90 protein-coding genes, 3 tRNA genes, 3 rRNA genes, 3 pseudogenes and 3 riboswitches (2 of these 102 cut by a window edge) are annotated in these 115343 nt (G+C 64.7%); of the genes and pseudogenes, 60 read left to right on the top strand and 39 right to left on the bottom strand.

What is annotated here, in order from left to right; all coding sequences use genetic code 11:
- Positions 1-1374, top strand: partial view of a beta-galactosidase trimerization domain-containing protein gene (locus QFZ70_RS14395; protein WP_307096571.1) — the 3' portion only. 729 nt of this gene lie to the left of the window's left edge; 1374 of the gene's 2103 nt are visible here — the last part of the coding sequence; its start codon lies off the left edge, out of view; its stop codon occupies positions 1372-1374.
- 216 nt (positions 1375-1590) lie between these two features.
- On the opposite strand, the gene QFZ70_RS14390 is transcribed toward QFZ70_RS14395, so the two are convergent.
- Both QFZ70_RS14390 and QFZ70_RS14385 read right to left on the bottom strand, forming a co-directional pair.
- Positions 1591-1788, bottom strand: coding sequence for a hypothetical protein (locus QFZ70_RS14390; protein WP_307096570.1), 198 nt, complete (start codon positions 1786-1788; stop codon positions 1591-1593).
- Positions 1788-2249, bottom strand: coding sequence for a hypothetical protein (locus QFZ70_RS14385; RefSeq protein WP_307096568.1), 462 nt, complete (start codon positions 2247-2249; stop codon positions 1788-1790). The genes QFZ70_RS14390 and QFZ70_RS14385 overlap by 1 nt, the downstream gene beginning before the upstream one ends.
- Before the next feature lie 144 nt (positions 2250-2393).
- Between QFZ70_RS14385 and QFZ70_RS14380 the strand changes: the two genes are divergently transcribed.
- Positions 2394-2978: an alpha/beta hydrolase gene (locus QFZ70_RS14380; protein ID WP_307096566.1), complete on the top strand. Its 585-nt coding sequence runs from the start codon at positions 2394-2396 to the stop codon at positions 2976-2978.
- A 675-nt stretch (positions 2979-3653) separates the two neighbouring features.
- Here the strand turns inward: QFZ70_RS14380 and QFZ70_RS14375 are convergent.
- The 4 genes from QFZ70_RS14375 to tmk all read right to left on the bottom strand — a co-directional run bounded on the left by QFZ70_RS14375 (position 3654) and on the right by tmk (position 7207).
- Positions 3654-3726: transfer RNA gene (locus QFZ70_RS14375), tRNA-Thr, on the bottom strand.
- 103 nt (positions 3727-3829) lie between these two features.
- Positions 3830-5395, bottom strand: a complete 1566-nt coding sequence (locus QFZ70_RS14370; protein ID WP_307096564.1) for an alpha/beta hydrolase — start codon at positions 5393-5395, stop codon at positions 3830-3832.
- A gap of 19 nt (positions 5396-5414) precedes the next feature.
- The gene (locus QFZ70_RS14365) at positions 5415-6557 is read right to left on the bottom strand and encodes a DNA polymerase III subunit delta' (protein WP_307096563.1); all 1143 of its coding nucleotides are present in this window, start codon (positions 6555-6557) and stop codon (positions 5415-5417) included.
- A complete protein-coding gene (tmk, locus tag QFZ70_RS14360; RefSeq protein ID WP_307096561.1) occupies positions 6554-7207 on the bottom strand; it encodes a dTMP kinase in 654 nt (217 codons plus the stop codon). Before tmk ends, QFZ70_RS14365 begins: the two co-directional genes overlap by 4 nt.
- A gap of 119 nt (positions 7208-7326) precedes the next feature.
- Between tmk and QFZ70_RS14355 the strand changes: the two genes are divergently transcribed.
- Positions 7327-8517 (top strand): PLP-dependent aspartate aminotransferase family protein, encoded by a 1191-nt coding sequence (locus QFZ70_RS14355; protein WP_307096559.1) that lies wholly within the window; start codon positions 7327-7329, stop codon positions 8515-8517.
- Positions 8518-8526: 9 nt separating this feature from the next.
- Positions 8527-8877, top strand: coding sequence for a DUF2516 family protein (locus QFZ70_RS14350; RefSeq protein WP_307096558.1), 351 nt, complete (start codon positions 8527-8529; stop codon positions 8875-8877).
- Between the two features lie 17 nt (positions 8878-8894).
- Here QFZ70_RS14350 and QFZ70_RS14345 read toward each other — a convergent pair whose 3' ends face one another.
- Positions 8895-9755 carry a class I SAM-dependent methyltransferase gene (locus QFZ70_RS14345; RefSeq protein WP_307096557.1) on the bottom strand — a complete coding sequence of 287 codons (861 nt, stop codon included), beginning with the start codon at positions 9753-9755 and terminating at the stop codon, positions 8895-8897.
- 91 nt (positions 9756-9846) lie between these two features.
- Between QFZ70_RS14345 and QFZ70_RS14340 the strand changes: the two genes are divergently transcribed.
- Complete coding sequence (locus QFZ70_RS14340; RefSeq protein ID WP_307096556.1) at positions 9847-10593, top strand: phosphoglyceromutase; 747 nt, start codon at positions 9847-9849, stop codon at positions 10591-10593.
- A gap of 75 nt (positions 10594-10668) precedes the next feature.
- On the opposite strand, the gene phoU is transcribed toward QFZ70_RS14340, so the two are convergent.
- Positions 10669-11331 (bottom strand): phosphate signaling complex protein PhoU, encoded by a 663-nt coding sequence (gene phoU / locus QFZ70_RS14335; RefSeq protein WP_307096555.1) that lies wholly within the window; start codon positions 11329-11331, stop codon positions 10669-10671.
- A gap of 206 nt (positions 11332-11537) precedes the next feature.
- Between phoU and QFZ70_RS14330 the strand changes: the two are divergent.
- Positions 11538-12780: pseudogene (locus QFZ70_RS14330) on the top strand (sensor histidine kinase).
- Complete coding sequence (locus tag QFZ70_RS14325; protein WP_104043086.1) at positions 12777-13457, top strand: response regulator transcription factor; 681 nt, start codon at positions 12777-12779, stop codon at positions 13455-13457. The pseudogene QFZ70_RS14330 and the gene QFZ70_RS14325 overlap by 4 nt, the downstream one beginning before the upstream one ends.
- Positions 13458-13558: 101 nt before the next feature.
- Here QFZ70_RS14325 and QFZ70_RS14320 read toward each other — a convergent pair whose 3' ends face one another.
- A complete protein-coding gene (locus tag QFZ70_RS14320) occupies positions 13559-14101 on the bottom strand; it encodes a hypothetical protein (RefSeq protein ID WP_307097890.1) in 543 nt (180 codons plus the stop codon).
- A gap of 271 nt (positions 14102-14372) precedes the next feature.
- On the opposite strand from QFZ70_RS14320, the gene QFZ70_RS14315 reads away from it, so the two are divergent.
- The 8 genes from QFZ70_RS14315 (at position 14373) to QFZ70_RS14280 (ending at position 21943) form a co-directional block, all read left to right on the top strand.
- Positions 14373-14855 (top strand): CarD family transcriptional regulator, encoded by a 483-nt coding sequence (locus QFZ70_RS14315; protein WP_011690592.1) that lies wholly within the window; start codon positions 14373-14375, stop codon positions 14853-14855.
- A 97-nt stretch (positions 14856-14952) separates the two neighbouring features.
- Positions 14953-15735 carry a 2-C-methyl-D-erythritol 4-phosphate cytidylyltransferase gene (ispD, locus tag QFZ70_RS14310; protein WP_307096554.1) on the top strand — a complete coding sequence of 261 codons (783 nt, stop codon included), beginning with the start codon at positions 14953-14955 and terminating at the stop codon, positions 15733-15735.
- 2 nt (positions 15736-15737) lie between these two features.
- Positions 15738-16250, top strand: a complete 513-nt coding sequence (ispF, locus tag QFZ70_RS14305) for a 2-C-methyl-D-erythritol 2,4-cyclodiphosphate synthase (RefSeq protein ID WP_307096553.1) — start codon at positions 15738-15740, stop codon at positions 16248-16250.
- A gap of 9 nt (positions 16251-16259) precedes the next feature.
- Complete coding sequence (cysS, locus tag QFZ70_RS14300) at positions 16260-17726, top strand: cysteine--tRNA ligase (RefSeq protein WP_307096550.1); 1467 nt, start codon at positions 16260-16262, stop codon at positions 17724-17726.
- Positions 17727-17826: 100 nt separating this feature from the next.
- Positions 17827-18816 carry a 23S rRNA (guanosine(2251)-2'-O)-methyltransferase RlmB gene (gene rlmB, locus QFZ70_RS14295; RefSeq protein WP_307096549.1) on the top strand — a complete coding sequence of 330 codons (990 nt, stop codon included), beginning with the start codon at positions 17827-17829 and terminating at the stop codon, positions 18814-18816.
- Between the two features lie 99 nt (positions 18817-18915).
- On the top strand, positions 18916-21039 hold the full coding sequence (glgX, locus tag QFZ70_RS14290; RefSeq protein WP_307096547.1) for a glycogen debranching protein GlgX: 2124 nt from the start codon (positions 18916-18918) through the stop codon (positions 21037-21039).
- A gap of 19 nt (positions 21040-21058) precedes the next feature.
- Positions 21059-21580 (top strand): ribonuclease domain-containing protein, encoded by a 522-nt coding sequence (locus tag QFZ70_RS14285; RefSeq protein ID WP_307096546.1) that lies wholly within the window; start codon positions 21059-21061, stop codon positions 21578-21580.
- Positions 21581-21586: 6 nt separating this feature from the next.
- The gene (locus QFZ70_RS14280) at positions 21587-21943 is read left to right on the top strand and encodes a barstar family protein (RefSeq protein WP_307096544.1); all 357 of its coding nucleotides are present in this window, start codon (positions 21587-21589) and stop codon (positions 21941-21943) included.
- 17 nt (positions 21944-21960) lie between these two features.
- On the opposite strand, the gene QFZ70_RS14275 is transcribed toward QFZ70_RS14280, so the two are convergent.
- Together QFZ70_RS14275 and glgP are read right to left on the bottom strand one after the other, a co-directional pair.
- The gene (locus tag QFZ70_RS14275) at positions 21961-23742 is read right to left on the bottom strand and encodes a thiamine pyrophosphate-requiring protein (protein ID WP_307096543.1); all 1782 of its coding nucleotides are present in this window, start codon (positions 23740-23742) and stop codon (positions 21961-21963) included.
- Positions 23743-23775: 33 nt separating this feature from the next.
- Positions 23776-26394 carry an alpha-glucan family phosphorylase gene (gene glgP / locus QFZ70_RS14270; RefSeq protein ID WP_307096541.1) on the bottom strand — a complete coding sequence of 873 codons (2619 nt, stop codon included), beginning with the start codon at positions 26392-26394 and terminating at the stop codon, positions 23776-23778.
- A 153-nt stretch (positions 26395-26547) separates the two neighbouring features.
- Here glgP and QFZ70_RS14265 point away from each other — a divergent pair, with 153 nt between their 5' ends.
- From QFZ70_RS14265 to QFZ70_RS14235, 7 genes are all read left to right on the top strand, one after another.
- Positions 26548-28629: an alpha-1,4-glucan--maltose-1-phosphate maltosyltransferase gene (locus QFZ70_RS14265; RefSeq protein WP_307096540.1), complete on the top strand. Its 2082-nt coding sequence runs from the start codon at positions 26548-26550 to the stop codon at positions 28627-28629.
- Positions 28626-30422 (top strand): maltose alpha-D-glucosyltransferase, encoded by a 1797-nt coding sequence (treS, locus tag QFZ70_RS14260; RefSeq protein WP_307096538.1) that lies wholly within the window; start codon positions 28626-28628, stop codon positions 30420-30422. Before QFZ70_RS14265 ends, treS begins: the two co-directional genes overlap by 4 nt.
- A 1-nt stretch (position 30423) precedes the next feature.
- A complete protein-coding gene (locus QFZ70_RS14255; protein ID WP_307096536.1) occupies positions 30424-34122 on the top strand; it encodes a 1,4-alpha-glucan branching enzyme in 3699 nt (1232 codons plus the stop codon).
- A 478-nt stretch (positions 34123-34600) separates the two neighbouring features.
- Positions 34601-36125 (top strand): 16S ribosomal RNA (locus QFZ70_RS14250).
- Positions 36126-36618: 493 nt separating this feature from the next.
- Positions 36619-39745 (top strand): 23S ribosomal RNA (locus QFZ70_RS14245).
- Positions 39746-39973: 228 nt separating this feature from the next.
- Positions 39974-40090 (top strand): 5S ribosomal RNA (gene rrf, locus QFZ70_RS14240).
- Together the 16S, 23S and 5S rRNA genes form the textbook arrangement of a ribosomal RNA operon.
- A gap of 133 nt (positions 40091-40223) precedes the next feature.
- A complete protein-coding gene (locus QFZ70_RS14235) occupies positions 40224-40730 on the top strand; it encodes a hypothetical protein (protein WP_307096534.1) in 507 nt (168 codons plus the stop codon).
- 28 nt (positions 40731-40758) lie between these two features.
- Here the strand turns inward: QFZ70_RS14235 and QFZ70_RS14230 are convergent, their stop codons facing one another.
- Both QFZ70_RS14230 and QFZ70_RS14225 read right to left on the bottom strand, forming a co-directional pair.
- On the bottom strand, positions 40759-41811 hold the full coding sequence (locus QFZ70_RS14230; RefSeq protein WP_307096533.1) for a LacI family DNA-binding transcriptional regulator: 1053 nt from the start codon (positions 41809-41811) through the stop codon (positions 40759-40761).
- A 2-nt stretch (positions 41812-41813) separates the two neighbouring features.
- Positions 41814-43559, bottom strand: a complete 1746-nt coding sequence (locus QFZ70_RS14225; RefSeq protein WP_307096531.1) for a glycoside hydrolase family 13 protein — start codon at positions 43557-43559, stop codon at positions 41814-41816.
- A gap of 216 nt (positions 43560-43775) precedes the next feature.
- On the opposite strand from QFZ70_RS14225, the gene QFZ70_RS14220 reads away from it, so the two are divergent.
- The gene (locus QFZ70_RS14220) at positions 43776-45146 is read left to right on the top strand and encodes an FAD-binding oxidoreductase (protein WP_307096529.1); all 1371 of its coding nucleotides are present in this window, start codon (positions 43776-43778) and stop codon (positions 45144-45146) included.
- Positions 45147-45148: 2 nt separating this feature from the next.
- Here the strand turns inward: QFZ70_RS14220 and QFZ70_RS14215 are convergent, their stop codons facing one another.
- The 4 genes from QFZ70_RS14215 to QFZ70_RS14200 all read right to left on the bottom strand — a co-directional run bounded on the left by QFZ70_RS14215 (position 45149) and on the right by QFZ70_RS14200 (position 50359).
- Positions 45149-46567 carry a DUF4032 domain-containing protein gene (locus tag QFZ70_RS14215; protein ID WP_307096527.1) on the bottom strand — a complete coding sequence of 473 codons (1419 nt, stop codon included), beginning with the start codon at positions 46565-46567 and terminating at the stop codon, positions 45149-45151.
- Positions 46568-46730: 163 nt separating this feature from the next.
- Positions 46731-47813 carry an ABC transporter ATP-binding protein gene (locus QFZ70_RS14210; RefSeq protein ID WP_142043703.1) on the bottom strand — a complete coding sequence of 361 codons (1083 nt, stop codon included), beginning with the start codon at positions 47811-47813 and terminating at the stop codon, positions 46731-46733.
- 211 nt (positions 47814-48024) lie between these two features.
- Entirely contained in the window at positions 48025-48867 is an 843-nt protein-coding gene (otsB, locus tag QFZ70_RS14205; RefSeq protein WP_307096524.1) for a trehalose-phosphatase, read from the bottom strand.
- The gene (locus QFZ70_RS14200; RefSeq protein ID WP_307096522.1) at positions 48857-50359 is read right to left on the bottom strand and encodes a trehalose-6-phosphate synthase; all 1503 of its coding nucleotides are present in this window, start codon (positions 50357-50359) and stop codon (positions 48857-48859) included. Before QFZ70_RS14200 ends, otsB begins: the two co-directional genes overlap by 11 nt.
- 179 nt (positions 50360-50538) lie before the next feature.
- On the opposite strand from QFZ70_RS14200, the gene QFZ70_RS14195 reads away from it, so the two are divergent.
- Complete coding sequence (locus QFZ70_RS14195) at positions 50539-51414, top strand: thioredoxin domain-containing protein (protein WP_307096520.1); 876 nt, start codon at positions 50539-50541, stop codon at positions 51412-51414.
- 164 nt (positions 51415-51578) lie between these two features.
- A tRNA-Thr gene (locus QFZ70_RS14190) sits at positions 51579-51652 on the top strand.
- 44 nt (positions 51653-51696) lie between these two features.
- Here the strand turns inward: QFZ70_RS14190 and QFZ70_RS14185 are convergent.
- Positions 51697-53118 carry an FAD-binding oxidoreductase gene (locus tag QFZ70_RS14185; protein WP_307096518.1) on the bottom strand — a complete coding sequence of 474 codons (1422 nt, stop codon included), beginning with the start codon at positions 53116-53118 and terminating at the stop codon, positions 51697-51699.
- Positions 53119-53304: 186 nt separating this feature from the next.
- On the opposite strand from QFZ70_RS14185, the gene QFZ70_RS14180 reads away from it, so the two are divergent.
- The 3 genes from QFZ70_RS14180 (at position 53305) to QFZ70_RS14170 (ending at position 54727) form a co-directional block, all read left to right on the top strand.
- Entirely contained in the window at positions 53305-53487 is a 183-nt protein-coding gene (locus QFZ70_RS14180; protein ID WP_307096516.1) for a hypothetical protein, read from the top strand.
- A 113-nt stretch (positions 53488-53600) separates the two neighbouring features.
- Entirely contained in the window at positions 53601-53903 is a 303-nt protein-coding gene (locus QFZ70_RS14175) for a DUF4193 domain-containing protein (protein WP_104044729.1), read from the top strand.
- Between the two features lie 275 nt (positions 53904-54178).
- A complete protein-coding gene (locus QFZ70_RS14170; RefSeq protein ID WP_307096513.1) occupies positions 54179-54727 on the top strand; it encodes a hypothetical protein in 549 nt (182 codons plus the stop codon).
- A gap of 86 nt (positions 54728-54813) precedes the next feature.
- Here QFZ70_RS14170 and QFZ70_RS14165 read toward each other — a convergent pair whose 3' ends face one another.
- The 3 genes from QFZ70_RS14165 to QFZ70_RS14155 form a co-directional block, all read right to left on the bottom strand.
- On the bottom strand, positions 54814-56364 hold the full coding sequence (locus tag QFZ70_RS14165) for an APC family permease (protein ID WP_307096511.1): 1551 nt from the start codon (positions 56362-56364) through the stop codon (positions 54814-54816).
- On the bottom strand, positions 56361-57386 hold the full coding sequence (locus QFZ70_RS14160; RefSeq protein ID WP_307097889.1) for an agmatine/peptidylarginine deiminase: 1026 nt from the start codon (positions 57384-57386) through the stop codon (positions 56361-56363). The genes QFZ70_RS14165 and QFZ70_RS14160 overlap by 4 nt, the downstream gene beginning before the upstream one ends.
- Positions 57387-57451: 65 nt before the next feature.
- The gene (locus tag QFZ70_RS14155; protein WP_307096510.1) at positions 57452-58480 is read right to left on the bottom strand and encodes a nitrilase-related carbon-nitrogen hydrolase; all 1029 of its coding nucleotides are present in this window, start codon (positions 58478-58480) and stop codon (positions 57452-57454) included.
- Between the two features lie 215 nt (positions 58481-58695).
- Here QFZ70_RS14155 and QFZ70_RS14150 point away from each other — a divergent pair, with 215 nt between their 5' ends.
- Positions 58696-59175, top strand: a complete 480-nt coding sequence (locus QFZ70_RS14150; RefSeq protein WP_307096509.1) for a Dps family protein — start codon at positions 58696-58698, stop codon at positions 59173-59175.
- Positions 59176-59281: 106 nt separating this feature from the next.
- On the opposite strand, the gene QFZ70_RS14145 is transcribed toward QFZ70_RS14150, so the two are convergent.
- On the bottom strand, positions 59282-60862 hold the full coding sequence (locus QFZ70_RS14145; RefSeq protein ID WP_307096507.1) for an MFS transporter: 1581 nt from the start codon (positions 60860-60862) through the stop codon (positions 59282-59284).
- Between the two features lie 65 nt (positions 60863-60927).
- Here QFZ70_RS14145 and QFZ70_RS14140 point away from each other — a divergent pair, with 65 nt between their 5' ends.
- The 4 genes from QFZ70_RS14140 to QFZ70_RS14125 all read left to right on the top strand — a co-directional run bounded on the left by QFZ70_RS14140 (position 60928) and on the right by QFZ70_RS14125 (position 67679).
- Positions 60928-61467: a TetR/AcrR family transcriptional regulator gene (locus QFZ70_RS14140; RefSeq protein WP_307096506.1), complete on the top strand. Its 540-nt coding sequence runs from the start codon at positions 60928-60930 to the stop codon at positions 61465-61467.
- A 90-nt stretch (positions 61468-61557) separates the two neighbouring features.
- Positions 61558-61656: riboswitch (glycine riboswitch) on the top strand.
- 182 nt (positions 61657-61838) lie between these two features.
- On the top strand, positions 61839-64766 hold the full coding sequence (gene gcvP / locus QFZ70_RS14135; protein WP_307096505.1) for an aminomethyl-transferring glycine dehydrogenase: 2928 nt from the start codon (positions 61839-61841) through the stop codon (positions 64764-64766).
- An 11-nt stretch (positions 64767-64777) separates the two neighbouring features.
- On the top strand, positions 64778-65938 hold the full coding sequence (gcvT, locus tag QFZ70_RS14130) for a glycine cleavage system aminomethyltransferase GcvT (RefSeq protein ID WP_307096503.1): 1161 nt from the start codon (positions 64778-64780) through the stop codon (positions 65936-65938).
- Positions 65939-66281: 343 nt separating this feature from the next.
- Positions 66282-67679 (top strand): L-serine ammonia-lyase, encoded by a 1398-nt coding sequence (locus QFZ70_RS14125; protein WP_307096501.1) that lies wholly within the window; start codon positions 66282-66284, stop codon positions 67677-67679.
- Between the two features lie 48 nt (positions 67680-67727).
- On the opposite strand, the gene QFZ70_RS14120 is transcribed toward QFZ70_RS14125, so the two are convergent.
- Positions 67728-68273: a TspO/MBR family protein gene (locus tag QFZ70_RS14120; RefSeq protein WP_307096499.1), complete on the bottom strand. Its 546-nt coding sequence runs from the start codon at positions 68271-68273 to the stop codon at positions 67728-67730.
- A gap of 200 nt (positions 68274-68473) precedes the next feature.
- Here QFZ70_RS14120 and QFZ70_RS14115 point away from each other — a divergent pair, with 200 nt between their 5' ends.
- From QFZ70_RS14115 to QFZ70_RS14105, 3 genes are all read left to right on the top strand, one after another.
- Positions 68474-69547, top strand: a complete 1074-nt coding sequence (locus QFZ70_RS14115) for a peptidoglycan bridge formation glycyltransferase FemA/FemB family protein (RefSeq protein WP_307096498.1) — start codon at positions 68474-68476, stop codon at positions 69545-69547.
- A 106-nt stretch (positions 69548-69653) separates the two neighbouring features.
- Positions 69654-70970, top strand: coding sequence for a peptidoglycan bridge formation glycyltransferase FemA/FemB family protein (locus tag QFZ70_RS14110; protein WP_307096496.1), 1317 nt, complete (start codon positions 69654-69656; stop codon positions 70968-70970).
- Between the two features lie 37 nt (positions 70971-71007).
- Positions 71008-72495: a threonine/serine exporter ThrE family protein gene (locus QFZ70_RS14105; protein WP_307096494.1), complete on the top strand. Its 1488-nt coding sequence runs from the start codon at positions 71008-71010 to the stop codon at positions 72493-72495.
- A gap of 39 nt (positions 72496-72534) precedes the next feature.
- On the opposite strand, the gene QFZ70_RS14100 is transcribed toward QFZ70_RS14105, so the two are convergent.
- Complete coding sequence (locus QFZ70_RS14100; protein WP_307096493.1) at positions 72535-73374, bottom strand: siderophore-interacting protein; 840 nt, start codon at positions 73372-73374, stop codon at positions 72535-72537.
- Positions 73375-73388: 14 nt separating this feature from the next.
- Entirely contained in the window at positions 73389-74159 is a 771-nt protein-coding gene (locus tag QFZ70_RS14095; RefSeq protein ID WP_307096492.1) for a uracil-DNA glycosylase, read from the bottom strand.
- Between the two features lie 126 nt (positions 74160-74285).
- On the opposite strand from QFZ70_RS14095, the gene QFZ70_RS14090 reads away from it, so the two are divergent.
- The 5 genes from QFZ70_RS14090 to groL all read left to right on the top strand — a co-directional run bounded on the left by QFZ70_RS14090 (position 74286) and on the right by groL (position 78870).
- Complete coding sequence (locus QFZ70_RS14090; RefSeq protein WP_307096491.1) at positions 74286-74615, top strand: DUF3263 domain-containing protein; 330 nt, start codon at positions 74286-74288, stop codon at positions 74613-74615.
- Between the two features lie 45 nt (positions 74616-74660).
- Complete coding sequence (locus QFZ70_RS14085) at positions 74661-75305, top strand: LytR C-terminal domain-containing protein (RefSeq protein WP_307096490.1); 645 nt, start codon at positions 74661-74663, stop codon at positions 75303-75305.
- A gap of 172 nt (positions 75306-75477) precedes the next feature.
- Entirely contained in the window at positions 75478-75684 is a 207-nt protein-coding gene (locus QFZ70_RS14080) for a cold-shock protein (RefSeq protein WP_307096488.1), read from the top strand.
- Positions 75681-76961 carry an ABC transporter substrate-binding protein gene (locus tag QFZ70_RS14075; protein WP_373461596.1) on the top strand — a complete coding sequence of 427 codons (1281 nt, stop codon included), beginning with the start codon at positions 75681-75683 and terminating at the stop codon, positions 76959-76961. The genes QFZ70_RS14080 and QFZ70_RS14075 overlap by 4 nt, the downstream gene beginning before the upstream one ends.
- 280 nt (positions 76962-77241) lie before the next feature.
- Positions 77242-78870, top strand: coding sequence for a chaperonin GroEL (gene groL / locus QFZ70_RS14070; protein ID WP_307096487.1), 1629 nt, complete (start codon positions 77242-77244; stop codon positions 78868-78870).
- Positions 78871-78983: 113 nt separating this feature from the next.
- Here the strand turns inward: groL and QFZ70_RS14065 are convergent, their stop codons facing one another.
- Complete coding sequence (locus tag QFZ70_RS14065) at positions 78984-80291, bottom strand: ABC transporter substrate-binding protein (protein ID WP_307096485.1); 1308 nt, start codon at positions 80289-80291, stop codon at positions 78984-78986.
- 301 nt (positions 80292-80592) lie between these two features.
- Here QFZ70_RS14065 and QFZ70_RS14060 point away from each other — a divergent pair, with 301 nt between their 5' ends.
- Positions 80593-81696, top strand: a complete 1104-nt coding sequence (locus QFZ70_RS14060) for a ribonuclease HI family protein (protein ID WP_307096483.1) — start codon at positions 80593-80595, stop codon at positions 81694-81696.
- Between the two features lie 18 nt (positions 81697-81714).
- On the opposite strand, the gene QFZ70_RS14055 is transcribed toward QFZ70_RS14060, so the two are convergent.
- From QFZ70_RS14055 to QFZ70_RS14030, 6 genes are all read right to left on the bottom strand, one after another.
- Positions 81715-82002, bottom strand: coding sequence for a WXG100 family type VII secretion target (locus tag QFZ70_RS14055; protein WP_104044651.1), 288 nt, complete (start codon positions 82000-82002; stop codon positions 81715-81717).
- A 158-nt stretch (positions 82003-82160) separates the two neighbouring features.
- Positions 82161-83648: a HAMP domain-containing sensor histidine kinase gene (locus QFZ70_RS14050; protein ID WP_307096481.1), complete on the bottom strand. Its 1488-nt coding sequence runs from the start codon at positions 83646-83648 to the stop codon at positions 82161-82163.
- 2 nt (positions 83649-83650) lie between these two features.
- Entirely contained in the window at positions 83651-84361 is a 711-nt protein-coding gene (locus tag QFZ70_RS14045; RefSeq protein WP_104044652.1) for a response regulator transcription factor, read from the bottom strand.
- Between the two features lie 97 nt (positions 84362-84458).
- A complete protein-coding gene (locus QFZ70_RS14040) occupies positions 84459-86105 on the bottom strand; it encodes a DNA repair helicase XPB (RefSeq protein WP_307096480.1) in 1647 nt (548 codons plus the stop codon).
- A 13-nt stretch (positions 86106-86118) separates the two neighbouring features.
- Positions 86119-88605 carry a helicase-associated domain-containing protein gene (locus QFZ70_RS14035; RefSeq protein WP_307096478.1) on the bottom strand — a complete coding sequence of 829 codons (2487 nt, stop codon included), beginning with the start codon at positions 88603-88605 and terminating at the stop codon, positions 86119-86121.
- Positions 88606-88615: 10 nt separating this feature from the next.
- Complete coding sequence (locus QFZ70_RS14030; RefSeq protein ID WP_307096477.1) at positions 88616-88849, bottom strand: hypothetical protein; 234 nt, start codon at positions 88847-88849, stop codon at positions 88616-88618.
- Between the two features lie 218 nt (positions 88850-89067).
- Here QFZ70_RS14030 and QFZ70_RS14025 point away from each other — a divergent pair, with 218 nt between their 5' ends.
- Together QFZ70_RS14025 and QFZ70_RS14020 are read left to right on the top strand one after the other, a co-directional pair.
- A complete protein-coding gene (locus QFZ70_RS14025; RefSeq protein WP_013599963.1) occupies positions 89068-89451 on the top strand; it encodes a cold-shock protein in 384 nt (127 codons plus the stop codon).
- A 6-nt stretch (positions 89452-89457) separates the two neighbouring features.
- Entirely contained in the window at positions 89458-90315 is an 858-nt protein-coding gene (locus QFZ70_RS14020; RefSeq protein ID WP_373461595.1) for a DUF3027 domain-containing protein, read from the top strand.
- A 134-nt stretch (positions 90316-90449) separates the two neighbouring features.
- Here QFZ70_RS14020 and serC read toward each other — a convergent pair whose 3' ends face one another.
- A complete protein-coding gene (gene serC / locus QFZ70_RS14015) occupies positions 90450-91580 on the bottom strand; it encodes a phosphoserine transaminase (protein ID WP_307096474.1) in 1131 nt (376 codons plus the stop codon).
- Between the two features lie 277 nt (positions 91581-91857).
- Here serC and QFZ70_RS14010 point away from each other — a divergent pair, with 277 nt between their 5' ends.
- The 10 genes and pseudogenes from QFZ70_RS14010 to QFZ70_RS13965 all read left to right on the top strand — a co-directional run bounded on the left by QFZ70_RS14010 (position 91858) and on the right by QFZ70_RS13965 (position 103077).
- The gene (locus QFZ70_RS14010; RefSeq protein WP_307096473.1) at positions 91858-92553 is read left to right on the top strand and encodes a metal-dependent transcriptional regulator; all 696 of its coding nucleotides are present in this window, start codon (positions 91858-91860) and stop codon (positions 92551-92553) included.
- A 118-nt stretch (positions 92554-92671) separates the two neighbouring features.
- Positions 92672-92916, top strand: a riboswitch (cyclic di-AMP (ydaO/yuaA leader).
- A 10-nt stretch (positions 92917-92926) separates the two neighbouring features.
- Positions 92927-93748, top strand: coding sequence for a M23 family metallopeptidase (locus tag QFZ70_RS14005; protein ID WP_307097886.1), 822 nt, complete (start codon positions 92927-92929; stop codon positions 93746-93748).
- A gap of 112 nt (positions 93749-93860) precedes the next feature.
- A riboswitch (cyclic di-AMP (ydaO/yuaA leader) is annotated at positions 93861-94056 on the top strand.
- 70 nt (positions 94057-94126) lie between these two features.
- Positions 94127-94849 carry a C40 family peptidase gene (locus QFZ70_RS14000; RefSeq protein WP_307096471.1) on the top strand — a complete coding sequence of 241 codons (723 nt, stop codon included), beginning with the start codon at positions 94127-94129 and terminating at the stop codon, positions 94847-94849.
- A gap of 162 nt (positions 94850-95011) precedes the next feature.
- On the top strand, positions 95012-95803 hold the full coding sequence (locus tag QFZ70_RS13995; RefSeq protein WP_307096469.1) for an NlpC/P60 family protein: 792 nt from the start codon (positions 95012-95014) through the stop codon (positions 95801-95803).
- A 259-nt stretch (positions 95804-96062) separates the two neighbouring features.
- Positions 96063-96563, top strand: coding sequence for an HNH endonuclease (locus QFZ70_RS13990; RefSeq protein WP_104044659.1), 501 nt, complete (start codon positions 96063-96065; stop codon positions 96561-96563).
- Positions 96564-96606: 43 nt separating this feature from the next.
- Positions 96607-97254 (top strand): molybdenum cofactor guanylyltransferase, encoded by a 648-nt coding sequence (locus tag QFZ70_RS13985; RefSeq protein WP_307096467.1) that lies wholly within the window; start codon positions 96607-96609, stop codon positions 97252-97254.
- 15 nt (positions 97255-97269) lie between these two features.
- On the top strand, positions 97270-97563 hold the full coding sequence (locus QFZ70_RS13980; protein ID WP_307096466.1) for a DUF6457 domain-containing protein: 294 nt from the start codon (positions 97270-97272) through the stop codon (positions 97561-97563).
- Positions 97560-98939 (top strand): molybdopterin molybdotransferase MoeA, encoded by a 1380-nt coding sequence (locus QFZ70_RS13975; protein ID WP_307096465.1) that lies wholly within the window; start codon positions 97560-97562, stop codon positions 98937-98939. Before QFZ70_RS13980 ends, QFZ70_RS13975 begins: the two co-directional genes overlap by 4 nt.
- A gap of 30 nt (positions 98940-98969) precedes the next feature.
- Entirely contained in the window at positions 98970-99857 is an 888-nt protein-coding gene (gene fdhD / locus QFZ70_RS13970; RefSeq protein WP_307096464.1) for a formate dehydrogenase accessory sulfurtransferase FdhD, read from the top strand.
- A 180-nt stretch (positions 99858-100037) separates the two neighbouring features.
- Positions 100038-103077, top strand: a pseudogene (locus tag QFZ70_RS13965) (alpha-mannosidase).
- Between the two features lie 192 nt (positions 103078-103269).
- Here the strand turns inward: QFZ70_RS13965 and QFZ70_RS13960 are convergent.
- Together QFZ70_RS13960 and QFZ70_RS13955 are read right to left on the bottom strand one after the other, a co-directional pair.
- On the bottom strand, positions 103270-104040 hold the full coding sequence (locus tag QFZ70_RS13960) for a hypothetical protein (RefSeq protein WP_307096462.1): 771 nt from the start codon (positions 104038-104040) through the stop codon (positions 103270-103272).
- Positions 104037-104774 (bottom strand): hypothetical protein, encoded by a 738-nt coding sequence (locus tag QFZ70_RS13955; RefSeq protein ID WP_307096461.1) that lies wholly within the window; start codon positions 104772-104774, stop codon positions 104037-104039. The genes QFZ70_RS13960 and QFZ70_RS13955 overlap by 4 nt, the downstream gene beginning before the upstream one ends.
- Before the next feature lie 244 nt (positions 104775-105018).
- Between QFZ70_RS13955 and QFZ70_RS13950 the strand changes: the two are divergent.
- Both QFZ70_RS13950 and QFZ70_RS13945 read left to right on the top strand, forming a co-directional pair.
- Positions 105019-106663, top strand: a pseudogene (locus QFZ70_RS13950) (ABC-F family ATP-binding cassette domain-containing protein).
- Entirely contained in the window at positions 106660-108573 is a 1914-nt protein-coding gene (locus tag QFZ70_RS13945) for an ABC transporter ATP-binding protein (RefSeq protein ID WP_307096459.1), read from the top strand. The pseudogene QFZ70_RS13950 and the gene QFZ70_RS13945 overlap by 4 nt, the downstream one beginning before the upstream one ends.
- Here QFZ70_RS13945 and QFZ70_RS13940 read toward each other — a convergent pair.
- From QFZ70_RS13940 to QFZ70_RS13930, 3 genes are all read right to left on the bottom strand, one after another.
- On the bottom strand, positions 108570-108992 hold the full coding sequence (locus tag QFZ70_RS13940; protein ID WP_307096458.1) for an NUDIX domain-containing protein: 423 nt from the start codon (positions 108990-108992) through the stop codon (positions 108570-108572). The two genes, QFZ70_RS13945 and QFZ70_RS13940, sit on opposite strands and share 4 nt — an antisense overlap.
- Entirely contained in the window at positions 108989-109468 is a 480-nt protein-coding gene (locus QFZ70_RS13935; protein WP_307096456.1) for a DUF6314 family protein, read from the bottom strand. Before QFZ70_RS13935 ends, QFZ70_RS13940 begins: the two co-directional genes overlap by 4 nt.
- Position 109469: 1 nt before the next feature.
- Positions 109470-109542: transfer RNA gene (locus tag QFZ70_RS13930), tRNA-Arg, on the bottom strand.
- Positions 109543-109625: 83 nt separating this feature from the next.
- On the opposite strand from QFZ70_RS13930, the gene QFZ70_RS13925 reads away from it, so the two are divergent.
- Positions 109626-110393 carry a DUF998 domain-containing protein gene (locus tag QFZ70_RS13925; RefSeq protein WP_307096454.1) on the top strand — a complete coding sequence of 256 codons (768 nt, stop codon included), beginning with the start codon at positions 109626-109628 and terminating at the stop codon, positions 110391-110393.
- A 28-nt stretch (positions 110394-110421) separates the two neighbouring features.
- Here QFZ70_RS13925 and QFZ70_RS13920 read toward each other — a convergent pair whose 3' ends face one another.
- Positions 110422-111054 carry a hypothetical protein gene (locus QFZ70_RS13920; RefSeq protein ID WP_307096452.1) on the bottom strand — a complete coding sequence of 211 codons (633 nt, stop codon included), beginning with the start codon at positions 111052-111054 and terminating at the stop codon, positions 110422-110424.
- A 32-nt stretch (positions 111055-111086) separates the two neighbouring features.
- On the opposite strand from QFZ70_RS13920, the gene QFZ70_RS13915 reads away from it, so the two are divergent.
- The 3 genes from QFZ70_RS13915 to sucC form a co-directional block, all read left to right on the top strand.
- Complete coding sequence (locus QFZ70_RS13915) at positions 111087-111917, top strand: inositol monophosphatase family protein (protein ID WP_307096451.1); 831 nt, start codon at positions 111087-111089, stop codon at positions 111915-111917.
- 78 nt (positions 111918-111995) lie between these two features.
- Complete coding sequence (gene pcrA / locus QFZ70_RS13910) at positions 111996-114494, top strand: DNA helicase PcrA (RefSeq protein ID WP_307096449.1); 2499 nt, start codon at positions 111996-111998, stop codon at positions 114492-114494.
- Positions 114495-114812: 318 nt separating this feature from the next.
- Positions 114813-115343: the 5' portion of an ADP-forming succinate--CoA ligase subunit beta gene (sucC, locus tag QFZ70_RS13905; protein WP_104044673.1), read on the top strand. It continues 639 nt past the right edge of the window; 531 of the gene's 1170 nt are visible here — the first part of the coding sequence; the start codon lies at positions 114813-114815; its stop codon lies beyond the right edge, outside the window.

The raw sequence follows: 115343 nt of genomic DNA, 5'->3' as shown, positions 1-115343 counted from the left end.
GCCCGGGTGGACTGGGACGACCCGGTGTTCCGCCGCTGGGTGGCGTGGCGGCACGGGATCATCCACGAGTTCGAGCAGGCGGTGCTTGCCGGGGCACGCACGGTACGGCCCGACTTCGAGTTGATCGTCGAGACCGGCACCATGGATTACAGCAACGGCACGGTGCAGGGCTTGGACGCCGCCAGCCGTGACGACGGGGACGTGCTCCGTGCGTGGGAAGTGAGCTGCGTCAGTGACGAGACCGGCATGCGTGAGGCATCGGCGGATGACTGGATCTCGATGGCGATCATGATGCGGCATGGCCGCGGCTGCGCGGGCAAGAACCCGAGCTGGGCGATCTCCTACGGCCGGCAGGCCGACGACGCCGAGCGGGTCATGGCGCTGGCCATCGCGGGCGGCCAGCGGCCGTACGAGAGCCAGATCCCGCTCCTGAGCCGCACCGTGGGTGATGCCTGGCGCGGCAGGATGTATGGCTGGCTCAAGGACAACAACGACATCTGGGCCGGCGGGAGCGCCAACCCGGTGGCGGTAGTCTTCTCCAGCGCGAGCCGGGATTATGTCGACAGGAACTCCGGTGTGGGGCTCTACACCAGCACCAACGCCGCTGATGAGCTCTGGTGGACCACCAGGCAGAGGGATTCGGCGGTGTCCCTGCCCTACGTCGGCGAGTACCGCGGCATCTGCAAAGCCCTCATCCACGCGCACGCCCCGTACGACGTGGTCACCACACCGCACTTGTCGGCAGCGCGGCTCGCGCCCTACCCGGTGGTGGTGGCGCCGCGGCCGGCGGCACTCTCGGATCAGGAGATCGCCGGGCTGAAGAGCTACGTTGAGGCCGGCGGCACGCTGGTGGTCACCGCCGGTACCGATGCCGGCGCCTTTGATGAGAACGGCGCGCAGCGCCCGCAGCCGGCGCTGCTGCGCGCGTTCGGCATCAGTCCGGGCCCGGACTGGTCGCGCACGTCCCACCGCGACGGCGCGGTGATAATGGTGACCGGGCAGGCGGGGCAGCACTACTACGAAAGCGACGATGCGGCAGTGACAAGCGCCCTGGCGGGGATCTTGGAGGGGACCGGGCGCACCATCGTGACCGATGCGCCGGCCGAGGTCGTCATCGACCTGCGGCAGCGCACCGAGCACCGCCTGGACGTGCTCTTCGCCAACATGGACGGCCTCGATACCGGCGGGTTCAAGCCGCAGAGCGCCAACTTCCAGGTGGCCATCCCCTGCGGCGGGAAGACGCCCCGGCGGGTGACCATCACCCAGCCAGGAGACACGGCCCCCGCGGAGACACCTTTCACCCACAAAGATGGCCGAGCCGTCTTCGACGTGACCGTAAACGCCCTCTTGTTGGCGCGCATCGCACTCACCTAGTGCGCGGAGCCGACGGACCACAGCGTTGCCCAGTCCGGTGTAGAGGCTCGATGCTGCCACTGTGCTGATCTGGACACTCCATGCCTTGGTGCTCAGCTGGATCGAGCGGCCCCTTCAAACGGGAGGTGGCAGGTTCGGGCCGTTCCAGGATTTTCGGCAGGGCTTGTCATCCCCGTCATGACGAAGAACCTGCCGAACTGGCCGACGCACCGGTCCCTAGTGCCAGCCGCTATACGGATCCGCGTTGTGATTGGTGGGCGGCGGATTCTTGTAGACCCGGCCTCGCTGGGATTGAGGCTCGCCCTGGTGCCGCGGCGGGCGGGTACGGCGGTGCTTTCGCTGCCAGACACCGTTCAGCGCACGTAGAACCACCATGAAGACCACAAAGCCACCGAAGCCGACGAGATATTCCATCAGTGCTGCTCCTCCCGACGTTCCTGGCCCAGCTCCAGGAGGTCGATGTCAACAGCGCCGGAAGGGCTCGGCTTCGGAGAGCCGCGGCGCTTGCGCAGCTGGGTGGCCCGGTACTCGTCACGGGCCAGGATGAACGCGTAAGGCGTGAAGAACCCGGACATGCCGATGGGCCACAAGAGCGCCCACTCCGGCGGCTGCCCCTCCCATAAGGGGCGCTGGAAAAGCCACAGGCACGCGACCAGAACTGTCCCTGAGAAGGCCATGAGGATCCCCATGCCCCACCAGGTACTGACCTGCACATGGCCGCGGCCGGGCGTGAACCCGATCTCGTCACCCGGATAGCTGTGCAGCTCGCCGGAGCTGGTCCTGCGGAGTACACGTTTTTCACCGGCGGCGACAGCCTTCTTGTGCTCCGCGTACACGGCATCGTTGCGCCGCTCAGCCTCGCTGCTATAGACCAATTGTTAATCCTCTCTCGGGCAACCTCCACGGTACCTGCCTACTCTCTTTTAGCTAGGCAGGTCTGCACAGTGATGCGGGCCTGCAAGTCTTATGTGTGTGGGTCATCGACAATCCCTCTTGGCCGCGCGCTAGTGTCTTTGCCTATGAACGCATCTAACGACCGCCCGACGCGCTTGGTCCAGCGCGTCGTCATCATTCACGGGTACGAAGCTGCACCGGATGCGAACTGGTTCCCCTGGCTCCAAGGCGCACTTGAAGCCGAAGGCATAGGCGTCACTGTCGTCCCTCTCCCGGCCCCGGACGCTCCTAAAGCGGCAGCGTGGGAGAACGCTGTCAGTGCTGCACTGGGAGTGCCCGATGAGAGGACGGCGATAGTGGCACATTCTCTGGGTGTCGTCACGGCGCTACGAGTACTGGCGGCGCTGCCGGAGCCATGGGAGCTCGGCGGCCTTGTGTTGGTAGCCGGTTTCACTGGACCGCTGGATGCATTGCCGGAACTGGATGGTTACCTTGCAACAGACGTTGACGTTGAACGCATCGCAAGGAATATCGGTGGGCGAACAGTCATCCGCTCGGAGACGGACCCCTTCGTGCCGCCGGCAGCATCTGATGACCTCGCCAGGCGCCTCGGCGCGCAGCTGCAGGTCCACCCGGGAGCCGGACACTTCATGGCAGAAGACGGAGTGGCGACCCTGCCAGCTGTGCTTGACCTGCTGCGTTTGCCCTAGGGAGGCGCTTTTCATGCTGCACTTCTCGAGATGAAAGTGTGCACGCCGACGTCGAGCCAGGAGCGGACGCTAAACGACGGCCCCCGTCATTGACCGGGGCGGGGCCGCGGCCACGTCCGGACGAACCTCCACGGCCATCTCGGAATGCTCCGGCTGCTGAGGAGGGCAACCTGGCACCCCTGCCCCCTGGCCGTGGAGGACTACAAGGCCCCTAGAGCCAGTAAGCCGAAGGAAAGACCCGTGCGGGTCCTTCCTTGACAGCTATGCGAGGCACTCCCGGAGGCCCAGCGTTCCTGCCCCTTCGCAACCCAGGGCAAAGGGGCCGATGTTGATCGTATCGTCCGGGCTGTCACCCGGCCATAGCCTCGGCCTGGCGCTAGGCGACCGGAAAATCCTGGACGCAGGAGTCGTTCAGGAACCGGTGGAATTCACCGGCTGCGGTGATCTCGGTGTGCGATGAGTAGGTGGCGGTCCCAAGCGAAGTCTTCAGCTGAAGCCACGGCTATTTGCTCTAACCTGTGACCGGAGTTCTGCAGGGTGTAGGCGGGGTCGTCAGCCCGGCCAGCAAGTGTGCCGGAAATGTGCCTTACACCTAGCACTAACCGAGGGTTCCCCTTAACCAGCGAAAAACCCCGCATCATCGTCGAAAACAACGACAACACGGGGTTTATCCCGAGCTTCCTATCAGAATCGAACTGATGACCTTTTCATTACGAGTGAAACGCTCTACCGACTGAGCTAAGGAAGCACCGCATGCTTGCCCGGAAGAACCGGGGGCCTCATGCAAGAGTCAACTGTAATAGAGTCCCCGCGCCCGGGTCAAAATGGGCGGGACGAAAGGGCTGAGGCCTTCAGCACACCGTGTTATCGGCGGGAACCTGGCCGCTGACAAGGTAGCTGTCCACGGGGTCCTCGATGCAGCTGTTGGACCGGCCGTAGGCGGTGTGGCCTTCACCTTCCCATGTCAGCAGTGTGGCGTTGCCCAGCTGCTTGCGGAGTGAAGCGGCCCACTCAACAGGTGTTGCAGGGTCGCCCGTGGTGCCGATAACCACAATGGGCGAGTCTCCCTTGTACTCAACGGGCGCGGGTGTGCGGGTGTTCTTGTGCGGCCAGTCGGCGCAGTTGGTGCCGCCGTAGGCAAAGAAATACCCGAACGTGGGGGAGTCCTGCATGAGGCGCTGCTGTTCGGCCCGCATGGCCGCGGTATCGGAGTCCATCGGGTAGTCCAGGCAGTTGATGGCGTTGAACGCGAATGTGGAGTTGGACGTATACGTCCCGTTGGCAGCGCGGTCGGCACCAAGATCGGCCAGCCGAAGCATGAGGCTCACGTCTCCGGTCATCGCCGCTTCAAGGGCCTGGGTCAGGGCCGGCCAGCTCTGATCGTTGTACAGCGGGGTTATCAGGCCGCTGACGAACATCGTGGCGTTGACCACCCGCCCGTCCTTGGCAGTGCGGGGCGTCTGCTCGACAGCGGCGATGAGGTCGCGGAGCTGCTGAACTCCTGAATCAACGGTTCCGCTGAGCGGGCACCCGTCCTGCTCCAGGCAGCTGGCAACATATGCCCGGATGGCCTTTTCGAAGGCTCGGGCCTGCCCCCGGGTCAGCTCCTCGTTGCTGATGGACGGATCGAGGGCACCGTCAAGCACCATGCGCCCCACGTTGTCCGGGAACAGCGAAGCATAGGTGGAGCCCAGGAAAGTGCCGTAGGAGTACCCGAGGTAGTTGAGCTTGGTGTCATTCACCACTGCGCGGAGGATGTCCAGGTCCTTCGCCGAGCTCACCGTATCGATGTGCGCCAGCACAGGGCCGGTCTGCTCGGCACACTGGGCTGCGATCGCCTTGTTGTCCGCGCGGGCTGCTTCCAGCCCGGCGTCGGTGTCCAGGTCGTATATTTTGGCCCGGGCGGCGTCACGCTCGGCGTCCGTCATGCAGGTCACGGGGGCGGAGCGCTTTACGCCCCGGGGATCGAAGCCCACCAGGTCGTACGCGTCGCGCACTGGCTGGGAAAAGTGTGTCCCGGAGGCGTCCTTGACGAAGTCATACCCGGACGCACCGGGCCCTCCCGGGTTCACCAGCAGGCTGCCCGTTTTGTTGCCCGTACTCGGTGCCCTCAGCGCGGCAAGTTCGATGGTGTCACCCTCGGGCTTGTCGTAGTCCATCGGCACCTTCACCTTGGCGCACTGGAACTCGCTTTCGCAGGATTCCCACACCACTTCCTGCGAGTAGAACTGCTCCAGCCCGGACGGAGCGGACGCCACGATCGAGGGATCGGCCTTGGCAGTGGATGCCTCCTGGCTGCGGTTGCCGCCGTCGATGAGGGTGCAGGAGGCCAGAACCATGGCAAGCGCCATGGCCCCGGCAGCACGCATTCCAATCACCCAGGATCGGGGGCGTGCGGGCAGGGGGCGGGCAGTCATCGGGTCTCCTTGGAGGGGGCTAGATCAGGCTGGCTGCCATGGACTCAATGGTCAACAGCGGGGCTACGTTGGTGGTGGTAATGCGTTCGCGGGCTTTGTTGATGGCGTCCATGCGGGCGAGAGTGGCTTCTGGAGTGGAGCGGCTGGCGAACTCCTCTAATTCACTCCTCAGCTCAACGTTCACGAGCTCCACAGCATTCCCGAGCTGGATAATCAGCACATCCCGGTAGAAGGACAGCAGGTCGGTGAGCGTCCGGTCCAGGGAATCGGTGATGGACCGCTTGGCCCGCCGCTTTTGGTCGTCCTCAAGCTGCTTCACCTGGCTCCGCATGGCCGGAGGGAGGGTTCCGGACTCCGGCGCTCCGAGGGTTGCCAGCAGGGCAGCCTTCTCGGCGGCGTCGCGTTCCTCGTTGGAGCTATTGGCTTCGGCGGTGGCGATCTTGACCAGCTTCTCTGCCATCATCACGGCGGCGGTAACGCCCCGCAGGCCCAAGGGGAACCTCACGGTTTCCAGACGACGTTCCCTGGCGGCAGGATCCCGGGCAAGCCGCCGGGCAATACCCACATGGCTTTGTGCCGCCCGGGCCGCGCGCTCCGCCAGCGCCGGCTCCACGCCGTCGCGCTTAACCAGCAGGGCAGCCACATCGGAGGCGGGCGGCAGCCGCAAAGCCACACTTCGGCAGCGCGACCGGATGGTCACCAGCACGTCAGCCGGGGACGGTGCGCACAGCATCCATACAGTGCGGGGAGTTGGCTCCTCAATTGCTTTGAGCAGAACGTTGGTGGTGCGCTCGGCCATTCGGTCTGCATCCTCCACCACAATGATCCGCCAGCGGCCGGAGGACGGCCGGTTGCCCGCCGTGGCCACCAGGTCACGCGCTTCGTCAATGGTGATGGTGACTTTTTCGGTTCGGACGAAGGTGACGTCGGAGTGGGTTTCACCGAGGATCGTCAGGCAGGCCGGGCACTGCCCGCAGCCGCGCCGGTTGACGTCCTCCTGGTCGCAGTTCAACGCCGCGGCGAACGCCTTCGCGGCATTTGACCGGCCGGACCCGGGCGGCCCGGTGAACAGCCACGCGTGCGTCAGGCTTTCACCGGTGGCCGCTTGGCGCAGTTGTTCGACGACGGCGGCCTGGCCCTGCAGGTCGTCCCAGACCGTCATGCGTCACCCTCCGCGGCCGCCAGCAGTGCGTCAACGCGCTGGAGGATCTGTGCGGCAAGGTCACTCACGGGAAGATGGGCGGGCAGCACAAGGTAGGAACCGGCGCGGCTTGCGGCCAGCTCCAGGAAGGCGTTCCGGATCCTCAGGTGGAATTCATCCGCCTCTGATTCGAGCCGGTCCTCCTCGGCGTCACCGGCGGTCCGGCGCTGGCGGCCCACTGCCGGGTCGACGTCCAGCAGCACCGTAAGGTGGGGCTCCAGGCCCGAGGTGGCCCACGCATTGATTGACCGGACGGCGTCCTTGCCGAGGTCCCGCCCGGCTCCCTGGTAGGCAACGGAAGAGTCGATATAACGGTCTGTCAAAACGATCTCGCCGCGCTCCAGCGCCGGCCGAATGACCTGGCTGGCGTGGGCGGCCCTGGAAGCCGCGAAGATGAGGGCCTCGGTGTGGGCGTCGATGTGGCCATGGCCGTGGTCAAGGACCAGGGACCGAAGCTTCTCTCCGATGAGGGTTCCGCCGGGCTCCCTGGTCTTCAGGACGGTGAGGCCGCGGGATTCAAGGGCGTCTGCAAGCCGGGCTGCCTGGGTGGATTTGCCGGCACCATCCCCGCCCTCAAACGCGATGAAAAGGCCCGCCCGTTGTTTGCTCACCGGTCAAGCCTACCGATCGCGCGCGGCAATGGCAGACTGCCGCAGGGAGTATGTGGACAGTACTGGCGGGCGGGTAACGGCTTTCCGGGGTGCCCGCACCGGACAGTAGGCTTTCCTGCATGAGTCTTTCCGAACAGCAGGCGGCTTCACTGGCAGCCGAGACGGTAGTGGTGGCCGCCGGGCGTCCCCCGCGGGAAAGAGACCAGCCGGTCAACCCTCCCATCGTCCTGTCCTCCACGTTCTTCGGCATTGGTGCCCTTGCTGATGGGGACCGCGGCTACGGCAGGTACTCCAACCCCACCTGGGATCCCTTCGAGGAAGCGCTGGGCCAGCTCGAGGGATCGGAACTGCCCGGCCTCCTGTATGCCTCGGGCCTCGCGGCGGTCAGTTCCGCACTGTCGCTCATTCCCGCCGGGGGAGTGCTGGTCATGCCAACGCTCTGCTATTCCGGTTCCCTGGTGATGGCCGCCGAGCTTGCCCAAAAGGGTTTTATCGAACTTCAAACCGTTGATGTCGCGGATACCGAAGCAGTCAAGGAAGCGCTGGCGCCCCACGGCCCGGCCGGGAAGGCCGCCGCCATGCTGTGGCTTGAGAGTCCCACAAACCCCATGCTCAGCATCGCCGACATTCCGGCTCTTACTGCGGCAGCGCATGCTGCCGGGGCCATCGTCGTCACGGACAACACCTTTTCCACCCCCTTGGTGCAGCAGCCCCTGGGCCTGGGCTCCGACGTCGTCCTGCATTCGGTGACCAAGTACCTGGCGGGCCATTCCGACGTCGTCCTGGGCGCCCTGGTGACGTCCAACCCGGATATCCGTTCCGCGCTGCTTCATCACCGGACCATCCATGGCGGCATCGCCGGCCCCTTCGAATCCTGGCTGGCCCTGCGCGGGCTGCGGACGCTGGCGCTGCGCATCGAACGGTCCCAGGCTACGGCCATGGTCCTGGCGGAGCGGATTGCATCCCATCCCCGGATCGAATCGCTCCGGTTCCCGGGCCTTCCCGCGGATCCTGGCCACGCACGAGCCAAAGCGCAAATGAAGGGCTTCGGTTCGATCGTCTGCTTCCAGGTAGCGGCCGTGGGCGGGATCAGCGGAGCTGACGCCGCGGACGCGGTGGTCCGCGCGGTGCAACTATGGCTGCCCGCTACATCGCTGGGCGGGGTTGAGTCCCTCATCGAACGCCGGCGCCGGCACGCCGCCGAGCCAACAGATGTGCCTGAGAACCTGGTCCGCCTGAGCGTGGGCATCGAAAATGTTGAGGACCTCTGGGCAGATTTGAAGCAGGCGCTGGACGCGCTGGGCGGCTAGGCTGGGCTTGTGGACGGTGAACTCATTATTCGGCCTGTAGAGCAGGCAGTGTTCTTTATTCTTGCCCTCGTGGCACTCGGACTTGAACTGTGGGCCGTGGTGGACTGCGCCCGGCACCGCGCCAATGCGTTCGAGGCCACCGGGAAAAGGACCAAGACCTTTTGGATGGCCCTGACAGGCGGAGCCGCCCTCGTCGGCGTTATCTCATTCCTTGGCAGCGGCGGCTTTTTCGGCACGCTCGGCCTGTTTGGGCTCGCGGCGGTCGTCGCGGCGTCCGTCTACCTGGCAGACGTGCGGCCGGCCGTGAAGGATGCCGGCCGTGGCGGCAGCCGCAACACGGGGCCCTACGGACCCTGGTGATCCCCCACCGGCCCCGCCTAGCCGCGCGGGGCCACTGCTTCCCAGCCCACCGTCAGCTCGCCCAGCCGCCATCTGGCCGGTCCGTCCTGAACCGGCCAACCGGCGTCGCGCAGGCTTCGGCACATGCCCTGCCAGCGCTGCCGGTTCCCAAAGGACGCCAGGGGAGCGGCTTCCAGCCAGGCCTGGTCCATCGCCTGCATCAGGGCGTGTACCCGTTCGCCGGGGACGTTGCGGTGGATCAGCGCTTTTGGCAGCCGTTCGGCAACCTCGGAGGGCAGGTCAAAACTGCCGAACCGGACAGACATACCGAGCGAGAGCGGCCGTTCCGCATCCAGCGCCACCCACGTCACCCGCCGGCCGATTTCGTCGCAGGTCCCGTCGATGAACAGGCCATCGGCGGACAGGCGGTCCTGCACCAGCCGCCAAATTCCGGCCACATCCGCTTCCTCATACTGGCGCAGGACGTTGAACGCACGCACCAGCACGGGCCGCCCGGGAACGGGAATTTCGAAGCCGCCCACATGGAAGCTCAAGCCGGGCCGCTGCAGCGGCAGTGCGGCGCGGACCCGGTCCGGTTCAATCTCGATGCCGCGCACCTGGACGTCCGGACGCAGGGCGGACAGCCTCTCGAAAAGTTCGACGGCGGTGGCAGGGGTGGCGCCGTAGCCCAGATCCACCACCAGGGGGTTGTCAGCAGACCGGAGCCGCCAGGCCTGGGGGCCCGTCAGCCAGCGGTCAACGCGCCGCATGCGGTTGGGATTGGTGGTGCCGCGGGTGACGTTGCCTACCGGCCTGCCTTGCCTGCCGGCCGGGTTCCTGCGGCCGGGGTTTTTGCCGGATATCTGCGGGGCGGCCACCCGTTCAGCTTTTTGCACCACCGCCCCACCTTATCCTTGCCGCAGCCCCCGCCGCAGGGCACGCTTTGTAACGCTGGGCGGGCGGCAGCGGCGCTCGGCTAGGATGAAAATCATGACTTACAAGCTGATTCTGCTGCGCCACGGCCACAGCGAATGGAACGCCAAGAACCTGTTCACCGGATGGGTGGACGTAGACCTCAACGACCAGGGCCGCACGGAAGCAGCACGGGGCGGGGAGCTCCTGGTTGAGAACAATGTTCTCCCGGACATCCTTTACACCTCCCTGCTGAAGCGGGCCATCAACACCGCAAACATCTCCCTGGACAGGGCCGACCGCGGCTGGATCCCCGTCAAGCGCGACTGGCGCCTGAACGAACGCCACTACGGCGCGCTGCAGGGCAAGGACAAGGCCCAGACCCTCGCCGAATACGGCGAAGAGCAGTTCATGGAATGGCGCCGTTCCTACGACACCCCGCCGCCGCCCCTGGACGACGACTCCGAGTTCTCCCAGGCGCACGACCCCCGCTACGCCGACCTGGGCGACGCCCTGCCGCGCACCGAGTGCCTGAAGGATGTCCTGGTCCGCCTGCTGCCGTACTGGGAGTCGGACATCAAGGCAGACCTGAAGTCAGGCAAGACCGTCCTGGTCACGGCCCATGGCAACTCCCTGCGCGCGCTGGTCAAGCACCTGGACGGCATCAGCGATGAAGCAATCGCCGGCTTGAACATCCCCACGGGTATCCCGCTGGTCTACGACCTCGATGAGGATTTCCAGCCGGTCAAGCCGGGCGGCACCTACCTGGATCCCGATGCAGCTGCCGAGGCCATCCTCGCCGTGGCCAACCAGGGCAAGAAATAAGCCACAAAAACGTACGACGACGGGCCGGTCACTTTCCGTGACCGGCCCGCCGTCGCTTGTTCAAAAGGTCGGCTGTTAGCTGTGCTCGATGCCGGTCGGGTGCCAGGCCCCGGTGACCAGGTAAGTGACCTTCTGCGCCACCGAGACGCCATGGTCCGCGAAGCGCTCGAAGTACCGGCTGGCCAGGGCAACGTCCACAGTGGTGGCGGGCGTCTCACCCCACTCGGGGGCCGCGATGGCCTTGAACACGCTGAGGTGGAGATCGTTGATGGCCGTGTTCGCTTTCAGGATGTCCCGCGCCACCTCAAGGTCGCGCGTTTCCAGCAGCACGGTGAGCTTGTCTGCGATCTCCTGGTCCAGCTCCGCCATGCTCTTGAACGTTCCGGTCATGGATTCCGGAATGACGGTGGAGGGGAATCGGAGGCGGGCCAGCTGGGCGAGGTGCCGGGCAAGGTCGCCCATCCGCTCCAGCGAGGCGCTCATCCGCAGGGACCCCACGATCATCCGCAAGTCGCTGGCAACCGGACCCTGCAGCGCCAGGATGTCGATGGCCCGCTCGTCCAGGCTGTTCTGCAGGAAGTCGATGCGGGCATCCGCGGCGATGACGTCCTGGGCGAGGTCGACGTCCGCAACCTGGAAGGAGGTGGTGGCCTTGTCCATGGCTTCGCTGACCAGGCGGGAGATCTCCACCAGCTGGTCACCGACCTGGGTGAGCTCTTCCTGAAAAACCTTGCGCACTGAGGCGTCCTTTCCTTGGAACTCCGTCCCGCCCGCTCCAGGGCAGCCGGAATTCGTGTCGCCGTTCGGCAGTCCAACTCGTTACTCTGCCAGTATGCGGTAAACGGTTAGGCCCTTGAAGATGAACGTTAGTTGAACCGTCGGTGCAGCGGTCCTGGACGCGCCGACGGCCACCTGCCAGCACATAAGGTGGAGCTGTGGATCCTATGCTCATCGGTCTGGTGGCCGGCCTTATCGGCCTGGCGCTCGGCACGTTCGGCGTGCTGGCCTTCAGGGTGAGCGAGAAGCAGCGGCACCTGCTGGACGTTGACGCCGATGAAATCGCCCTGCCCGCCGGCGCCGCGGAGGTGCTGGCCGTCGTCGGACGTGCCTTTGTGGTGGTGGACGCTGTGGACGGCGTGGTCCGCGCCAGCCCGGCCGCCTATGCTTATGGCCTCGTGCGCGGGCACACCGTGGTCCACAAGGAACTGCTGGACATGACGGCAGGAGTCCGGCGCGACGGCGTCATCCTGGAGAAGCAGCTGGAGCTTCCGCGCGGCCCCCTGGGACAGGGCACCATAATCGTCCAGGTGCGGGCGGCCATGCTCGGGGAGGAATACATTCTCCTGCTCGCGGACGACCGCACGGAGATCACGCGAACGGAAGAGATCCGGAACGACTTTGTCGCCAACGTCTCCCACGAACTCAAAACCCCCGTCGGTGCCATCTCCCTGCTCGCCGAAGCCCTGGAGTCCTCGGCCGACGACGAACAAGCAGTGCGCCGCTTCGCCAAACGCATGCACAAGGAATCCGGGCGGCTGGCCGCCCTGGTGCAGGACATCATCGAACTCTCCCGGCTGCAGGGCGCAAGCGTCACGCAGGAAGGCCGCCCCGTCGACGTCAACGCGGTCATCGCCGAGGCGGTGGACCGGTCCCAACTTCCGGCCGAGAGCAAGAACATCCGCATAGTGGTGGGCGGCCGGACAGAGGGCAAGGTCTTCGGTGACCAGGACCTCCTGGTCACGGCACTGCGGAATCTGATCGACAATGCCATCCGCTACTCGCCCCCCAAATACCAGGGTAGGCATCGGCGTCCGCTCCCGGGAAGGACTGGTGTCCATCTCCGTGACAGACCAGGGTGAGGGGCTCAGCCCCGAGGACCAGGAGCGCGTCTTCGAGCGCTTCTATCGTGTGGACTCGGCCCGGTCCCGCCACACCGGCGGCACCGGCCTGGGACTGAGCATCGTCAAGCATGTGGCCTCCAACCACGGCGGGGAAGTGACCCTCTGGTCGCAGCCGGGCCAGGGGTCCACCTTCACGCTCCGCCTCCCGGAAATGGAAGGGCAGGAGGGCGAGGACGAGGTCCCGCACGCCGCCGCCCCTGGCCTGGCTGCACATGGCCACCGGAAGCCAGCCGTCACCCAAGTACCCCGCGCCGCAGGCGCAAAAGAACGAGGAGCTAACGCTTGAGCAGGATTTTGATTGTTGAGGACGAGGAGTCGTTCAGCGATCCCTTGTCCTATTTGCTGGGCAAGGAAGGGTTCGAGGTGGAGGTCGTGGACAACGGCTTGGATGCCATCACTGAATTCGACCGGAACGGGGCGGACCTGGTGCTGCTGGACCTCCAGCTTCCCGGGCTCTCCGGTACGGAGGTGTGCCGCCAGCTTCGCCAGCGCTCCAGCGTCCCCGTGATCATGCTGACGGCCAAGGACTCCGAGATCGACAAAGTGGTGGGCCTGGAACTCGGCGCCGACGACTACGTCACCAAGCCCTACTCCTCCAGGGAACTGGTGGCAAGGGTCAGGGCCGTCCTGCGCCGCCAGGGTGAACCGGAGGAACTGATCTCCTCCACCGTCCAGGCCGGGCCCGTCCGGATGGACATTGAACGCCATGTGGTCAGCGTGGGCGGTGAACAGGTACTGCTTCCGTTAAAGGAGTTCGAACTCCTGGAGATGCTCCTGCGCAATTCGGGCCGGGTGCTCACCCGCGGCCAGCTCATTGACCGTGTCTGGGGCTCGGACTATGTGGGCGACACCAAAACGCTCGATGTCCACGTTAAGAGGCTGCGCGGGAAGATCGAACCGGATCCTTCAGCGCCTCGGTTCCTGGTGACCGTTCGCGGCCTCGGCTACAAGTTCGAGCCGTAGGACTGCCGGCTCCGGACAGGAGGCGTGCAACGACTCATACAAAAGGGAGGGGCCGGCCGGCCCCTCCCTTTTCGTACGTGCGTTGCTTATTCCGGACAGCCTTAGTGGCCGCTTCCGCCTCCGAGTTCGGAAGCCGTCGGCGTCGCGGACGGGCTGGGAGAAGGAGTGCTGCCTGCCGGCAGGTATTCCTTGTACTCGGGCAGCGTGGCGTCCAGCACCGGAACCTTCACGGTGTTGCTCATGTTGGTACCGCTTTCGCTGATTTTGATGTCAACGAGTGAGCCAGGAATATCACCCGTGGTGCTCAGGATCGCTTCGGCGGTGGTGTCGTTCAGCAGGGTAGAGGAATTGGCCTTAACCGGCACTTCCGTCTGCGAGCCTGCGGCGCCGTTGAGCTTCAGGGTCACGTCCTGCGAAGAGGAGTTGTAGACCGCGCCGATGACGCGGCCGGGCTGGTCCTTCCCGGAGGACACAATGAGGATGTTGCGCAGCTGGAGCGGACCGAGGTCGGCCATGATCCCGTCCGACGACTGGTACTGCACGCTGGTCTGCTGGGAATTGGTGTAGCCGCAGCCCGACGCCAGCAGTCCGACGCCAAGGGCGGCACCCGTCAGTGCCAGCTTGGCGCGCTGGGCCCGGTTCATCGCAGTGAAACGCACGTCACGTACTCCTCGAGAGTCTTGAAAGATTATTCAGCCATAGCCTATCCGGAAAGCTGCTGGAAGGAGGATTCGACGCCGTCATATCGCCCTTGGCAGCACCTCCGGAATGCACTATTATCCGCGTTCGTCAAGGGGGTGAAGGGGGTCGATTGTGCCGATTTTCCGCGTATTTTCGCGGTTCGTGGCCCTTTTCGCGGCCGGGCATATGCCTGAATCGTGATAAACTGGTCTGCGGGAAAGGGGAAATGTCCACATGGTATTTGAGGTCGGCGAGACAGTAGTTTACCCTCACCACGGTGCTGCGAAGATTGAAGAAATCAAGATGCGCACCATCAAGGGCGAAGAGAAAATGTATCTCAAGCTCAAGGTGGCTCAGGGTGATCTGACCATTGAAGTTCCAGCAGAGAATGTTGATCTTGTTGGCGTTCGGGACGTTGTGGGCAAGGAAGGCCTGGAGCACGTGTTTGATGTGCTTCGTGCCGAGTTCACCGAAGAACCCACCAACTGGTCACGCAGGTACAAGGCAAATCTGGAGAAGCTTGCTTCCGGTGACGTCATCAAGGTGGCAGAGGTCGTCCGTGACCTGTGGCGCCGGGATCACGACCGGGGCCTTTCCGCAGGCGAGAAGCGAATGCTGGCCAAAGCCCGGCAGATTCTGATTTCAGAACTGGCGCTGGCTGAAAAGACCGACGAGGAGAAGGCTGCAAGCGTTCTCGACGAGGTCCTGGCTTCCTAAGAATTGAACCCCGGTGGCACCCAAGTGCCGCCGGGGCTTCTTTTTGCCCGGATTCAGGTCCGGGCGGGGCCTGCCGCTGGCACGTAGGCTAGTCCGCATGAGTGAAACTCCTCCGCGCCCCGTCACGGCAGTGATCCTGGTGGCCGCCGGTTCCGGGCAGCGGCTCGGCTACGGCATGCCCAAAGCAGCAGTGCCGCTGGGCGGCGAACCTATCCTGATGCACGCCCTCCGGGGCATTGTCACGTCCGGAGTCAGCAGCCAGGTGTGCATCGCGCTCCCGGCCTCAGACACGGCCCTCCGGCAGCTGTGCGAGGACTTCCGCGAGGAACTGGCCGACGGCGGCCCCCTCCTTTCCCTGGTTGACGGCGGCGCCACCCGGGCTGCATCCGTCCGCGCGGGCATGGCCGCGCTGATGGATGGGATCGACGCGGTGCTGGTGCACGATGCTGCCCGGGCCCTGACCCCCGAAGCGGTCTTCCACCGGGTGGTGGACGCACTGGCCGCCGGAGCTGAGGCGGTTATTCCTGCTGTTGCCGTCGTGGACACGGTCAAAACAGTGGCCGCGACTACCGGCCAGGACAGCGCCCTGGCGCCGGAGGTTGTCACCGGGACGGCGCCGCGCGAGAACCTGCGCGCCGTCCAGACGCCGCAGGGCTTCCGGCTCAGCACCCTCGTCAAGGCGCACGAAGCCGCGGGAACCCTGGACGAGCAGCAGTCCGCCGCCGTCACCGATGACGCCATGCTCGTGGAAATGCTCGGCACCCCGGTCCATGCCGTGCGCGGCTCCAGCCAGTCACTGAAGATCACCACTCCGCTGGATCTGATCCTCGCCGAGGGCCTCCTCGAAGGGCCCTTGGGCGCCCGCTGGGTGGAGGGCTGATCATGCCGGGCAACATGGTCCTGCCCCGTACCGGCATCGGCATCGACGTCCACGCCTACGCCCCGGAAGATGCCCCGCGCCCGCTGTGGCTTGGCGGGCTCTTTTGGGAAGGCGAACGCGGCCTCGCCGGGCACTCGGACGGCGACCCCGTTGCCCACGCAGCCGCTGACGCCCTGTTTTCTGCCGCCGGGATCGGCGACCTTGGCACCCACTTCGGAACCAGCCGTCCTGAATTCGCCGGCGCCTCCGGGGTCACCCTCCTCACCGAGGCAGCACGGATCGTGAGGGCAGCCGGCTTCGAGATCGGCAACGTCGCAGTCCAGTTCGTTGCCAACCGGCCCAAATTCGGTCCCCGCCGGGAGGAATCGCAGGAGGTCCTCAGTGAAGCCGCCGGTGCCCCCATCAGCGTCACGGCAACCACCAGCGACGGCCTGGGCTTCGCCGGGAGGGGCGAAGGCATCTCCGCGCTGGCCACTGCCCTGGTGTATCCGAGCCACTCCGGCGCCATCGGCTAATCTGGAGCGGTGACCCTGCGCTTCTATGACACCGCCTCCGCCGAAGTCCGGAACTTCGTCCCCCTCGTCGAGGGCAAGGCCAGCCTCTACTACTGCGGGGCCACGGTGCAGGGCATGCCCCACGTTGGCCACATCCGCTCCGCCATCGCTTTTGACCAGCTCACCCGCTGGCTGACCTACCGCGGCCTGCGGGTCACGGTAGTCCGGAACGTCACTGACATCGATGACAAGATCCTCGCCAAGTCGGAAGCGTCGTTCGCGGCGGACTTTACGCCGGAGCCCGGCGAAGTGGTCCAGGAGGAGTGGTGGGCGTTGGCGTACCGCTATGAACAGGAATTCCTGAAGGCGTACGACACCCTCGGGGTCTCGCGGCCCACCTACGAACCCCGCGCCACTGGCCACATTCCGGAAATGCATGCCCTCATCCAGCACCTGATGGACCGCGGGCACGCCTACCCCGCCTTGGACGGGTCCGGCGACGTCTACTTCGACGTCCGGTCCTGGAGCAAATACGGGGCCCTGACCAGGCAGAACATTGACGACATGCAGGCAGCTCCGGATGCTGATCCGCGGGGGAAGAGGGACCCCCGCGACTTCGCGCTGTGGAAGGGTTCCAAGGACGGCGAACCGGCAACCGCCAGCTGGTCTTCCCCGTGGGGCGCCGGCCGCCCGGGCTGGCACCTGGAATGCTCCGCCATGGTCACCAAATACCTCGGCACCGAGTTTGATATCCATGGCGGCGGGCTGGACCTGAGGTTCCCGCACCATGAAAACGAGCTGGCCCAGTCCCAAGCCGCGGGCCACCCGTTCGCCAACTTCTGGATGCACAACGGCATGGTCACCTACCAGGGCGAAAAGATGTCCAAGTCCATCGGAAACACCATCAGCCCTGCCGAGATGCTGGAACTTGCCCCACCCAGGGTGGTCCGCTACTACCTCGGCCAGGCCCACTACCGCTCCATCCTGGACTACCGGCCCACGTCACTGCAGGAGGCTGCCGCTGCCGTCGAACGCATTGACGGTTTCCTCGCCAAAGCCTCAGCCCGTTTCGGCAACGACGTCAGCATTGTCGACGGCAACTTCGGCTCGTCAACCGAAGCTGTCCGTACCTTCACCGAGGCAATGGACGACGACCTCAACGTCCCGCGTGCACTGGCGGCGCTCCACGAGACGGTCCGCGCCGGGAACACCGCCCTCGCCGACGGGGATGACGACGCCGGCCGCCACGCCATGTACGCCGTGGTGATGATGACCGAGGTGCTTGGGCTCAATGCCGTGGCGGGCAACGATTCCGGCAGCGGCAAGGAAGCAACAGCGCTGGAGGTCCTGGTCCAGGCGCAGCTGCAAGCCCGGGCCGCCGCCCGCGCCGAAAAAGACTGGACCGCCTCCGACGCCATCCGGGACACATTGGCCGCCGCCGGCGTCGTCGTGGAGGATGGCCCGGACGGCGCAACCTGGAGCCTGAAGCGGGACTGAACAGGGAATTTTTCCCGCAGGCAACCCCGGGTCAGGCGATTTTACTGGGTTCAGTAGACTGGTAAGCAGACGCAGTCAACACAATCAAGGGTGGAACACAATGGCCAACAATGGTCGCCGATCGGTTAAAGCGAAGAAGGGCCCAACCATCGGAACCGGTGGCCATGGCCGCAAGGCCCTCGAAGGCAAGGGCCCCACGCCCAAGGCGGAGGACCGCCCGTACCATAAAGCGCACAAGTCCAAGCAGCTCGCTGAGCGCTCCGCCGCCAAGCGCGGCACGGGCGCACGCAGTGCCGGCGCAGCCAAGTCCGGCCCCAAGGGACGGGCCACGGAGGAAGTGGTCACGGGCCGGAACTCCGTGGTTGAAGCGCTCCGGGCCGGCATCCCCGCCAAAGCACTGCACATCGCCATCCGCATCGAAATGGATGACCGGGTCAAGGAGTCCCTGAAGATCGCGGCCGAACGCGGCATTCCGCTGTTGGAAACCGGCAAACCGGAACTGGACCGGATGACTGATGACGCGGTCCACCAGGGCCTGGTCCTGCAGATCCCGCCGTACGAGTACCAGGACGCCTACGACCTCGCCGAAGAAACGGTGGATAAGTGGAAGAAGGGGCACGTCGCCAACGCGCCGCTCTTCGTAGCCCTGGACGGCATCACTGATCCCCGCAACCTGGGCGCCATCATCCGCTCCGTCTCCGCCTTCAGCGGCCATGGCGTGATTGTCCCCGAACGCCGCTCGGTGGGGGTCACCGCCTCGGCCTGGAAAACCAGTGCAGGGGCAGCGGTCCGGGTGCCGGTGGCACGGGCGTCCAACCTCAACAGTGCGCTGAAGCAGTTCAAGAATATGGGCATCTTTGTGCTGGGCCTTGACGGAGACGGCGACGTTTCGCTTCCCGACCTCACGCTGGCCACCGAACCGGTGTGCATCGTGGTGGGCTCGGAAGGCAAGGGCCTCAGCCGCCTGGTCCGGGAGAACTGCGACCAGATTGTTTCGATCCCCATCGACTCGGCCATGGAATCCCTCAACGCCTCCATGGCAGTGGGCATCTCGCTGTACGAAGTATCCCGCCAGCGCGCGGCCAAGTAACAACGGCACAGTAACAAAGGTTCCGTTTTCCCGGCCTGCCTACGCCCCACGATGACGCGTAGGCAGGCGATGTGCCCTTGGCGGCTAATATTTTAGGTGATGGTTATGCCGCTCTTCGACACTGCTTCCACCACGGACGCCTCAACGGCCCTTCCACTCGGTGTGACTGTCCCGCGCGCGGATACAGCCGCTGCGGGTCCGGCCGGAAACGGGAGGCCGGGCGCGCGGGCCAACGTGGCCTGCTACGCCCCCGGCGTGCGAAGCCTGGAAATCGTCTACAGGGCGCCGGGCGCTGACTGGCGCGTACAGGCGCTGCCCAACGTCACCCACGGCGTCCATCACGGCATCGTGGACCACCTGCCGTACGGCTCACGGTACGGGTTCCGCCCGGCAGCAACCGAACAGTCGTTACCGCTTGCCGTGCCCACCCGGGACGTTAATGACGACGGCGGCCAGCCGCTGCTGCTGGACCCCTACGGCCAGGCAGTGGACCAGCGCGACGGATTCCTGACCAGTGTGCGGATGGCAAGCGACTTTGACTGGGGACAGGACGCGCGGCTCCGCCTGGAATGGCGCGACACCATCATCTACGAGGCCCACGTCCGCGGCCAGAGCATGCTCCACCCGGACCTGCCCCAGGAGCTCCGGGGCACCTACGCCGGCATGGCGCACCCAGCCATCATCGAACACCTGAAAAGCCTCGGAATCACGGCCGTCCAGCTGCTGCCGGTGCACTTCCACCTTGATGAGCCGCACCTGCAGGACCTGGGACTGACCAACTACTGGGGATACAACACGGCGGCCTTTTTCGCCCCGCACCCCGGCTACGCCACCAAAGCGGCCCAGGAAGCGGGACCCCAGGCCGTCCAGGACGAGTTCAAGGGATTGGTCAAGGCGCTCCATGCCGCAGGGCTGGAAGTCATCCTGGACGTTGTGTACAACCACACGGCAGAAGGCGGGCCGGACGGCCAGGCCCTGAGCTTCCGCGGGCTGGGGGAGGACACCTACTACCGGACGGACGGGAACGGCAAGTACGTGGACACCACGGGCTGCGGCAACAGCTTGAACTTCGCTGAGCCCCAGGTGGTCCAACTGGTGGTCGACTCCCTGCGCCACTGGGTGGACGAGTTCCACATCGACGGCTTCCGGTTCGACCTTGCCGTGACGCTCTGCCGCAACGATGCCAACGAGTTCGATCCCCAGCACCCGTTCCTGGTTGCCGTTGCGGCCGATCCCGTCCTGTCCGACGTGAAGCTGATCGCCGAACCCTGGGACATTGGTTATGGCGGCTGGCAAACCGGGCGTTTCCCGGCCGGCTGGGCGGACTGGAACGACCACTTCCGTGACACCGTGCGCTCATTCTGGCTGGCAGACCGTGCTTCCCTCGAATCCGGCGGGCAGGGCGGATCGGTGGCCAGGCTTGCGGACGTGATGTCCGGCTCCGCCGCCCTCTTTGCGGCGTCCGGCCGCTCCCGGCTTGCCTCGGTCAACTACATCACGGCCCATGACGGCTTCACCCTGAACGACCTCGTCTCCTACGACCGCAAACACAACGAGGCGAACGGTGAGCAGAACCGGGACGGCCACGGCGACAACCGCAGCTATAACCACGGGTTTGAAGGCCCCACCGAGGACGGCGCCATCCTGGCCAAGCGCGCGCAGTCCCGCCGTAACCTCATGGCCACGCTGTTAATTTCCATCGGCGTCCCCATGATCACGGCCGGAGACGAATTGGGCCGGACCCAGCAGGGGAACAACAACGCGTACTGCCAGGACAACGCCCTCGCCTGGCTGGACTGGACCAGGACCCCCGAGTCGCACGAAATGCTTCGGACCACCAAACGGTACATCCGCCTGCGGAAGGAGTTCCTCGCCGCGCAGCCCCATGAGTTCCCGGTCCTTGATGAGCAGTCCTACCTGTACTGGTTCGACCAGGCCGGGCAGCCCATGTCCATGGAACGCTGGAACGATCCGCAGCACCGCGTGATGCAACTCCTGCTCGGTTCGGACGACGGGACGCTGGCCGGCCTGGTGGTGGTGAACGGCAGCACCTCCGACGTTCACATCACGCTGCCCCGGATCATCGCCCAGGGCACCCCGCACACGAAGTTCGAGCTGCGGCTGACCACCACACCGCTGCACGAGCTCCGCCAGGGCAGCAAAGTGGCTTCCGGGGAGAAGGACCTCGTGGAAGCCAACTCCATCAATATCTACCGCACCTGAGGCCCCGGGGAACAACCTAATGCGCAACCGCACTATCCTGCCCCTGCTGCTCACTGCGCTCGTGGTGCTGGGGCTGCTCGCCTTCGGCGGCACCGGGATCCTGGGCCAACTGACGAAAAGTACGACGCCGGAGGTTGGGTCCAGTGCCACGCCTGCACCGGGGGCTGCAACGGGTTCCCCCGCGACAGGGCCCGCTGCGGCCGGCCCCGGGAAGGCAGATGCCCCACCGAAGCCCCCGGCGCAGGTCAACCCGTCCGGCCTGCCGGAGGTGCGCGAGTCGGCCTTGCCGGCTGAAGGCCGCAGGACCCTCGCCCTCATTCGTGCCGGGGGACCGTACCGCTACAGCCAGGACGACCAGACCTTCGGAAACTTCGAGCGGGTCCTGCCGCGGCGGGACCGGGGCTACTACCGGGAATATACGGTACCCACGCCGGGAGAATCAGACCGGGGAGCACGGCGCATTGTTGCGGGCGACGGCGGCGAAAAGTACTACACGGATGACCACTACGAGACGTTTCGATTCATAGCAGAAGGCAGCTAGGCACCAATGAAGATCTACTCCGGCGAGACATGGACTTTGGAAGAACTGCAGGAGCAGGTGGCCGATTCCGGCCGCCGCAGCCTCGTGGTTCCCGCTGCCGACAGCAAGAAGGCAGTCCTGGAAACCTTTGGCGAGGTCCTGGAATTCCCCGAACACTACGGCGTCAACCTTGATGCCCTGAACGATTCCCTGCATGACTTCGCGGACAGCATCACGGACAACGGCAACCCGCCGGTCACGGTGCTGTGGCAGGTTGCAGCGCCTTTCCGCGCTGACCGGTCCTTCGGGGTCATCTGCGAAATCCTCCAGGACGCCGAGCGCTACGCCGGCAAGGACCTGTCCGTTACCGCAGTACTGCTCTGACAATCACCGCAGCGGACCTAGGGGCGTTCTTCCTGCCCCGCATAGGTCTCCAGCAGGTCCTGTGCCCGGCTGCCTCCCGGTTCCTCCGCCAGGGCCTTGCGCATGTTCTCCGCCTTCTCCCGGCCTCCCGGGAAGGGCGGCAGGAGGGGAACCTCCGGATCGGTGAGCACTTCGATCACCACCGGACGGTCGGCCGCAAAAGCGCGCTCCCAGGCATCGCCGAGAAGCTCGGGATCGTCCACCCGGATGCCCGTGAGGCCCAGCAGTTCGGCATAACCCGCGAACGGGAAGTCAGGCAGTTCCTGGCTGTCCCGGAATCGCGGCTCGCCCTCGGACTCGCGCTGCTCCCACGTCACTTCGGTGAGCTCCCGGTTGTTGAAGACGCAGACGACGAACCGGGGGTCCTCCCACTGCCGCCAGCGGTGCGCCACCGTCACCAGCTCGGCGATTCCTGACATCTGCATGGCGCCGTCCCCGGACAGCGCCACCAGCGGCCGGCCGGGGTGGGCAAGCTTGGCCGCAATGCCGTACGGGATGGAGCAGCCCATGCTGGCCAGCGTCCCGGAAAGGTGGGCCGGCACCCCCTGCGGAAGGACCAGCTGGCGGGCATACCAGTAAACGCAACTGCCGACGTCGACACTCACCTGGGCGTTGGCCGGAAGCCTGCCGTTGAGCTCCCGCACCACGCGCTCCGGGTTCATGGGCCGGGCAGGTACCGCGGCGCGTTCTTCGGCCAGGGCCCGCCAGCGCGTCACTTCCTGTTCGACGTCCTCGCGCCATTGCCCGCGCGGCCGCTGATTGAGCCGCGTGCCAAGGGCCTGGAGGGCGCTTGCGGCGTCTCCTGCCAGTCCCACTTCCACGGGGTAGCGGTTGCCGATCTTCCGCTCGTCGATATCGATCTGGACGGCCCTGGCAGCCCCGGGCGGGGGATAGAACTCGGTCCAGGGATCGTTCGAGCCGACGATCAGCAGCGCATCGCAGTTGCCCAGCAGATGGGCGCTGGCGGTGGTGCCGAGGTGTCCCATGGTGCCCACGGCGAAAGGTAAGGTCTCGTCCATATATGGCTTGCCCAGGAGGCTCGTGGCGATGCCCGCCCCCAGCTGCTCCGCCACAGCCACCACTTCCGCGGCCGCGTGCCTGGCGCCCTGGCCAACGAGAAGCGCCACCCGCTGCGCATTGTTGAGGATGGCCGCCGCAGCGTCCAGGTCTTCCTCCCGGGGTGTCTTGGCCGACGTGCTCCAGGACGGTGCGGTAACCACCACGCCGTGTTCCTGTTCCAGCTCCGGTGCGGGCGCGGACTGGATGTCGTGCGGCAGGATCACCACGCACGGCGAGGAGGTGGCCTTGGCTGTGCGGAAGGCGCGGTCCAGCACCATGGGAAGCTGCTCGGGGGCGTTGACCTGCTGCACAAACTGGGCAGCAACGTCCTTGAACAGGACGGTCAGCTCAATCTCCTGCATGTAGGCCGACCCCAGCACCGTCCTGCTTTGCTGCCCCACTATGGCCACCACGGGCACGCCGTCGAGCTTGGCGTCGTAGAGGCCATTGAGGAGGTGGACCGCCCCCGGCCCCTGCGTGGACGTGACCACACCCACCCCGCCGGTGTACTTCGCATGGCCCACCGCCATAAACGCAGCGGTCTCCTCGTGCCGGGCCTGAACGAATTCGACCCGGCCCTCCGCACGGCGGAGGGCACCCATGAACCCGTTGATCCCATCGCCGCTGTACCCGAACACACGGTTGACGCCCCACGTTGTGAGCCGTTCCACGATCAGGTCTGCCACAGTGCGGTCGTTCATGGAATCCTCCTGCAGTGGTTCGGGCCCTGCCTGTTATGCGTTGACGATCAGGCCCAGCTCGGCTTTCGACGCCAGCGCATCATGCTTCGGCAGCACGCGGACGGTGTAGCCGAAGGACCCCGAGCGGTCGATCACCAGGGAGCCGCTGAACAGGTGGCGGCCGCTGCCCAGGTCTTCCTGGACCTTCAGTTCCACCACGGTGATGTCCGTGAGGGTGTCGCTTTCCTCCGCCCGGCCGTAGGCCACCTCCACGCTGACGTCATCAGGGGTGAGGCTGTTCAGCGCCACGTAGGCGTTCACCTGGAGCGTGTCGCCGATCTGCGGATCCTCGGAGACTCCCACCGAGTCCACATGCTCCACGTGCACCTGCGGCCACGCGGTACGGACCTTTGCCGTCCACGCTGCAAGCAGCCGGGCCTGGGAGTAGGAGTTGGCGCCGGCGCTCCGGCCCGCCTCCGCTGCCGGACGGTAGAGGATGTTCACGTAGTCGCGCAGCATGCGCTCGGCCGAAACCGCCGGGCCGAGGTGCGAAAGGGTGTGCTTGATCATGGACACCCAGTGCGTGGGCACCTTCTCCGTGCCCGACGTCGACGGACCCGCAGCTCCGGCTCCTTCCGAAACGGTGCTGCCATAGAACCGCGGGGCGACCTGCGTCTCAAGGAGCTCGTAGAGCGCGGCGGCCTCGATGTCGTCGCGTTCATCGGGGGATGCGTCGTTATTGGCCGTGGGAATAGCCCAGCCGTTCTCGCCGTCGTACATCTCATCCCACCAGCCGTCCAGGACGGACAGGTTCAGCGAACCGTTAAGCGCGGCCTTCATGCCGGACGTTCCGCAGGCCTCAAGCGGCCGGAGCGGGTTGTTCAGCCACACGTCGCAGCCCGGGAACAGCGTCCGCGCCATCGCGATGTCGTAGTTGGGCAGGAAGACGATGCGGTGGCGGACCTCCGGGTCGTCGGTGAAGCGGACCAGGTCCTGGATCATCTTCTTTCCGGCGTCGTCCGCAGGGTGGGACTTGCCGGCAATCACCAGCTGGATCGGATGCTCCTTGTGCAGGAGGAGTGCCTTGAGCCGGTCCGGCTCGCGCAGCATCAGGGTGAGGCGCTTGTAGGTGGGCACACGGCGCGCGAACCCGATGGTGAGCACGTCCGGGTCCAGCACCTTGTCCGTCCAGCGCAGCTCGGCATCGGCCGCGCCGCGTTTCTTCCACGCCGCCCGCAGCCTGCGGCGGACGTCGTCAACCAGGGCGCTCCTCATCTCGCGGCGCAGCTCCCACACATCGGCGTCGCTGACGTTATAGGCAAGGTCCCAGCGGCCGTTCGCTTCAGCTTCGCTGCCGAACTGCTCCCGGGCGAGCCGGGAGATGCGGCTGTCCACCCAGGTGGGCACGTGCACACCGTTGGTCACGGAGGTGATGGGCACTTCCGAATGGTCGAAGCCGGGCCACAGCGCGGAGAACATCCCGCGGGACACTTCGCCGTGCAGCTTGGCCACGCCGTTTGCCCGCTGCGCCAGCCGCAGGCCCATCACGGCCATGTTGAACACGGAGGGGTTGCCGGCGGCGTAATTCTCGCGGCCCAGCTCCAGGATCCTGTCCACGGGCACAGCCGGGGCGAGCCCCGCCTGGAAGAAATGGTGGATCTGGGAGATCTCAAACCTGTCGATGCCGGCAGGCACCGGGGTGTGCGTGGTGAAAACGGTGGAGGCACGGCCTGCGGCCAAAGCCTCATCGAACGTCAAGGCCTCGTCCCCGGACATCAGCTCCTGGATGCGTTCGATGCCCAGGAAACCTGCGTGGCCTTCATTGGTGTGGAACACCTCCGGAGCGCCTGTGCCGGTGAGCTTCTGGAAAGCACGCAACGCCTTGACCCCGCCCATACCGAGCAGCAGTTCCTGCTGCAGCCGGTGGTCTCCGCCGCCGCCGTAGAGACGGTCCGTGATGCTGCGCGCGGCTTCGTCGTTGCCCGGGACGTTCGAGTCCAGGAGCAGCAGCGGGACGCGTCCGACGTCGGCGCGCCAGATGTGTGCCAGCAGCCGGCGGTTGTTGGGGAGCGGCAGGGAGATCTGCAGCGGCCGGCCGTTGCCGTCGCCGGAAGGCTCGCGGAGCAGGGTGAGCGGCAGGCCGTCCGGATCCAGGACCGGGTAGGTTTCCTGCTGCCAGGCGTCCCGGGACAGCGACTGCTTGAAGTATCCGGCCTGGTAGAGCAGGCCCACTCCAATCAGGGGCACGCCCAGGTCCGAGGCCGCCTTGAGGTGGTCGCCGGCCAGGATCCCCAGGCCGCCGGAGTACTGCGGGAGGACCTCGGTGATACCGAATTCGGGGGAGAAGTAGGCAATTGACGCCGGTGCGTCCGGGCCCAGGCTTTGGTACCAGCGGGGCTCCTCCAGGTACCGGTCAAGGTCCTCCTCTGCGGCGCGGACCCGTTCCACCACGGATTGGTTCGAGGCAAGCTGCTGGAATTCTTCCCGGCTTACCAAACCCAGGAAACCGACAGGGTCCTCACCGCTCTCCACCCAGAGCCGCGGGTTCAGCCCGGCGAAAAGCTCGCGCGTTGGGCGGTGCCAGGACCAGCGCAAATTACTTGCCAGCCGGACCAGCGGCCGGATGGGTTCGGGGAGGACTGTACGGACCGTAAACCTGCGGATTGCCTTCACCTGCGTCACACTAACGGACAACATCGGCAGCTGGAACCAGGATTGCGTGTCTTTTGGGTAAATGACCCTCGGCGTCTGGGAAATGACACGGGTCACAACGAAATTAGTGCGCAGGCTTAGCAATCCTGCGCATTTCTCGCTAACGTCGAGCCTGTGACGACTAACTCAGGAACCATTGCCGCATCAGAGAAAAAGCCGCAGGGCCCCATCACGGACGGCCTCCGGTTTGGACGTTTCCCCATCACGGCCGTGCAGCCGGTGGTGGAGGGTGGAAAGTTTCCCGCCAAGGCCCTGCCTGGCGAGGGAATCGTGGTGGGCGCCACCGCGTTCCGGGAAGGGCATGACCAGCTTGGGGTCAGTGCCGTGCTCCTGGATCCGGAGGGCAACGAACGCCAGCGCGTCAGGCTCGCCCCGCCCCGCGGGGAACGCGGTATGGGAACGGACCGCTGGGAAGGCGTCCTCACGCCGTCGGACACTGGCAACTGGTCCTTCGTCATTGAAGCCTGGCACGACCGCTACGGCACCTGGCACCACAACGCCGAGGTGAAGGTGGAGGCCGGCATCGACGTTGAGCTGATGCTCGCCGAGGGTGCCGCGTTGCTCCGTGAAGCGTCCGACGACGGCTCCCGCAGCGAGTGGGACAGGGGCGTCCTCCGCGGCGCCGCGGACAGGCTGGCCGACACGTCCCTCAGCACCGAGGAGCGGCTCGGGGCCGGATTCAGCCACGAAGTGGCCGGGGTCGTCGCGCACCAGCCGATCCGCGAACTCGTCACCGTCTCCCAGCAGTACCCGCTCCTGGTGGAGCGGGACCTGGCCGGCCGGGGCGCCTGGTACGAGTTCTTCCCCCGCTCTGAAGGTGCAGTCCTGGACCACAACACGGGCACCTGGACCTCAGGAAACTTCCGCACCGCCGCGCAACGGCTCGACGCCGTCGCCGCCATGGGCTTCGACGTCCTTTACATGCCGCCCATCCACCCCATCGGTGTCCAGCACCGCAAGGGACCCAACAACACCCTGATCGCCGGCCCGAACGATCCCGGCTCGCCGTGGGCGATCGGCGCCAAGGAGGGCGGCCACGACGCCATCCACCCTGACCTTGGAACTTTTGACGACTTTGACGCCTTTGTGGCACGGGCCAATGAACTGGGCCTGGAAGTGGCTTTGGACCTGGCCCTGCAGGCTGCCCCGGACCATCCCTGGGTCCAGTCGAATCCCGAGTGGTTCACTACCCGGGTGGACGGCAGCATCGCCTATGCGGAAAACCCGCCCAAGAAGTACCAGGACATTTATCCGCTCAATTTCGATAACGACCCCGAGGGGCTCTCCAACGAAATTCTCCGCATTGTCCTGCTCTGGGTCAGCCACGGCGTAAAGATTTTCCGCGTGGATAACCCGCATACCAAACCCGTGTGGTTCTGGGAATGGCTCATTGCGCAGGTTAATAAGGAAGTTCCCGGAGTCGTCTTCCTCGCCGAGGCCTTCACCCGCCCGGCCATGATGCACGCGCTGGGCCGCGCAGGCTTCCAGCAGTCCTACACCTACTTCACGTGGCGCAACACCAAAAAGGAAATTGAGCAGTACTTCCACGAGGTCAGCCACGAGTCGCCGGCCTTCTTCCGGCCCAACTTCTTTGTGAACACCCCGGACATCCTCACCGAATACCTTCAGTTCGGCGGGCCCGCGGCGTTTAAGATCAGGGCAGCCCTGGCCGCCACGGCAAGCCCGCTGTGGGGCGTTTACGCGGGCTACGAACTGTACGAACATGTTGCCCGGCCAGGGGCCGAGGAGTACATCGACAACGAGAAGTTCGAATACAAGGCACGGGACTGGGACGCAGCAGCGCAGTCCGGGCGGACCCTCGCCCCCTACATCACCAGGCTGAACGAATTGCGGCACACCCACCCGGCGCTGCAGGACCTGCAGAACCTGACGGTGCACCACAGCACTGACGATTCGACGGTTGTGTACTCCAAGCACAAAACCCTCGCCGACGGATCCAAGGACACCATCATTGTGGTGGTCAACGTCGATCCGCACGTCACCAAGGAATGCAGTGTTGCACTGGACCTGGCTGCGCTCGAGCTGGACCCCCAGGACCTCACTGCGAACGGCGGCTTCCACGTTGACGACCTCATCTCCGGTGAAAGCTGGGAGTGGGGCGAGTTCAACTACGTCCGCCTGGATCCGCACGTTGAGCCCGCACACATCCTGAGCGTGAGGAGAACTCATCAGTGAGTTTCAACCCGCAAAGTTCGGGCCAGCATTTCACACCGAAGGGCACCTTCGAACTGAATGCGCCGGGCCTGCAGCACGATCCGCTGTGGTACCGGAAAGCCGTTTTCTACGAGGTCCTCGTCAGAGCTTTTGCGGATGCCAACGGTGACGGCTCGGGAGACTTCTCGGGCCTCATCGACAGGCTTGACTACCTGCAGTGGCTGGGGGTGGACTGCCTCTGGCTGCCGCCGTTCTTCCAGTCGCCGCTGCGCGACGGGGGTTATGACATCTCCGACTACAACTCGGTCCTGGATGAATTCGGTACCATCACCGACTTCAAGCGGCTGGTTGCCGAGGCGCATGCCAGGGGAGTGCGGGTCATCATCGACCTGCCCCTGAACCACACCTCCGACCAGCACCCCTGGTTCCAGGAGTCGCGGAAGGACCGGGACGGGCCCTTCGGCGACTTCTACGTCTGGAGCGACACGGACGAGAAGTACCAGGACGCCCGCATCATCTTCGTGGACACCGAGGAATCGAACTGGACCTTCGACCCGATCCGCCGGCAGTTTTTCTGGCACCGGTTCTTCAGCCACCAGCCTGACCTGAATTTTGAGAACCCCAAGGTCATCGACGCCCTCTTCGACGTGGTGCGGTTCTGGCTGGACCAGGGCATCGACGGGTTCCGTGCCGATGCCATCCCCTACCTCTTCGAGGAGGAGGGAACCAACTGCGAGAACCTGCCCGCCACGCATGACTTCCTCCGGAAGCTCCGCGCCATGGTGGACGAAAGCTACCCCGGCCGCGTGATCATTGCCGAAGCCAACCAGCCGCCCAATGAGGTGGTGGAGTACTTCGGGACGGACGAGGCACCTGAGTGCCACATGGCCTTCCACTTCCCGATCATGCCCCGGCTGTACTACGCGCTCCGGGACCAAAAGGCCGCGCCCATCATCGAGACGATGCAGGACACCCCTGACATTCCCGACGGCGCCCAGTGGGGCACGTTCCTGCGCAACCATGACGAGCTCACCCTTGAGATGGTGACCGCTGACGAGCGCGCAGCGATGCTGGGCTGGTATGCGCCGGATCCCCGCATGCGTGCGAACATCGGCATCCGACGCCGGCTCGCGCCCCTGCTGGATAACTCGCGGGCTGAAATTGAACTCATCAATGCCCTGCTGCTGTCGCTACCGGGCAGCCCGTTCCTTTACTACGGGGACGAGATCGGCATGGGGGACAACATCTGGCTTGAGGACCGGGACGCGGTCCGGACCCCCATGCAGTGGAACCCCGACCGGAACGCAGGCTTCTCCAATGCGGACCCCGGAAAGCTCTACCTGCCGGTCATCCAGTCGCTGGTTTACAGCTACAACATGGCAAACGTCGAAGCCGAGGCCGCCCACTCGGGATCCCTGCTCCGCTGGACGCGGCAGATCCTCAGCGTGCGCAGGAACCATCCCGCTTTCGGCCTCGGTGCCTTCAAGCATGTCGAGGCCGACCACGACGCCGTGCTGGCTTACCTCCGTGAGTTGCCCAACGGCAACTCGGCGGGGGTGGACGGCGAATCCATTCTGTGTGCTTTCAACCTCTCGCAGCATCCAGTGGCCGCCAGGCTGCGCATCCCCGATTACAGCGGGCGCGGTCTCCGTGACGTGTTTGGCGGCCAGCCATTTCCTGGCATCAACGAGGACGGGACGCTGACGCTGACCCTGGGCAGCCACGATTTCTTCTGGCTGAGGATCAGGTCGACAGCTTCCAATCCTTCGTCCCCCTATACGCAGGCAATGCCGATCCTCTCGATTGAGAACTGACATGAACCAGCCCATCCTTACCCCCGCCCTGACCGCGCTGCTCCAGGAATGGCTTCCGAAGCAACGCTGGTTTCCCGTAAAGACGCCCGCTTTTGAGCTGTCCCAGGCCGGCAGCCTGGGGCTGGAGGATCCTTCCGGCCACGCCGGGCTCGCAGTGTTCCTCCTGAGAGTGACCACCAAGGGACCCGACGGCGGCCGCCGCACCGACGTGGTCCAGGTCCCGTTGAGCTTCAGGCCCGCGCCGGCGGCCGGCATGGAACGCGCGCTGGTGGGGGAGGCCGCGGGCACGGATCCCTCCAGGCCATGGGTCTACGACGCCGTGCACGATCCGGACTTTGTTGGCGGCTGGCTCGACCTGATGCGCGGCGAGGAAAAGGCGCCCAACGGCACCGCCACCGGGTTCCGCACCCGGGGAAACCACCGTCTTCCCACCGCCCGCGGAGTGGTCAAGGTCCTTTCGGGTGAGCAGTCCAACAGTTCAGTGATTGTGGACGACGGCGAGTCGGCCGCCATTGTGAAATTCTTCCGCGTCCTCTCGGATGGGACCAACCCCGAGGTCGAAGTAGGTGCCGCCCTTACCTCAGCGGGAACCACCGAAGTGCCAGCCACCCTGGGCTGGGTTCGGGGCGAATGGCTGAAGCAGGGCGGGCCCTCCTCCGACGGCCCGGGCTCCGGCTCGCGGTACGTCCAGGGGGAGCTGGCGGTAGCGCACGAGTTCCTGGCCGGCGGCCGGGATGCCTGGCGCCTGGCTGTTGACGCGGCCAGGTCCGGAACGGACTTTACGACCGAGGCCCGCGCCCTCGGCGCCGCCACGGCCACAGTCCACCGCCGGCTTGCTGAAGCGCTCGGGCAAACCGCGGAAGCAGAACCCGGAAAGGCGATTGCCCCTGCAGTAGCCCAGCGCGTCCGGCAGGCCTGGGCAGAAGCCGCCTCCGCCGTCGGCCCCTATGACGCAGCGCTGGACGATCTGCTGAACGGGCTCGACGCCGTGCCGACCGGTCCGCTCCAGCGGATCCACGGCGATCTTCACCTTGGCCAAATCCTTCAGGTCCCCGGACAGGCAGGAAACCCGCCGCGGTGGGCGATCCTCGACTTTGAAGGCGAACCGCTGCGCCCCATCGCGGAGCGGAACGTTCCCGATGTTCCCCTGCGGGACGTCGTGGGCATGCTGCGGTCCTTCGACTACGCGGCAGGAGCTGCCCAGCGCGAGCAGGAAGGCGCCCAGGTGCCGGCCTCCTGGGTTGATGACTGCGCCGAGGCGTTCCTCGCCGGTTATGCGGAGGTCACTCCGGGTACGGTCCACAGGGAATCGCGCCTGTTTGTGGCATTGTGGCTGGACAAGGCCCTGTACGAAGTAGTTTATGAAATGCGGAACAGGCCGGACTGGCTGGCGATCCCTGTGAACGCCTCCAGGCGACTCCTCAGCGGTAACGGCGCCGGCGACCAAGCCGGGGCAGCATCGGAAGGTAATGAAATGACAGGCTCAGCACGAACGGATCGTCCGGGGGTGCCCCTGCACGTGGATGCAGGCACTCTGGGCAAGATCGCGAACGGTGAACACCACGCACCCCATTCCATCCTGGGCGCGCACCTGGACGACTACGGGCACGTCACCATCCGAACCGTGAAGCATTTGGCCGAAGCCGTCACCGTCATCACCGCGGCCGGCGAATTCCCCATGGAACATGAAGCCCACGGCGTGTGGGTGGCCGTTCTGGAGCCGCTGCAGCAGGGGCACGTCCCGGATTACCGCCTGGCCGTTACCTACCCGGATGCTGAACCGGTCACCGTGGATGAGCCCTACCGCTACCTGCCCACCGTCGGCGAAGTTGACCTGCACCTCATCGGTGAAGGCCGGCACGAAAAACTCTGGGAAGTGCTGGGCGCCCATGTCCAGCACTACAAGTCGTCCCTGGGAGACGTTGACGGCGTCTCCTTTGCCGTCTGGGCGCCCAACGCGCAGGCTGTACGCGTCATCGGTGACTTCAACGCCTGGGACGGGCGCGAAAACTCGCTCCGCTCCCTCGGCTCCTCCGGCATATGGGAAGTTTTCATCCCCGGGGTTGTAGCAGGGGCATGCTACAAATTTGAAATCCGCACCAAGTCCGGCCACTGGGTGGAGAAGGCTGACCCGCTCGCCTTCGGAACCGAGGTTCCACCGCTGACGGCCTCACGGGTCGTTGAACCCTCCTACGCGTTCAAGGACGACGAATGGATGGAAGCCCGGGCCAAGCGGGATCCGCACAACTCGGCCATGAGCGTCTACGAAGTCCACCTCGGTTCATGGAAGCTAGGGCTCGGCTACCGGGAACTCGCCAAGGAACTGGTGGACTACGTCAAGTGGCTTGGCTTCACCCACGTGGAATTCATGCCGGTGGCGGAACACCCCTTCGGCGGATCGTGGGGCTACCAGGTCACCTCGTACTTCGCCCCTACCTCCCGGTTCGGCCACCCGGACGAATTCCGGTACCTGGTGGACGCACTCCACCAGGCCGGCATCGGAGTCCTGCTGGACTGGGTGCCCGCGCACTTCCCCAAGGACGCCTGGGCCCTGGCCCAGTTCGACGGCGAGCCGCTGTACGAGCACGCTGATCCGGCCCTTGGTGAGCACCCTGACTGGGGCACGCTGATCTTCGACTTCGGCCGCACCGAAGTCCGCAACTTCCTCGTGGCCAACGCACTCTACTGGCTGGACGAGTTCCACATTGACGGCCTGCGCGTGGATGCCGTCGCCTCCATGCTCTATCTGGACTACTCCCGCGAAGAGGGACAGTGGCGGCCCAACCGCTTCGGCGGCAGGGAAAACCTGGAAGCAATCTCCTTCCTCCAGGAAGTCAACGCCACCGTGTACAAGACGCATCCCGGTGCTGTGATGATCGCTGAAGAGTCAACCGCCTTCCCCGGCGTCACCGCGCCCACTGCCCACGGTGGCCTGGGCTTTGGCCTGAAGTGGAACATGGGCTGGATGCACGACTCCTTGAAGTACGCCTCCGAGGAGCCCATCAACCGCAAGTGGCACCACGGTACCGTGACGTTCTCCCTGGTTTACGCCTTCACCGAGAACTTCCTGCTCCCCATCAGCCATGACGAGGTAGTCCACGGCAAGGGCTCCATGCTCCGGAAGATGCCCGGCGACCGTTGGCAGCAGCTTGCCAACCTGCGTGCGTTCTTCGCCTACCAGTGGGCCCACCCGGGCAAGCAGCTCATCTTCATGGGTACAGAGTTCGGCCAGGAAGCGGAATGGTCCGAACAGCACGGGCTCGACTGGTGGCTCGCCGACATCCCCGCGCACAAGGGATTGCAGTTGCTGACCAAGGACCTCAACGAGCTCTACGCATCCACGCCGGCTCTCTACGCCCGCGATAACGAGCCCGGCGGCTTCCAGTGGATCAACGGGGGAGACGCAGACAACAACGTGCTGTCGTTCATCCGCTGGGACAAGGAAGGCAACCCTCTGGTCTGCGCCATCAACTTCTCCGGGGCGCCGCATGCCGGCTACACCCTGGGAGTGCCGGAGGCAGGTGCCTGGACGGAAGTGCTCAACACCGACGCCACGACCTACGGCGGCTCCGGCGTGCTGAACAACGGCGAGCTGAAGGCGACGGATGAGGGACAGGACGGACAGCCGGCCACCCTGAGCGTTACGCTGCCGCCGCTCGGTGCCGCGTACTTCAAGCCGGGACCATCAGCCGCGGGCTGATTGCTGCGGCAGTCCTTTTCGGGAAGGCCCGGAATCCTTGCGGTTCCGGGCCTTTTCGCGGCCGGCACCGGTTGCCCTGTGGGAGTCTCGAAGCCGGGTTGGCCATCTGGGAAGAGTGGTGGTAGAGTTTATTTCCGCGCTGCTCCACCGAGTCAGACGGAAAAACCGACAATCAAGCCTCACGGTGCAGATCGTCGCGGACGCCGGTTTGACAAGTGAGAAGCCAGCGGGTAAGTTTGAAAAGTTGCTCCGGAGCGATCCTTGACTTTGTTGTTGTGGTGGTGCCGGGTGTGTCTGTTGTTTGAGAACTCAATAGTGTGCCAAGTTTGTTGATACCAATTGTTTTAGTGATTGGTTGAATTGATCGGACTGCCCGCCCCTGTGGGTGGTCTGGTTTTTACAGCTGGTTTCAAATTTTTGCTGTCTGGTTGCTGCGTTATTTCCGTGGTTTCCGGGTGGTTTCTGTTTTTGTTTTACTTCAACGGAGAGTTTGATCCTGGCTCAGGATGAACGCTGGCGGCGTGCTTAACACATGCAAGTCGAACGATGATCTCCAGCTTGCTGGGGGGATTAGTGGCGAACGGGTGAGTAACACGTGAGTAACCTGCCCTTGACTCTGGGATAAGCCTGGGAAACTGGGTCTAATACCGGATATGACTCCTCATCGCATGGTGGGGGGTGGAAAGCTTTTTGTGGTTTTGGATGGACTCGCGGCCTATCAGCTTGTTGGTGAGGTAATGGCTCACCAAGGCGACGACGGGTAGCCGGCCTGAGAGGGTGACCGGCCACACTGGGACTGAGACACGGCCCAGACTCCTACGGGAGGCAGCAGTGGGGAATATTGCACAATGGGCGCAAGCCTGATGCAGCGACGCCGCGTGAGGGATGACGGCCTTCGGGTTGTAAACCTCTTTCAGTAGGGAAGAAGCGAAAGTGACGGTACCTGCAGAAGAAGCGCCGGCTAACTACGTGCCAGCAGCCGCGGTAATACGTAGGGCGCAAGCGTTATCCGGAATTATTGGGCGTAAAGAGCTCGTAGGCGGTTTGTCGCGTCTGCCGTGAAAGTCCGGGGCTCAACTCCGGATCTGCGGTGGGTACGGGCAGACTAGAGTGATGTAGGGGAGACTGGAATTCCTGGTGTAGCGGTGAAATGCGCAGATATCAGGAGGAACACCGATGGCGAAGGCAGGTCTCTGGGCATTAACTGACGCTGAGGAGCGAAAGCATGGGGAGCGAACAGGATTAGATACCCTGGTAGTCCATGCCGTAAACGTTGGGCACTAGGTGTGGGGGACATTCCACGTTTTCCGCGCCGTAGCTAACGCATTAAGTGCCCCGCCTGGGGAGTACGGCCGCAAGGCTAAAACTCAAAGGAATTGACGGGGGCCCGCACAAGCGGCGGAGCATGCGGATTAATTCGATGCAACGCGAAGAACCTTACCAAGGCTTGACATGAACCGGAAAGACCTGGAAACAGGTGCCCCGCTTGCGGTCGGTTTACAGGTGGTGCATGGTTGTCGTCAGCTCGTGTCGTGAGATGTTGGGTTAAGTCCCGCAACGAGCGCAACCCTCGTTCTATGTTGCCAGCACGTGATGGTGGGGACTCATAGGAGACTGCCGGGGTCAACTCGGAGGAAGGTGGGGACGACGTCAAATCATCATGCCCCTTATGTCTTGGGCTTCACGCATGCTACAATGGCCGGTACAAAGGGTTGCGATACTGTGAGGTGGAGCTAATCCCAAAAAGCCGGTCTCAGTTCGGATTGGGGTCTGCAACTCGACCCCATGAAGTCGGAGTCGCTAGTAATCGCAGATCAGCAACGCTGCGGTGAATACGTTCCCGGGCCTTGTACACACCGCCCGTCAAGTCACGAAAGTTGGTAACACCCGAAGCCGGTGGCCTAACCCCTTGTGGGAGGGAGCTGTCGAAGGTGGGACTGGCGATTGGGACTAAGTCGTAACAAGGTAGCCGTACCGGAAGGTGCGGCTGGATCACCTCCTTTCTAAGGAGCACCTACAAGCGCCGTCCTCATGTATGTGGGTGGTGGGGTTTGTCAGGAGTATATGCCCGTTGCGCAGACGTTTGTTCTGCGGCGGGTGCTCAAGGGTGGAATATCAATGAATAGGTGCCTGGTGGCGCGGTCTGGTGGTTAGTACGGGTTGATCTCCTTTGGGGGGTTGGTTCAGGAACGCTTGCTGGTCCGGGTTGTTGGGTGGTGTTTGGCACACTGTTGGGTCCTGAGGCAACAGGACCGGGTTTTTGCCCGGGACTTGTGTTTCTGGTTTTCCTGGCCGTACCGATCATGCACGTTTGTGTGTGGGGTGTGTGGTTTGGGGTTGTTGTTTGAGAACTACATAGTGGACGCGAGCATCTTTTATAAGAAGCAATTTCCAAGAATATGAACCTGGATCTGGCTGCGCTGTTGATGCCCTTTGGGGTGTTGGGGTGTGGTTGGTTTTCGTGGTTCTCTCGTGAAGTAGTTTTTTGATCTTTGTGGTCAAGTTTTTAAGAGCACACGGTGGATGCCTTGGCATTAGGAGCCGAAGAAGGACGTAGGAATCTGCGATAAGCCTGGGGGAGTCGATAACCGGACTGTGATCCCAGGGTGTCCGAATGGGGAAACCCCGCCAGGGGCGCGAGTCGCCTGGTGACCCGCATCTGAACACATAGGGTGCGTGGAGGGAACGCGGGGAAGTGAAACATCTCAGTACCCGCAGGAAGAGAAAACAATAGTGATTCCGTTAGTAGTGGCGAGCGAACGCGGATCAGGCTAAACCGTTCCATGTGTGATAGCCGGCGGGCGTTGCATGGTCGGGGTTGTGGGACTTTCCATACCAGTTCTGCCGGGCTGGTGGGGTGTGATGTGCAGGCATAGGTGAACGGTCTTGAAAGGCCGGCCAGAGAGGGTGTGAGCCCCGTAACCGAAATGTTGTGTACCGCCTGGATGAGTATCCCAAGTAGCACGGGGCCCGAGAAATCCCGTGTGAATCTGTCAGGACCACCTGATAAGCCTAAATACTCCCTAATGACCGATAGCGGACCAGTACCGTGAGGGAAAGGTGAAAAGTACCCCGGGAGGGGAGTGAAACAGTACCTGAAACCGTGTGCTTACAATCCGTCGGAGCCAGTCTGATTCTGGTGACGGCGTGCCTTTTGAAGAATGAGCCTGCGAGTTAGTGTTACGTCGCGAGGTTAACCCGTGTGGGGAAGCCGTAGCGAAAGCGAGTCTGAATAGGGCGTTGCAGTGGCGTGATCTAGACCCGAAGCGAAGTGATCTACCCATGGCCAGGTTGAAGCGACGGTAAGACGTCGTGGAGGACCGAACCCACTTCAGTTGAAAATGGAGGGGATGAGCTGTGGGTAGGGGTGAAAGGCCAATCAAACTTCGTGATAGCTGGTTCTCCCCGAAATGCATTTAGGTGCAGCGTTGCGTGTTTCTTACCGGAGGTAGAGCTACTGGATGGCTAATGGGCCCTACAAGGTTACTGACGTCAGCCAAACTCCGAATGCCGGTAAGTGAGAGCGCAGCAGTGAGACTGTGGGGGATAAGCTTCATAGTCGAGAGGGAAACAGCCCAGACCACCAACTAAGGCCCCTAAGCGTGTGCTAAGTGGGAAAGGATGTGGAGTTGCGAAGACAACCAGGAGGTTGGCTTAGAAGCAGCCATCCTTAAAAGAGTGCGTAATAGCTCACTGGTCAAGTGATTCCGCGCCGACAATGTAGCGGGGCTCAAGTACACCGCCGAAGTTGTGGCATTCAGATATTAGCTAAGCCCTTGTGGTTCAGGCGTCTGGATGGGTAGGGGAGCGTCGTGTGGGCAGTGAAGTCGCGGTGTAAACCAGCGGTGGAGCCTACACGAGTGAGAATGCAGGCATGAGTAGCGAAAGACGGGTGAGAAACCCGTCCGCCGAATGATCAAGGGTTCCAGGGTCAAGCTAATCTGCCCTGGGTAAGTCGGGACCTAAGGCGAGGCCGACAGGCGTAGTCGATGGACAACGGGTTGATATTCCCGTACCGGCGAAAAACCGCCCATGCTGAACAGGGGATACTAACTGCCCGAGACCTGCCCGATCACCCTTGTGGTGTGAGGGTTTTGGTGGAGCGCAGGACCTGATCCTGGGAGGCAAGCGTATTAACAGGTGTGACGCAGGAAGGTAGCCAAGCCGGGCGATGGTTGTCCCGGTCTAAGGATGTAGGGCGAACGGTAGGCAAATCCGCTGTTCATGATGCCTGAGATCTGATGGGACCCCCGTTTGGGGGGATTTGGTGATCCTATGCTGCCGAGAAAAGCATCGACGCGAGGTTTTAGCCGCCCGTACCCCAAACCGACACAGGTGATCAGGTAGAGAATACTAAGGCGATCGAGAGAATTATGGTTAAGGAACTCGGCAAAATGCCCCCGTAACTTCGGGAGAAGGGGGGCCCCAACCTTGAACACCACTTGCTGGTGGGAGGGGATCGGGGCCGCAGAGACCAGGGGGAAGCGACTGTTTACTAAAAACACAGGTCCGTGCGAAGTCGCAAGACGATGTATACGGACTGACTCCTGCCCGGTGCTGGAAGGTTAAGAGGACCGGTTAGCCGCAAGGCGAAGCTGAGAATTTAAGCCCCAGTAAACGGCGGTGGTAACTATAACCATCCTAAGGTAGCGAAATTCCTTGTCGGGTAAGTTCCGACCTGCACGAATGGAGTAACGACTTCCCCGCTGTCTCAACCATAAACTCGGCGAAATTGCAGTACGAGTAAAGATGCTCGTTACGCGCAGCAGGACGGAAAGACCCCGAGACCTTTACTATAGTTTGGTATTGGTGTTCGGAGTGGCTTGTGTAGGATAGGTGGGAGACGTTGAAGCCCGGACGCCAGTTCGGGTGGAGTCATCGTTGAAATACCACTCTGGTCACTTTGGACATCTAACTTCGGCCCGTAATCCGGGTCAGGGACAGTGCCTGATGGGTAGTTTAACTGGGGCGGTTGCCTCCTAAAAAGTAACGGAGGCGCCCAAAGGTTCCCTCAGCCTGGTTGGCAATCAGGTGTCGAGTGTAAGTGCACAAGGGAGCTTGACTGTGAGAGAGACATCTCGAGCAGGGACGAAAGTCGGGACTAGTGATCCGGCGGTACATTGTGGAATGGCCGTCGCTCAACGGATAAAAGGTACCTCGGGGATAACAGGCTGATCTTGCCCAAGAGTCCATATCGACGGCATGGTTTGGCACCTCGATGTCGGCTCGTCGCATCCTGGGGCTGGAGTAGGTCCCAAGGGTTGGGCTGTTCGCCCATTAAAGCGGTACGCGAGCTGGGTTTAGAACGTCGTGAGACAGTTCGGTCCCTATCCGCTGCGCGCGCAGGAAATTTGAGAAGGGCTGTCCTTAGTACGAGAGGACCGGGACGGACGAACCTCTGGTGTGTCAGTTGTACTGCCAAGTGCACCGCTGATTAGCTACGTTCGGATGGGATAACCGCTGAAAGCATCTAAGCGGGAAGCTCGCTTCAAGATGAGATTTCCATACACCTTGTGTGTGAGAGGCCCCCAGCCAGACCACTGGGTTGATAGGCCGGATGTGGAAGCGAGGACTAACGACTCGTGAAGCTGACCGGTACTAATAGGCCGATAACTTACACCACACACCACCCCCGCAAACCAATCCTTCAAAAGAGGTTTGCACCCAAGAGGGTGGTAAAAGATAAACAAGACTGCTTGCGTCCACTATGTGGTTCCCGAACAACAAACCCGTTGCTTGAGAACCGATAACTGAATAACAACACCACAGCTCCAACACACGGAGCGATGTTGTAACCAAAAATTTCCCACCCGCCCGGGCACGCCCCGGGGCCAGGGTGCGGAGCAAGGGTTACGGCGGTCATAGCGTGGGGGAAACGCCCGGTCCCATTCCGAACCCGGAAGCTAAGACCCACAGCGCCGATGGTACTGCACCCGGGAGGGTGTGGGAGAGTAGGTCACCGCCGGACATAAATTAGAGTAGGGCCCTGACACCACGTCAGGGCCCTACCACTTTAACCACCATGAGGCAGCGCAGCAGCGGCAGAAGCCAGCAGGTGAGCGGGCGTTGCAGGGCGGGCTGCGCGGGTAGAGTGGAGCACCATGAACAGCCTCTTCAGCCATGGCAGCGAACCGTTCGGAAGCGATGACAGGAGCTCATTCGAGCTCCTTGAGCCCGTCGTCAACACAGTGGTAGTGCCAGGAAGCGTGGCCCATGCCTTCGCGGGCTTCACCGACCACACGCACCTTTGGTGGCCCTTCGATACCCTCGGCGTGTACGGGACGGGATCCTATGTCGAGTTCGAGGAGAACCTCATCCTCGAAACCGCCGATGACGGCCGGACCAGCATCTGGGGGACGCTGGACGACTGGCAGCCGCCGCTGTCCTTTCACGCGACGTGGCACCCGGGCTCCAATGCGATGTGGTCCACCGAGCTGCTCGTGGCCTTTCGGGCAGTGGAGGAGGGCACGGAAGTACGCATCTTCCACGACGGCTGGGAAGGGGCCGAGAACCCGTCCGCAACCCGAGCCCAATACGTTGCCGCCTGGCCACTGATCCTTGCCAGGTATAGCCGCTTTATGGGCGTCCCGGGGGCCGGCGAGGCTTAGGCCTGACGCACGGCCGCAGGAAGGAAGGTCAGGGCCGCTTGCGGCCGGATTCGTCCGGCGGCACAGCTGTGCTGGTCCTGATGACGAACTCCGTCCGGAACTCCTGGTCGGCTCGCGGTGGTACCGGGCCGTCGTCGGATCCGCTCTTAGGCTCCAGTAACTGCAGCGCGGTCCTGGCGGCGAGGGCGCCCTGCCCGCGAGGGTCCTGATCGATGGTGGTCAGGCCGAAGGTCTCGCCCAGTTCGTGCCCGTCCATGCCTACCACCGAGAGATCCCGGGGAACCTGCAGGCCGAAGTCCCGGGCTGCCAGAATGGTGCCTACCGCCATCTCGTCGGAGGCGGCGAAGACACCCGTGGGGCGCTCCGTTGAAGCGCCCAACAGCCGGCGGGCAGCGGTGTAGGCGCCATGGACAGTGAAGTCGGCGGTGATCTGCCATTCCGGCCGGACCTGCAAGCCAGCGGCATCCATAGCCTGTTGGTAGCCTGCCTGCCGGATGCCCGGCAGCTTGAAGTCCTGATTCATGGCCGCATCGCCGGTGACATGGGCTATCCGGGTATGTCCCAGCCTGATGAGGTGGTCGGTGGCCATCCTGGCCAGACGCTCGTCGTCGATCCTGATCGTGGACGCTCCGGGCAGCGTGCCGCCAATGCCCACAATGGGGCGGTGGACAGCCAACAGCTGCTGGATCTCATCGTCGCTGAGCACCAGCGCCACGGCGATCACAGCGTCGAGACGCTTCCGGAGCAGGAAGTCGTTCAGCACGCTTTGCCGGCGCTCCGGCTGGTCGCCCACGTTGTAGAGCGTCAGGTCGAAACCGGCATCCAAAAGGGTGGCAGACGCACCCTCCAGCACTGAAGAGAAATACCAGCGGTGGATGGAGGGCACCACCAGGCCAATATTGTGGTTCCGCCCGGAGGCCAGGCTGGAGGCGTGATAGGACGGCACAAACCCCAGTTCCCCCGCCGCCTCCAGCGCGAGTTTCCGGCTCTTGGCGGAGACGTTTGATTTTCCGCTGAGCGCCCGTGAGACGGTTGCGACGGATAGACCCGCCTTGTCTGCGACGTCCTTTATGCCGGCCATGCTCAATTGGCGGAGGTGTCCGGTCCAATCCGGATCCAGGCGGTTTCGCCCGAAGCCAGCAGGCCGTCCCACCCGGAAGACTCCAGACCCGAAGACGCGCTGCGGACGAGGACCTGGCCCGCGGGCATTTCCAGCGGCTCGTGGTTGAGGTTCATAAGCACTAGCGTAGTGCCGTTGACGTACGCCAGGGACGACCCTGTGCACCAGTCCTCCGCCCATGCCAAGGATCCGCGGCCCAGGTCCAGTCCGCGGCGGATCTCCAGCATGTTCCGGTACAGGGACAGGTGCGACGACGGCAGGCCGGCCTGCAGGTCACGGGCCAATCCAGCGAAGGATGATGGCATCGGCAGCCAGGGGTCGTTGCCGGAGCCGAAGCCGAAGTGCGGTTCATCGGCCCGCCACGGCAAGGGAACGCGGCAACCGTCACGGCCCAGCCGTTGCCCGCCTGTCCGGGCGAAGGTGGGGTCCTGGCGCTGGTGCTCAGGGATGTCGATGCCGTCAGGCAGCCCAAGCTCCTCGCCCTGGTATAGATAAGCAGCCCCGGGCAGCCCCAGCATAAACAGCGAAGCGGCAGCAGCCCGGTGCCGGCCCAGCGCCGTGTCAGGTTGCGGATCGGCCAGGCCGATCCCGTCACCATCTCGTGGCCCTTGCCCGTTGTAGCCGAAGCGGGTGGCGTGGCGGACGACGTCGTGGTTGGAAAGCACCCAGGTGCTTGGAGCACCGACGGCACCCAAGACGGTGAGGGAATCCGTGATGACCGTCCGCAGACGGTTCACGTCCAAGCCTGCATGCAAGTACGGGAAGTTGAACGCCTGGTGCATCTCGTCGGACCTGACCCAGTGCGCAAGGCGGGGGAGGTCCACGCTGGCTTCTGCGCAGAGGATGCGGTCGGGGCCGTATAGGTCAAGGATTCGCCGCCAGGCACGGTAGATGTCGTGGATGGCCGGCTGGCCGAACATGGGTGCCTCGTGGCCCGGGAACCCGTCTGAACTTCCGCCGTCGGCCCGTCCTCCCCAGGCGGGGAGCCCCGGAGCCTTGACCAGCGCGTGAGCCACGTCCACGCGGAAACCGGAGACGCCCCGGTCCAGCCAGAACCGCAGAATCCGTTCGAACTCGATGTGGACGGCCGGGTTGTCCCAGTTGAAGTCGGGCTGGGAGGAATCAAAAAGGTGCAGGTACCACTGGTCAGGCTGGCCGTCGGGCCCGGTTACCCGGGTCCATGCGGGGCCGCCGAAGTGGGACTGCCAGTTGTTGGGCGGCTGGTGGCCTTCCGGACCTTCGCCGTCCCGGAAAATGAACATTTCCCGCTCAGGGCTTCCCGCCGGCGCCGCGAGGGCTGCCTGGAACAGCACGTGCTGGTCAGAGCAGTGGTTGGGCACGAGGTCCACGATCACGCGCAGTCCCAGCCGGTGGGATTCTGCCATCATGACGTCGAAGTCCCCGAGGGTGCCGAAGAGCGGGTCCACGTCGCAGTAGTCGCTGACGTCATAGCCGGCATCGCGCTGGGGGGAACGGTAGAAGGGCGACAGCCAAACGGCGTCGACCCCGAGCTCGGCCAGGTGCGGCAGTTCCTCCGTGATACCGGGAATGTCTCCCACGCCGTCGCCGTTGAGATCGCGGAACGAGCGCGGGTACACCTGGTAGATCACGGCCGAGCGCCACCAGCCGGGTTGGCTGTCCTCCGAGTGGATCAGGGTCAGCGGCCCGGTGTGGGGCGCGGTGGTGGGCGTCACAGTTTCGACAGACATGGAAGTAAGCTTAGCTTGTTCACAGCCAATCTTGGAAACGCTTCCATGCTTTTAGCGCGAGTAATGGCCCAGCGGGAATGCCTTATAGCAGTCCAGGACTGGAAGCGCTTGCAAAAGATCGCTCACCCTCGCACCGCCGCTGGGAGCTGCCCGCCCTCAAGCCGCAAGGCGCCGTCCTACACTGGTGGGACATGTGCGACGACGGATGGAGGCTTCGTGGGAAGCGTAGTTGAGGAACTGGAAACCACGCTGGCGGCCGGCCAGGTGGACCGGACGGAAGCAACCCTCAGCCGGTACGCGGTGGACCAGGCGCCCATCCTCGATTACCAGCTCCCGCTGGCAGTGGTGTTCCCGGAATCAGTGGCAGACGTACAGGCAGTGGTGAAAATCTGCGCTGCCGGCGCCGTGCCGATAGTGCCGCGGGGTGCCGGAACGGGAGTGTCCGGCGGCGCCCACGCCACCAAAGACTGCATCATCCTGTCCCTTGAGCGCATGGACAGGATCCTGCAACTGAATCCTGACGACGAAACGGCAGTGGTGGAACCGGGAGTTATCAACGCCGTCCTCAACGAGGCAGCAGCGGCGCATGGCCTGATGTATGCGCCGGACCCGGCCAGCTTCCGCAGCTCCACGATTGGCGGCAACGTGGCCACCAACGCGGGCGGCCTGCGGTGCGCCAAGTACGGAGTCACCAGGGACTCGGTCCTCGCGCTGGACGTAGTGCTGGCGGACGGCTCGCTCATCCATACCGGCCACCAGACCTTCAAGGGCGTGGCAGGCTATGACCTGACCGGACTGTTCGTCGGCTCGGAGGGAACGCTCGGCATCGTGGTAGGAGTGACGGTGCGCCTGAAGTACCTTCCCCGGGAAGTGCACACTGTTGCTGCCTTTTACCCGGACTTCCGTCTCGCCGCCGCAGGCGTACTGGCCGTGGGCAGGGCGCGGGTCCAGCCCGCCATTATGGAATTGCTCGACGGCGGTACGCTGGCCCAGCTGGACGAGATCCACGGCTCGGACCTTACGGCGCGCGGCCGGTCGCTGCTCCTGATCCAGACGGACGGCTTCGGCGCTGCCGCCGAGGCGGAAGTGGTCCGGGAAGTCCTGAAGGCCGGCGGGGCGACTGTCACCACCGAGGCCAGCACGGAGGCAGAACGGCTGGTGGAGCTTCGGCGCCACAGCCGGGGCGTGGAAGTCGACGACGAGTACCGGGTGGGAGAGGATGTCGCCGTGCCCCGCTCGAGCCTCGTTGACTATGTCGCTGCCCTTGAGGGCATGGCCGCCGGCAACGGTGTGAACCTGAAGGTGGTGGCACACGCCGGTGACGGCAACCTGCACCCCACCTTCTGGATAAACCGGAAGGAGAACAAGGCGGATCCGGGTGCAATGGCGCGGCTGCAGCAAGTACTGGACGAATCCATCACGGCAGCCCTGCAGATGGGTGGAACCATTACCGGGGAACACGGCGTAGGGCAGTACAAACTGCGGTGGCTGGGCCAGGAGCAGCCGGAACCGGTCCGGGAGCTCCAGCGCAGGATCAAGGAACTGTTCGATCCTGCCGGCATCCTGAATCCCGGGAAGGCGATTTAGCCTTAGTCGTCCGAGTCCGGGTACTCGTCGATCGACTCGTCGTCGCCGTAGCGTGACTCTTCCGTCTCCACTTCGAGGATCTTCAGCATCCCGGTGTCAGGGTTGAGCATGATCGCGGCCTCGTCCCGGCGGTGCCGGAGGATGGAGTCAATGTAGGACTGCACTGCTTCCGCCAGGGGGATGTGCCGCTCCTGCTTTTCGGACATGTACCAGCGGTGCTCCAGGACCTCGTGCACAACCTCAGCGGGCTCGAGCTTGCCGGAGAGGTCCCGTGGAATGGATCGGACGATCGGCTCGAAGATCTGGCTGACCCAGAGGTGCGCGCTGTACTCCTCATCCATGTCCGGATTGTTGTCCGCCCGGAAGGAGTCCATGTCGTTCAGGAGCCGGCGCGCCTGGTTCTCCTGCGCGTCGATACCCGTGAGCCGCAGCAGGCGACGCTGGTGGTGCCCGGCGTCCACCACCTTGGGCTGCAGCTGGATGGTGGACCCGTTCTGGGTGGTCTTGATGGCGTATTCCTCGACGTCGAACCCGAGTTCGTTGAGCCGGCGGATGCGGGCACTCACGCGCCAGCGTTCCCCCAGTTCGAAGGATTCCTTTTCGGTGAGCTCGGCCCACAGGCGGCGGTAGCTGTCCATGATCAGCTCGCTGGTGGCCACGGGGTCCACTTTTTCCTCGATGAGTCCGCCGTCCAGCAGGTCCATCAGTTCGCCTGCGATGTTCACCCGGGCAATTTCCAGGTCGTACTCGCGCTGGCCGGTGGACAGGTCCGGGTAGAGCTCACCGGTTTCCGCGTCCACCAAATAGGCCGCGAAGGCGCCGGCGTCGCGGCGGAACAGGGTGTTGGACAGCGAAACGTCACCCCAGTAGAAACCGATCAGGTGCAGCCGCACCATCAGCAGCGCCTGCGCGTCAATGAGGCGGGTGAGCGTGTCCTTGCGGAGCATCTGCGAGAACAGGGCACGGTACGGCATGGAGAACTTCAGGTGCCGGGTCACCAGCACCGGGTCCAGCGGACGCCCGTCCAGCGTGGTGCGGCCGGTGATTACGGCGACGGGCTCCACGCACGGAACGTCCAGCCGGGCCAGCTTGCGGAGCATGTGGTATTCATGCCGGGCGACGTGCTCGGAGGTTTCCTTGATGGCGATCACGGAGCCGCCGAGGTGGGCGAAGCGGACGATGTGCCGGGAGATGCCGCGGGGGAGTGCGGCCAGGTTCTCTGCCGGCCAGTCCTCCAGCGCGATGTGCCACGGCAGGTCGAGCAGTTCAGGGTCGGCCGCCGCTGCCGTGATGTTCAGGGAACTGGAGACCGAAGCGAGCTTGCCGTCGTCCGCGCTGGCAGCCACGAACCGGGGCAGTTTCCCCACCTGCGCATAGTCGGTGGGTTCATCGTGCCACTGGGCGCTGTATTCCTCGGTCATGAGCCAATTCTTCCGTACATAGGCGTGGCCAGCTAATTCTTCCGCCGCCGCAGTTAAAGGCCGACGGCGGCCGTCCAGTAAGGAGGGCCGCCGTCGCTAACCAGGGCCCACGCCGGCAGGGTTCCCTGGCCGAAGCGAAGCGAGGTTAGGGTACCGGTGGGGATCAGTCGCCCAGGCGCAGGCCGGTCTTGGTGTCGAACAGGTGCACGTGGCCCGACTGCGGACGGACGTAGATGGACTCGCCCTTCATTGGGGGGCGGCGGCCGTCGACGCGTGCCACGATGTCGTGGTCCTTGCCGTCAAGCGTGGTGTGGCCGTAGACGTAAGCGTCGGCACCGAGCTCCTCGACGACGTCGACCTCTACCTTCAGGCCTTCACCGTGCGGAGCGGTCTCGAGGTCCTCCGGGCGGGAGCCCAGGGTCACGGTGGAGCCGTGTGCCTCTTCGAGGACGGAGCGGGGTACCGGGTAAACAGTGCCGCCGAACTGTACGCCGCCGTCGACAACCGGCAGTTCGAGCAGGTTCATGGCGGGGGAGCCGATGAAGCCGGCAACGAAGACGTTCTTGGGCTTGTCGTAGAGGTTGCGCGGGGTGTCAACCTGCATCAGCAGGCCGTCCTTCAGCACAGCCACGCGGTCGCCCATGGTCATTGCCTCGACCTGGTCGTGCGTCACGTATACCGTGGTGACGCCCAGGCGGCGGGTCAGGGATGCGATCTGGGTGCGGGTCTGCACACGGAGCTTGGCGTCCAGGTTGGACAGCGGCTCATCCATGAGGAAGACCTGCGGGTTACGCACGATGGCGCGGCCCATGGCAACACGCTGGCGCTGACCGCCGGAGAGTGCCTTCGGCTTGCGGTCGAGGTAAGGCTCGAGGTCAAGGAGCTTGGCGGCTTCGCGGACGCGCTCGGCGCGCTCCTCCTTGGAAACGCCGGCGATCTTCAGTGCGAAGCCCATGTTGTCGGCAACAGTCATGTGGGGGTACAGCGCGTAGTTCTGGAAAACCATCGCGATGTCGCGGTCCTTCGGCGGAACGTCGGTGACGTCCCGGTCGCCAATGAGGATGCGGCCGGCGTTGACGTCCTCGAGCCCGGCGAGCATGCGCAGGGAGGTGGACTTGCCGCAACCGGAGGGTCCAACGAGGACCAGGAATTCGCCATCGGCGATGTCGATGTTGAGCTTATCGACGGCGGGCTTTTCTGTGCCCGGGTACAGACGCGTAGCGTTATCAAAAGTAACTGTAGCCACAGTTATCAATCCCTTCACCGGCAGGTACGTGCCGGACGATCCGTTGTGAATGGTTCATGTTTGTTCAGTTTTGTGCTGCAGACGATCTTCAACCAAGGCTTCAGAGCGCCAAGTGACGCCGCACGGTGCTTGTGCGCCACATCACAAGCAAGAGTATGTCAGATGTTGTGCTTTTCGTCCCAAATGTTACGGACGTCACATATGACCTTGCTCAACTTCTGCCCTGGAAGCCCTGCTGGTCTTCCTCGGCGACAGCCAGGGTCCGCTCGTGAAGCAGCACCTCCAGCAGCTCCGCCACGTGCACGGGTGCCTCCACGCGGTACTGGGCCTGGGTGAAATCAAGGCCCACCTTCACGCCCACGTCCCCTGGCTCCAGGCGGGCCAGCGCATCCTCGTCTGTGGTGTCGTCCCCGGCAAACAGCACGGCCGTCGCCCCGGTGACCTGGCGCAGGAACGTAACCCCCTCTCCCTTGGAGGCGTTCACCACAGATGTTTCCAGGACCCGCTTTCCGTCCTTGAGGAAGACGCCCTTGCGGTCCTGCAGCAGCGAACGCGCGGCCGAAACCGCGTCCTGTGCGACGTCGTCCTCCGCCTGGCGGGTATGCAGGACCACCCCGGCCGGCTTGTCTTCTAGCATGGTGCCGGGCGCCTCGGCGACGATCTCCGCCAGGATGCTGCGGACCTCGGCCAGTAAAGCCTTTTGGTCATCATCGAGCGACAGGCCGGCAGACCCCGGCCCCAGCCAGGCCTCTGCCCCGTGGCTGCCGATCAGCAGGGTATCCACCGGCGGCGATGCTGCGGTACGGAGGCTGGCGAGGGCGCGTCCCGAGATGAGTGCCGTCGTCGTGCGGGGCAGCACGGCGAGCCCGGCGAAGGCCGTGGCTGCGCGCGGAAGGGGGCGGGCGTCGTCGGCGTGGCCCACAATGGGCGCGATGGTGCCGTCGAAGTCCATGGCCACCAGCAGATGGTCTGTCGCAGCGACTCGGCGGAGGGCCTCGCGAAGCTCCGGCGTCAGTGCCAACTTGCCGTTGCCGGCCCGGCCGTCAGGAGTCATCGCGGACTGCTTTCTCATCGAGGGCACGCAGGAATTCCGCGGACCAGTAGTCCACATCGTGCTCAAGGATTTGTTTGCGCATGGCCCGCATGCGCCGGGAGGCGTCCCGGGGCGACATCTCCACAGCCCGCATGATCGCGCCCTTCAGGCCATCGATGTCGTGCGGGTTCATCAGGAGGGCCTGCTTGAGCTGGTCGGCGGCACCGGCGAACTCGCTGAGCACCAGTGCGCCGTCGTTGTTGGTGCGGGCCGTGACGTACTCCTTTGCCACCAGGTTCATGCCGTCCCGCAGTGCGGTTACCAGCATGACGTCGGCGGCCAGGTACAGGGCCACCATCTCCTCCACGGGGTAGCTGTGGTGCAGGTACCGGACCGCGGTGTTCTCGAGGGTGTCGTAGGTGCCGTTGATGTGGCCCACAGTGCCCTCCACCTCCTCCCGCAGGAGCCGGTACTGCTCAACGCGCTCGCGGCTGGGGCTGGCAACCTGGATGAGGGTGGCGTCAGCCACGGACAGCTTGCCGTCGGCCAGGAGCTCCTCGAACGCCTTCAGCCGGTGCCGGATGCCCTTGGTGTAGTCCAGGCGGTCCACGCCCAGCAGGATGGTTTTCGGGTTGCCGAGGTCCTGGCGGATCTGGCGCGCCCGCTCAATGATCTCCGGCTTTTGGGCCAGCTCGCTGATTTGCTGGACGTCGATGGAGATGGGGAACGCCTGGGCACGGGCGATGTGCGTGATTTCGCCGTCTTGGCCCTTGACGTGCACCTGCTGCTGCTTGACGCTGGCGCCGAGGAAGCGGCGGGCCGAACGCATGAAGTTTCCGGCGTCGCTGGCACGCTGGAAGCCCACCAGATCTGCGCCGAGGAGGCCGTCGATGATGGCCTGCCGCCATGGCAGCTGCGCGAAGATCTCGGGTGGGGGGAACGGAATGTGGTTGAAGAAACCGATCCGGAGGTCCGGCCGCGCTTCCCGCAGCATCCGGGGCACCAGCTGCAGCTGGTAGTCCTGGATCCACACCGTGGCGCCCTCGTCAGCATGGCGTATGACGGCGTCGGCGAACCTTCTGTTGACTTTGCGGTAGGCGTCCCACCACGTCCGGTGGAACTCAGGCGGGGCGATGACGTCATGGTAGAGCGGCCACAGCGTGGCATTGGAGAAACCCTCGTAATAGAGCTCGACGTCGTCGGCGCTGAGCTGCACCGGGACCAGGTCCATGCCGCCGTGGCTGAAGGGCTGTACCGTCTCGTCCGGGGCGCCGTGCCAGCCCACCCATGCGCCGTCGGTTTTGGTCATCATCGGTGCCAGTGCGGTCACCAGGCCGCCGGGGGACCGGCGCCAGCCGGAGCCGTCGTCGCCGCTTTCGCCGGGAGCGCAGCGGTCAACGGGCAGCCTGTTCGAGACCACCATGAAGTCATACTTTGTTTGCCCGCTCTGGCCGGAGCCGGCGGCGCCGGACCCGGCTGCGGTGGAGGGTTTTTCCTGGACGGGTGTTTGCATTGCGGCCCCCTGGGGTTGCTTGTGCCTCTTAGTTCACCCTAACGGGACGGAATCTTCCGTGCTATTCGTCCGCTGGTCAATCCGGCAGAATACTTGAACAGGCAAGCTCTCAGTTTTCTCCCCTAAAATGGGAGGGTTGCCACGAATTGGTCCCCCTCGTCGATCGACCCAAGGAACACATGAGCCCCGCAAACGAAGTACGTAAGTCCAAAGCTGAGCGCACCGCGGAGGCCCGCGAGAAAGCGCGGCTGATCCGTGACGCCCAGCTTAAAAAGGACAAGCGCAACAAGCTGCTGATCGGGTGGGGAATTGTGGCGGCCGTTGTGGCCATCCTGGCGATTATCGCTTTGGTGGTGACCACCGGCATCCGGCAGAACACCCCCATTGCAGACCAGGGGCCGGTACCGGCCAGCGCCAACGTCAACGGCGGTGTGACCCTGCTGGCGAACACCGAGGTCAAAAAGGCGGACCCGGCCACTGTGGACATGGCCAACCTTCCGGCCAAGCCCGATGCACAGCCAAGCCCTGTGGTGGCGCCCGGCGCCGAGGCCGAAGCGGGCCAGCCGGTGAAGGTGGTTGCCTACATCGACTTCATCTGCCCGGTCTGCCTGCGGTTCGAAAACACGTACAGCGAGGCGCTCACCACGCTCCGCAATGAAGGCAAGATCACCATGGAGTACCGCCCGCTGGGCTTCCTGGACCGCCAGTCCAGCACCAACTACTCCTCGCGTTCCGCCAACGCCGCGGCCTGCGTAGCCGACAAGGCGCCCGAAAAGTACGCCGAGTACGTTGACGTTCTGTTTGCCAACCAGCCTGCCGAAGGCGGAGCAGGACTCTCTGACGACAAGCTGAAGTCCCTGGCCAGTGACATCGGTGCGGACATCAACAGTTGCGTGGACGAGAAGACTTTCCGCCCCTACGTGAAGTACTCCACCCAGCTGGCAGAGAATACCGGCATCACCGGGACGCCCACCGTCTTCATCGACGGCAAGCAGTGGGACGGCACTGCCGACCTGAACGCCGAGATCCAGGCAGCAATCGACGCCAAGGCCTAGAGCATCTCCGTGTGATTCAGGGCCCGCTTCCGGATAGGTTCCGGAGGCGGGCCCTTCCGTTTGCGCGGGCATGTTCCGCGAGAGCCAAAGCCGGCGTTTTTACCACCGGGAGGACTTGGGCTAACCTTATCTAGCGCCGTTCAGGTGCCCGCCCGCAAGGGCACGCCTCCTTAGCTCAGTTGGCCAGAGCACCGCTCTTGTAAAGCGGGGGTCGTCGGTTCGAATCCGACAGGGGGCTCTTTTTCTTTTCCCGGTCCTGCCGGTTTCCCGCCAGAGGGACGACTAGCCGCCCGACGGCGGGATGTTGTGGTTCAGGCGCAGGACGTTCTGCGGATCATAACGGTCCTTAAGGGCAACGAGCCGCTGGTACTTGTCCTGGCCGTAGGCATCGCGCGCGGCATCCGCCTCCCTGACCCCCAGCTCCGCCCCCAGGAAGTTGACGTATTCGCCCTGCTCGGCAAATGGACGCATCAGCGCATAGGCCTTGCGGGCGAAAGCGGTCAGCCGCTCGTCCTCAGCCGCGTCCCGCCAGAACCCGTAAACGTTGAGCCAGTAACGCGCGGAGCGGTTAGGGAACGCCGTTGCCTCTTCCGGGACCCGGCCAAAGACGCCCTCCAGATGATGGATATCGATGCCGGTGCCCTCCCACGACAGTTCGGAGGCGAAACCAACCACAACGTCCACTACCTCTTCATCGAGCCGTGAGAACGAAACGTTTTTCCAGTAGCCGCGTGAGCCCTTGGGGAACACTGCGTCCATGGCGCTTTGCCAATCCAGCCAGGAGGTGGGTCCCACTTCCTCTTCGTCAGGCGGAGCAACGGCCCGGAGCCGGTCTATGAGGTTGAGGCCGGCCTGGTGGTCCTCACCGGCCCAGGCGACTCCAAGGATCATCCAGGGCTCGTTGCCCATGCCGAACTCGGGCGGGAAGATCAGGAACGAGACGATCGGGTTCATCTCATCAGGCAGGTCCCGGGTCCAGGCATCGAAGGCAATAAGGGCGGACCTCCAGTGCTGTTGCCGGTAGAAGAGGTTGCCGCCCAGGGGTGCCGCAGGCAGGGGGCGGGCACGGAAGGTGAAGGAGGATACGACGCCGAAGTTCCCGCCACCGCCACGCAGCCCCCAGAACAACTCGGGGTTCTCGTCGGCGCTGGCGTGCAGGTGCTCTCCGCCGGCGGTGACGATATCGGCCGCTTCCAGGTTGTCCAGGCTCAATCCGCCCGTCCGGGTCAGCCAGCCCACCCCGCCGCCAAGGGTGAGTCCTGCTACCCCTGTCCCGCTGATGACCCCCAAAGGAACGGCCAGCCCATGAGCGGCTGTAGCCCCGTCCACGTCAGCCAGGGTGGCTCCCGGCTCGACGGTGACGAGCCTGCTTTCGGCGTCGACTCCGACAGTCCGCAGCGGTCCCAGATCCAGGACCAGGCCGCCGTCAACGGTGCCATGGCCGGCGATGTTGTGCCCCCCGCCGCGCACGGCAAGCGCCAGGCCGCTGCGCCGCGCCGTATCCAGCACCAGGTCGATGTCCGAGACGGCTCCGGCCCTCGCGATGGCGCGGGGACGGAGATCCACCATCCCGTTCCATACTGCCCGGGCTTCCTCGTAAAGCGGATCCTGCGGCTCGATCAAGGATCCCTGCAGCCGTCCACGCAGGTCCTGCAGTGACTGCTGGACCTCAAGCTCCGGATTGTTGTGATGAACTGTGGCCATCGCTGTTACTTCCAGACTGAAGGGCAAGGACAATTCGCCCGTAGTGCCGATGCCGGGAGTTTAGGAGCAGTTCCGTGGACGGGTCAACCGCCTATTTTTTCCTCCCCTTAGGCAGCAGCCCGGGATTAATATCACCGAGACCGGGACGAAACGCGCCCTCAACATTTGCTCCGTACGGTCGGAGGCATGACAGCTCAATTCCCAGTTCGAATCCGTGCCTGGTTCGCGGATACGTTTTCCTGCGAAACTCCTGGCCAGGCTGCAGATGCGATGGCAGACGCGACGCGGTGGGGCTGGCTGCCGGCACTCAGTGGAGTGGCCGTCGGAGCAGACCATGCCCGGGAGCAGCAGCCGGAATCCACGGCGTAACCACGTGGAATGTCTGCTTGAACACACTTTTGCGCGCGTGAAGGCAGAATGACCTAAACTGCTTCACTGAGGTGCCTGAAATGGTGCTGTGCAGCAACGAAAGTGAACACTCTATGGCTACCGATTACGATGCTCCTCGCAAGCAAGAAGAAGAGTCTCCTGCCGACTCCCTGGAGGCCCTGCAGGCGTCACGCGGCGCCAATGCGCAGACCGCCGTGATCGACCTCGAAGAAAACGACACGGCCGAGGGCATCGACCTGCCCGGCGCCGACCTGTCCAACGAGGAACTGACCGTCATCGTGGTTCCCGAGCAGTCAGATGAGTTCACCTGCTCGTCCTGCTTCCTGGTCCGCCACCGGTCCCAGGTGGCCCGCGAGAAGAACGGCATGAAGTACTGCCGCGACTGCGAAGGCTGAAATCCATACCCAAAGCAGCGCCGGCCACCCCTTGAGGGTGACCGGCGCTGTTTGGTCTTCCAGTGTCGTTATCCGGCATAACGGCCGGGTCCAGAAACGGCACCGGAACGGTTAAGGACGGGGGCAAAAGAGCCCCGGATTTACAGGCGCGTGATGCGGATCCCGGCATCCTTACGGTTCCGCGCCGAAGCGGCCACAACCCTCGTATTCCGTAGTGCAGCGCTCCTACGCTTGAGCTATCCAATCGCTCCACTCTCCTCTGGATGGCACCCACAATGAAAAAACTCCTCATCTGGCTCACGGCTCTCCTCGTGGCTGTCGGGCTGGGAATTCTGGTTCCGGGGCCCGCCTCGGCTGCCACATCGTATTGCGGTCTTCAATGGGGGTCCCTCGCAAAAGCCGGGCCCAAATTCAGCACCGCCTCCGTCACCAACGTCCGGACCGGGCAGCACTACTGCTTTGACCGGATGGTGGTTGACCTTAACGGCCCGGCTACGGGCTACACGGTCCGGTATGTCCCGAACATCGTCCAGGACGGCTCCGGTTTCACCATTCCGGTCAGGGGCGGCGCACGCCTGCAGGTTTCAGTGCATGCGCCTTCCTATGACCAGAAGGGCAACGTCACGTACAACCCGCGGGCAAAGACCGAACTGTCCAACGTCTCCGGCTACCAGACCTTCCGGCAGGTGGTTTACGCGGGAAGCTTCGAGGGCTACACCAGTGTTGGCCTGGGCGTCCGCGCCCGGCTGCCCTTCCGGGTCTTTACGGTGGCCGGTCCCGGAACAGGTTCACGGCTGATTGTGGACGTGGCCCACTTCTGGTGACCCAACAAAGGTGACGCAACGAAAAGGTGCCGTACCCCGGAATCCGGGGTACGGCACCTTTTCTGTGTGCTGCAAGGAAGCCGGACCTACTCCGGAACCACCAGGGCGGGGGTGTCCCGCTTGAGGGTTTCGCCGCGGAAGAAGCCGGGACGCAGCCGGGACATCACCAGCATGAACACTGCGCCAAGGGCCAGGATGCCCACCCCCAGGATAAATACCAGCCCCACCCCGAACACTTCAGAACCGCTGCCGAACTCCGGAGCCCAGCTGTCCACGGCGGTCTGCAGGAACACGACGAACAGTCCCACGCCGCCGAGCACCGGGCAAAGGAAACGCAGCACGATGTTGCGGAGGCCTCTGAAGGCACTGTTGCGGAAGTACCAGGCGCAGGCGAGGGCGGTCAGCCCGTAGTAGAAGCAGATCATCAGGCCAAGTGCCAGGATGGTGTCGTTCAGGACGTTTTCGCTGACCACGTGCATCACGGCGTAGAACCCCGCGGAAACGATACCCGCGGCTATCGTGGCGTAGCCCGGCGTCGCAAAGCGCTTGCTCACGCGGCTGAGCGGTTCAGGCAATGCCCCGTAGTGGGACATTGCCAGCAGGCTGCGGGAGGGCGACATAAACGTGGACTGCAGCGAGGCAGCGGAACTGGAGAGCACGGCCAGGGACATCAGGATGGCGAAGGGGCCCATGATGGGGGAGGCCAGGGCCGTGAAGATGTTCTCGTGGTTTTCGGTGTTGTTCAGCCCGTTGCCGGTGTCCCCAACGCCGGCGAACATCATGGTGGCGATGGTTACCAGCAGGTAGATCGCAAGGACAATCAGTGCGGTCAGGGTGCCGGCAAGGCCCGCCGTCTTTTTGCCGTTGGCGGTTTCCTCGTTCACGGTGAGGCAGACGTCCCAGCCCCAGTACACAAAAATGGACAGTGAAATGCCTGCGGCGATCTGCCCGAACGTGTCGATTTTGGTGACGTCGAACCAGTCCCAGCTGAAGGGGATTGCTGTTTCCGAGGTGGACCAGTTGGCGAAGGCCATGCCCACAAACAGGCCCAGCACCAGCAGCTGGAATCCCACGAGTCCGTACTGCACCAGTTTGGTGGTGTGCAGGCCGCGGTAACTCACCCACACCGCAAGGGCAACGAACACAAAGCAGGTCAGCACGTTCAGCGGCTTGTTCGCGGCCAGCTCAGCAAGCTCCGGCGAGCCCGTGAGCTGGGAGAGGAAGAGGTAGAAGAAGTCAACGGCCACGCCGGCCAGGTTGGACAACACAATGATGTTGGCGGCGAGCAGCCCCCATCCGCCCATCCAGCCGACCCAGGGACCGAATGCCTTGGTAACCCAGGTGAAGGTGGTGCCGCTGTCCGGGGAGTCGGCGTTGAGCTCCCTGTAGGCCAGCGAGACCAGGATCATCGGGATGAACCCGATCAGGAAAATAACCGGCAGCTGCAGCCCGGCTTCGTTCACCGTTGGCCCCAGCGCGCTGGTGAGCGTGTACGCAGGGGCAATGGTTGAGATACCAAGGACGACGACGGCGAGGAGTCCCAGCTGCCCGCCCTTCAGGCCCTTGGGGGTGATTCCGTGGGCGGTGCCGGGAGCATGCCCGCCGGCGGAGGCGTCCTTGCGGATGGTTTCTGTCATGACACCACTTTCTGGGAGGCAGCAGGCTGCTGTTGGGTGATGCAGTGGATCCCCCCGCCGCGGGCAAACAGCTCCCGTGCGTCGATGGCGACGATGCGCCGTCCGGGGTAGGCCTCCGCCAGGATCTGCAGGGCCTTGTCGTCCTGGGGGTCATTGAAGCTGCAGGCGATGACGCCCCCGTTGACCACCACGTGGTTGATGTAGCTGTAGTCCACGAAGCCTTCATCGTCCCGGAGTGCTTCGGGAGCGGGGACTGGGATGATGTTCCACTGCCGGCCGGCGGCGTCCGTGGTGCCGCGCAGGAACTCGATGATTTCCCGGCTGACCTCGAAGTCCGGATGTTCCGGGTTCTCCTGCGAGTGGACCAGCAGCGTGCCGGGGGAGGGGATGGCGGCCACAATGTCCACATGGCCGCGGGTGCCGAAGCGTTCGGAGTCCCGGGTCAGGCCCCGCGGCAGCCACACCACATGGGTGGCGCCGATGGTGCTGGCCAGTTCCTGCTCGACATCCGCCCGGCTGAGGCCTGGATTGCGTCCGGGATCCAGCTGCACGGTTTCCGTAACGAGGACCGTCCCCTGGCCGTCCACCTGGATGCCGCCGCCCTCGTTCACCAGTGCTGAGACGATGTGCCGCGCACCTGAGCGCCCGGCCACCTCGCCGGCGATCAGGGCATCCTTGTCCCACTTCGCCCAGTCCTGCCCGCCCCAGCCGTTGAACACCCAGTCCACGGCACCGAGCTGCCCCTCGCCGTCCAGGACGAAGGTGGGGCCGAAGTCGCGCATCCACGCGTCGTTCAGCGGGGCCGCAAGCACCTCAACGTCAGGGTGCAGGTAGGCGGCGGCTGTTGTGACGTCGTCGGGATCCACCACCATGGTGACAGGCTGGAATTCGACGGCGGCATTCGCCACCGCGGCCCAGGTGGACCGGGCCGCGTGGGCGGCTTCAGCCGACTCGCCAAGGGTGTAGCCGCCGGCAGGAAAGGCCATCCACAGCCGCTCCTGGCGGGCTGTTTCAGCAGGCATTCGCCACTGCGGGGCCTGCGAAGCCAGCAGCGGTACGCCGGCGTCCTGATGCACCGCGGCGGCGGTCACGAGCAGACCTCCGCGAACCCGCGCTCGCCGCCGATGGATTCATTCGGGCGGACGGGTTCGGTGAGGCGGCCGTAGGTGTCCGGGCGGCGCGTTGCCAGGAAGGGGAACAGCGTCAGCCAGTCCTTCCGCTGGTCCAGGTCCACATCAGCAACCAGGACAGCCGATGCGTCGCGGGGTGCCTGGGCGAGGATGCGGCCGTAGGGATCGGAGATGAAGGACGATCCGTAAAAGTTCAGGGTGCCTTCACTTCCCCAGCGGTTCGGCGCGATCATAAAGAGCCCGTTGGCGATGCCGTTTCCTACAATCACCTGCTGCCAGAGCGGCTGGGTATCAAAATCGGGGTGGTCAGGCTCTGAACCGATAGCCGTGGGGTAGACCAGGATTTCCGCGCCTCCCAGGGAGTACAGCCGGGCTACTTCAGGGAACCATTCGTCCCAGCAGGTGGGCATTCCCAGCCGGGCGCCGCCGAGTTCGGCGGGCGCATGGACCTCGTAGGCGTCAGCGGCGGCCGGGCCCTGGCGGAAGAACTTGTCCTCGTAGTAGCCGGCGGTAACCGGGATGTGGAGTTTGTGCGTCCGTGCCAGGAGCTCGCCCTCGGGTGAGACCAGGATGGCCGTGTTCAGGCCCAGCCCGTCATCCTGTCCGTCAGGGTCTTCGGCCCGCTGGTACAGGGACGCGTGGACGGACACCCCGTAGCGCCGGGCAGCGTCCGCGGCAAACCGGAAGGTGGGGCCGGTGAGCAGGTCCTCCGCAATATCCGACGGCCGGGAACGGGTGGGGCCCTCGGCGGGATCGTTGTGCGGCAGCGTGTCGGCAGGGTACCGCGAAAGCGTCAGCTCAGGCAGGAAAACAACGGAGGCGCCAAGACGGGCGGCCCGGCCGATGCCCTCGTTCAGTTCGGCCTCGACGGCTGCACTGTCTGCTTGCCACCGGTGCTGGACCACGCCAACGCGCAGGGCCGGCCGGCCGGACGGCGATGTCCGGGCCAGGGAGGCGGGGGCCTCGAGGCAGGTAATTTCAATCATGTTTACTACTCCATTGAGACGGCGGTCACTAAATGAATGACGTTCATTTAGTATGGGGGCTCCATCCGCCCGGATGCAAGGGGAAATATGAACCGCGTTCGTTTATGTCCAAAAAACACATTAGTAAGCTCACTGAGAAATTTCCCGGGAGTGCCGTCCTTTGCCGCACGCGGGGCTGGTAGCGTCAGGATTACTGGACCAATCGAGGAGGACGAATGAAAGCTTCACCGACACTGACCAACAACCTGCAGGCTGTGCTCACGGACCTGATCGAGCTGCATATCCAGGGCAAACAGGCCCACTGGAACATCGTGGGAACCAACTTCCGGGACCTCCACCTGCAGTTGGACGAAATCGTTGACGCCGCCCGCCAGTTCGCTGATGATACGGCCGAGCGGATGCGCGCCCTGCACGCACTCCCTGACGGGCGCAGTTCCACGGTGGCAGAGGCCACGAGTCTCGCTCCCTTTCCTGAGGGGCTGATCAGCACCAAGGATGCCATCGAGCGTATTGTTGCTGCCCTCGAGGCTGCCGTGGGCACCATGCGGAAAGTCCACGATGAGGTTGATGAGGAAGACCCCACGTCGGCTGACCTTCTGCACGAGTTCATCGCCAAGTTCGAGCAGTTCGCATGGATGGTCAACGCCGAAACCATGAAGCCCACCGCGAGCGTGACCGCGCCCGACGCGCAGTAGCTCTCCAGGAGCGCAGCACAGCGCCCGGCGCCGGACTTGAAGTCCGGCCGCCGGGCGCTGTTTTTGTGCCTGCGGGCGGGGCTGCCTGTGGTGCGGCCCATGCCGCCTACTGTGCCTTGGGCACCTTCCGCAGCACGACGGCGGCCAGGACCGCCGCCGTCGCCATCAGTACCAGCCCGATTGCGGCGGTGACGTGGACGCCGGAGTCGAAGGCGGCGCCGGCTGCATGCCGGACGGCGTCCGCGAGTGGAGCGGGCAGACTTGCTGCGAGCTCCATGGCTCCGGCCAGGGTTTCACCGGCATGCGCAGTGCCGTGCCCGGAGGCGGGCGCTGGAAGGCCTTCCGGGAGCCGCAGGTTGTGCTGGTAGGAGGCCGTGAGGATGGAGCCCAGCACGGCAGTTCCCAGGAGGGCGCCCACCTCGTAACCCGTCTCCGAGATCGCTGAGGCCGCCCCCGATTTTTCCGGTGGCACGCTTCCGAGGATGAGGTCATTGGAGATTGTCTCGGCGGTTCCCACGCCCAGTGCCAAAACCAGCAGGGCAGCGAGCAGCAGTGCCGGGCCGTTGGCATGGCTGCCGAACGTCACCATGCTGTAGCCGGCGGCACTCATGGCCAGCCCCGCGCCCACCACGAAACCCGGCCGGACCCTGCGTACCACCGGAACCACCGCGAGGCCCGCCACCACGGTTGCCACCAGCGCTGGAATCATTGCCACTCCTGCTGCGGAAGGGGACATGCCCTCGAGGAGCTGAAGGTGCTGGGCCAGGAAGAGGATAAAACCGTTGAAGGAGAACAGGGCCAGGACATTGGCGGTGATGGCCATGCTGAACACCCGGTTGCGGAACAGGGACATGTCCAGCAGCGGGCTCGTCAGCCGCTGCTGCCGGCGGACAAAAACAGTGCCCATTGCCAGGCCGAAGGCCGTGCTCCCCAGGGCCAGCGGACCGGCACCCTCCGTGGCGAATTCCTTGATGCCGTACACCACCGGAACCATGGTGAGCAGCGAGAGCAGGATGCTGGGCGCATCCACCCGGCCAGGCGAAGGGTCCTTGGATTCCGGGATGAATGCCGGCCCGAAGGCCAGCAGGGGCAGCATGAGGGGCACGGCCACCAGCAGGATTGCTCCCCACCAGAACTGCTCAACGAGCCACCCGCCGAAGATTGGACCGAGTGCGGCACCACCGGAGAACCCCGCGGCCCAGATGGCGATAGCCAGCCGCCGGCGGTTCGGATCCACAAAGATATTGCGGATCAGGGACAGCGTGGAGGGCATCAGCATGGCGCCGAAGAGGCCCAGGGCGGCGCGGCCGGCAATCAGCCAGCCGGCGCTGGGGGCAAAGGCCGTTACTGCGGAAACGGCTGCGAAGCCGATGCTCCCGGTGATAAGCAGCCGGCGGCGTCCGATTCGGTCGCCCAGGCTTCCCATCGCCACAAGCAGTCCGGCCAGCACCAGCGGGTACGCGTCCACAATCCACAGAAGCTCAACTCCGGACGTGCCCAGCGCGCTCGCGATCGCGGGCAGCGCAAAGGTCAGCGCCGTGTTGTCCACGGCAACCAGGAGGACAGGGAACATCAAAAGTCCCAGCGCGAGCCAGTCCCGCCATTTTGCGTTGGCGGGGTGCGGTTCAGCCGGAGCGGCTGACGTGTGAGGGGTGATGTTCTGTGGGGGAGTGGCGGAAGACATCATTCTTTAACTATACCGTCCGGACGGTATAGTTATGGAATCCAGCCCAACGATGGATGATGGGAACCATGCCCCGCAAACCCGTAGCCCGAGACGCAGTGCTCGATGCCTTTGAAGAACTCCTGATTGACGTGGGGGAAAGGGCTGCCACCCTGGATGCGGCGGCGAAGCGTGCCGGCGTCTCCAAAGGCGGCCTGCTGTACCACTTCCCTAACAAGGAAGCGCTGATCACCGCCACACTGGACCGGTTGGACCGCCTGGCAGGGGAGGACCTCGCCGCCATGGCGGCTGCGCCGGAAGGGGCTGCTGCCTACTTCATCCGGTCATCGCTGTGGTCCGATACCCCCATGGACCGTTCCTTTGTGGCTGCGACGCGCCTCGCCGAAGTGGCACATGAGGATGCCCGCCGCCGTTTTGCTGCCATCCAGCAGCAATGGCTGGACCTGATCGGGAAGGACGTGGGTGCGGCCATGGCCAAGGCTGTGCTCTATATGGGGGACGGGCTCTACTTCAACGCAATGTGGGAGAGCGGGCCCTCCGGAAACCCCGGCGACAGGCAGGCAGAGGTGGACGAACTCCTTGCCGCCGTCGATCGGTTGAGGGGCTAGCCGGTATTTGCTCCTGCGCTCGCGGCATAGGAGAATTGGTCCATGTGCGGGCCTTCACCGGCCGCCAGGAAAACCCAAATGAATAGCCTTTGATCTGCGGCGGGAGAGTTCTGCCAAAAGGTACAAGCAGGCGCCGTAGGAGCAATACCTCCCCAGGAATCTCACAGGCCCATGTACCGCCGCGGCGAGGCAACTCTGGAAAGTAGCAGGCTGTCCGCCTGGGGCATCCGGTCCCCGGATACCTGGACTGCCGTGCTCACCGACGGTGCAAGCGGGGCCAGCGGAAGCAGGCAACGCGGAAACTCTCAGGTCCAATTACAGAGCGGGGAGGAACCCGAACCGATGCGGCGTGCAATGACGCCGCCATAACCATGGAGTTCCCCGTGACTGTATCTTCGGCTTCCGCTTCTCCGGCTTCCACCGCCGCCGCCCCGGCTGCCGCCACCTTTGTCGACCGGCACATCGGCGCCCGCCGCGAGGCTGACGTTGAAACCATGCTCAAGGCCGTTGGCTACGACACCGTGGACGCGCTGGTTGATACTGCCGTGCCCAAGGACATTCGGCAGGACACCGCGCTGGAACTGGCGGGCGCACTGAGCGAGGTGGAGGCACTGGCTGAACTGCGCAGGCTGGCAGCGAAGAACAAGACCGCGGTGCAGATGATCGGCCAGGGCTACTACGACACCGTGACGCCGCCGGTGATCCGCCGCAACATCCTCGAGGGTCCGGCCTGGTACACCGCCTACACCCCGTACCAGCCCGAGATTTCCCAGGGCCGCCTGGAAGCCCTGCTCAATTTCCAGACCATGGTCCAGGACCTGGTGGGCCTGCCCATTGCCAACGCCTCCCTGTTGGACGAGGCCACCGCTGTGGCCGAGGCCGTACTGATGATGCGCAGGGCGAATAAGTCCACGGGACAGAATGCCGCTGCGCGGGACGGCAAAACGGTGCTGGACGCCGACTGCCTGCCGCAGACCATCGCCATCGTGAAGGGCCGCGCCGAGGCGCTGGGCTTCGAGGTTGAGGTCGCGGACCTCTCCAAGGGCCTGCCCGACGGCGGCATCAACGGCGTGGTGCTTCAGCAGCCCGGTGCTTCCGGCAGGGTTTTCGACCACAGCGCCGTGATCGCCGACGCCAAGGAGCGCGGGGCCCTGGTGACCGTTGCCGCGGACCTGCTGGCCCTGACCCTGATCACGCCCCCGGGTGAGCAGGGTGCCGACATCGCCGTCGGCTCGGCGCAGCGCTTCGGTGTTCCGTTGTTCTATGGCGGCCCGCACGCCGCTTACATGGCTGTTCAAAAAGGCCTGGAACGCTCGATGCCGGGCCGCTTGGTGGGCGTTTCCAAGGACTCCGCCGGGGTTCCTGCCTACCGCCTTGCCCTGCAGACCCGCGAGCAGCACATCCGCCGCGAGAAGGCCACCTCCAACATCTGCACCGCGCAGGCGCTGCTGGCCATCGTGGCCTCGATGTACGCGGTGTACCACGGCCCCGAGGGGCTGAAGGCGATCGCCCAGTCCGCGCATCAACACGCCAGGACGCTCGCCGCTGCCCTCAAGGCCGCTGGCCTAAACGTGCTCCACACCAGCTTCTTCGACACCGTCACGGTCTCCGTCCCGGGCAAGGCGGCGGGCATCGTGGCAGCCGCCGAGGCAAACGGCATCAACCTGCGCAGCATCGACGCCGACACTGTGGGGTTCTCCACTGATGAAACCACCACATCAGAAATTGTCGACGGCGTCCTTGAAGCTTTTGGGCTGGAAGCCTTTGGGGCTTCCGCCAGCGACTCCGAAGGTGACGCCGGGTTCGGCCTCGATGCCGCCGTCGAACGTTCCTCCGACTTCCTGCAGCACCCGGTGTTCAACACCTACCGTTCCGAGACGCAGCTCCTCCGCTACATCCGGAAGCTCAGCGACCGGGACCTGGCGCTGGACCGCACCATGATCCCGCTGGGCTCCTGCACCATGAAGTTGAACGCCACGGCCGAGATGGAAGCGATCTCCTGGCCGGAGTTCGCCTCCATCCATCCCTTCGCCCCGGACTCCCAGACCGAGGGCTGGCGAGAACTGATCGCTGACCTGGAAGCGCAGCTGACCGAAATCACGGGCTACGACCAGGTGTCCATCCAGCCCAACGCAGGTTCCCAGGGCGAGCTTGCCGGCCTGCTGGCGATCCGCGGCTACCACCACTCCCGCGGCGACCAGCAGCGCAACGTCTGCCTGATCCCGGCGTCCGCGCACGGCACCAACGCCGCCTCGGCGGTCCTCGCCGGCATGAAGGTGGTTGTGGTGGCCACCGCCGCCGACGGCACCATCGACCACGCCGACCTGTACGCCAAGATCGAGGCGAACAAGGATGCACTGTCCTGCATCATGATCACCTACCCGTCCACCCACGGCGTGTACGACGCCGACGTCCGCGAAGTCTGCGACGCCATCCACGCGGCAGGGGGCCAGGTGTACATAGACGGCGCCAACCTGAACGCCTTGGTTGGCCTCGCCCAGCCCGGCAAGTTCGGCGGCGACGTGTCCCACCTGAACCTGCACAAGACGTTCTGCATCCCGCACGGCGGCGGCGGACCGGGAGTCGGACCGGTCGCTGCCAAGGCACACCTGGCACCGTTTATGCCCGGTAACGCGGCCACCTGGACCGAAGGCAACGACGTCCCGATTTCTGCCTCAAAGTACGGTTCCGCCGGCGTGCTGCCCATCTCGTGGGCGTACGTCAAGCTCATGGGCGGCCAGGGGCTCACCGAGGCCACCAAGTCCGCGCTCCTGGCTGCCAACTACATCGCCGCACGCCTGAACGACTTCTTCCCCGTCCTCTACACGGGGGAAGGCGGGCTGGTGGCACACGAGTGCATCCTGGACCTGCGCGAGCTCACCGCCAAGACCGGCGTCACCGCCGAGGACGTAGCCAAGCGCCTCATCGACTACGGCTTCCACGCCCCCACCTTGGCGTTCCCGGTTGCCGGCACCCTCATGGTGGAGCCCACGGAATCCGAGGACCTCGGCGAGATGGACCGTTTTATTGAGGCCATGATCTCCATCCGGGCAGAGATCGACCAAGTGGCGCACGGGGACTTCACTGTGACCGACAGCCCGCTGCGCAACGCCCCGCACACCGCCGCGGCCGCCATCAGCAGCGACTGGGACCGCGCCTACCCGCGCGAGCAGGCGGTGTTCCCGGTGAAGTCGCTGAAGCAGGACAAGTACTTCCCGCCGGTAGGCCGCATCGACGGCGCGGCCGGCGACCGGAACCTGATCTGCTCCTGCCCGCCGCTGTCCGAGTTCGAGAACTAAGGACAAGGGCCATGACTGAGAAGTACACCGCTCTCTACGACGAGCACAAGAAGCTGGGCGCGTCCTTCACGGACTTCGGCGGCTGGCAGATGCCCCTGAAATACAGCTCCGAACTCGCCGAGCACCACGCCGTCCGCAAGAGCGCCGGCCTGTTTGACCTCTCCCACATGGGCGAGGTCTGGGTCACGGGTCCGGATGCCGCCGCCTTCCTCGATTACGCACTGGTGGGAAAGATCGCCGCCATGGCCGTGGGCAAGGCCAAGTACTCGCTCATCTGCAACGAGGACGGCGGCATCATCGACGACCTCATCGTTTACCGGCGCCCTGCGGCCGCGGGCACCGCACAAGGCAGCACCGACGCTTTCCTGGTGGTGCCCAACGCAGGCAACGCCGCGGTGGTGGCCGCTGCCTTCACCGAACGCGCAGCGGGGTTCAACGTCGTCGTTGATGACGCTTCCGCCGCGACGTCGCTGGTCGCCGTCCAGGGCCCTAAGGCGCAGGAGCTGCTGCTCCGCCTCGTCCCGGCCGCGCAGCACAGCCTGGTGACAGAGCTGAAGTATTACGCCGCCGTCGAGGTTCCGTTCCTGGTGGCAGGCGCCGGGCTGAACCTCCTGCTTGCCCGCACCGGTTACACCGGTGAGGACGGGTTCGAAATATTTGTAGCGAACGACGACGCCGCTGGCCTTTGGCAGGCACTCGTCGCCATTGCGGACGAGGGGGAGTTGACGCCGGCGGGCCTCGCCTCCCGCGATTCCCTCCGCCTGGAAGCGGGAATGCCGCTTTACGGCAACGAACTGTCCCTGCAGGGCGACCCGTTTGCCGCAGGGCTGGGACCCGTCGTTGGGCTTTCCAAGGCAGGCGACTTTGTGGGCAAGGCAGCACTGGCCGCCCAGAAGGCAGCCGGTGCCGGCACCACGTCCGGCCGCAGGCTCGTGGGCCTTAAAGGCCTGGGCCGCCGTGCAGGCCGGGCGCACTACCCGGTCCTCAAGGACGGCAACGTGGTCGGCCAAGTCACCTCCGGCCAGCCGTCACCCACGCTGGGATACCCGATAGTCATGGCGTACGTCGACGTCGGGTTCACCGAAGTGGGCACCGCCTTGGACGTTGATCTCCGAGGGAAGGCCGAGCCGTTCGAAGTGGTCAACCTCCCGTTTTACAAGCGCCCTCAGTAGGTTTGGTGCTCCGTGGTTGGCTTCGGGACCGGCAGACCGGACTTTTCACGCGTGCTCACCTCGGCCCGTCGGGTCCGAACTCCTCTGCATGCTCGGTCGCGAAGACGCCCGCTGAGCGGACGTGACGCTCCCTTAGACGCATGCTGCCGGAGTCCGCACCCAAAGGGGCCACAGTGGGTCACCTATCGCAGTCCAGCAGTCGGCGATTGTCGCAGTGGTGACATGCCGATGGTGGGTGAGCGGATTTCGGAAGTGTGCGTCAGAGGCGAGGAACGAGCCAGCACGCGGAGGAATTCGGTCACCCACCACCCCAACCAACCACGTTTTGTTAGGAACCACGCACATGGCTGTTGGTGTTTTTGATTTGTTTTCCATCGGGATCGGGCCTTCGAGTTCGCATACCGTTGGGCCGATGCGGGCTGCGGCTGTGTTCGCGGAGGAGCTGAAATCCTCCGGTGCCCTGGACCGTGTGGCGTCGCTGCGGGTTGATTTGTATGGGTCGCTCGCGGCGACCGGACACGGGCATGGGACGATGACCGCGATCCTGCTGGGGCTGGAGGGCTTCCATCCGGAGCTGATCCTGCCTGACGAGGTGGAGGAACGGCTGGCGGCCATCGACGGGACGGGCACTCTGCAGCTTGCCGGTGCCGTGCCCCTGCCGTACGGGGTGAAGGACATGGTGTTGCGGCCGCTGACCATCCTGCCGCGGCACACCAACGGCATGACCTTCACCATCTTTGACGCAGAGGACGAGATCCTCCACACCGCCACGTTCTTCTCCGTGGGCGGTGGCTTCATCGTCCGCGAAGGTGAGGAGGACGCCGCGCAGCAGGAGCTCGAGGAATCCAAAAAAGAACTGCCGCTGCCCTTCCGCACTGCCGCCGAGCTTCTGGAACACTGCCGGTCCAAGGGGCTCTCGATTGGCGACATCATGCTGGTCAACGAGAAAGCCTCCCGCTCCGAGGAAGAGATCCGGGCGGGCCTGCTGCACATCTGGTCAGTGATGGAGGCCTGCGTGCAGACCAGCCTTAAGCGTGAAGGTTTGCTGCCCGGGGGACTGAAGGTCCGCCGTCGCGCCCCGGACTGGCATGACCGGCTCCTGAAGGAGGACAAGGACCGGGACCCGAAGTATTGGCAGGAGTGGGTTAACTTGATCGCCCTCGCCGTCAATGAGGAGAACGCCTCCGGCGGCCGCGTGGTCACCGCACCCACAAACGGGGCGGCCGGGATCATTCCAGCGGTGCTGTATTACGCGCTGCACTTTGCTCCGGGCATGGAAAACGCCACCCAAAAGGACCGCGACGACGTCGTGGTGAGGTTCCTGCTCGCCGCCGGCGCTGTCGGGGTGCTGTACAAGGAGCAGGCCTCCATCTCGGGTGCTGAGGTTGGGTGCCAGGGCGAGGTGGGATCGGCGTCGTCGATGGCCGCCGCAGGATTGGCTGAAGTGATGGGCGGGACCCCGGCGCAGGTGGAGAACGCCGCCGAAATCGCGATGGAACACAACCTCGGCCTGACGTGTGATCCCATCGGCGGGCTGGTGCAGGTGCCCTGCATCGAACGGAACGCGATCGCCGCCGCGAAGGCGATCAACGCGGCAAAGATGGCGCTCTGGGGCGACGGTTCCCACCGCGTCTCACTGGACGAGGTCATTGTGACCATGCGCGAAACCGGCAGGGACATGAGCTCCAAATACAAGGAAACGGCGATGGGCGGCTTGGCCGTCAACGTGGCCGTGTGCTGACGGCGGCCGCGATCTTAGTGGACGCGCCGGCCGTTGTAGCGTGCCCTTTCAGTTGTGGACGGCAGCCCACCAGTTGAGCGCAGCGGCGAACACCAGCCAACTGACGTAGGGCAGCAGGAGCAGCCCGGCGGTGCGGCTGATGGGGCCGAAGTAGAGGACTGTCACCGCGACCGCGGCGATGAGTGCAAGGATGATGACCAGCGCCAACCACAGGGCAGCTGTCCCAATGGCGGGGTAAAGACCAAAAAATACCGGGGTCCACGCCAGGTTCAGTGCGAGCTGGACGCCGTAAGCTGTCAAAGCGCGCCTGGTACCGGATGTCCGCTTCCGCCACACGAGCCAGGCCGCCACCGCCATCGCCGTGTAGAGGAGAGTCCAGACCGGACCGAAGACGCTGTTGGGCGGCGTCCAGGGCGCCTTATCGGCGGTGATGTACCACCCCTCCACGTTGCCCGCGGTGGCGAGGGCTCCGAGCCCGGCCACGAGGTAGGACGCTGCCAGGAGGGCAACCAGGGCCGCTATTTGCCTGCCGGCGCCCGGCCGCTCAGCCCTTTTGATTTGCGGGTGCGTCAACTGTCCGGGATGCGGCTGCATGCTTCAACCCTTGCCAACACGCTTTGGCAAGTCAAGGTGGCGTGGCCTGGTGGGAACAGCGCTGGCCCTTGCCCGTTGAAGGGCCCCACCCCCATTAGGCTGGAATGCCCGAACGCCGCCAGGCTTTAGACTTGAGGCTGCATGTCCGCACGCAGCCACGAGAACAGAACCGCGCACAACCCTGATTGGACACGGCCCCCTTGCGAGAATTCACCGCACGTTTTGCCACCGCCGAGGAAATTGAAAACTGGGACAAGCACGTCACTGCCAACCCGAACGGCGGCAATATGCTGCAGTCGGCGGCCTATGCGTCGGTCAAGAACGGCACTGGCTGGAAGGTCCGCTTCCTGGTGCTGGAGAGCTCCGGCGGAGCCAGCTACAACCTGGTACTCGAGAAGCGGTTCCCGGTGCTGGGCCGCCTCTGGTACCTCATCAAAGGCCCCGACCTTGCTGCCTCCGGGGACCTGGCAGCAGCCCTTGAAGCCTGTGCCGATTTCACCAGGACCAGGAAACTCAACGTCTTTACCATCAAGATCGAACCTGACTTCGTTGACTCAGCCGATGTCCAAGCGCACCTGGCAGAAGCAGGATTGGTCAAGGCACCCAACATCCAGTCCAACGACTCCACCGCGCTGCTGGACATTTCCGGCACGGAAGAAGCCGTCTTCAAGGCCATCTCCTCCCGTGCCCGCAACGCCGTCCGCCGCGCCGAGCGGGAAGGCTGTGAAGTGCTCTGCAAGGAACCGGGCCCGGAAACCTTCCGTGCGCTGTATGACCTGATGGCGGACACCGTCAACGCCAAGGGCTCAATGCCGCTGCGCAGCTTCGAGTACTACGCCGCGTTCTGGGACGAGTTCTGCAGCCGCGGCCAGGGCAACTTCTTCTTCGTCTACGAGGACGGCAAGCCCAGCGTGGGCGCCTTCGTCATCAACTACGGAGCCAAAGCCACCTACAAGGACGGCGGCTCCACCCAGAACCGCAAACAGTACGGCGACTCGCACCTGGTGCAGTGGGCAGCCATCAAGCGGATGCAGGAACTGGGATGCACCGAATACGACTTCTGCGGCACGCCGCCTGCCGCCCGGATCAAGGACAAGAGCCACAATCTGTACGGCATGGGCATGTTCAAGACCAGCTTCACCAAAACCGTCACCGATTTCGTGGGCTGCCACGACTACGTTCTTGCTCCCCTGAAGCACCGCCTATGGGTCAAGGGCGCAGAAAAAGTCTTCCGCCGGATCGAAACCGCGCGGACCGGCCAGCAGTTCTACTGACCTGACACACCCGGTGGAAACCCCTGCACCGCCGGTCCGCCCCCTACCCGTCATTGCCCTGCGCCTGCCACTACCAAGGCCGCACAACCGCGAATGAGGAAATCCCTTGAATCCAGTCACCACCGGCACCGATCTTGAATTTGCCATCCTCAGCGACGCAGAATTCGAGGCATTTGCCCTCAAGCACCCGCACAACAGCTTTTTCCAGTCCGTTGACTTCGCGGCCTTCCAGCGTGCCCGCGGCCAGCAGGTGGAGCTCTTCGGCGTGCGCCGCAAGGGTGAACTGGTCGCTGCCGGGAAACTGAACTACACCACCACGCGTCTGGGCTACACGGTGTGCGAATGCGCCAAGGGGCCTTTGATGGACTACGCGGACGCAGACCTCGTGGGCGCCGTCGTCGGACTCCTCCGCAAACGCGCCGTGGAACGGAAAGCCGCTGAGCTGCGGATTTCCCCCAACCTCAAGTACATCGCCCGCGATGCCGACGGCGCGGAACACCCCGAGGTTGAGGACAACCGCCCGCTGGTGGCCCGGCTTGCAGGGCTGGGATTCCAGCACCAGGGACTGGACATGGACTTCGTCAACGTGAACTGGATGTTCATCAAAAGCCTCGCAGGCGTCAGCGACGCGGAAGAGCTCATCATGAGCACCAGCTACCGGACCCGCAAGGCCATCCGCAAAGCCGAGAAAAACGGCGTGTTCCTGGAACAGGCAACCCTGGAAACCCTTGACGACTTCTACGGCGCGCTGAGCAGGGCAGGGGACGAGAAAGGCTTCGTCTACCGCGAACGCGCCTACTACGAGCACCTGCTCCGGACCACCTCCACGGAGTTCACGAAGCTCATGATGGCCAAGATCGACATCCCGGCCTACCGGAAATCCATCACCGAGCGGCTGGAAGCGGAATCGGCGACGGCGGCCGAACTGCGCCGTGAGGTCGAAGAAACCGGCAGCAAGAAAAAGGCCAACCGGCTCAAAGTGGTCCAGGACCTCGTGGACAGCTACGAACGGAGCCTCAAAGACATTGAGCGGTTCCCCGACTCCGTGGGAGTCGCCACAGTGGCCGCTATCCACTTTGTCTGCTACGGCGATGAGGTGGTGTGTGTCATCGGCGGCACCGTGCAGGACTACATCTACTTCAACGGGGCCACCTCCCTGTACTGGGGCATGATGCTCCACGCACTGGAAAAGGGGTACCCGCGGTACAACTTCTATGGAACATTCGGCATCTCCGGCCAGGACGAGGAAGGCCACGGCGGGTACGAGTTCAAGAAGGGCTTCGGGGGCGAAGTGGTCCAGCTGGTGGGCGACTTCGTGATGCCGGCCCGTCCCGCCGTCTTCCACGCCAACAGGCTGGCCCGCGCGGCAGCCGCCGCTGCCCGCACCCTGCTGGGCAAGTTGCCCCTGAAACGTTCCGCCTGACATACCAATCACAGCACCACACCGGGAGGAGGCGACCATGACTGACCGGCCCGAACGTCCCGGGCGCAGGCCGCGCACGGACGGCCTGCCCAAAACAGAGCCGCTGACCCCTGCCCAGGTCCGGCAGAATGCCGCAGCCAAAAGAATGCTGCGGCGCTTGGTACAGGGTGAAAACCCGCCAACCGCGCCGATGAGCATCGTGGACCGCCTGACGGGGAGTCCCTACGCCAACCCCACTATCCAGGTGGGCGGCGTGGACACCTCCGCCCGCAAGACCCTCGACTTTGCGCTGCACCTGGCCGAAACCATGTTCCGGTACGGAGCTGGTGCGCTGGAGGTGGAGACGAGCATCATCGCCGTCACCGCAGCGCTGGGCCTGAAGAACATCGAAGTGGACATCACCAACCAGTCGGTCGGCATCAACTACGCTCCGAAGGACCAGACACCTATTTCGCTGCTGCGGGTGGTGCGCTCCTGGACCAACAACTACGCCGGCCTGGCGAAGGTGCATCAGCTGGTGACGGACATTGTGGCCGGGGGAGTAGGCCGGGACGAGGCAATCCGCCGGCTTGATGAGGCCATCACCAGCCCCAAGCCCTTTCCGCGCTGGATGGTCACGGTGGCCTTCGGTACGTTCGCAGCCGTCTTCGTGGGGGTCCTGGGGGGCGGGCCGGTGTCCTCTGCCATCGCCTTTGCGGCCAATATCGGCATCAGCCTGCTGGCCCGCCAACTGGGGAGGTGGCGCGTGCCTGACTTCTTCATCACGGCCAGCTGCTCCTTTGTAGTGACGCAGCTGGCCCTGGTGCTGTGGCAGTTCGGGCTGACCACGTCGCCCGCGATCGTGGTGGTGGGCGGCATCCTCCTGCTCCTGCCGACAGGACGCCTCGTTTCGTCCGTCCAGGACGCCATCAACGGCTTCCCCGTGACGGCGGCAGGCCGGTTCCTGTCCACGCTGCTGACCTTCGGCGCCATCGTGGCGGGAATCGCCGTCGCCTTCGTGGTGGGTGAGCTGACCGGGATGCAGCGCATCGACGTCACCCAAACCTTCCCGCCAGCCTACGATCTCTGGGTCCTGGTCATATTTGTGGCGGTGGCCGTGATGGCCATCGGCATCACCGAACAGACCAGCTGGCAGCTCCTGCTGCCCACAGCGGCCGTAGGCGTGGCCGGCTACCTAATCCTGCTTGCTGCGAGCCAGCTCGGAGTGGGTGACCGGTTTTCACCGGCCCTGGCCGCGGTGGTCATTGGCCTGCTGGGGCGTGTGGTCGCCCTGAGGATGGGGGCGCCGCAGCTGGTGGTTGCCGTGCCCGCAGCGCTGATCCTGCTGCCCGGCCTCACCATTTTCCGGTCCATGTATGTGCTCACCATCGAGGAAGCCGAGATCCTGCTCGGCGCCGGAGGGATGCTCAACGCCGGTGCCATCGTCCTGGGGACAGCCGGCGGCATCGTCCTCGGCGACACCCTCGCCCGGCCGCTGACGCGCAGCCTGGCGAGCAATGAGCGGCGGCGCGCCCGCCGCCGCTGACCCGCTCCAGGCCCGCTGGAGCTGACTAGATTTGTCTAGCTATATTTGCCCTACGGGCAGCTTTTTCTCCGCCTGGAACACATCCTCCACGCGGCCCTTGGCCCAGTAACCCGAAAGGGAGACTTGGCTGCGTTCCAAGCCGCGCTGATCGAAAAGGACCTTTCGGAGGGCCTTCATGTAGCCGCGCTCGCCGTGCGCAAACACGTCCACCCTGCCCGCGGGCCATTCGGCGTTTGCCACGGCCTGCACCAGGACGTCGCTCTCGCCCGCGGGGACACCGTTGCGAACAATCCAGTGGATTGTCACTCCGGCGGGAGCGGCAATCGGCTGGATGTCGGCGTGGGAATCCACCTCCACAAAGGCCAGGCCCACTGCCTCCCTCGGCAGGGACTCCAGGCACGCAGCAATGGCCGGCAGCGCCGCCTCGTCGCCGGCGTAGAGGTACCAGTCGGCGTCGGGTGCCGGGTTGTAGGCGCCGCCGGGGCCGGTGAAGGTCAAGGTGTCGCCTGGCTGCGCCTTGGCTGCCCACGGGCCGGCGAGGCCTTCGTCACCGTGGACCACAAAATCGATGGCAAGCTCGCGCGCCACTGGGTCCACCCAGCGGATGGTGTACGTGCGGGTGAACGGCCATTGTTCCCTCGGCATGGTCTCACGGATGCTCCACAGATCCAGGGGAGAGGGATACTCCACCCCCGGCTGCGGAAAAACGATCTTGACGTACCGGTCCACGAAATCGTTGTTGACGAAGTCCGCGAAGCCGTCCCCGCCGGCGACGATCCGCACCATGTGCGGGGAAAGCTCTTCCCTGCGGACAACGGCGAGGTTGATCTGCGGACGGCTCTTCTTGTTGGCGCTGGTAGCGGCGGGAAGGGTGCTCATAAGGCAAGCCTAAGCTAGGGCGCCGGGGGGAGCTCCCAGGTTACGCCAAGGGCACCCTGCCCGCTCAGGAGTTCATTGACGCGGCTGAAAGGCCGGGACCCAAAAAAGCCGCGGGATGCGGACAGCGGGCTGGGGTGGGCGCTCGCCACGGCAGGAGCCCCCTCGAGGAGGGGCCGGACACTTTCGGCGTCCTTTCCCCACAGCACCGCAACCAGAGGCATCCTGGACCCGTCGTGGTTCCGCCGGTGGGCGACCGCCGTGACTGCCGCCGTCGTGATCTTCTCCCAGCCCCTGCCGCGGTGCGAGCCGGCCGATCCCGCGCGCACTGTCATGACGCGGTTCAGGAGCAGCACGCCCTGGTCAGCCCAGGCGGACAGGTCGCCGTGGACCCGCGCCGGCAGCCCGAGGTCCGCTTCCAGCTCCCGGTAGATGTTCGCCAGGCTCCGGGGGATGGGCCGCGTGCGGGGATCCACGGAGAAGGACAACCCCACCGCATGTTCCGGCGTCGGATAGGGATCCTGGCCCACGATCAGGACCTTCACCGCGGCGAGGGGCTGCCGGAAGGCCCGCAGGACGTTCGACGGCGCCGGCAGCACCTGGTGCCCGGCCGCCACTTCGTCCGCGAGGAAGGTAAGCACCTCCCGGAGTTCCGTTTCCACGCCCGCCAGGGCGGCGGCCCAGTCGGGCGCCATGAGCTCCTCCAGCGGGAGCTGCGCAAGCTCGGCGAAACCGGTTCCGCGCGCTGGTTCCTGCTCAAGTTCGAACAAGGCATCTGATTCAAACACCGTCCTATTCTTGCAGGGCATCCGGAAGCGGGGCCCGGCATGTTGCCACCGGCGCAAATGACAACGCTGTTATTCGTCCGTAGCATGGGGGTCAGACATTTTACGTAACCAGCTAAGGAGTTCGCCGTGGCGGAACCAGCTCGGGAGCACCTGCCGGAGCCGGAATCCCGGCACTCCCTCCTGGCCGACTTCAAGCTTCGTGACTCGCCGTTGAGCGAGCGTGACCAGCAGATGCTTGCCCTGGAGCGGCAGTGGTGGAAGTACGCCGGCGCCAAGGAACAGGCCATCCGGGAGCTTTTCGACCTTTCCGCCACCCACTACTACCAGCTGCTCAACGCCTTGATTGACACCGAGGATGCGCTGGCCCACGATCCCATGCTGGTCAAGCGATTGCGTAGACTACGTATGTCGCGTCACCGTGCACGTACCGCACGGCGCCTGGGGTCCGACGCCTAAGACGCTCGAGCTGAGCCGCCAGCAGCAATCAACAAGGATATCTCCATGCCCAAATACGCCCGCGATGAATTCGACAAGGTCCCGGAGACTGCTTCGCGACAAGGAGTCCACCGCACGGCTTCCGCCCCGTCACGGGTGCGGCTCTGGCCCATTCTCGCGGTGGGCATTGCCGCCCTGGCGATTGGACTGGTGTCCTTCCTGATCCTTCCCAAGCTCAGCGTCAGCACCCCGGACAACCAGGCATCAGTAAGCCAGGCGGCATCCCCGCTGGCCGGCACCGGTTCCACTCCTTCGGCCGCCCCCAAGGCTTCTCCGGAACCTTCTGCGGTGTCAACGCCATCCCCGTTCACGGAGCCCGAAGCCAGCGCGGTCGCCGAACCGGAACCGGACGAGCCAACCTCCGCTCCCGCGGTCATCGACAAGACACAAAGCGTTGCCATTTACAACGCCGCAGGGACGGCAGGACTTGCCGGCCGGGTGGGTGGAACGGTCCAGGCCGACGGCTGGACGCTCGGCCAGGTGGGCAACTGGGCCGGTTCCCCGCAGCAGGCGTCCGTCGTCTTCTACCAGGGGGCCGGCCAACTGCCCGGCGCCCAGGCCCTGGCGGCGCTTCTCGGCATTCCCACGGTGGTGGAAAGCACAGAATTCCAGGTGCCGCTGGTTGTGGTGCTGGGGCCCGGCTACCAGTAAGCCTCCAGGAGCCGCGTGAGGCTTAGCGGTTACGCCTGGATAACTTTTGCGTGCGGTCACGCGGCAGCCGGCTACCCCTGGCCGGGCATTGGCTAGAGTGATTTTAGGTGCGGTTGGAGCCTGTCGGCGCACAGCGGTGTGGGCCCCGGACATAACGGAAAGAGTGGTCAGCATGGCACAGGGAACCGTCAAATGGTTCAACGCTGAAAAGGGCTACGGCTTTATCACCGTTGACGGCTCCGGCGATGACATCTTTGTCCATTGGTCCGCCATTCAGGGTGATGGTTACCGGGCCCTGGATGAGGGCCAGCGGGTGGAGCTCGAAGTGGGCGAAGGCGAGAAGGGCCCGCAGGCTGAAAGCGTCCGGCCGGCAGAGTGACTGATCTGAACCTCCGCCCGGCAAACCTCCGCCGGGCGCTTTCCACCGCTGCCCTGTGTTCTGCCCTGGTATTGACAGCCTGTTCCGGGGCCACCGGCAATGCCCGGGTGGAAGCCGCAGAGGCTTCCGGTGACGGCACCCTGCGCGTGGGACTGATCCTGGACAACGCCGGCCAAAACGCCTTCCTCAATGCCCCGCAACTTGCCGCCGCCAAGCTCGCCGTGCAGGAAATCAATGCTGCAGGCGGCCACAAGGGCAAGCCGGTGGAACTCCTTCCAGCCGGTACAGGACAGGGTGCGGCAGAACAGGCCGAGGCGCTCGTCGCCGCGAAGGCGGACGTTGTCATCGGCCCCACCGATTCAAGCCGCGCCGCAGCGGCAATTGACGTCCTCTCCCGTGCCCGCACTCCGCTTATCTCGCCAGCCAACACTGCCGCCGGGCTCAGCAGCATCACCAGCGGCGGCTATTACTTCAGGACCGCACCGGCCGACGTCGCGCAGGGTCCCGTCCTGGTGAAGTTGGCCAAGGACGCCGGTGCCACGTCGGTCGCAGTGCTGTACCAGGAGGGTTCCTACGGCAAGGACCTTTCGGACGCCGTTGCCGCCTCTGCCGAACAGGCGGGAATGGAAGTGCTGGCAACTGCCGGCTTCAAGCCGGGCGACGCGGGCAGCGCAGCCGATGCTGCCGGGAAGGCTGAAGCAGGCGCCGTTATTGTCATAGCCCGTGACGGTGCGCAGGGCGCCCTGGCGGAACTGGCCAACTTGGGTGTTGACGGGAAGCAGCTCATCCTCAGTGACGGCGCCTTCGGCCGCTACGCGCCAGGTCTGGCAGGGCGCTACCTGGAGGGCGCCCGCGCCGTGGTTCCCGGACAGCTTCCCAAAGCGGGCTTCCAGGCAAGGCTCCTGGCGGTGGACCCGGGCCTGAAGGACGTATCTTTCGCAGCCGAAGCCTATGACGCAGTGACGGTTGCTGCCCTGGCTGCTGCGAGGGCCCAGGATGACGCCGGCCGATCTATTGCAGCCAATCTGATCGCTGTTTCGGGAGGATCAGCGGAGGGATCAGCTGGGGAAGGGCAGGGCGAGGCGTGCCCGTCCTATAAGGACTGCCTGGAACGCCTGAAGTCCGGGCCGGATGCCAATTACGACGGCGAGTCAGGGCCGATTGCCTTTGACGCCAACGGCGACATCACCACGGCCACGTTCAGCGTCTTCACCTACGGAGCCGACAATGACCCCGCCCTGAGTGGCCTTGAGACGGCGGCGCGGGCTTCGGACTGAACCTCGCCGCCGCTGCCCGCGGCACTGTTTTTCACCTCCTTTCGCTTGCACTCTCACGTGGGGAGTGCTAATTATTGAGTTAGCACTCTGACGTACCGACTGCTAAGCAAAGCTGGTTCCGGCCGGCGGCGCCTTGCACCGGTCGAGGAGCGAGAAACACCTCACTGGAGTGAGATCCGCAGCCGGAGGCATACAGAGGCCAACGGTGAAGGATCGTCCGTCGCGGGCACTGCAGCGAAGGTTCATTCTTAACGACTGTCCCGAAAGGACTATTGCCGTTATGGCCAAGATCATTGCATTTGATGAAGAGGCACGCCGCGGCCTTGAGCGGGGCCTGAACACCCTCGCCGACGCCGTTAAGGTCACCCTCGGCCCGCGTGGACGCAACGTCGTCCTCGAAAAGAAGTGGGGCGCCCCCACGATCACCAACGATGGTGTTTCCATCGCCAAGGAGATCGAGCTGGACGATCCCTACGAGAAGATCGGCGCCGAGCTGGTCAAGGAAGTTGCCAAGAAGACGGACGACGTCGCAGGCGACGGCACCACCACGGCTACTGTGCTGGCACAGGCACTGGTCAAGGAAGGCCTGCGCAACGTTGCTGCCGGCGCCGACCCGCTGTCCCTCAAGCGCGGCATCGAAAAGGCTGTTGAAGCTGTTACGGCCGAGCTGCTGAACTCCGCCAAGGAAATCGAAACCAAGGAAGAGATCGCCGCTACGGCCTCGATCTCGGCCGGCGACGACGAAATCGGTGCCCTCATCGCCGAAGCCCTCGACAAGGTGGGCAAGGAAGGCGTCATCACGGTCGAGGAGTCCAACACCTTCGGCCTGGAACTTGAGCTCACCGAAGGCATGCGCTTCGACAAGGGCTACATCTCCGCCTACTTCGTCACCGACACGGAGCGCCAGGAAACGGTCCTCGAGGATCCGTACATCCTGATCGTCAACTCCAAGATCTCCAACGTCAAGGAACTGGTTGCTGTCCTCGAAAAGGTCATGCAGTCCAACAAGCCGCTGCTGATCATCGCCGAGGACATCGAAGGCGAGGCCCTGGCCACCCTGATCGTCAACAAGATCCGCGGCACTTTCAAGTCCGTTGCCGTCAAGGCTCCGGGCTTCGGCGACCGCCGCAAGGCGCAGCTTGCCGACATCGCCGTCCTCACCGGCGGCCAGGTCATCGCCGAGGAAGTTGGCCTCAAGCTGGAAACAGCAGGCCTGGAACTCCTGGGCAAGGCACGCAAGGTTGTTGTCACCAAGGACGAGACCACCATCGTCGAAGGTGCCGGCGACGCCGACCAGATCGCCGGCCGCGTGTCCCAGATCCGCGCCGAGATCGAGAACTCCGACTCGGACTACGACCGCGAGAAGCTGCAGGAACGCCTGGCCAAGCTGGCCGGCGGCGTTGCAGTCATCAAGGCCGGTGCCGCAACCGAGGTTGAGCTCAAGGAGCGCAAGCACCGCATCGAAGACGCAGTGCGCAACGCCAAGGCTGCTGTTGAAGAAGGCATCGTCGCCGGTGGCGGCGTGGCCCTCATCCAGGCCGGCGCCAAGGCATTCGCCAACCTGCAGCTCTCCGGCGACGAAGCAACCGGTGCCAACATCGTCCGCGTTGCCATCGACGCTCCGCTGAAGCAGATCGCCTTCAACGCCGGCATGGAGCCGGGCGTTGTGGTGGACAAGGTCCGCGGCCTGCCCGCCGGCCACGGCCTGAACGCCGCAACCGGCGAATACGTCGACCTGCTGGCCGCCGGTGTGAACGACCCCGTCAAGGTAACCCGCTCTGCCCTGCAGAACGCGGCCTCCATTGCCGGTCTCTTCCTCACCACCGAGGCTGTTGTGGCCGACAAGCCGGAGAAGAACGCTGCTCCGGTTGGCGGCGGCGACGACATGGGCGGCATGGGCGGCTTCTAGGCTCCCACTGCCGGGCCTGTCCCGCCAGTACACATAAATGCGGCCCCCTCGCGAGAGGGGGCCGCATTTTTTGTGCGCCGGATACTTGCCCGGTTCCGGCAGTCGCGGGGCTGTTACCTGGCGCCGGCCACCATTCCTTCAACTTCCTTTTTGAATGCTTCGGCGGCTGCCTGCGGCGTGAGACGGTCGTAGAGGACCTCATCGGTGTAGCGCTTGATCACGTTCTGCACGCTGCCGGCGCCTACCGGGGGAACGGGCGGTGCTTCCTTCACGTCCGGGGCAATGTCCTTCAGGAAGCTGACCACAGTGGTATCCGCGGGCTTCAGCGAGGGCGTAATGCTGTCAACGATCTCCGCATTGGTGGGCACGCCGCGGTCCGTCATCAGGATGGCTCCGGCTTCCGGGCTGTTGGCCAGGTAGTTGATGAAGGTGGCGGCGGCTTCAGGGTGCTTGGACCGTGATGAAGCGGACCAGAACATGGTGGGCTTGTAGTACATGCCGTTCTTGGCCGCGGAACCATCGCCGCTGGGAGCACGGAGCATCTTAATGCTGCTGCCGGTAGTGGCCTCAAGGGAACCGAGCTGGTTCGTCCACCACCACGCCATGCCCACTCTGTTGGTGCCAAAGAGGCTCTCTTCGAGACCTGCCCCGGCGTCCTCGGTGGCGACGGTTGCCGGGGGACTTGCCTTCGAATCGCGCTGCTCCTTCAGGCGTTCCCAGAAGGAGGCGGCGGTTGCGGTATCGAAGTCCAGCTTGCCGTCCTTGGAGTAGAGGTTCTCACCGTGCTGGCGTAGCCAGATGATCAGGTCCGCCTCGTTGCTGCCGTAGGCGGCGCCATAGTTTTTTCCGTCTCCTGCGGCGCTGATTTTAGCCGCCGTCTCCATAAACTCGTCCCAGGTCCATTTGGTGTCATCCGGGAGGGGCACCTTGGCCGCCTCAAAAACCTTCGTGTTGGCCATGATGACGTAGGCGTTCTGGCCGGTGCTCAGCCCGTACTGAGAGCCGTCATACTGGCCTGAAGCCAGCCCTTCCTTGTCCAGCTTCGACGTGTCGATACCCTCCTGCCTGGACAGGTCCAGCAGGGCGCCGCGTCCGCCGTATTCGGCGATGTACTTCTGATCCATCTGAATGATGTCAGGGGCGTCATTGGCCGCTGTCTTAGTGGCCAGCTTGTCCCAGTAGCTGGCCCACTCACCGGGTTCCGATTCGATCTTGATGTTTGGATGCTCTGCTTCGAAGGCGTCGATGACCTTTTCAGTCTGGGCATTGAGGTACTCGTTACCCCACCAAGCAAAGCGCAGGGTCACTTCCTCGTTGCTGTTGGAACTGCTGGACGTGCCACATCCGGTTGCGAGGAGGGAGAGGGCAACGGCTGCAGCGCCAAGCTGGAATCGCCTCCGGCTAACGGTTGGAATCGACATTGATGTGCCTTCCTTGTTCTGATGAGTCCGCTTCCTTGCTGCGTCCGGCCGGCATGCTAGCCGACGGATAAGGTAAGAAAGCGTTTTCTCGTTATGACCCCCGATTGTTCCGGGGCTCCGGCGCCTACGTCAAGAGGTTTGGGCAAACGCTTTCCTGGTTTCCCTCGTAACGCTTCTGGAGTTCATCGGGTCCCGAGGGCATGCGGGTGCTGGTGCCGCGCGCAGGTTGCGGTCTTGCCCGGGTGCTGTGTCGCTGCACCCGCAATCCTGCATTGTCGCTGGCTTCTGGCAGGATGGACCGGTGACGATTACTGCAGCGGCCGACGGTTCGGCTTTGGGAAACCCGGGCCCGGCCGGCTGGGCCTGGTACGTGAATGACGATTGCTGGCGCGCCGGCGGATGGCCCCACGGCACCAACAACCAGGGTGAACTGATGGCTGTCCTGGATCTGCTGCGGGCCACCGCGCACCTTCGCCACGAGGACCTCCACATCCTCTGCGACAGCCAGTACGTCATCAACTCCATCACGAAGTGGATGCCCGGATGGAAGCGCAAAGGCTGGCGGAAGGCGGACGGCAAGCCGGTGCTGAACGTCGATCTGCTCAAGGAGCTGGACCGGGAACTCGCCGGGCGGAAGTACAGGTTCGAGTGGGTCAAGGGCCACGCCGGGCATGACCTGAACGAAGCCGCCGATGAGCGGGCCCGGGCCGCCGCAACCGCCTACCAGCAGGGGGTAGCGGCCCGGTCAGGACCTGGGTTTCCCGGCGCCCATCACGCAGTGGCGCCCGGAACCCCGGCTTCGGGGGGCACCGCAGCCGGTGAAGCCTTTGCCGGTGGTGCAACTCCAGCAGCCGCAACCGACGAACTCGACCTCTTCAGCCAGCAGGACGTCACGCGGCTGGAAATGACGCAGCAGAACGTTGGCCGGCAGAACGGTGGCCAGAAAGAGTCCGCTCAGGAGGAACTCACCCAGGAGAACTTCCCTCACGAGGAATTCACCCAGCTGGACTTCACCCAGGTGGACGGCGCCTTTGATCTGGCCGGCGCAGGCCGGGCGGAGACAGCCTCGCCCGAAGCGCTGGTCGAAAAGTTGGAGCGGGAACTGCTTGGTCCCCTGGTGCGCGGCGACATCGGCAGGACGGCCGTCCTGCTGCACCCGGATTTCCTGGAGATCGGCAGCTCGGGCAGGGTCTGGACGCGGGACGCCATGATGATGGCACTCGAAGAAGACCCGGGTGAGCGGACCGACATCGAGATCCTGGGTGCGGACCGCATCGGCACCAGCGCAGTCCTGCTGACCTACAGAAGCTACGCGCGCTCCGGCACGACCCTCAGGAGCTCCCTCTGGGTACTGGACGGTGGACGGTGGCGGCTCCGCTTCCACCAGGGAACGCCCGAAGCCTAGGACTTCACGAGCAGCGGGTCAGCTGAACCTTTGGGTGTTTCCCTGCTCGGCCTGCGCGTAGGTGGCCGCCGCGGACGAGAGCGCCATGTTGATCGAGGCCAAGGAAGCCTCCACCCTGCCCTGGGTGATGGTCCACTCCGTGATGAGTGCCTGGAAGTTCGTGGCAGCAGAGCCCCGCCAGGTGCCCTGGAGCTCGTCAAGCCCCCGCTTCATGGCCTGGACGTCCGCGCTGATGCGGTCCACTGTTGCCTGCACATTGGCGGATTTGAGCTGGAGCAGTTCGGTGTCGACGGAAATGATGCTCATGGCAGTGCCTTTCGCTGGAACGGGCAGCGTCTGCTCCCGCGCCCGGACTGTCCGGGCCACGATGACGAGCCTATGAAAGCGGGTGCGGCGGTGCCATGCCGGGGAGGCCATATGTGGATAACCCCGCCCCTCGCTGCCTACTGCGTCGTTGCGCCCTGCTATGGGTATGAACCCAGGTCCTCCACTCCGGCACTGTCCGAGAATTCGTTATCCGGTGCGTCGTCGCGGTTCGGAAGGGTGACCACAAGTGTGGCGCCCCCGCCGTCGGTGTTCGCCACCCGGACGAAACCGCCGTGGGAGCCGACGATGGCGGCCACAATGGCCAGTCCCAGCCCGCTGCCGCCCGTCTCCCGCGTACGGGAGGTATCGGCCCGATAGAAGCGCTCGAAAACCTTGGATGCGTCCTCCTCAGAAATGCCGGGGCCGTGGTCGCGGACTTCGATGACTGAGCGGAGCTCCCCGCCCTCCATGGCGCGGACGCCGACAGCCAGCTCAATCGGGCTGTCCTCCGGGGTGTAGCGCAGGGCGTTGCCTACCAGGTTGCCTACCACCTGGCGGAGTTTCGCTTCATCACCCAGCACGGGCGCGGGAGCTGCCGGGCCGCCGTCGAGCCCCACGAGCGATATCACGCGGGACCGGGCGCTGGCCTGCGTGTCCACCACCGCGTCATGGGCGATCAGCTGCAGGTCCACGGGCTTTTGCTGCAACGGGCGCTGTTCATCCAGGCGGGCCAGCAGCAACAGGTCCTCCACCATGGAGCCCATGCGCTTGGCTTCGCTTTCGATCCTGCCCATGGCCATGGCCACGTCCTCGTTGGTGGCCAGCGCCCCGTGCCGGTACAGCTCCGAGAAGCCCCGGATTGTCACCAGCGGGGTACGCAGTTCATGGGAGGCGTCGGCCGCGAACCGGCGCATCCTCGCCTCTGACGCCATCCGGGCGGAGAAGGCTGTTTCGATGTGGGCCAGCATGGCATTCAGGGAGCTGCTGAGCCGGCCGAGCTCGGTGCTGGGATTTTCCACGTCCACGCGGCGGGACAAATCCCCGGCGGCAATGGCCGCTGCGGTCTTTTCCACCCTTGCAAGCGGGCGGAAGGCACGCGATACAGTCCAGCTGGCGATCAGGGACGCCAGCAGCAGGGTCAGCAGGCCCACTCCTGTGACAACAAGGGTGGCGTGCTTCAGGACGTCGTCAACGCTCTCCAGCGGCAGCCCGATGACCACTACCGCGGTGGTCTGGTTGTTCTGCACCGTCACCGCCAAAACCCGCCAGTTTTGGCCGTCCGTTCCCCGCACCTGGAAAGGATCGTTGCCTCGGGCCTGGGCCTCTTCCACGCTCATGGAGCTGATGTCCGGCCCGTTATCCGGTTCAGCGCCGAACGGATAAGGCTCTTCCCCCGGCACAAACAGAATCAGCGAATAGTCGGTGGGAACCTCGGGGTTGCTCCGTGCCTGCAGTTGCGAGAAGGACCGTTGCCTGCTCGCCAGGTCGACGGCTGCGTTGAGTTTGCCGTCCACCTGGGTCTGCAGGTAGTTGTGAAGCAGGGCCAGGGTGCCTGCCCCCGTCACGGTGAGGGCGACGATGAGCAGCGCCATAATCATGGCCACCAGTTGCGTCCTGAGCGAGGCCGACTTCCACCGCGGCAGCAAGGTCAGCGCTTTTCTGCCGTCCGGAGCACGTACCCCACGCCGCGCTTGGTCTGGATCAGGGCCGGAGCTTCGGGGTCGATGTCCACTTTCCGGCGCAGGTAGGAAATGTACGACTCCACGATGGAGGCATCTCCGTTGAAGTTGTACTCCCACACGTGGTCCAGGATCTGCGACTTGGACAGCACCCGGTTTGGGTTGAGCATGAGGTAGCGGAGCAGCTTGAACTCCGTGGGGGACAGTTCGATGACGGTGCCGCCTCGCCGCACTTCGTGGGCGTCGTCGTCGAGCTCCAGGTCATCAACGCGGATCACTGCGTCGTCATCGAGCATGGGCTGCGTCCGGCGCAGGACGGCCCGGATCCGGGCGACCACCTCATCGAGGCTGAAAGGCTTGGTGACGTAATCGTCCCCGCCGACGGTGAGGCCGGTGACCTTGTCCTCGGTATCGTCCTTGGCGGTCAGGAACAGAACGGGGAAGTGCTTGCCGGAAGCCCTGAGCCGGCGGGTAACGGTGAACCCGTCCATGTCCGGGAGCATAACGTCCAGGACGGCGAGGTCCGGGGCATGCAGATCGGCGGCGGCAAGGGCGTCGCGTCCGTTTGCCGCGGAGACGACGTCGAATCCAGCGAACCGCAGGGACGTGGAGAGCAACTCCCGGATGTTGGGTTCGTCATCCACTACCAGGAGCTTCGCTTCAGGGCCGTTCTTGTTCATATTCCCATCATGCTCCCAGACTCTGGGAGTTGTCTGGATACTTGTTGTGAGCAAGGTGAAGAGCCGCCGCCCCGTATCAAGCTGGAAGGCGGGCCGGCTATCCGGCCGTTTCCACGTCCTTGGCGTCCATAATGCGGTAGGCGTAACCCTGCTCGGCAAGGAACCGCTGGCGCTTGGCGGCGAACTCCTGGTCCAGGGTGTCCCGTGCCACGAGCGAGTAGAACCGGGCTGCCCGGCCGTCCTTCTTGGGGCGCAGCAACCGGCCGAGCCGCTGCGCCTCCTCCTGCCTCGAGCCGAAGGAACCGGATACCTGGATCGCAACTGAGGCCTCTGGAAGGTCGATGGAAAAGTTGGCCACCTTGGAGACCACGAGCGTCTGGATCTCGCCCGCCCGGAAGGCATCAAAAAGCTTCTGGCGCACCTTTACGGAGGTGTCACCCTTGATGACGGGCGCCTTCAGGCGCTCGCCGAGGTCGTCCAGCTGGTCGATGTACTGGCCGATGACCAGCAGTTGCTCCCCGGCGTGCCGGGCAACGAGCTGTTCCACCACCAGGGTTTTGGATTCGGAGGTGGCGCACAGCCGGTACTTGTCAGCGTCGTCGGCCATGGCATAAGCCACACGCTCTTCCCGTGGCAGGTCCACACGCACCTCAACGCAGTCCGCGGGGGCGATGTAGCCCTGGGACTCAATGTCCTTCCAGGGCGCGTCGTAGCGCTTGGGTCCAATCAGGCTGAACACCTCGCCCTCGCGGCCGTCTTCCCGCACCAGGGTCGCTGTCAGTCCCAAACGGCGCCTGGCCTGCAGATCCGCCGTCATCCGGAAGATCGGGGCCGGCAGCAGATGGACCTCGTCGTAAATGATCAGGCCCCAGTCATGTCCGTCCACCAGTTCAAGGTGCGGATACAGGCCGCCGCGTTTCATGGTGAGGACCTGGTAGGTGGCGATGGTCACCGGCCGGACTTCCTTCACGGCCCCCGAGTACTCACCAATCTCGTCATCCGTGAGGGACGTTCGCTTGAGCAGCTCGTCTTTCCATTGCCGGGCAGCCACGGTGTTGGTGACCAGGATCAGGGTGGTGGTGGAGCCGGTGGCCATGGCCGCTGCGCCCACCAGCGTTTTGCCCGCGCCGCAGGGCAGCACCACAACGCCGCTGCCTCCGGCCCAGAAGTTGTCGCTGGCCATCTGCTGGTATGGACGCAGTTTCCAGCCGTCCTCGTTCAGCGCAATCAGGTGCGGGGTGCCGTCCACGTAGCCGGCCAGGTCTTCCGCCGGCCACCCGATCTTGAGCAGGAGCTGCTTGAGCTGCCCGCGCTGGGACGCGTGCACCACCACGGTCTCACTGTCGATGCGTGGTCCCAGCAGCGGTTGGATTTTCTTGGCCCGGATGACTTCCTCAAGCACGGGGTAATCGTCAGTCCGCATGACCAAGCCGTGCTGCGGGTCTTTTTCCAGGCGCAGCCGGCCGTACCTGGACATGGTTTCCTCGACGTCGATCAGCAGTGAGTGCGGCACCGGGAACCGGGAGTATTTCAGGAGGGTGTCCAGGACCTTCTCGGCGTCCAGTCCGGCCGCGCGGGCGTTCCACAGCCCTAAGGGAGTCAACCGGTAACTGTGGACGTGCTCGGGGGCACGTTCCAGTTCCGCGAACGGCGCGATGGCATGCCGGGCTTCTGTGGCGAGCTCGTGGTCCACCTCGAGGAGGATGGTCTTATCGCTCTGGACTATCAGGGGTCCGTCGTTCACGCGGGGGAGTCCTTCACTGGCGCAGTTCCTCTGCGGCCTCAATATCGATAATGCGGTGGATGGAGAGCACCCGTTCGGTGTCCTTCGCGGGGTCGAAGACCCGCACCCGTCCGCCGCTTACTGAGAGGGGAACAACAATTTCCAGGTTCGCATTCCCCATGCCGTCCACCACGTTCATGCTGATGCGCTGCTTGAGCCGGATGGCACGCTGCAAGGCTTCCAGGCCAAGCTGCGTGGCTGCCTCACCTGTCTGGTCACTTTCCGGGCCGTGATGATTCCCGACGGCGGCAGGACGGTGCCGCAGCACATCCAGTTGCGCCTGGACTTCTTCCGCCGGCGGGGCTGTCCGCGGCGCGGTGTAGATGGGCCGGGACGGGGTATGCGGGGCAGGAGCGCGCCGCAGCCGGAGCACCTGCTGGTCCGAATCGTCAAAGGAGGGGGAGAGGCCCAGGCTCCGGAGAACCTGCGCTGTTTCACGCGGCGGCGCCGAAGAGATGAGGACGGTGGGCGCAATCCGCACCAGCCCCAGCCCCTCCGTTTTCGGTCCGGACAGCAGCTCCAGCAGCGCAGCCTCATCCTCGCTCTGGACAAAACTCGCCGCTGCGCCGACCCGCAGCCGGCCGTGCCGGGCGGCAGTATCCTCCACCAGGTACTGCAGCGGCTGGGGCACTGCGGTGGCCGAGTGCTCCCGCAGGAACTCCAGCACGGTGGAGGCACTATGGCCGGCGTCCAGCGCCCGGCGGATGGAGCCGGGCGAGAACCGGTAGATGGTGGCCGGCCCCTGGCCTTCAGCGTCGGCCATCAGCAGCAGTTTTTCGGTCAGCGCCGGGGCAAGGTATCCGGGTGCTACGGCGGTGAGGTCTGCCTGGAGCAGTACGTGGTTCAGCTCCGCGGGCAGGTGCTCACCCAGGATGGAGAGGGCGGCGTCCGGTTCATCGTCCGCGATGGCACTTCCAAGCTGGCTCAGGGCCCCCGAGCCGAGCAGGCCGAGTACTTCGGCTTCGGCCAGGACTCCGCGGATCAGCGAGCTGAAGCGCCGGGCCATCCGGGGCTGGGCCCACTCGGCGCGCTGGAGCACAGCTGCAGCGTCCAGGACCGGCGCTGTTCCGTCAGGGGCCTGTGCCTCACACGTTAGTTCGTTCAGGATTTCCAGGATCCGTTTGCGCACCACGGGGGCGTCCGGACGCTGCGCCTCTGCCGACAACGCGATGATGGTGCTCCCGGAAGCCGCGCGGTGCGCAGCTGCTCCCGGGGTTCCATTGATCGGCTGCCCCACCAGGGACGGCACGCGCTGGCTGGCCAGCCAGGCATTCACCAGCCAGAGCCATTGTTCCTGCCGGGGCAGGACAAGCCACTCCAGCTCCGGCGGCTGAACCCACGACGACGAATCGACGTCCAGGCGGATCAGCCCTGCAAGCCCACAAAGCTCAAGGAGAAGCCCGGTACGGGGCTGGTCGATCCGCAGCAGCTCAGCCAGCCGCCTCATCTCCCGAACGCCCACGCCGCCGCTGCGGAGGGTGGCCAAAGGCTGGTCCCGCACGGCATGGAGTACTTCGCCCACCAGCCGCAGGGTCTCACTGATGGCCCCCAGCGCCGCATTCCGCCGTAAGGCGGCGCTGGTCCGGCCAAGCTCCGGGACCGGCGGCGCAAGGCTGAAGTCGTTGATGATGGCACCGCCCCGCAGCGAGAGCCCCACGCTGTGCGGCAGCTCCACATGGGCAGCGTCCAAAGGCACCAGCAGGCCGCGCGCCAGCAGCCAGTCGATGGGCCCGACGTCGGATCCCTCAGTGGCGATGGACGCCTTGCGTTGCGCTTGGGGGACGGCCCCCATGGCCCAGTTCCGGAACCGGGCGAGCAACGCGGTGGTCCGTTCCGGAGCCGTGGCCAGAATGTCCTGGAGGGCCTCCGGCGAGGACGTCCAGTGCTGCAGGGCGAGCGCTGCCTCCATGGGTGTTGTGGCTCCCTGGATGGCTGCGCCGCTGCGGTGAAGTTCGGACACGAGCTGCACCGCGCGCTGTGCGAACGCGGGCTGGAGGCGCACCAGCTCTGTATAACTGCGGCCAAGGCCGGCCGGATAAATTCCCACCACGTCCTTGAGGCTGCCAACGGGGAGGTAGTACCGCTGCTTGTTGCCGGTGGCGGGTGCGCCATGCGGGGGTTCGGCACGGTGGACCAGGGCAAGTTCCTGGAGAGCGACCAGGATCCGCTCCACAGCGGCAACGGTGGAACCCGAAATCAGTTTGCGCAATCCAGCCGCGGAGGCACTGTGCTCCGTATCAGTGTTTGTGGACAGATGGAGGGTTTCCAGGACCTGCATCTGTGGCCGATTGAGGCGCTCCAGCGCACGCTGGACGCTGACGCGCCCGCTCGCCCGTGCAGCGAGGGCAGCGAAGTCCGGCACAGCGGGGGAGATGAGGTCCGGCCGCGCGTCGAACAGCGCCCGCAGCGAGTCGTCGCTGCGTGCCTCCAGGTCCTTGCTGAGCGCGCGAATGAGGGACATCAGTCCAACGTTACCGCCCGCCCGGTTTTCCTGCCCGCCGGCGTCCGGCAACGCTGTCCAGAACAAGGAACAGCATCAGGAGGAACGCCAGCGGCAGGCCGTAAAGTGCCGTGTAGGTGACCCAGGCCGGAGCCACGGAACCGGAAAAGGCGAATGCCATAACGGCAGCGACGGCGGCCAGTGAAAGCACGGCGATAACTGCGGCGAGGATCGTCAGTGGACGCCGGTAACGCGAGGGTGTCATAAACGTAACGCTAACAGCCCGGTCTGACAGCGCGGCCACGGGTTCAGTGTGCCGTTGCGGAGAGCCGTCGAAAGCAGGATTACGGCACGGGGCAGGATAACCTTGAGGGATACAGACCAACACGGTCTCCAGCCGTCATACCCTGAACCCGCACAACACTGCGGATGCGGTGATGGCCGGCCGTGTCTCAAGACGTCAGAACGAAGAAGGTTGATTACGTGCCTACCGGCAAGGTCAAGTGGTATGACAAGGAAAAGGGCTTCGGATTCCTCGCGGGAGAAGACGGCCAGGAAGTTTTCCTGCCCAAATCGTCGCTGCCCGAGGGCGTAACAGAGCTGAAGGCCGGCACCCGCGTTGAATTCGGTGTGGCCGACGGCCGCAAGGGAGCCCAGGCCCTGGGCCTGCGCGTGCTGGACAAAACACCGTCCATCGCCAAGGCAAAGCGGCCCAGCGCAAAGGACCTCGCACCGCTGGTCCAGGACCTCGTGACTGTTCTGGACAACCTGTCCGGAACCCTTTCCAAAGGCAAATACCCGGAAGGCAATAAGGGCAAGGCCATCGCCGCCGCCCTGCGTAAGGTTGCCGACGAGCTGGACGTTTAGGCCCTCATGAACCCGGAAGCTGATCAGCAGGACCCGGAGTACACAACCGCCGAGCCCGGCGGCTTGGAGACAACGGCCCCGGAGTCACTGGATCCGGTGTCGATGGTCTCGGAGACGCTGGACGTCGAGTTGGTGGACCCGGTGTCGGTGGACCCGGCATCGGTGGACCTGGTGGCGCTGCAGGCAGGTGCCGCAACGGGCGGGGGCGCCGGCATTGCTCCCACCGCTGCGGGCCTTTCGCCTGCAGGCCCTGCGCCGGCGACGGCCAAAACGGCCAAGCCCCGCGCCGGGGTGCCTGTTTGGCGGACCGGCAAGCCGGACGCCTTCCTCGCCGCTGCCGCGGACACGGCACGGACCGCCATTGCCGGCATCACTGCGGCGTCGGACATTGGGCGGCACCTTGCAGTCAAGAGCGAAGGCGACCGCCTGGTGACACACCTCTTCGAGTGCAGGCTGCCCGGCTACGCAGGCTGGCAGTGGTTCGCCGTGCTGACACGGAACTCGCGGTCCAAGGTGGTCACGGTCAACGAGCTCGGTCTCCTGCCGTCCGAGGACTCCATATTGGCCCCGGAATGGGTTCCGTGGGCAGAACGCGTCCGGCCGGAGGATGAGCAGGAACAGGAATCCGGCGAAGCCGACGCCAATCAGCCGGAAGCCGGCGCGCACGAAGACGACGCCCACCAGGCTGACACGCCGGAAGCTGCCGCCGCCGAGCCCGCTGACGGCGTTGCTGCTTCGCTGGACGCAGTAGGCAGCCTGGACGGTGAAGGGCTGGAAAATGAAGCGCTGGAAGGTGAATCCCGGGAGGCTGAAGCCGAAGACGCGCAGGAACAGCGCGCAGGGCGCGACGCCGGTACAAATTAGCGCCCGGAGCCGCGCCCAGGCGCGGAAACTGAGCTACGACGCACAAACGGCGCCGGTCGGGCAGAACCCGGGCGGCGCCGTCGGACGTTAAAGCCGGTGCGTTGCGGTCAGCCGAGGTGGCCCCGCAGTTGCGATTACTTGCGCAGTTCGCCCACTACGTAATCGATGTTGGCCAAAAGGGCCGAAACGTCGGCTGGCTCAATTGCAACAAACGTTGCGATGCGCAGCTGGTTGCGGCCGAGCTTGCGGTAAGGCTCGGTGTCCACAATCCCATTGGCGCGCAGGACCTTGGCCACCACTGCCGCATCCACTGTCTCGTCGAAGTCGATGGTGGCGATGACGTTCGAGCGCTCGTCCGGGTTGATGACGAACGGAGTGGCGAACTCCGATGCCTCAGCCCAGCTGTAGATACGGCCGGCAGAATCTGCCGTGCGCGCGGAAGCGAAGTCCAGGCCGCCGTTAGCGTTCAACCACTGCACCTGCGCGTCCAGCGTGACCAGGGTGGACAACGACGGGGTGTTGTAGGTCTGGTTCAGGCGTGAGTTGTCGATGGCCGTCTGCAGGTCCAGGAAATCCGGGATCCAGCGGTCGCTGGCCTTGATCCGCGCTGCGCGTTCCAGGGCCGCAGGGGAGAACAGGCCAAGCCAGAGCCCGCCGTCGGAGGCAAAGTTTTTCTGCGGGGCGAAGTAATAAACATCGCTCTGCGCAACATCAACATCCAGACCGCCGGCAGCAGACGTGGCGTCGACGAGCACCAGTGCGCCCTCGTCTGCACCGGCAACACGCTGCACGGGGGCTGCGACGCCGGTGCTGGTCTCGTTCTGCGGCCAGGCGTAGACGTCTACACCCGCTTCGGCCCGGGCCGAGGGGCGGGTGCCGGGCTCAGACTTGATGATGGAAGAGGCGCCCAGGAAGGGCGCCTTGTTGGTGGCCGCGGCGAATTTGGAGCCGAACTCGCCGAAGGAAAGGTGCTGGGCCTTGTTTTCCACCAGGCCGAAGCTTGCAATGTCCCAGAACGCCGTGGAACCGCCGACGCCGAGTACCACTTCGTAGCCTTCGGGGGCGCGGAAGAACTGGCTGAGGCCCTCGCGGACGGAGCCAACGAGGTTCTTGACCGGGGCCTGCCGGTGGGACGTACCCAGGATGTTCTTCGACGCCGCGGACAGCGCATCAATCTGCTCCGGCCTGACCTTGGACGGCCCGGCGCCGAACCGTCCGTCCTTGGGCAGGAGGTCGGCGGGAATAGTGATGCTGGTTTCGCTCACAGGTGCTCCAGTTTCGGCATGGACACGGCTTTGGTCCGGACGGGTGTTGATGGCCGGCAGTCACTGATGGCTGCTGCCAGGGCCTCCCTCATTCTGCCTTGTTGGGCTGTATCGGCGGGAACCGGAACCGTCATAGTCCAGCCAATGAGACGGTCCTGCGGGCGTCGGCAACTATTCGGACAAAGTCAAAATAGGCTAAGCTTTTCCACGGACTACGTCGCAGTGAAGGCGATACGGTGGGACAACGCAAGGTACTGCGCTCGAGGAGCTGAGCTGGATGACGGATCTGATCGATACTACGGAGATGTACCTTCGGACCATTCTGGAGCTCGAGGAAGAGAACATCGTTGCCCTGCGTGCGCGTATCGCCGAAAGGCTGCGCCACTCCGGACCTACCGTCTCCCAGACCATCGGCCGAATGGAGCGGGACGGCCTGGTGGTCGTCTCGGGCGACCGCCACCTGGAGCTCACCGAGACGGGCCGGAAGCGCGCCACGGAAGTGATGCGCAAGCACCGTCTGGCTGAGCGGCTCCTCGCCGACGTGATTGGGCTGGACTGGGCCTACGTCCATGACGAGGCCTGCCGCTGGGAGCATGTGATGAGCGAGCGGGTGGAACGCCGTATCTACGAGATGCTTAACCACCCCACCGAGTCTCCGTACGGGAACCCGATTCCCGGGCTGGCCGCCTTGGGCGGGCTGCCGTCCCCGGGCTTTGCCGACGGAGCCATCAGCCTCCTGGAAGCGATGAAGTCCTACGGGCCCGCCTCAGCCGTGACTATCAGCCGGCTTGCCGAGCCCATCCAGGTGGAGCCGGAACTGCTCTCGCAGCTGGATGAGGGCGGCATAAGGCCGGGGGCTGCTGTGTCGCTGGAGCGGGTGGGGGACTACATCTCCGTCCGGGTTCCCGGCATCGAAGGGGCACTTGAGCTGCCTCCGGAGGTGGCCGCGCACGTGTTCGTGGCCGTCCGCTAGCGGGCTGGCCCGCGCGCCTCGCTACCCCATGTGAGGTGGGTTACGCAAAGATAACGGAATTGTTACTTTGGGTGTTAACCCTCTATAGTTGAACCGAAGCGTTGATATTAAAGCGTTACCTGATCTGGAGCCGAGCTCTGCCAGCGGATCAGGAGCATGAGTCGTAACTGGCAGAGGCGGGGGAACCACAAGCGGCAGCCGGGGGACTGCCTTGGGGTGAAGTCCGTCAGCAGCAAGCCTCTTCCAGCGAAGGAATCCCTCCGGGGATATCTCTGTGCCGAAGCTTGCTTACGGCGGACCGGGTCTTTGAACTCTCTGACCCGAATCCGACAGCTAACTTCGCAGGCTTTCCAGAGAGGAACCCTTCTTGACCATGCACAATTCCAGGGGACGCCGCCGCGCGGCGGTCCCTGCTTCGACACCGCGCGTTGTCGAAGTCATCACCTCGGAACGCCCCCGCGATCCGCACCGTGATGCGCGCCGGCGTCGGGGTCCATTCCGTCAAATCACCGAGTTCGCTGCTGCCAGCGGCATCGGCCAGAAGGCCGGCGTCGCCCTGGCCGCCACCGGACTGGTGCTTACCGTGACCGTACCGGCCACCAGTCCCGTGATGGCCACGGATGCGTCAGGGAACTCTCCTGTTGCCGCGTCCGCTGTAGCCCCACAGCCCAAAATTTCCGCGGAAGCGGAGGCCGAAATCGACTTCAGCCGGTCCGCCGTGGTCACCGAAGCGGACCCGGACGGGAAGCTCAAACAGCTGCTCAGTGCCCAGTCTGCGGGCGCCATCACCCGCGCCGCTTCCACCGGAAGCCTCGGTGCCCCGCTCGCTGCATTGAGCACTGCCTCACCCTTTGGCTACCGCGTCAGCCCCATCACGGGAGGCTCCGGTGATTTCCACCGCGGACAGGATTACGTAGCCCAGTGCGGCACCTCCGTTCTGGCTGCGGCCACCGGAACCGTTACCTTTGTGGGCTGGCACGAGTACGGTGGCGGCAATCGCGTTGTAGTGGACCACGGCAACGGCCTGGAAACCACGTACAACCACCTCTCGTCCTTCAGTGTGAAGGAGGGGCAGACAGTATCCCGCGGGGATGTTGTGGCCCTCAGCGGGACCACGGGAGCCTCCACAGGCTGCCACCTGCACTTCGAGGTCCAGGTCAACGGCGAAGTTGTTGACCCCACTGGCTGGCTCTAGTCAAGTGACGGTGAACTATCAAATGATGTTGACCTGCCGTGACCTGAATGTGACATTCAAGCAAAACTGCTGTACCGTCTAACTCGCGTCAACTTTTCCGAAGTTGACGCTCTTGTGCGGATTGCCTAACTCTGCCACCGCTCAAGGTCCGTTCGCATTTCATCGTCTGGCAGGGGCGGGGGAACCAATTATGGCCTTCAGTTTGAAGGCCTTGGGGTTAAGTCGCAAAAGCTTCCCAGGAAGCCGCGCGGCCGGGTGACTCCCATCCGAATCCGACAGCTCACCTCGCAGGCATTGGGAGAGGCTACCTTCGTGTCTTCACGCCATAATTCTGCGCGCCACCGTGCGCAATCGGTTCGTACCAACCCCCTGGACACCATGTCCAAGGCTGTTAGTGCCAATGCCGGGACAGTAGGTCGCCAGGCTGCAGTTATCGCTGCTGCGTCCGGCCTCGTCCTGACCTTGGGCCTGCCGGCCAACGCGGCGGACACCACCGCTGGTGTCTCTGCTTCCACCGAGTCAGGGTCCGCGCAGTCGGCCCTCGCGGTCACTGCGGCACCCACGGCTACCGTGTCCTTCGAGCGTCCGGTGGTCAAGACCATCGCAGCTCCCGTGCTGGAGCCGGTGACTGTCCAGTCAACTTCTGATGACGATGACACGGCCGCGGCCGTGGACACGGACACCGTTTCCACAGAGTCCACCGCTACGGCTTCCACAGAGACCACCGCAGCGGCAGCAGCAGAGAAGGTCGTGGCCACCGCGTCCTCGGCTGCCACCTCCGGCATTGCGGCCATCGCCTACACCGGCATCGGCAGCCCGTATGTGTGGGGCGGCACCACCCCCAGCGGCTGGGACTGCTCCGGCTTCACCCAGTGGGTTTACGCCCAGGCCGGCATCAGCATCCCCCGCGTCAACGCCTGGACTGCGATGAAGCCCACGTCCACGCCGCAGCCGGGCGACCTCGTCATGCAGAACGGCGGTGCGCACGTCGGCATCTACGTTGGCAACGGCATGATGATCAGCGCCTTGAACCCCTCGCAGGGAACGCTCCTGCACTCGGTAGCTGCTACCGGTTCCTCCGCGTTCTACACCATGAACTAGTTCTTCGACCTTACGGTCCAAGGGCTTTTTCTTTGCCCAAACGCTTTTCGCTAAATCACACATCCCCGTTCGGGGCGTGCCGGCGTACCCCCAAGATGCCGGCACGTCCAGTCACCTTTGGCTGCCTACATGCGGTTTGAAGGAAAACGAAAGAGAGAACTGATGACTACTCGTGCAACCGCACGGCACCGCGCCGAGGTCACCAAAACCAACTCGCTCGCCATCATTGCCAAGGCTGTCGGCGACAACGCCGGCGGCGTAGGACGCCAGGCAGCTGTCATCGCAGCTGCTTCCGGTCTGGTCCTGACCAGCGGCCTGGCTGCCAACGCTGCTGACGCCAACGTTCAGCGCGACTCCGCTCCGGCTTCCACCCTGGAAGTTGAATCAACGGTTGAGGCTCCCATCTCGGCTGCTTCCACCATTGCCATCACCTTCGAGAAGCCTGCCGTGACCACCACGCCGGCTCCCGTTGTGGAAGCTCCGGAGCCCGAGGTTGAGGTTGAGGTTCAGGAAGCAGCTCCGGCTCCCGCTCCTGCGCCCGCTCCCGCCGCAGAGACGGCCGCTGTTGCCAAGGTGACCGCCACGGCTCCGGCCGCTGCAGCCCCCGCCGCTCCTGCCTCGGCAAGCGGCAAGGGCGCAGCCATACTGTCCGCCGCCTACGCCCAGCTCGGCGTTTCGCAGGACTGCACCATGCTGGTGACCAACTCCCTGGCTGCCGTGGGCATCAACTTCCACGACTGGCCTGCCGGTTACCTCTCCCTGGGGCGCACCGTGAGCGCTGCCGAGGCTCAGCCGGGCGACCTCATCTACTACGCCGACGGTGGTTCCGGCATGGCCCACATCGCCGTCTACGCCGGCAACGGCCAAGCGGTGCACGGCGGCTACAACGGCAACCAGACCGTTGTCTTCAGCGCCAACGTGGGCTCCGGCCCGGTGTTCATCCGCGTCAACTGACATCCCTGCAGCCGCGCTTAGCGGCTGATCAAGACGCATCAGGACCCCTGCCCTTACAGCGGGGGTCCTGCCGGGTTAAACCCCGGGTCCATCTGCCCGGGGCACTAATTCCGGCGGGACACGGCGGCCCGGGTGACAGGAATTAGCTGATAGTGCACTTCTTTGTTTACTCTTGTGGTGTCGATCCATAGCCCGGACCACGCCGAGGGCAGCCGGCCCTCGTGCCCCTGACCGGGTGCGGCCGTGAAGAGGTACGTGCATGCGCACTCTCGTTCTGAATGCTGGATATGAACCGCTGGCGGTTATTACTTTCCGCCGGGCGCTGGTGCTTGTGCTCACGGGCAAGGCGAGCGTTGTGGCTGAAGGGGACGACCCCGTAGTGGGTCCCCAGGAGATTTTGGGCCGCCCGTCCGTGATTCTCCTGAACCGCTACATCCGCCCCAGATATAATCAGTCCACTGCTGTGAGCCGGCGCGGGGTGCTGAGACGGGACGGGCACAAGTGCGCCTACTGTGGAAAAGCTGCCCACACCATCGACCATGTCCACCCCAAGTCGCGCGGGGGCGCGGAGTCCTGGGAGAACCTGGTGGCCGCCTGCCTGCGGTGCAACAACGTCAAAGGTGACCACACACCGGCAGAAATGGGCTGGAAACTGCGGTTTGTCCCTGAGCCTCCGCATGGCACCATCTGGCAGATCAAGGAACTCGAGAAGCCCACGCCCGCTTGGGATCCGTTCCTGCTGCCTGAGCGCGCTGCCTGATCGGGGTAGGTCGCCTTCGCCGTCCCCGGACTAGGCTGGGGGAGTGGAGCAAAACCGGTTGGACTTCGACGCCGTGATCCTGGCCGGCGGCCGGTCATCCAGGCTGGGCGGGGTGCCCAAGCAAGGGCTGGTCTTTGAAGGCGCCACCCTCCTGCAGCAGTCGCTTGCCGCGGCCTCCGGGGCGTTCCGCACAGTAGTGGTGGGTCCGGACGCCAGCGCTCTCCCGGCAGGTGTGCTCTCCTGCCGTGAGCAGCCGGAATTTGCAGGACCCGCCGCGGCTGTGGCTGCTGGCCTGGCGGTTCTGGCCCAGGCCGGAAACGAAAGTGCGTACACCCTGGTACTGGCCTGTGACATGCCCCGGATCTCGGCTGCCGTGGAGGTGCTGACGGAGGCACTGGAATCGCGGGAGTTCCAAGTTGACGGACTCATGGCCTGCGGCGAAGACCGCAGGCCCCAACGGCTGGCCGGGTTTTACCGCACAGACAAGTTAAAAAGGGCGGCCGAGGAACTGGCGTCGCAGGACACCTTAATCAACGGCTCCATGCGTGCACTCCTTGCTAGTCTGGACCTGCAGCTTGTCACCGTCCCCACCGGTTCCACGGATGATGTGGATACCTGGGATGATGCCGCCGCACTAGGAGTTGACGCCGGGATCCGGGACGAGTTCCAGGACCGGCGCGGCAGCAGTTGAATTGGGAGGCAGTTCGTGAAAAGCCAGGATGAGACGCTGGAAGAATGGTGCAGGTCCCTGCTCCAGGCCTATGAGCTTGAGGACGTCCAGGTGGACGTCAATGCCATCCTCGCCCTCGCCGGTGTAGCGGCCCACTCCGTTGTACGGCCGGCGGCGCCACTGACAACTTTCATCGCCGGGTACGCCGCAGGCCTTGCCTCAGCGGCCGGACGCAGCACAGATGCCGCTTCGATGGAAGGCGCCCTGGCCGTGGCACGTTCCCTGGCTGCCGACTACGATGCTGAAGCCGCCGGGACTCCCGGCGAATGACCGAGGAGCCCGGGGAAGAACGGAGTTCAACCGACCTGCCGGAGGCGCCGCGGCACCTGGCCCACACCTGGGAGGAGGCCCGGCTGGCCGCTTTCGAGGCGGCCACGCCAATTCCTGCCGGTCCTGTTCCCCTGCATCTGGCGCTCGGGCGCAGGCTGGACCAGGACATCGTGGCACTGCAGGACATACCCCACTACGCCTCCTCTGCCATGGACGGCTGGGCGGTCAACGGGACCGGGCCATGGATCCTGGCGGAACCCGGGAACAGGCTGGCGCCGCACCAGGCGAGCCCCATCGTTACCGGCGGGCTGATTCCGCCGGGCGGAAAAGCGGTGCTGCGCAGCGAGAGCGCTGTGCTGGACAAGGACGAGGACGGCTTGCCTGTCCTGGTTACCGGAGGGAGCGCCCGGCCCGGCGAGCCGCGCAACGGCCAGCACATCCGCAAAGCCGGGGAGGAAGCCCTGGCAGGTGACGTGCTGGTCAAGGCAGGAGCGAAGCTCAATCCTGCCCATCTCGCATTGGCTGCCCTGGCCGGCTACGACGAGCTGCAGGTCCAGGGCAAACCCCTGGTCCGGCTGCTGCTCACCGGCGCCGAAGTTATCAACCAGGGCGTGCCCGTCCCCGGTAAGGTGCGGGACACTTTCGGTCCACAACTGCCGGCAGTCGTGGACATGCTGGGAGGAATAGCAGGGGAACAGCAGAGGATCGGGGACTCCTATGACGAGTGGCTGACCGGCCTGGAAGACGTTGTGCCTGAGGCGCCCGGGGCTCCGGACCTGCCAGCCGACGTCGTCATCACCACGGGCGGGACGGGTCGCTCAGGTACGGATCATCTCCGCCGGGCAGTGGCAGAACTGGGCGGGCGGCTCGTCATCGACGGGATCGCCATGCGACCCGGGCACCCGGCTGTCCTGGCGGAACTGCCGGACGGCCGTTTTGTACTCGGCCTGCCAGGAAATCCGCTCGCCGCGATGATGGCGCTGGTCACCGTAGGCGCACCGCTGCTTTCCGCGTTGGGCCACGGCAGCCTGCCTGAGGTCCAGGAAGTGTCCTGCGGAAGCATGATCGAACCAGACCCCGGGCGCACGCGACTGATGCCGTTCCGGCTCCTCTACGGCATGGCATCTCCGGCCCGGCACACCGGCCCGGGCATGATGCGCGGGCTGGCGTCGGCCGACGGTGTTATGGTGGTGCCGCCGCACGGCGTCCAGCTCGGCGAGCTGGTGCCGGCCGTTGCCTTGCCCTGGGGGCCACCCATCCCGTCCGCTGCTGAATCTGCCGGCAAAGCAAAGCCGAGGAGCGCCGCGCGGCCGGGCAGGACGGCTCCCAAGGCGGCCGCCAGCGGCCCCGTGGACTGGAGCGCGCTTCTTGGCTGATGATGGACTAATGAATAGGCAGGTGTGGGAATGGGCCGCGTGACCCAGCGCCGGAAGGTGCACAAGTATGTCCTCGACGGTTCGCCGAAGGCCCTCGAGTTTCCGGTGCGGCACCGTGAGGATGTCCTCGCCGTCGAGGAGCCGTTGGAGATCCGGCTGGGCCAGCTCTCCTTCTCTGTCACCATGCGGACCCCCGGTGACGACTTTGACCTGGTGGCCGGCTTCCTGGTGTCCGAGGGCATCATCTGGAGCTCCGAGCAGCTCGTGTCACTGCGTTTCTGCGCAGGCGAAGATGAAAATGGCGTCCAGACCTTCAACGTGGTGGAAGTCCAGCTGCGGCCTGACGTGACAGTCCCGTCCATCGGCCGCCACATCTACACGTCCAGCTCCTGCGGCATCTGCGGTACTGATTCAGTGGAGTCCGTGCGGAAGTCCTCGCGCTACAGCCTGGCGGACGATCCTCTCAATATCGACGCCGAGGTCCTGGCCTCGCTGCCGGGGCTCCTGCGCAAATCGCAACGGCTCTTTGAGGACACCGGGGGAGTGCACGCTGCCGGCCTGTTCAAGATCAAGGACGACGGCGGCGTGGAGCTTTTGTGCCTCCGCGAGGACGTAGGGCGCCACAACGCCGTGGACAAGGTAGTGGGCTGGGCGCTGCGTGAAGGACTGCTCCCGCTCCGCGGCACCGTCCTCCAGGTCTCAGGGCGGGCGTCCTTTGAACTGGTGCAGAAAGCGGCGCTGGCGGGAATTCCCGTGCTCGCTGCCGTCAGCGCCCCGTCAAGCCTCGCTGTGGAACTTGCGGAAGCCAGCGGCCTGACGCTGGCCGGTTTCAGCCGGGGAACCAGCCTCAATATCTATGCCGGCGACCACCGGATTGTCAGGCCCGTGGCCCAGGTCCCTGCCAGCGCACGTCCCTGACCCGCCGCGTCCCTGACCCCGCCCCGTACTGCCTTCCGTATCCGCGGCAGGTCACCTTTTCAGGAAAACGCTTTATTGGGGATGTTATCCGCAGGCATTGGCGAGTAAGCTACCAGCGGGTAGTTTTATCCACCGAATGGACACGATGGTCCATATTCCCAGCGCTGAAGAGGGCCAACATTGCATGACGATCGCCGGATCACGGAAGTCCGCCTCGAAAGATTCGTCCGCGAACGCATCACCCCAGCCGTGTACAGCCGGAGCCTCCCCCTCACCCTGAGCAGCTGGGACGTGCCGGACGAACCGGTCCCGGCACTCGAGGCTATGCGGCAGAACTTCCAGCCGCAGGAACACTGCGCTCCCTGGGGAAAGCCGTGGGGTACCAAGTGGCTCCGCCTCCAAGGCGAAGTTCCCGAGTCCTGGGGCACGGAGCCGGATACCACCGTCGAAGTCGTGGTTGACCTCGGCTTCACCATCGAAGTGCCCGGTTTCCAGTGTGAGGGCATTGCGTGGCGCGCCGACGGCACCATCATCAAGGCCGTGTCGCCCCGGAACCAGTACATTCCGCTGAAGCTGCTGGGAGGCGGCATGGCAGTGGACTTCTATGTGGAGGCTGCCGCCAACCCTGATGTCGCCCAGGGCTGGACGTTCGCGCCCACCCCGTACGGCGACAAGTCGACGGCCGGAACAGCGCCCCAGTACAGGCTGGGAAACATAGCCATCGCAGAGTTGAACCAGACGGTCTGGGAACTCCAGCAGGACATCTGGACCCTGTCCGGCCTGATGGCGGAGCTGCCTTTGGAGCTGCCGCGGCGGCATGAGATCCTCCGGGCACTTGAGCGCATGATGGACGTGATGGATCCCGACGACGTCGCCGGAACCGCAACAGCCGGCCGCGCCGTCCTCGCCGAAGTGCTGGCACGGCCGGCGTACGCTTCGGCGCACCAGCTGGTTGCCACCGGCCATGCCCACATCGACTCGGCCTGGCTTTGGCCGGTCAGGGAAACCATCCGCAAGTGCGCCAGGACGTTCTCGAACGTGGTGGCGCTGATGGATGAATACCCGAACTTCGTTTTTTCCTGCTCCTCCGCCCAGCAGCTGGCCTGGATCAAGGAGTACTACCCTGAACTCTTCGGCCGGATCCGGGAGAAGGTGCGGGCCGGACAGTTCGTACCCGTGGGCGGCATGTGGGTGGAGTCCGATACCAACATGCCCGGCGGCGAGGCGATGGCGCGTCAGTTTGTGGAGGGTAAGAGCTTCTTCCTGGCCGAGTTCGGCGTGGACTGCCAGGAAGCGTGGCTGCCGGACTCCTTTGGGTACTCGGCGGCACTGCCGCAGATCGTCAAGTCCGCCGGCAGCCGGTGGTTCCTCACCCAGAAGATCTCCTGGAACCAGACCAACAGGATGCCGCACCACACCTTCAACTGGGAGGGAATCGACGGCACCCGGCTTTTCACCCACTTCCCGCCGGTAGACACCTACAATTCCCAGCTCAGCGGACGCGAACTCGCCCATGCTGAGCGGAACTACCGCGACCACGGCCGCGGCACAGTGTCCCTGGTGCCCTTCGGCTATGGCGACGGCGGCGGCGGCCCCACCCGGGAAATGCTTGCGGCTGCGGCCAGGACAGCGGATCTGGAAGGCTCGCCGAAGGTGCGGATCGGATCGGCGGAGAGCTTCTTCAAGCAGGCCGAGGGGGAGTACCCGTCACTGCCTGTGTGGGTGGGCGAGATGTACCTCGAACTGCACCGCGGCACCTACACCAGCCAGGCCCGGACCAAGAAGGGGAACCGTCGCAGCGAACACCTGCTGCGCGAAGCGGAACTGTGGTGCGCAACGGCGGCCGTCCGGACGGCGGGTTCGTTTGCCTATCCCGCCGCCGAGCTCAAGAGGCTGTGGCGGCTGGTGCTGCTGCAGCAGTTCCACGACATCCTTCCGGGCAGTTCCATCGCCTGGGTGCACCAGGACGCTGAACGCAATTACGGGGCCGTTGAAGCTGACCTCGAAACGTTGATCAGCCAGGCAGCCAAGGCAGTGCTCGGCAACGGGGACCGGAAATTCCTGCTGAACGCAGCACCGCACGCCCGGGAGGGCGTGCCGGCGCTGGCAGCCAGCGAACCGGTGGCGCCGCCAGTACCGGCCCGGGGTGCAGCCCGGGACGCCGGCTTCGTACTGGACAACGGCATCATCCGGGCAGTCCTGGACGCGGACGGTCTGCTCACGTCCCTTCGGGACTACGCCAGCGGCCGTGAGGCAATTGCCCCGGGGCAGCGCGGCAACCTGCTGGAACTGCACCGCGACACCCCCAATGAGTGGGACGCGTGGGACATTGACGAGTTTTATCGGCGCAATGTCACGCCGTTGACATGCGCGGAGTCGGTGCGGCTCATAGACGATGAGGGTGAGGTTGCCGTGGTGGTCGAGCGGATGGCCGGGTCTTCTGCCATCACCCAGCGCATCAGCCTTGCCGCCGGAAGCCCTTCGCTTTCCATCACCACGTCCGTGGACTGGCAGGAACGGGAAAAAGCTGTTGAAGCTTGGCTTCGCACTGGATGTTCGTGCGGACCGGTCTGCGGCGGAGACGCAGTTCGGGCACGTCTTCCGCGCCACGCACACCAACACGTCCTGGGAAGCGGCCAAGTTCGAAATCTGTGCGCACCGCTGGATCCACGTGGCGGAGCCGGGGTACGGCGTTGCCGTTGCCAACTCGTCCACCTACGGCCACGACGTCACCAGGAGCATCAGGGAGGCCGACGGCGGCACCACCACCACGGTGCGCCTGTCGCTGTTGCGTGCACCGAAGTTCCCCGATCCGGGCGCAGACCGCGGACGCCACGAGCTGACGGTCACGGTCCGGCCGGGCGCTGGCATTGCCGATGCTGTCCAGGAGGGCTACCGGACAAATCTTGCTCCGCGGATGGTCACCGGCGCCTCGCCGGTGGAGCCGCTGTTTACGCTGTCCAACCTCGCTGTGGTCATCGAAGCAGTCAAGCTGGCGGAGGACGGCTCCGGGGATGTGATCGTCCGGTTGTACGAATCGCTGGGGCAGCGGTCGGCCGCAAGGCTCACCGCAAACTTCCCGGTACAGCGGGTCAGCGCCGTCGACCTGCTGGAACGCAGGGTCGAGGCTGCCGGCGTGGAAGCCGGCCCGGACGGGGCGGAGCTGCTCCTGCGGCCGTTCCAATTGGTGACCCTGAGGTTTGCCTGCGGGCAGGAATAGACGCCGGCCAGGCGTAGGACGTCGCGGAGGAATACCAAAGGGGCCTTAAATGGCTGAGTGGGGGCGGTCCCCAACGGCCGCCACCACTCATCCCCCCAAAGCGTGCAAAGGCCCCCGGAGGCCGCATTCGTTCAAGAAAGTATCCCCGTTCGTAAACGCCTCAACCCCCACCTTCACACATTCATGATTGTTTCACATTCTAATGTTTTTGTGAAAGCCCGGAAGGTTACGTTTCGGTAGATGTCCTTTTCTGCCCGGGCTCCTGCTGTTTTTCACCCTGGCTGCCCAAATGAGGGCGAGGCCGAGGATGAAGCAGAGCACTGCCGTGTAGTTGACGACGAATTCCAGTGCGCCCCACTCCGGCGGCACTACGGGGAACAGCAGGGTGAGGGCAATGGCCATTCCGCCCAGGGCCAAAAGCCCGGCCGCTAGCCGTACCAGCACGGGAAGCCTGCTGCCAACTGCGCGGACCATGGCTGGAATCAGGACCACAGAGACGTATGAAGGGTAGGCGCGTCCGGCTGCCCCGTAATACTCCACCAGGATGAAGTTGAGCTCGCTTTTGCCTGAGGTCGCCGACAGCCCTGCCGAGGAACCCACCGTGTCCATCAGGAAGAACAGGATGGTCATCACCAGGGAAATGACCAAAAGCACCATCATGCCCAGCCTGCCTGTGATGAGCCGGTAGGCGTGGTCTGCTCCAAACCCCCGGGTCACCCGTATCCCGACGAAGTAGATCGCTGCGAAGATGATGAAGCGCAGCAGCAGGTTGGCGAGGTTGATGCCCCCCAGCGCTGCATCCACCGCCATGTAGGGCGCCTCAATGCTCAAAAAAATAGCCGCGGTCATCAAGGCGAAGATATAAAAAAGGGACCTGTTCTCTCCCCGAAGCGCGCTGGGTATCCGGGCCGCTGCGATGAGGCCGCAGGTGGCCAGCGTTGACCACTGAAGGATTTCGATCATCCCAGGTTCTCCCAAATCTTTTCTGTTTGCGCCTGGTCATGTTCCTGGCGGCGTAAAACTTTGCCCAAGGCCTGCAGCCGGTCACCGGCCAGGACGGCGAGGTCGCCGTCGGACAGGCCGTCCAATGCTGCCTGGCGGGCGTCGGGAGGCCAGCCCGCCTCTTCCTCCGTGATCAAGCCGGTGGCCACCAAGCCGCACGCGGCTCCAACGCCTGCCGCCCGCGCCGTGGCCATGGCCAGCTCCGCTGAAAGCCGGTTGGCAGTCAGTTGCGCGGAGTAGTTTTGCGGGGCAATGCCGGTAGCGGCGGAAACGCGGTGCCGCACTTCGCCGTCGTCAATGGCATCAACCCAGTTCTTGACGGATGTGGCGTGCGGCGCCGGTGACAATGCCGGCGGCTTGTGCCCCGGATCCCCGGCCGGGTCCACCCCGGGCCGTGCCAGCAGAGCACGCAGGAGGTCGGCGGTGGAAATTTGGCTGATCAGCTCGCAGCGGGCAGGCGGCTGTTGGGGGCCGGCCAGTTCCCGGTACGGTTCGAAGTCGGCCAGGGCAGCCACCGGGTTGATGTTGTAAGCGCGGCTGATGCTGACCACCGTGCTTACAGAGACTTTCCCCCGCACCAGCTGCTGGGCCAGGGTGGTCCGCTTGATGCCGGAGATCCTGCAGACATCTGCCGTACTGGCGTCCGGCGCTATGCCTTGCAGCCAGCGCTGGAACGCCTTGGCGGGGAGGGTCATGGACGGCTTTCTGCAGAAAGGATGGTTTGTCGATTTTAGCCTGCCGCTTTCCCGCCGATTTTACCCGCACCCCTGATTCGACTATGCTTGATGGTCGAGCCCGTTGGTCCGTACACCCCCCAAGTCCGGACCAGCGGGTTCTTTTATGTCCGGGCTCCGGGCGCCGTCCTCCTGACGGAATGCAGAGGCTTTGCGGGCCGAAAGGCGCCAGACCTGCTGCGCGCTCCGGTGAAAGGATGGATCCATGACTGCGACCCTCGTTGCGAAGGATGTTTCCGGCGGTCACGACCACCGGCTGCTCTTCTCCGAACTTTCCCTCACCGTCGCGCCCGGTGATGTTGTGGGTGTTGTGGGGGCCAACGGCGCCGGGAAGTCCACCCTGCTGCGCCTGCTTGCCGGCGTCGACCAGCCGCAGGGCGGGACCGTAAGCCTTGCTCCCGCTGACGCCTTTGTGGGCTGGCTTCCCCAGGAGCACGAGCGTGTTCCCGGCGAAACGGTGGCTGCCTACATTGCCCGGCGGACCGGCTGCGCCCAGGCCACAGCAGAGATGGAGTCCACCGCAGAGGCGCTGGGATCCGGCGCGCCTGGAGCCGATGACGCCTACGCACTGGCTTTTGACCGCTGGATGGCTTCAGGCGCCGCGGACCTGGACGACCGCATTCCCGCCGTCCTTGCCGATCTGGGCCTCGAAACGGGTGCCGACGCCCACATGACGGGTTTGTCCGGCGGCCAGGCGGCACGCGTGGCGCTCGCAGCCCTGCTGCTCAGCCGGTTCGACGTCGTCCTCTTGGACGAGCCCACCAACGATCTTGACCTGGCCGGACTTGCGAAACTCGAGGACTTTGTCCGCGGACTGCGCGGCGGGGCTGTGCTGGTAAGCCACGACCGGGAGTTCCTGGCCCGCTGCGTCACCACGGTGGTGGAACTGGACCTGGCGCAGAACTCCGTAGCCGTTTACGACGGCGGCTATGACGCCTTCCTGGAAGAACGTGCAGTGGCGCGGCGGCACGCGCGCGAGAAGTTTGAGGAGTTCGCGTCTACCAAGGCGGACCTGGTGTCCAGGGCGCGCACGCAGCGCGAGTGGAGCTCCCAGGGCGTTCGGAACGCCACTGAAGAAAAGCCCGGATAACGACAAGATCCGCCGCGCCGCCAGCACCGAGTCATCCGAGAAGCAGGCGCAGAAGGTACGGCAGATGGAATCACGGATCGCCCGGCTGGATGTGGTGGAGGAGCCCCGGAAGGAATGGCAGCTCCAGTTCTCCATTGGCAAGGCGCCGCGCTCAAGCGCCGTGGTGGCAACCCTCCGCGATGCTGTGGTGCGGCAGGGCAATTTCACCCTCGGTCCGGTCAACCTTCAGCTCAATGCGGGGGAGCGGATCGGCATTACGGGTCCCAACGGCGCCGGCAAGTCCACCCTGCTGCGCCTGCTTTTGGGTGACCTGGCACCGGAGTCCGGCAACGCAGCCATGGGCGCTTCGGTGGCCGTCGGCGAAATCGACCAGGCCCGCGGGCTCCTGGCGGGCCACCTCGCCCTGGCTGACGCCGTCGAGGCCGTCCTGGTGGACCTGAACCCGGCCGAGGTCCGAACCCTGCTCGCCAAGTTCGGCCTCAAGGCGGACCACACGGCACGGACCGTTGATTCACTGTCCCCGGGCGAGCGGACCCGGGCTGCTTTGGCCCTGCTGCAGGCGCGCGGGGTGAACCTGCTGGTTCTCGACGAGCCAACCAACCATCTTGACCTCCCGGCCATCGAACAGCTTGAGGAGGCGCTGGAAAGCTACGACGGCGCCCTGCTCCTGGTGACGCACGACCGCAGGCTGCTGGAAAACGTGCGGCTGGATGTACGTTGGAATGTGGAGAACGGAACGGTAGAGGAGCAGCAGCAATGAGCATGGAAGGGGTGGCCTGGAACTCCCTGTACAAGATCACCCGGGCCAAGAGCGGTTCCCAACCCTTCTCCAAAGCCACGTTGAAGCGCGTCCTGGGTTTTGCCCGGCCCCACCGCGCCAGGCTGATTGCCTTTGTGGCGTTGTCCATTGTGATGGCATTCCTCGCCGTGGCCACCCCCGTCCTGGCAGGGCAGGTGGTGGACGCCATCGTGGCCAAGGCCGCCGCGGAGGAGGTGTTCCGCCTGGCCGTGCTCATCGCCGTCGTGGCCGTGGCCGAAGCGGGCCTGGGCCTGGTGAGCCGCTGGCTCTCCTCCACCATCGGCGAGGGTGTGATCGTGGACCTGCGCACCCGCGTCTTTGACCACGTGCAGAAGATGCCCATCGCCTTCTTCACCCGGACCCGCACCGGAGCCCTGGTCAGCAGGCTGAACAACGATGTTATCGGTGCCCAGTCCGCGTTCGCCGGCACCCTGTCCGGTGTGGTCAGCAACGTGGTGGCCCTGATCCTCACGCTCATCGTGATGCTGGGCACCTCCTGGCAGGTGACGGTCCTGGCCATGATCCTGTTGCCGATCTTCCTTCTCCCTGCGCGGCGGATGGGTTCCAAACTTGCTGACCTGCGCCGTGAGGCGGCGGAGCACAACGCCGAAATGGGCACCCAGATGACCGAGCGCTTCTCGGCCCCCGGCGCCACCCTGGTTAAGCTTTTCGGCCGCCCGGACGAGGAATCCCGGGAATTCGCTGTCCGCGCCGGCCGCGTCCGCGACATCGGCGTTCGGACCGCCATGCTGCAGTTCACCTTCGTGACGGCCCTGACGCTGGTGTCCGCGCTTGCCCTCGCCCTCGTGTACGGGCTGGGCGGCTGGTTCGCCATCACCGGGCAACTCGCGGCGGGCGACGTTGTGGTGCTGGCCCTGCTGCTCACCCGGCTCTACGCTCCGCTGACGGCACTTTCAAACGCCCGCGTGGAAATCATGAGCGCTCTGGTCAGCTTCGAGCGCGTTTTCGAAATCCTGGACCTCAAACCCCTCATCCAGCAGAAACCGGACGCCGTGCCGGTTCCGGCCGGTCCGGTGTCCGTGGAGTTCGACAACGTCCGCTTCGCCTACCCCTCCGCGGACAAGGTTTCACTGGCGTCCCTGGAGGAGGTGTCCACCCTGGACACCCGGGGCGGGGAAGAAGTGCTGCACGGTATCAGCTTCCGGGTGGAGCCCGGACAGACGGTGGCGCTGGTGGGATCCTCCGGCGCCGGCAAATCGACCGTCGCCCAGCTGCTGGCCCGGCTTTACGACGTGGACTCCGGCGCGGTGCGCCTGGGCGGTACCGCGCCCGGCACCGGGCTGGACCTGCGCGACGCCACCTTCGACTCCCTCCGGGACACGCTGGGCATGGTGACCCAGGATGGCCACCTCTTCCACGAAACCATCGCCTCCAACCTGCGGCTCGCCAGGCCGGACGCCACGGACGAGGACATGTGGGAAGCGATCCGGCAGGCCCGGCTCGAAGCCATGATCCGCTCCCTGCCTGACGGGCTGGAAACGGTGGTGGGTGAACGGGGCTACCGGCTGTCCGGCGGTGAGCGCCAGCGGCTCACCATTGCCCGGCTGCTCATCGCCCAGCCCCGCGTGGTCATCCTGGATGAGGCGACAGCGGCGCTCGACTCCACTAACGAAGCTGCCGTACAGGCTGCCCTGGGTGCCGCGCTCGAGGGGCGTACCGCCGTCATGATTGCACACCGTTTGTCCACCGTTCGTGCCGCTGATGCGATCCTGGTGGTGGAGGACGGCCGGATTGTGGAACGCGGGACCCACAACGAACTGCTGGCTGCCGAAGGCCGCTACGCGGAGCTGTACCGAACGCAGTTTGCCGAGGCGACAGCAGTCGCCCAGGAAGCAGTGCCGGAGTTCTAGCCTTCGGGCCGGGCGCCTGCAGGCCTGGCAGCCAGTTCCGGAAGGATATGGTCCGTCAGCAGCGGGGCGAGGTCCGCGGGCAGTTCGCCATCCAGATCCAGCCACCGGATTTCCGCAATTTCGGCGGACGGATGGGCCTCCCAGGTGCCCGGCGCCAGGAAGACGGTGGCCTCGATATCGGTGGCGGCCTCGTTGGCGGCGTCCGCGATCCAAACCCCCATCAGCTGCAGCTCGCGCGGATCGACGACGATCCCCACCTCTTCGGCCAGTTCCCGGGCCGCTGTTTGTCCCGCGGTTTCCCCTGCTTCCGGCTTGCCGCCGGGATGCATAAACATGGAGGTTCCGCGCTTCCTCACGGTCAGGAGCCGGCCGGTGTTGTCGAAGACGCAGACGGCGGACACCACGATGCGGTCCTTCACGTGTCCTGCCTTTGATACCGGACCAGGCGCGAAGTCAGCAGGAGGTCCTTCTGCGGCCCCGTCACATCCCAGCTGTAACCGAAGCGGTTTTCGTCCTCGTAGGTGTACGCGACGCGGTAGGTGTCGGGATCGCACCAGTGTTGATCCAGGTGAACCTCAGGCGTAAAACTCATGGTGTGGAAGGGGCGGCCGTCCGGGAAAAACACGTCCAGGGCGTCCGGGCAGTCTGTGGTCTTCAGCAGGTATTCCCGGGAGGCGGGGCCGGTGAAGGTGGGCCAGCGCATGGTGCCTTCCTCGCGCGAGGCCAGGCCGCCGTCGTGCGCTTGGACAAAGTGTACGACGCCGGAAAAGGTTCCGCGGGTGCCGTTTGCCCGGTCCAGAAGGTCCCGCTGGATGGTCCAGTGCCCAGACTCCGCAGCAGCGGCCGGGCCGAGCAGATAGGCGCGGAGTGCGAACCCCGGGGGAGGAAAGTTCAAGTGCCCTCGATTGGAATCGAACCAACGACACCGGCTTTAGGAGAGCCGTGCTCTATCCACTGAGCTACGAGGGCGGGCGCCCGATGGATCGGCAAGGCCGGTCCGGCCGGACACGGATACAAGCATACAAGGTGCGGAGCCGTACTACGCTCAAGGCATGAGTTCAGCGCCGTCCGCAGCCAGATCAATGGCGTTCATTCCGGACACCACTTCCACCCGGCAGTACATCGGTGCCTGGTCGGTGTTAAGCGTGCTGCAGTATTTCGCGGCGGAGGCGGCAGTTATTGCCGCGTGGGCCGGACCACGCCCGTATGACCCGCGAACCGGCTACATCAGCGATCTCGGGGCCTTGAACTGCGGCACATTTGATGGCCGGGAGGTCTGTTCCCCGCTGAACTGGCTGATGAATGCCTCGTTTGTGGTCCAGGGGCTGGGGATGTTGCTGGGCGCGCTGCTCCTGAGTTCCGGGCTGCTGCGGGTGGCTGCCATTGCCGGTGCCACTGGGCAGCCGGGCCGGCGGATTCCTTGGCTGGCCGCCGCCGCTGTGCGGGTGCTGACCGGGACGGCGGGAGCCGGAACCGTCATCGTTGGACTGGTGCCCGAGGACGCCGGCTCCGGCTGGCACTATGCCGGCGCCGTCATGTACTTCATCACCGGGGCAGCAGCCCTGCTGGTCCTGGGGATCCTCTGGCTGCGGAAAACCGCCATGGCCTGGCTCATCCTTGCCTGCGGCACCGTATCCACTGCCGCCCTGGTAACCGGCGGGCTGACCCGCATGGCCATACCGGAGCCGGGAACTTTGGAGCGGCTTATGGGCTACCCCATTACGGTGGGAATGGCCACCGCCGGGCTGGTCATCGCACAGCGGGTGCACCGGCACCGGAGGCAGGTCCGCGCCGCTGCAGCTGCCGGGCAGACGCTTTAGGCTTCACCGTCCCTAACCTTCCCCGTCTTCAGGCCTGAGCGTCTTTAGGCTTCCGCGCCCGCAGGAACACCGCAGCAGCCCCCGCCAGCAGGCTGAGGATCAGCAGTGTCCAGCCGGCCACCGTGAGGCCTGAGGCCAGGGCGATCTGGCCGGCGTCGGGCGTTCCCGCTGCCAGCATGCCGTCGATGGCCGCGTTGCCCCAGAGCCGGACCACCACAAACAGCAGGGGGAACGCCCAGAGCGCCCAGCGCAGAGTCTTCCGTGCCACGTTGGTCCCTATCAGCAGCAGCCACGTGAACCCGAAGATCAGCGGGAACAGGGTGCCGGCCGTTTTGTGGACGTAGTTGAGCTGGCCGCGCGCGTCGCCGTCCATGGCGGAGTGCAACTGGCTGACGTAGGCAGGATCAAACCCGCCGATCAGTGAGTCCGGCATGGCAAACCCGCCGGAGAGCTGCCGCAGCTGGTCCAGGGTCAGCAGGTGCAGGTACCAGAACAGGAACAGGCTGGCCACCACGCCGGCGATCAGGATGAGATTGCCGTTGCTTTCGGCTTTCTGCGGCGTCCGCGCGGTGGTGGGGTTGACCACCGGCAGGAGGTGGTGCTGCGGTACAACCGCCTTGGAGCCGTGCTTCTTGATCCGCTGGGCAGGGGTTTTGGCCATGCCACCATTATCCCGCCCCATAAACTGAAGCCATGACCATTGGCCGGCACAGCGCTGTTGAACTTGACCCCTCCCTGGACGACTACCAGCTGGCGGCAGCCCTGGTCCGCGAAGCCGGGCAACTGGCGCTGCTGATGCGGATGGCGGGCCTGCAGTCCGAGCAGAAAACCTCAGTTTCCGACGTTGTGACCGCAGCTGACCATGCTGCAGAGGCATACGTCCTGGAGCAGCTGCAGCGCTGCCGGCCGGAAGACGGCATTGTGGGGGAGGAGGGCGCCTCGGTGCTGGGGACCAGCGGCCGCACGTGGGTCATCGATCCCGTGGACGGCACCTACAACTTCCTGCACGGCTCCACGTACTGGTGCTCGGCCATCGCTTTGAAGGACTCCTCGGATGTGGTGCTCGGTGCCATCTTCCAGCCGGAGGAGGACAAGCTCTGGCTCGGGGGCAGTGCGCATCCCGCCACCTTGAACGGTGAGCCGCTGACGGTGTTCCGCGATCACAGGGGTGCGCGGAACAGTACTGCCGTGGCTGAGCTTGGCGCGGCCACGTACATCCACCCCAGCTGGCTGATGGACCCACTCTGTGCAATGCCCTGGCACGCCGCTGCCACCTCGGCCGCCGCCCTGCGCATGCTTGGCTCGGGCTCCTGCGACCTCGCCCGGGTAGCCGACGGGCAGCTCGGATGCTGGTTCCAGCACAGCTGCCCGGAGTGGGACTGGCTGCCGGGCAAAGCAATTGTCCGTGCGGCCGGCGGGGCTGTGGACACCGTCCGCGTCAACGGCCTGGAGTGGTTCATGGCAGGAGGCACCACGGCGGTACGCGAGCTGCGTGCGGCACTGGAGTCGGGCTCAGTGGCCTAGAAAGTCGGGGTAATCCTGGCCACGTAATCCACAGGCTGGAAGTGGGTGTCGGCCCCACCGCCTAGACTTGTAGGCATCATGGATATGTTGTTTGACCCGTACTCTGACGGACCTTTCAAAGCCGCTCCCGCCGCCGCTGCCCGCACCAAATCGCCTTCGGAAGGCGTAGCTGCGGCTCCGGGAACGGGCGGCAGTGTCCGTGTGGACCGGGCTCCGGAAGGGCAGGGCCACCGAGGCCACCGCCTGGATGCCGCACAGCTCCTGGAGGGTTTGAACCCCCAGCAGGAGGAAGCAGTTAAGCATACTGGCCCGGCGCTGCTGATCGTGGCCGGCGCCGGGTCGGGTAAAACCCGGGTGCTCAGTAATAGGATTGCCTACCTCATTGCCACCGGTCGTGCCCACCACGGCGAAATCCTCGCCATCACCTTCACCAACAAGGCCGCCGCGGAAATGCGGGAACGTATTGAAGTGCTGGTGGGTGGCCGCGCGAAGATCATGTGGATTTCCACTTTCCACTCGTCCTGTGTCCGCATCCTGCGGCAGGAAGCCGCCAACGTAGGGCTGAAATCGAACTTCTCCATCTACGACTCCGCGGACTCCCTCCGGCTGGTCACGCAGGTGTCGAAGGCACTGGACCTGGATCCCAAGAAGTTTGCGCCCAAGGCCATCCAGCACAAGATTTCCGCATTGAAGAATGAACTCATCGATGCTGACTCGTACGCTTCCTCGGCGAACTACAACGATCCTTTCGACCAGGCGGTAGCCGAGGTTTTCAAGGGCTACACCCAGCGGCTGCGCCAGGCCAACGCCATGGACTTCGACGACCTCATCGCGGAGACCGTCTACATGTTCCGGGCCTTCCCGGCGCTCGCCGAGTCCTACCGCCGCCGGTTCCGGCATGTCCTGGTGGACGAATACCAGGACACCAACCACGCGCAGTACGCTTTGGTCCGCGAAATTGTGGGGGAAGGTCCCGGAGCATCCGAGCTCACAGTTGTGGGCGACTCGGACCAGTCCATTTACGCTTTCCGCGGCGCGGACATCCGGAACATCGTGGAGTTCGAAAAGGACTACCCCGAGGCGCGGACCATCAAACTGGAGCAAAACTATCGCTCCACGCAGAACATCCTGAGTGCGGCCAACTCCGTTATTTCGCGCAACCCCAACCGTCCCGAGAAACGGCTGTGGACGGCGGAAGGTGACGGCCACAAGATCGTCGGCTACGTCGGCGAGAACGAGCATGACGAGGCCCAGTTCATTGCCAAGGAGATTGACCGCCTCCAGGATGAGGACAACCTCCGTCCCGGGGATGTCGCCATCTTCTACCGCACCAACGCCCAGTCCCGCTCCATCGAAGACGTGCTGGTCCGGGTTGGCCTGCCGTACAAGGTGGTGGGCGGCACGCGCTTCTACGAACGCAAGGAGATCAAGGACGCCCTCGCCTACCTTCGTGTCCTGGTTAACCCGGACGACGACGTCAACCTCCGCCGGGTGCTCAACGAACCAAAGCGCGGCATCGGAGACCGGGCCGAAGGTGCCGTCGCAGCCCTGGCCCAGCGCGAACGGATTTCCTTTATGGCGGCCGCACGCCGCGCCGAGCAGGCCCCGGCCATGGCCACCCGCTCCGTCAACGCGGTCCTCGGTTTCGTAAAGCTCCTGGACGACCTCGCCGAAGTTGCGGCGGGTTCCGGTGCGGCGGCGGCACTGGAGGCTGTCCTTGAACAAACCGGTTACTTGGCTACCCTCCGCTCCAGCACCGATCCACAGGACGAGTCACGGGTGGAGAACCTGGCCGAACTCGTGGCTGTGGTGCGCGAGTACGAACAGGAGAACCCGGAAGGAACGCTTGAGGCTTTCCTGGAGCAAGTGTCCCTGGTGGCTGACGCCGACCAAATTCCCGATGCCCCGGGGGCGGATATTGATGCGGCCGTTGCAGAGGCGAAGCGGCTGGGCGTCGTCACGCTGATGACCCTGCACACGGCCAAGGGACTCGAGTTCCCGGTGGTGTTCCTGACCGGCATGGAGCACGGACTGTTCCCGCACCAGCGCTCGGCCACCGACCCCAAGGAACTGGCAGAAGAACGCCGCCTCGCCTACGTGGGCCTCACCCGCGCACGCAAGCGGCTCTACGTCACCCGCTCGGAGGTCCGGAGCATGTGGGGGCAGAGCCAGTACAACCCTGCCAGCCAGTTCCTGGAGGAAATCCCCGCTGAGCTCCTGGAATGGAAACGCGAAGGAACCAGCCGGCAGTCAGGCGGCTGGGGCAGTGGATCCATCGGTTCCGGCCGTTACAGCGGGTCCTTTTGGGGCGCCGGAACAGCCCGCGGTGCCGCCGCTGACTCTTCCGCCGGCTTCAACGCAGACGTTCCCGCGATCGTCGCCCGGACCCGGGTGCAGCCGCAGAAGGAAATCGTCGCGGTCAGCGTGGGGGACAAGGTCAACCACACGAGTTTCGGCAACGGAACCGTCCTGGCGCTTGAGGGAGCCGGGGACAAGACCGTTGCCAAGGTGAAGTTCGACATCGGCGAAAAGCGGCTGCTGCTGCGGTACGCCCCGCTGACCAAAGTCGACGCGTAACCCGCGAATGCGGAGAAGACTGTGCTGTGTGGGCGTCACACAGAGGAAGCAAGATACGGCTCCAAAGGCAGCAGGGCAGCCTCAAAAACCGCGGAATTCCGCGGTTTTTCTACGCTCCATAGAATAGTGTCCTTACTCACATAAGCGGTAGTCTTGGACGGGCCGGTCCCTTCAAAGGACTAGAGTTCCCAGTGGAGCATCACGCCGCGTGGCTCGTTTCCAACAGGCCGCCGGTGCGAGCAATTCCGCAGCCCGGTCATCGTCTTCGATGGTGTCCGACTGTACAGAAACTACTTCGACGTAGAAGGACACTAAACCGTGGACCTGTTTGAATACCAGGCGCGCGATATGTTCGAGGCGCACGGTGTACCCGTGCTTGCCGGCATCGTAGCGCACACCCCAGAAGAAGCTAAGGCAGCTGCCGAGAAGATCGGCGGCGTAACTGTTGTTAAAGCACAGGTCAAGGTTGGCGGCCGCGGCAAGGCCGGCGGCGTCAAGGTCGCAAAATCCGCCGACGAGGCACTTGAGCACTCCACCAACATCCTGGGCATGGACATCAAGGGCCACACCGTCAACAAGGTGATGATCGCCCAGGGCGCCGATATTGCCGAGGAATACTACTTCTCCGTCCTCCTGGACCGGGCCAACCGCAACTACCTGGCCATGTGCTCGGTTGAAGGCGGCATGGAAATCGAACAGCTCGCCGTAGAACGCCCCGAGGCGCTCGCCAAGATCGCCATCGACCCCGCCGTGGGCATCGACCAGGCAAAGGCAGACGAAATCGTCGCCGCCGCAGGCTTCGCTGAGGAACTCCGCGGCAAGGTGGCCGCAGTAATCCTCAAGCTCTGG

The organism is Arthrobacter sp. V1I9 (assembly GCF_030817075.1).
Classification (GTDB): Bacteria; Actinomycetota; Actinomycetes; order Actinomycetales; family Micrococcaceae; genus Arthrobacter.
The sequence above is the reverse complement of the archived record's forward strand: the minus strand, read 5'-3'. Positions and strand labels throughout refer to the sequence as shown.

Bases quoted from the DNA above. Each gene is read 5' to 3' on its own strand.
- QFZ70_RS14355 (WP_307096559.1), top strand. From the start codon at position 7,327: ATGAGTCTTTCCGAACAGCAGGCGGCTTCACTGGCAGCCGAGACGGTA.
- QFZ70_RS14340 (WP_307096556.1), top strand. From the start codon at position 9,847: ATGACTTACAAGCTGATTCTGCTGCGCCACGGCCACAGCGAATGGAAC.
- ispF (WP_307096553.1), top strand. From the start codon at position 15,738: ATGCCGGGCAACATGGTCCTGCCCCGTACCGGCATCGGCATCGACGTC.
- ispD (WP_307096554.1), top strand. From the start codon at position 14,953: ATGAGTGAAACTCCTCCGCGCCCCGTCACGGCAGTGATCCTGGTGGCC.
- QFZ70_RS14230 (WP_307096533.1), bottom strand. From the start codon at position 41,811: ATGGCCGGCATAAAGGACGTCGCAGACAAGGCGGGTCTATCCGTCGCA.
- QFZ70_RS14105 (WP_307096494.1), top strand. From the start codon at position 71,008: ATGACTGACCGGCCCGAACGTCCCGGGCGCAGGCCGCGCACGGACGGC.
- QFZ70_RS13995 (WP_307096469.1), top strand. From the start codon at position 95,012: ATGACTACTCGTGCAACCGCACGGCACCGCGCCGAGGTCACCAAAACC.
- fdhD (WP_307096464.1), top strand. From the start codon at position 98,970: ATGGGCCGCGTGACCCAGCGCCGGAAGGTGCACAAGTATGTCCTCGAC.
- QFZ70_RS13925 (WP_307096454.1), top strand. From the start codon at position 109,626: ATGAGTTCAGCGCCGTCCGCAGCCAGATCAATGGCGTTCATTCCGGAC.
- QFZ70_RS14255 (WP_307096536.1), top strand. From the start codon at position 30,424: ATGAACCAGCCCATCCTTACCCCCGCCCTGACCGCGCTGCTCCAGGAA.
- QFZ70_RS14150 (WP_307096509.1), top strand. From the start codon at position 58,696: ATGAAAGCTTCACCGACACTGACCAACAACCTGCAGGCTGTGCTCACG.
- QFZ70_RS13960 (WP_307096462.1), bottom strand. From the start codon at position 104,040: ATGATCGAAATCCTTCAGTGGTCAACGCTGGCCACCTGCGGCCTCATC.
- QFZ70_RS14200 (WP_307096522.1), bottom strand. From the start codon at position 50,359: ATGCAAACACCCGTCCAGGAAAAACCCTCCACCGCAGCCGGGTCCGGC.
- QFZ70_RS13945 (WP_307096459.1), top strand. From the start codon at position 106,660: ATGAGCATGGAAGGGGTGGCCTGGAACTCCCTGTACAAGATCACCCGG.
- QFZ70_RS14065 (WP_307096485.1), bottom strand. From the start codon at position 80,291: ATGTCGATTCCAACCGTTAGCCGGAGGCGATTCCAGCTTGGCGCTGCA.
- QFZ70_RS14170 (WP_307096513.1), top strand. From the start codon at position 54,179: ATGAAAAAACTCCTCATCTGGCTCACGGCTCTCCTCGTGGCTGTCGGG.
- QFZ70_RS14365 (WP_307096563.1), bottom strand. From the start codon at position 6,557: ATGACGGTCTGGGACGACCTGCAGGGCCAGGCCGCCGTCGTCGAACAA.
- pcrA (WP_307096449.1), top strand. From the start codon at position 111,996: ATGGATATGTTGTTTGACCCGTACTCTGACGGACCTTTCAAAGCCGCT.
- QFZ70_RS14160 (WP_307097889.1), bottom strand. From the start codon at position 57,386: ATGCCTGCTGAAACAGCCCGCCAGGAGCGGCTGTGGATGGCCTTTCCT.
- QFZ70_RS14140 (WP_307096506.1), top strand. From the start codon at position 60,928: ATGCCCCGCAAACCCGTAGCCCGAGACGCAGTGCTCGATGCCTTTGAA.
- QFZ70_RS14390 (WP_307096570.1), bottom strand. From the start codon at position 1,788: ATGGAATATCTCGTCGGCTTCGGTGGCTTTGTGGTCTTCATGGTGGTT.
- QFZ70_RS14000 (WP_307096471.1), top strand. From the start codon at position 94,127: ATGTCCAAGGCTGTTAGTGCCAATGCCGGGACAGTAGGTCGCCAGGCT.
- QFZ70_RS14035 (WP_307096478.1), bottom strand. From the start codon at position 88,605: ATGTCCCTCATTCGCGCGCTCAGCAAGGACCTGGAGGCACGCAGCGAC.
- gcvP (WP_307096505.1), top strand. From the start codon at position 61,839: ATGGAGTTCCCCGTGACTGTATCTTCGGCTTCCGCTTCTCCGGCTTCC.
- QFZ70_RS14370 (WP_307096564.1), bottom strand. From the start codon at position 5,395: ATGACTGCCCGCCCCCTGCCCGCACGCCCCCGATCCTGGGTGATTGGA.
- QFZ70_RS14165 (WP_307096511.1), bottom strand. From the start codon at position 56,364: ATGACAGAAACCATCCGCAAGGACGCCTCCGCCGGCGGGCATGCTCCC.
- QFZ70_RS14315 (WP_011690592.1), top strand. From the start codon at position 14,373: ATGGTATTTGAGGTCGGCGAGACAGTAGTTTACCCTCACCACGGTGCT.
- QFZ70_RS14195 (WP_307096520.1), top strand. From the start codon at position 50,539: ATGAGCCCCGCAAACGAAGTACGTAAGTCCAAAGCTGAGCGCACCGCG.
- QFZ70_RS14175 (WP_104044729.1), top strand. From the start codon at position 53,601: ATGGCTACCGATTACGATGCTCCTCGCAAGCAAGAAGAAGAGTCTCCT.
- QFZ70_RS14030 (WP_307096477.1), bottom strand. From the start codon at position 88,849: ATGACACCCTCGCGTTACCGGCGTCCACTGACGATCCTCGCCGCAGTT.
- QFZ70_RS14155 (WP_307096510.1), bottom strand. From the start codon at position 58,480: ATGATTGAAATTACCTGCCTCGAGGCCCCCGCCTCCCTGGCCCGGACA.
- QFZ70_RS14320 (WP_307097890.1), bottom strand. From the start codon at position 14,101: ATGAACCGGGCCCAGCGCGCCAAGCTGGCACTGACGGGTGCCGCCCTT.
- QFZ70_RS14005 (WP_307097886.1), top strand. From the start codon at position 92,927: ATGCACAATTCCAGGGGACGCCGCCGCGCGGCGGTCCCTGCTTCGACA.
- QFZ70_RS13990 (WP_104044659.1), top strand. From the start codon at position 96,063: ATGCGCACTCTCGTTCTGAATGCTGGATATGAACCGCTGGCGGTTATT.
- QFZ70_RS14010 (WP_307096473.1), top strand. From the start codon at position 91,858: ATGACGGATCTGATCGATACTACGGAGATGTACCTTCGGACCATTCTG.
- rlmB (WP_307096549.1), top strand. From the start codon at position 17,827: ATGGCCAACAATGGTCGCCGATCGGTTAAAGCGAAGAAGGGCCCAACC.
- QFZ70_RS14100 (WP_307096493.1), bottom strand. From the start codon at position 73,374: ATGAGCACCCTTCCCGCCGCTACCAGCGCCAACAAGAAGAGCCGTCCG.
- QFZ70_RS14275 (WP_307096543.1), bottom strand. From the start codon at position 23,742: ATGAACGACCGCACTGTGGCAGACCTGATCGTGGAACGGCTCACAACG.
- otsB (WP_307096524.1), bottom strand. From the start codon at position 48,867: ATGACTCCTGACGGCCGGGCCGGCAACGGCAAGTTGGCACTGACGCCG.
- QFZ70_RS13915 (WP_307096451.1), top strand. From the start codon at position 111,087: ATGACCATTGGCCGGCACAGCGCTGTTGAACTTGACCCCTCCCTGGAC.
- QFZ70_RS14180 (WP_307096516.1), top strand. From the start codon at position 53,305: ATGACAGCTCAATTCCCAGTTCGAATCCGTGCCTGGTTCGCGGATACG.
- QFZ70_RS14045 (WP_104044652.1), bottom strand. From the start codon at position 84,361: ATGAACAAGAACGGCCCTGAAGCGAAGCTCCTGGTAGTGGATGACGAA.
- QFZ70_RS14145 (WP_307096507.1), bottom strand. From the start codon at position 60,862: ATGATGTCTTCCGCCACTCCCCCACAGAACATCACCCCTCACACGTCA.
- QFZ70_RS14280 (WP_307096544.1), top strand. From the start codon at position 21,587: ATGAAGATCTACTCCGGCGAGACATGGACTTTGGAAGAACTGCAGGAG.
- QFZ70_RS14285 (WP_307096546.1), top strand. From the start codon at position 21,059: ATGCGCAACCGCACTATCCTGCCCCTGCTGCTCACTGCGCTCGTGGTG.
- gcvT (WP_307096503.1), top strand. From the start codon at position 64,778: ATGACTGAGAAGTACACCGCTCTCTACGACGAGCACAAGAAGCTGGGC.
- QFZ70_RS14185 (WP_307096518.1), bottom strand. From the start codon at position 53,118: ATGGCCACAGTTCATCACAACAATCCGGAGCTTGAGGTCCAGCAGTCA.
- QFZ70_RS14225 (WP_307096531.1), bottom strand. From the start codon at position 43,559: ATGTCTGTCGAAACTGTGACGCCCACCACCGCGCCCCACACCGGGCCG.
- QFZ70_RS14120 (WP_307096499.1), bottom strand. From the start codon at position 68,273: ATGCAGCCGCATCCCGGACAGTTGACGCACCCGCAAATCAAAAGGGCT.
- QFZ70_RS14215 (WP_307096527.1), bottom strand. From the start codon at position 46,567: ATGACCGAGGAATACAGCGCCCAGTGGCACGATGAACCCACCGACTAT.
- QFZ70_RS14055 (WP_104044651.1), bottom strand. From the start codon at position 82,002: ATGAGCATCATTTCCGTCGACACCGAACTGCTCCAGCTCAAATCCGCC.
- QFZ70_RS13975 (WP_307096465.1), top strand. From the start codon at position 97,560: ATGACCGAGGAGCCCGGGGAAGAACGGAGTTCAACCGACCTGCCGGAG.
- glgX (WP_307096547.1), top strand. From the start codon at position 18,916: ATGGTTATGCCGCTCTTCGACACTGCTTCCACCACGGACGCCTCAACG.
- groL (WP_307096487.1), top strand. From the start codon at position 77,242: ATGGCCAAGATCATTGCATTTGATGAAGAGGCACGCCGCGGCCTTGAG.
- QFZ70_RS14085 (WP_307096490.1), top strand. From the start codon at position 74,661: ATGCCCAAATACGCCCGCGATGAATTCGACAAGGTCCCGGAGACTGCT.
- QFZ70_RS13955 (WP_307096461.1), bottom strand. From the start codon at position 104,774: ATGACCCTCCCCGCCAAGGCGTTCCAGCGCTGGCTGCAAGGCATAGCG.
- QFZ70_RS13920 (WP_307096452.1), bottom strand. From the start codon at position 111,054: ATGGCCAAAACCCCTGCCCAGCGGATCAAGAAGCACGGCTCCAAGGCG.
- QFZ70_RS14125 (WP_307096501.1), top strand. From the start codon at position 66,282: ATGGCTGTTGGTGTTTTTGATTTGTTTTCCATCGGGATCGGGCCTTCG.
- QFZ70_RS14020 (WP_373461595.1), top strand. From the start codon at position 89,458: ATGAACCCGGAAGCTGATCAGCAGGACCCGGAGTACACAACCGCCGAG.
- QFZ70_RS14235 (WP_307096534.1), top strand. From the start codon at position 40,224: ATGAACAGCCTCTTCAGCCATGGCAGCGAACCGTTCGGAAGCGATGAC.
- QFZ70_RS14080 (WP_307096488.1), top strand. From the start codon at position 75,478: ATGGCACAGGGAACCGTCAAATGGTTCAACGCTGAAAAGGGCTACGGC.
- QFZ70_RS14380 (WP_307096566.1), top strand. From the start codon at position 2,394: ATGAACGCATCTAACGACCGCCCGACGCGCTTGGTCCAGCGCGTCGTC.